Here is a 112,891-nt window from a genome sequence, read left to right as displayed (position 1 = left end):
GACCGCGCCGGCCGCATCTTCCAAGAGATTCACAGGATTTCCCATGTCTGCTACCCGCCGATCCTTCCATACGCTGCTCGTTGCCAATCGCGGCGAGATCGCGGTGCGCATCATGCGCACCGCCCGCCGCCTCGGGCTGGCTACCGTGGCCGTCTATTCCGAAGCGGACCGCCACAGCCCGCACCTTGCCTGCGCCGACCGTGCCGTGTGCATCGGCGCCGCCGCGCCGCGCGAGTCGTACCTGAACATTGCCGCCATCGTCGAAGCGGCCCGCGCCAGCGGTGCCGATGCGGTGCACCCCGGCTATGGCTTCCTGGCCGAGAACGCCGCCTTTGCCGAGGCGGTCACCGCCGCCGGCCTGGTCTTCGTTGGCCCGCCCGCCGCGGCGATTCGCGCCATGGGCAACAAGGCCGAAGCCAAGCGGCTGATGCTGGCTGCCGACATGCCCTGCGTGCCCGGCTATCAGGGGGCCGCGCAGGATGACGCCACGCTGCTGGCCGAGGCCGGGTCCATCGGCTTCCCCCTGATGGTCAAGGCCGCGGCGGGCGGCGGCGGGCGCGGCATGCGGCTGGTGCGCGACGCGGCGGCGCTGCCCGCGGCGCTGTCGAGCGCACGCTCCGAGGCGGCGGCGGCCTTCGGCTCCGACGAGCTGATCCTCGAGCGCGCCGTGATCGCGCCGCGCCACGTGGAGATCCAGGTCTTTGCCGATACCCACGGCAATGTCATCCATCTCGGCGAGCGCGACTGCTCCGTGCAGCGCCGCCACCAGAAGGTCATCGAGGAAGCGCCGTCGCCCGCGGTCGGCCCGGTGCTGCGCGCGCGCATGGGCGAGGCCGCCGTGCGCGCGGCAAAGGCCATCGGCTACGTCGGCGCCGGCACCATGGAGTTCCTGCTCGATGCCGAGGGCAGCTTCTACTTCATGGAGATGAACACGCGGCTGCAGGTCGAACACGCCGTGACCGAGGCCATCACCGGCTTCGACCTGGTCGAATGGCAATTGCGCGTGGCGGCGGGCGAGCCGCTGCCGGTCACGCAGGACCAGGTCCGGCTCAACGGCCATGCCATCGAAGTGCGACTCACCGCCGAGGACGTGCCGGCCGGCTTCCTGCCGCAGGGCGGGCCGCTGCTGCGCTGGCGCCCGCCCGCCGCTGGTCTCGATGTACGTGTGGACCATGCGCTGGAAGAGGGCGGTGCTATCCCCACCCACTATGACTCGATGGTCGCCAAGCTGGTCGCGCATGGCGCCGACCGCGAAGAGGCGCGCCGCAAGCTGCTGCGCGCGGTGCAGGACTGCGCGCTGCTGGGCGTGCCCACCAACCAGGGGTTCCTGGCCGCGTGCCTGGCGCACCCGGCATTCGCCGGCAATGACGTGCATACGGGCTTTGTCGACATCCACATGCAGGCGGCGCTGCAGGCCCCGGTGGCTCCGGTGCATGTGACGGCAAGCGCCGCGCTGGCCGCGTCGGGGCTGCTGGGCGGCAACGGCAAGCCGGCCACGCTTGCGCGTGCGGCTTCCAGCGTGGTGCTGAATGCGGCCGGCAAGGCCTGGGAAGCGTTCCTGCGCGTGTCCGCCGACGGCTGGCGCGTCAGCCTGCGCCAGCGCGGTGAAGACCACGCGCCGGTGGAATGCAGGCTGCGCGTGCTGCGCGCCGATGCCGCCAACGGCACGGCCCTGGTCGAATGCGACGGCGTGGCCTATCCGCTGGTGTTCGCCGCCGAAAAGCACGCGCTGCACCTGTTCCAGTCCGGCCGCGCCTGGCACTTCCCGCTGCACGATCCGCGCCGCCGCCGCGATGCGGGCGACGCCGACGGCGCGTTGCAGGCGCCGCTGACGGCCCGCATCGTCGCGGTCAATGTGGCCGAGGGCGACCACGTGGAAGCGGGCCAGGCGCTGGTGGTGCTGGAGGCCATGAAGATGGAGCACACCATTTTGGCGCCGTTTGCCGGCGTGGTGGCGGAGGTGCCCGCGCGCGCCGGTGGGCAGGCCAGCGCCGGTTCGTTGCTGGCGCGGGTGGAGGCCGATGTGGCCGCAAAGGAAGAAGCATGAGCGAATCCATGCAAGGCGAAGTGCGCGCCGGCAAGACTGTGCGCATCGGTGGCGCTTCCGGCTTCTGGGGCGATTCCGCCACCGCCACGCCGCAACTGCTGGCGGTGCCCGGCCTGCAATACCTGGTCTATGACTACCTGGCCGAGACCACCATGTCGATCCTGGCACGCGCCCGCGCCAAGGATCCGGCGCAGGGCTACGCCACCGACTTCGTGCACGCGGCGATGGGACCGAACCTCGGTGAAATCCTGCGGCGGGGGATCCGTGTCGTTGCCAATGCCGGCGGCCTCAATCCGCACGGCTGCCGCGACGCACTGCTCAAGGTGGCGGCGCAGCAGGGGCTGTCGCCGCGCATCGCGGTGGTCAGCGGCGACGACGTGCAGCCGCGCTTCGCGCAGTGGTGCGCCGAGGGGCTGGCTGACCTTGCCGGCAATCCGGTGCCAACCACCGAGCCCTGGTCGGCCAACGCCTACACCGGCGCGCAAGGCATTGCCCGCGCGCTGGCGCTGGGCGCGGATATCGTCATTGCCGGGCGCTGCGTCGACAGCGCCGTCGTGGTGGGCGCGCTGGCCCACGAGTTCGGCTGGAGCTGGGCCGATTGGGACCGCCTGGCGGCCGGCACGCTGGCAGGCCACGTGATCGAGTGCGGTGCCCAGGCCACGGGCGGGCTGTTTACCGACTGGCAGCGTGTGCCGGGCTGGGAGCGCATGGGCTATCCGGTGATCGACTGCGCGCACGACGGCAGCTTCGTGCTGAGCAAGCCAGAGGGAACTGGGGGACTGATCGACCCGGCCGCGGTCGCGGAGCAGGTGCTGTATGAGGTCGGTGATCCCGCCAACTACCTGATGCCGGACGTGACCTGCGACTTCCGCATGGTGCGCACGGAACTGGTCGAGCCCGGGCGCGTACGCGTGCATGGCGCGCGTGGCCGGGCACCCGGCACGCACTACAAGGGCAATGCCACCTGGCAGGATGGGTACCAGATCAGCCTGATGATGGCGATCCGCGGCATCGATGCCCCCGCCAAGGCGCGCCGCACCGCCGAGGCGCTGCTGGCGCGCACCCGCGCCATGCTGGCCGAACGCCAGATGCCGGACTACACCGAGACCGTGGTCGAACTGCTCGGCTGCGAATCGCAGTATGGCCCGCATGCGCGCGCGTTGCCGACGCGGGAAGTGGTGCTGCGCATCGGCGCGCGCCATCCGCTCGCCAGGGGGCTGAGCTTCCTGCAGCGCGAATGCTCTTCCGCGGGGACGTCCATGGCGGCCGGTACGCGCTCTTCCTTTGCGGGTCGGGTCGACATCCAGCCCGTGGTGAAGGTGTTTTCCTTCCTGGTGCCCAAGTCGGAGGTGCCGATGCGCGTGGAGTTCGAGGCTGGCGAGATCCTGCTGCCCAACGCCGCAGCGAGCGCGGCGCAGGAGCCGCCGGTCGCGCTCGACGCGCCGGCATCGCCTGCGCTCCTCCATGAGCCGCGCGTCGAGCGGCCACTGGTCACGCTTGCCTATGCGCGCAGCGGCGACAAGGGCGATGACGAGAACATCGGCGTGATCGCCCGCAAGCCAGAGTACCTGGCACTGCTGCGCGAGCAACTCACCCCGCAAGCCGTGCGCGCGTACTTTGCCCACCTGGTGCAGGGCGAGGTCGAGCGCTTTGACGTGCCTGGCCTGCACGCGCTGAACTTCCTGATGCACGGCGCGTTGGGCGGTGGCGGCGTGGCCAGCCTGCGTTCGGACCCGCTGGGCAAGAGCTACGCGCAGTTGCTGCTGGACTTTCCGCTTTCCGTACCCCGCAGCTGGGCATAGACCCGGCCAGAGACCTTGCGTGCCGGCACTGGCGCGCGCAACCAGGAGGAGACATGACCCGACCCAAGCCCGAAGCGCGCATCCGGCGCCAGCTATGCCTGGGCCTGTTCGCAGGACTGGCCGCAGGCAGCCTCGCCGGCCCCTTGCCCGCCATGGCGCAGGGCGACGCCTATCCCAACCGCCCGATCCGCGTGGTCGTGCCGTACACGCCCGGTGGTGTGTCAGACGCGGTGACGCGGCTGGTGATGCAGAAGCTGGCGCAACGCATCGGCCAGCCGGTGGTGGTGGAGAACCGCCCCGGCGCCAACGGCATGATCGGCTCGGAGAACGTCGCCAGGTCCGCGCCAGACGGTTATTCGCTGCTGGTGGTGGTGGCCGGGCACGCCATCAATCACAGCCTGTATCCGAAGATGGGCTATGACCCGCTCAAGGACCTCACTGGCGTCAGCATGATCGGGCGGATTCCGCTGCTGCTGGTCTCCAGCGCGCAGCTGCCGCCGACCACGGTGAAAGAGCTGGTGGGCTGGGGCAAGGCCAATCCCGCGAAGATGACCTTTGCCTCCAGCGGCAATGGCTCCGGCGCGCACCTGGCGGGCGAGCTGTTCGCGCAGTCGGTCGGCATGCAGATGACGCACGTGCCTTACAAGGGCATTTCGCCGGCGCTGCCTGATTTGTTCTCGGGGCAGGTTGCCATCATCTTCGATTCGGTGCAGACCATGATGCCGCAGGTGAAGGCGGGCAAGGTGCGCGCGCTGGCGATCTCCAGCCCGACGCGCTGGCCGGCCGCGCCGGAGGTGCCGACCATGGCCGAAGCCGGTTATCCGGGCGTCACGGCAGGCAGCTGGATCGGCCTGATCGCGCCGGCGATGACGCCGCCGGCGGTGCAGGCAAAGCTGGCCCGGGAAATGGAAGCGGTCCTGCAGCAGCCTGACGTACGGGCAAGGCTGATCGACTATGGGATTGATCCGGTCGGCGGCAAGCCGGAGCAGTTCCAGGCGTTCATCAAGGCCGAAGCGGTGCGATGGGGTGAAGTGGTGAAGAAGGGCGGGCTGCGCCTGGAGTAAGAGGAAGGCGGCTGCGGACGGCACCTGCCGGCACCGTCCGCGGCTTGCTACAGGCTCAGTTGCTTCGCCGCCAGGTCCTTCATGATTTCCTCGGCGCCGCCGCCGATCATCATCACCTTGACCTCGCGATACAGGCGCTCCACCCGGCTGCCGCGCATATAGCCCATCCCGCCCAGCAACTGCACCGCGCGGTCCGCGCAGAACTGGAAGGTGCGCGTGGCCATGTTCTTGGCCATTGCGATCTGCGCCACCGGCGCGGCGCCGTCATCCAGGCGCGCGGCCAGGTCGTCCAGCAGGGCGCGCGTGGATTCGATGCGCGTGGCCATGTCCACCAATTGGTGGCGTACCACCTGGTGGTCGGCCAGCCGCTTGCCGAAGGTGCGCCGTTCGCGCGCCCACGCCAGCGCGTCATGGAAGCAGACCTGCGCATAGCCGCAGGCGGCCGCGGCCAGCGCCAGCCGCTCGTGGTTGAAATTCTTCGTGATGGCGGCAAAGCCCTTGCCCTCCTCGCCGATCAGGTTTTCCACCGGCACGCGGCACCCGTCGAAGAACAGCTGCGCGGTGTCGGACGCCCACCAGCCCATCTTCTTCAGCGGCGTGCGCGTCAGGCCCGGCGTATCGCCCTCGATCAGCAGCAGCGACACGCCGCCGGAACCCGGGCCGCCGGTGCGCACGGCCACCGTGAAGTAGTCCGCGCGCATGCCGGAGGTGATGTAGAGCTTGGTGCCGTTGACCACGTAGTGGCCGCACTCGCGCCGCGCGCTGGTGGACAGCTGCGCCACGTCGGAACCGGCGTCGGGCTCGGTGATGGCGAGCGCGGAGATCTTCTCGCCGGCAAGGATCTGCGGTAGCACGCGCGCCTTCAGCGCCTCGCTGCCCACCGCGGCGATCGGTGGCGCGCCGATGGTGTGCGAGAACAGCCCCGAGGCGATGCCGCCCGAGCCGCCCCAGGCGCGCTCTTCGAACAGGATCATGCGATAGAAGGCATCGCATGGGGCGCCACCGTATGCTTCCGGAAAGCCCGGCTGCAGCAGGCCGGCTGCGGCGGCCTTCCGGTACAGCTCGCGCGGGAAGCTGCCGGCTTCGTCCCAGGCCTCGGCGTTGGGTGCCACCTCTTTCTCGAAGAAGCGCCGCACGCTGGCGCGGAAGGCTTCGTGGTCGGCGCTGTAGTAGCGTGGATTTGGCGGTTGCAGGGTCATGGTGTCTCTGATTTGGTGGCTGGCGTCAGGCACTGCGGCAGCGTGTAGAGCGGGAAGCCGTTGAAAGGCTCCGAGCGCTGGTGCTCGGGCTGCGGCCAGGTGTGCTTGGCGTTGGGCACGCCGCCGTCGACACGGATGGTCGAGCCGGTGATGAAGGCCGCCGCCGGCGAGAGCAGGAACACCACCGCCGCTGAGACTTCGGCTTCGGTGCCCAGGCGCTGCAGCGGCACCTTGCGCGCCAGCTGGCGGATCTTGGCCTGGAATTCCGGCGGGTAGGTGTCAAAGCCGCTGGAAGCGATCCAGCCTGGCGCCACCGCGTTCACGCGCACGCCTGCAGCGGCCCATTCGCAGGCGGCGGTCTCGGTGAAAGACAGCATGCCGGCGCGCGCGGCACCCGAATGGCCCATGCCCGGCATGCCATTCCACATATCGGCAATGATGTTGACGATGGCGCCGCCGTTGGCTTCCATCCATTGCGTGAAGCACTCACGTGCCACCAGGAAGCCGCCAGTAAGGTTGTTGCGCACCACGGCTTCCCAGCCCTTCAGGCTGATATCGCGCAGCGGCGACGGAAACTGCCCGCCGGCGTTGTTGAAGAGGCCGTTGATGGCGCCGTGCGCGGCCAGCACGGCGGCTACGGTCTCGCGCACCTGGGCCTCGTCGCGGATGTCGCAGCTGTGCAGCGTGATGCGGCTGGCGGCTTCGGGCTCGACGGCGATGATCTCGGCCTGCACCTGCTCAAGCTTCTCGAGCTTGCGGCCGGCCAGCGCAAGGCGTGCGCCAAGACTGGCCAGTTCGTGTGCCGTGCAACGGCCGATGCCGCTGCCGGCGCCGGTTACCAGCACCGTGCGGCCGACGAACAGGCCGCGATGGAATACGGAACGATAGGACATGGTGGTCTCCGCGGTCATGGATTGGCCGTCAGGCCGAGGCGCTTCACCAGCTTGCCCTGGCTCTCGTAGCGCTGGCGCGCGAAGGCGGTGTAGTCGGCGCTGTTCAGGTAGGCGCTCTCCTGGTCGAACCGCTCCAGCACCTTCTGCATGGCGGGGTCGTTCAAGGCCTTGCGAAACGCATCGTGCAGCACCTGCACGGACTGCGGGTCCATGTTGCGGGGCCCGGCGATGCCGAACGGCGAGGTCGACACCATGTCGATGCCGACATCGCGCAGCGTTGGCACGCGGGTCCAGCGCCGCGAGTGCTCGGCGGTCCACAGCACCAGCCAGCGCGCCTTGCCGCTGTCGACATAGGGACCGATGCCGCCGGCCGTGACCGCCAGGTCGATATGGCCGCCGAGCATTGCGGTGATGATCTCGGACTCGCCCTTGTAGGGCACATGGTTGAGTTCGATGCCGAGCTTTCCGCTGATCTCTTCCATCGTCACATGCATGGTGCCGTTGGTGCCGGTGCTGCCATAGCTGATCTTGCCGGGACGGCGCCGGGCATCCTCGACCATGTCCTGCCAGGATTTCCATGGCGCGTCGGCGCGCGCCGCCACCCCCAGCGTGTAGCCGGTCAGGTGGATCACATAGGTGAAGTCCCGCAGCGGGTCGAACTGCGTCTTCTGCAGGTGAGGCAGCCGGAACACCGGTTCCGGGATCACGGTCAGGGTGTAGCCATCCGGCCTGGCCCGCGCCACGACATTGGCGCCCAGTACGCCCGCCGCGCCCGGGCGGTTTTCCACGACGACAGGCTGGCCCAGCGTCCTGGCCGCGCCATCGGCCAGCGTGCGCACCAGCGTATCGGTGGCGCCGCCCGCCGCGAAGGGGACGATCAGCGTGACCGGCTGGGTGGGAAAACTGTGCGCCAGTGCCTTGCGCGATGCCAGGGCGCCGAGCGGGGCCAGGGCGCCCATTGCCAGCAGCGTGAGCGTGTCGCGGCGGCGGCCGTCCACGATCCCGGGTCTGGTGATATCCCGCGTCATTGCGCACCTCCCTCGGGGTTCTGAGGCTGCATCAGGACCAGCGCGTCGAGGGCGACGGCACCGCGCCCGGCAGCGCGCACCAGCATGGGATTCACTTCCATTTCGGCGAGGCTGTCGCCCAGCGACATGGCGGCGTCGGAGAGCGAGGCAATCGCGTCGGCCGCCGCGTCGATGTCGGCCGCGGGCTTGCCGCGGAAGCCTGTCATCAGCCGGTAGCCGCGCAGGCTCGCCAGCATGTCGCGCGCCATGGCGCGGTCCACCGGCAGCAGGCGGTGCGCGACGTCGTGGAAGATCTCGGTGAAGATCCCGCCCATGCCTACCGTCATGGCCAGGCCGAAGACCGGGTCGCGCGTCACGCCGACGATCAGTTCGCACACGCCGCTCGCCATTTGCTGCACCAGCACGCCGCGCTGTCGTGCCTGCGGCAGCGCCTGCGCGGCGGCGGCAGCCACCTCGGCCGCCGCCTCGCGCACCTGCTGGGCGTTGGCCAGTCCCAGCCGGACGCCGCCGACCTCGGTCTTGTGCACGATGTCCGGGCTCAGCACTTTCACCGCGACCGGGAAGCCGATGGCTTCGGCGGCGCGCGCGGCGTCCTCGGGCGTGGCCGCGGCCGCCTCCGCGCCGACCGGCACGCCGAAGCCCGCCAGCCACTGCTTGGCCTGGTGCTCGTCCATGGCGCCGGAAGGCGCGCGGGCGGCCGCGTCGCCGCCGGCCTGCGCGCGCAGCGCCATCCAGTGCGAGGTCGGCGCCGCCGTGCCGAGCCAGCCCACGTACGTGCCCAGGGCCCGGGCCGCGCGTGCGCAATCCGGGAACAGCGCCACACCGGCACCAGCCAGCCGTGCGCGGCTGGCCGGCTCGCCCGTGGTGGCGACGACGATCAGGCGATCGGTCTTGCCCACCACCTCGATCAGCTCGTCGGCCACGCGATCCAGCAGGTAGGCGGTGGCGTAGAGGAAGATGACGTCGATGCCGTCAGTGGCGGCAAGGTTGTCGAGCACGGCGTAGGCCAGGCCGCTGCGGTTGAACAGCTGGCCGGTCAGGTCGACGGGATTCGCCACCGCGCCGAGCTCCGGCACGCCCGCCAGCAGGCGCTGCTGTACCGCCTCGGGCAGGCGCGGCACGTCGAGTCCGGCAGCGCTGAGCAGGTCAGCCGACAGGGCACCCATCGCGCCCGACACGGAAGCCACCACCACCCGGCGCCCCGCGCTGCGATGGCGGAAGCCGGCCAGGTAGGCCAGGTCGGTCAGGTGGGTCGGATCACCCGCCTGCATCGCGCCGATCTGGGCGAAGGCGGCGCGGTAGATGGCCTGGTTGCCGGCCAGCACGGCGGTATGGGATTGAGTGGCCGCCGAACCGGCCTCGCTTTCGCCGGCCTTCAGCAGGATCAGTGGCTTGTTTGCCGCGCGCAGGCGCGCCGCGGCTTCGATGAAGCCACTGCCGTTGCGCAGGCCCTCCACGTAACCGACCACGGCCGCGGTTTGCGGATCGTCTGCGAGGTAGTCGAGGTAATCCGAATAGTCCAGGCAGGCTTCGTTGCCGGTATTGATGAACTGGTGGAAGCCCACGTCCATCTGCCTGCCTGTGGCGTAGACGATGGCGCAGACGTTGCCGCTCTGGGTCAGCAGGCTCACGGCACCCGGGCCGTCCTGCGGCGGGAACGCGCGGAACGTGGTGGCAAATGCGGTGATGGCGCGCGTGGTCAGGTTGGCCAGCCCCATGCAGTTGGGTCCGGCGATCGCCATGCCTCTCTCGCGGGCGAAGGCCGCAAGTGCGGCCTGGCGCCCGGCACCAGCTTCACCGGCCTCGGCAAAGCCCGAGGCGTAGACGATGGCGGCACGGACGCCGCGGGCATAGCAGCGCTGCAACTGCGGCAGCACCTCGTCCGCGCCGAGCGCCAGCACCGCCACGTCAGGCACCTGCGGCACGGATTCGATATCGGGATAGCACGCCAGGCCGGCGATCTCCGCATAGCGCGGATTGATCGGATACACCTGGCCCTGGTATCCAAGGCGCTGCAAGTGGTCCAACGCCACGCCGCCAATGCGGCTGGTATCGCGCGAGGCGCCGATCACGGCTATCGAGGCAGGATCAAGCAGCTGCGGCAGGGCGGCGCGGCCCGGTGCGCGCGCCGAAGTGGAAAGGGGCATCGTCGTCTCCATCCTTCCTCGGTCGGAAGGTGCCCCGATTCAAGCCGATCACGTGGTTGGCGACAAGCGCATGGTCTCCGGCTGTGCACATTGTGCACAAGTCTTCAGGCATTGGCGGCCCTTGCCTGCGGGAGCGGCCTATCGGTCACCGTGCGCCGGCCGTCAGTCATTCACCGCGCCAGCCTCGCAATGATCGCCTCGGCCAGCCGCACGCAACTCAGCGGCGCGCAGCCCTCGGCGTTGTTGCTGACAATGACGATGGCAGGCTGCCCCGCGCGCAGCGTGCGCGCCACCACATCGGCGATGGCATGGCGGGTGTCGGGGTCGTCGTCGACGATGCGGTCGAAGGGTGCGTACAGCTTTTCCGCGTAGGCGTAGGGCCGGCCCCCATGCAGCATCCAGCGCAGCACCAGCGGACCCGGCGCTTCCTCGTCCAGCAGCGCCTGCGCCGCGGCCTGGCGCGGCACCGGCGGCAGGCGGTCGCGTGCCGACAGGCAGAAGCGCACGCCGTGGCGGCGCAGCAGCCGGATGTAGCGCGGCGTCAGCAGTGCCGGGTCGCGCAGCTCAACCGTGTAGCACGCATGCGGGGTGATCGACGGGTCGAGCGCCGGCAGCGCGCCCAGGAAGGCGTCGAGCCGTTCCAGGAACACGGCGCTGTCGGCCAGCGGACCCATCGGCGACAGCTGGAACAGCAGCGGCCCGCATTTGCTGCCCAGCCCGCTGGTGGCAGGCACGATGAAGTCGCGCACCGCGATCTCCGCATCCAGGAAGGCGGCGTTGGCCAGCCGGCCGGCGCCGTCGGAGCCGCGCAGCCAGGCATCGCAGACACTCGCGGGCGCCTTGACCAGGAAGCGGAAGCCATCGGGGACCTGCGCGGCGTAGGACAGGTAGTCCGCCAGCGGGATCGGCCCGTAGAAGCCGCGGTCGATGCCGGCGGCGCGCAGCAGCGGATGGCGCGAATACGCGGCCAGGCCCTTGCGCGACAGCAGGCTGTCGCCGTACTCGCCGTCATAGACCAGCCCGTTCCAGCCGGGGTAGGCCCAGGAGGACGTGCCGAAGTACAGGTTCGATGGCAGCTGCACAGCGAGCGCGCGCAAGGCTTCATTCGCCTGTGCGGGTTGCACGCTCTTGCCGCGCGCGGGTTTGCCGGAGGGGGCGGGCGGGACGGCCGCGCCCGGGTGGGAGGCGGGCCGTTCCGGAAGGGCGGGTGGGGTGGGCAGGGGCAGCCCGCCAAAGAGGTCTTCAGTCAATCGCCAGCGTTGCCTTCAGTCGTTGCGGCCAATGGGTTGGTCGTAGATATAGCGGCGCGACCACGGCAGCGTATCGGCTGGCAGCCCGGCCTTGTGGCAGAGCACCTGGTAGATCGACATCTTCTCGGTGTCGAAGGCATGCGCGCAGCCGGCCAGGTAGACCCGCCAGATGCGGTACTTCTTCTCGCCGACCAGGCCGCGGATGGTGTCGCCGCGGGCCTCGAAGTTGTCGGCCCAGTGGTGCAGCGTCTGCGCGTAGTGGCGGCGCAGCAGTTCGACGTCGAAGGCTTCCAGGCCGCCTTGCTGCAGCGTGCGCAGCACCAGCCCGATATGCGGCAGCTCGCCCTGCGGGAACACATAGCGGTCCATGAACTCGGCGCCGTCCATCGGCGTCGCGCCGTTGTCCGGGTCGGGCGAGGTGATGCCGTGGTTCATTGCATAGCCGTCGTCGGCCAGCAGTTCGCGGATGCGGCTGAAGTAGCCGGGCAGGTTGTCCTTGCCCACATGCTCGAACATGCCGACGCTGGTGATGCGGTCGAAGGTGCCGGCGGTGTCGCGGTAGTCCTGCAGCCGGATCTCGATGCGGTCGGACAGGCCCGCGGCCCTGACGCGCTCGGTGGCCAGGTCGAACTGGTTCTGCGACAGCGTGATGCCCACGCAGCGCGCCCCGAACTTCTGCGCGGCGCGCAGCACCAGCGCGCCCCAGCCGCAGCCGATGTCCAGCAGCGTCTGGTCCGGCTGCAGCCGGATCTTGGTCAGGATGTGGTCGATCTTCTTGAGTTGCGCCGTGGCGAGGTCTTCGTCGCCGTGCTCGAAGTAGGCGCAGGAGTAGACCATGTTGGGATCGAGCCAGAGCTTGTAGAAGTCGTTGGAGACGTCGTAGTGGTACTGGATCGAGTTCTTGTCTTCCTGCTTGGTATGCGTGAAGTGCTGCGCCACCTTGAACAGCGCACCGCCGGCGCGGTGGGTGGCCGCGGCCGAGAAGCCGTAGGCGACCTTGATGATGTCCGTCAGCCTGCCCTCGAAGTCGATTTTCTCCTGCACATACGCTTCGCCCAGGTTGTCCAGGCTCGGCGTCAGCAGCAGCGGCAGGGCCGCGGCCTCGCGTACGGTCAGCGTGACAGCCGGCTTGTCGAAGTGCCCGAGCGGGTATTCGGTGCCATTCCACAGCCGCAAGCTGACCGGCAGATTGGCATTCTCTCGCAGGTCGGCGATCCAGTTGTCGAGTTGCTTTTCCAGGGCTTGCTTGAAAAACATGCGCTTTACCTCCTGATGGTTGCGGCACACGCTTCGGCCGAGGCATCAGGCAAGGTTGGTACTGAGCTGGAACCTTGCCCAATCCATCGCGAACGCTGCAAGAAAAGAGTAGCCAAGCGACGCCTGTCTCACTTTAGTCCAATTCCGCAGCTTGTGCAGCGCACCGTCCAGAAGACTCCACTACCGACCCGTTCGGCGCTGTTGGCGCATGTTCAGGTGCGCGCCAACCGCTTCAGGGCGACAGCCGCACGATCTGCCAGTCGCCGCCGGGTTGCAGGCGGAAGGCGATGCGGTCATGCAGCCGCGACGGGCGGCCCTGCCAGAACTCCAGCGCGGTCGGCACCAGGCGGTAGCCGCCCCAGTGCGGCGGGCGCGGCGGGTTTTCGCCGAACTTGCTGCGGTATTCCTGCTCGCGCTGCTCCAGCACGTCGCGGCCGGGCACCTCGCGGCTTTGCTCAGAGGCCCAGGCGCCCACGCGAGAGCCCAGCGGGCGCGTGGCGAAATAGGCGTCGCTCTCGTCGTCCGAGACTTTCTCGACGTGGCCTTCGACGCGTACCTGGCGCTCCAGTTGCACCCAGTGGAACAGCAGCGCCGCGCGCGGGTTTGCCGCCAGGTCCAGGCCCTTGCGGCTTTCGTAGTTGGTGAAGAAGGTGAAGCCGCGGTCGTCGATGCCCTTGAGCAGCACGATGCGCGCGGAGGGCTGGCCGTCGGCGTCGACCGTGGCCAGGGTCATGGCATTGGGTTCGGGCAGCTTGGCCATGACCGCCTCGTCGAACCAGCGTTTGAACTGGCTCATCGGGTCGGGCGCTACGTCGGTTTCGGACAGAGAGCCCAGCACATAGGTACGGCGAAGGTCGGCAAGTTGAGTCATGTCGCAATCATCAGGATATCGGTCGGGATGCGCGGTGCGCCCGGGGGCGGGGGCCGCAGGTCCGGCTGATTCGAGTATAGCGAATGCATCGGGGATCGCATTTGCGTGGCGACAAGCGTATCGGCAGCGCCACCTGCCGCGGGGGCTAAACCGGCGGCGGCAGCACCTTGCGCCCCTGGCGCCGCGAGTAGTAACCGACCGCGCCCATCGCGCCCGCCATCGACAGGAAGATCGGCAGCATGCCCAGTGCCGTGCCGACCACGCCAAACGTGAGCGGCCACACCACCTGGCTGGTATTGAGCACCGCTGAGCGCAGGCCCAGTGCCTCGCCGGCGCGGCCGTGCGGCGAAGCCGTGTGCAGGATGTTCATGACATTGGGCTGGGCGCTGCCCAGCGCCAGGCCCAGCACGAAGGCCAGCCCGCACATCAGCCAGAAGTGCGTGACGAAGGGGTAGGCCAGGTAGGCCAGCGCGCCCACCAGCAGCGCGCTGCGGATGATCTTCCACTCCGAGAGCCGGCGTGACACCGCCGGCATTGCCACGCGGATGGCAAAGGTGGCCATGGCGAAAGCGCCCAGCACCCAGCCGATCGATGACGGCGACAGGCCGATGCGCGAGCCCTGGATCGGGATCAGGAAGGCGTGCAGGTCCCATGCGGCGGACAGCACCGCGCTGGCGATGAAGACTGCGCGCAGCTCGGGTTGCTGCAGCAGGTCCAGCGTGGAACGGCGGCTGCCGTTCTCGATGGCGATGCGCCCGGCATTGCCGCCTTGCGCCGGCAGGCGCGGACGCAGCCATTGCAGGCCGGCCTGGCCGACCAGCGCCACCGCCACCAGCACCATGAAGGCGGGCCGGAAGCCCGCATGCTCGATCACATAGCCCATCGTCACCGGCCCGAGCGTGCCGGACACCGACAGCCCCAGCGCATGCCAGGTGTAGTTGCGCAGCCGGGTCTCATTGGTGGAGACCTGGCCGATCAGCAGCTGCATCGCCACCTGCACCAGCATGAAGCCCACGCCGATCAGCGCGCATGACAGGTACAGCGCGCCGAGGTCGTGCCAGAGCGCCGGCAGCAGCGTGCCCGCCACCACCATCAGCGAGCCCGCGGTCATCGGCTTGCGCGGCCCGATCTCGTCGATGCGCTTGCCGGCGCGGATTGCCAGCAGCATCGGCAGCAGCGCATACAGCGACATCAGCACGCCGAGCGTGACGGTGGAGGCTTTGAGGGAAATCGCGAACAGCGACACCACCACGCGGCTGGCATTGAAGGCCACGTGGTTGCACACCGTCAGCGCGATCAGCCAGGTGATCGGCGGGACGGCGGCGTGCGGCAGCGACATGGGAACGGGGGCTCGCGGTGACCGCGCTCATGGCGGCCGGCGGCCGTGCCGAGGCGGAAAACAAAGAGGAAACAAAGGGCGGCCGCAGCCGCGCCTTCAGAAGGATGCAGACGGGCGAACCCGCACCGCATCCGATGCTTGCCATGCTTAAACTTCTTGTAAATGGCCGTTTAATTATGCGCCCGACGTGGGCGCGGCACAACGGCTGTGTGCGGCAGGATGTCGCAGCGGGGCAAAGTGTTGCGATTTTGCTTCAGACAAGGGCGGACATGTGGCCGCCAGGCGACGCGCCATGGTTTGCACGCGCCTCAACCGCCCTTGTACAGGGGATCGTTGTCCGGGCGCGCCGGTGCCGGCGCCGGCTTGCGCTCCTCGCGCTCGCTGGCGCGTGCCGGCTGGCGGGTCTGGGCGTCAGCCTGCGCGGCGGTCCCCGGCGTTTCCTTCGGGATCGGCTTGCCGGCGGTCATGCCGGCGGTCTTGCCGGTCCTGGGATCCTTGTAGGTCTTGCCCGGCGGCGGCGCGACCGGGCGTTTGCGCAGGTCGGCCAGCAGCGTTGCGCACAGGTTGTCTTCGCCGCCCGGGGACAGGTCCACCAGCGGCAGCACCGCCGTCGCCACCGGTGCCAGCAGCGCCAGCGACAGCGCGCCGCCGGCGCGCAGCGCCAGCACCCCGATATCGGGGCTGACGGACGGCTTCTTCATGGTGCCGCCCACGTACAGCGGTGAGCGCAGCGAGAACACGCGCAGGCCCTTGGAGTCCGGGTGGATGGTCAGCGCCAGCTTTTCATTGCGCAGGTCGATGCCGCCGGTAGTCTCGATCACAGCATCGTCCGTATCCAGCACGAAGGTGCGTGCGCGCGCGATGCCGTCGGTGAAGGCAAAGTCGCTGACGCCGCAGTTGATCCGTACCGGCCTGTCGCCGAACAGCTTGCGGATCACCACGCTGCCCACGTTCAGCCCCATCGCTTCAAGCAAGAACTTGCTGACCGTGCCGTTCTCGACCAGCAGCTTGGCTTCGCCGTTGGAAGAGGCCATCAGCGCCGCCACTGAATTGCCGGTGGCCGAGAGCTTGGCGCTGCCGTTGAGTTCGCCGATGCTGGCGCGCATCAGGTCAAAGGTGGGGAACAGCTGCTTGAGTTTCATGTGGCGCGCGGTCATGTCGACCGTGGCCCCCATCGGCTCGCGCTTGCCGTCCAGGCGCATGGTCGACACCAGGTTGCCGCCGGCGACGCCGAAGTTGAGCGGGTCCAGCAGCAGCACGCCGTCCTGCAACTTCAGGTGGGTGACCAGGTCGCTGATCGGCAGTTCGGCATCGCGGATGATGCGCTTACCGGTGAAGTGCACGTCGGCATCGATCTCGTCCCAGCGCTCAGTGCGGAACGGGGCCACCGGCAGGGCCTTGTCGGCGGGCTGGGCTACCGGGCTGTCCTTGGCGGGGCGGCCGGGTTTGGCATCGGCGCCGATCAACGGGGCCAGGTCGACAAAGCGCAGCTGGTTCGACACCAGGTTGCCCGCCAGCAGCGGACGCGGGTCACGCTTGGTGAAGGTCAGCGTGCCGGACAGGTCGCTGCCGCCGACGCGGCCGGTGAACTTCTGGTATTCGTAGATCGAGCCTTCCTTGCGCAGCGTTGCCATCAGCCGGCCGCGGGTCTGGTACGGGGGCGTGGACGGCAGCACCACGCCGGTCAGCGCATAGAGCTTGGCCATGCTGTCGCCGGCCAGCGTCAGATGCACGTCCAGCGCGGCCAGATGGGCGGGGTTGGTCACGGTACCTTCGATCACGGCGCGGGTGGTGCCAACCCGCACATCGGCCAGGATCGGGAAGGGCACGTCGGTGTTGCGCAGGCTCAGCACCGTGCCGGCCTTGCCGCTGGCGTTGATGGTGGCCTCGTTGTAGCGGCCGGTGGCTTTCCAGCGCACGCCGTAGCGGCCGTTGGCGGCGGTGGCCGAGGCCGGCGGGCCCGATGCGCCGGGTGCGCTGGCCGCGCCGGATGCCGAAGCCGCCGGCGCGGAGGCTGCCGCGGCCGCACTGGCGGGCGGCCCGGGCGGCACCTGGGACGCCTCGGGTGCTACCAGTGCGCCGTCGCGGGCCTTGTCATAGAGCGGGTTCTCGCCGATGGTGTCGAGTTCCGCCTGCAGCTCGATCTTCTTGAACTGGTCAGCCAGCGCCAGGTTGCCGCGCGCCAGCACCACCTCGCCGATATCCAGCTCCCATTCGGACGGGCCTTTCTTGGGGCCGAACTCAAGGGTCCAGTTGTTGCGGGCGTCCGGCAGGCGCTCCAGCCACACCGCCGGGGTGTCGACGACAATGGTCGGCACCGCGATCTGGTGCGCCAGCAGCGGTATCGGACGCAGCACGAAGATCAGTTCGCGCACGGTCGCCAGATTGGGCTGCTTGGCCCAGTCGGTATTGCCGATGGTGATGTCGCGCGCCGACAGCCGTGGCCACGGCACCAGCGTATGCCAGCCTTTCTCGCCCTCACCGTGGCGCCAGGTCACGGTCAGGTCGCCGTTGATGGCAAAGGGGCGGCCGATGGCCTCCGAGACGCGGTCGTTGAGCCAGGGCTTGAGGCGGTTCCAGTCGAAGGTCAGGATCAAGACCACCAGCAGCGCGATCAGCGCAACCGGTGTCAGCACACTCCACAGAACAACCTTGCGGCGCACGGGCATGAGGCGGGCTCTCCTGTCTGGCGGGGGGCAGGGCCGGGGCCGCCCACGCCAGCGCGGGGCGGCGAACGGACCACTGCACGTCTATTGTATAGTTGCGCGCTTCCCGCTTTTGTCGGGGATTGGCTGACATCGCCGCCGGAAAATGCCGGATTCTTGCCCCGCTGCAGCCGGGCGCCGACCTGCCGATCTCCATCGACCCGATTCCTCCAGCATGAACGATGCCGCACACGAGCTGGCCGGCCTGCCCGAGCCGCTGACCCACGAAAGCCCGGCCGAAGATGACTACCACCGCCGCTTCGGCGGCGTGGCACGGCTCTATGGCGCCGCCGGCCTGGCCCGCCTGGAGGCGGCCAGCGTGTGCGTGGTCGGCATTGGCGGCGTCGGCAGCTGGGCGGCCGAGGCGCTGGCGCGCAATGCGGTCGGGCGCATCACGCTGATCGACCTGGACCATATCGCGCTGTCCAACACCAACCGCCAGATCCATGCGCTGGGCGATGCCTACGGGCGCGCCAAGGTCGAGGCGATGGCCGAGCGCATCGTGGCCATCAACCCGCGCTGCCAGGTGACCCAGGTCGATGATTTCGTCACGCCGGACAACGTGCCCGAGCTGCTCGGCGCCGGCTATGACTATGTGATCGACGCCATCGACGCGGTGCGCGTCAAGACCGGGATGCTGGGCTGGGCCCGGCGCCAGGGCGTGCCGGTGATCACCTGCGGCGGCGCGGGCGGCCAGCTCGACCCCACGCGCGTGCGCATCGACGACCTGGCGCGCACGATCCAGGACCCGCTGCTGTCCAAGGTGCGCGCCGGCCTGCGCAAGCAATGGGGCTTTACGCGCGACCCGAAGAAGAAGTTCGGCATCGCCGCGGTCTATTCGGACGAGCCGCTGCAATACCCCGAACCCGAGCAGCAGGCCTGCGAGATCGACGAGGCGCCGCCGCTGGACGGGCAGCCGGGCCAGCCAGCCATGCGCGGCCCGCAGGGGCTGGCGTGCGCGGGCTTTGGCTCGTCGGTGGCGGTGACGGCGGTGTTCGGCTTTGTCGCGGCGTCGGCGGTGATCGGCGAGATCGCGCGCGGCTGAAGCCGCCCGGGCCGTTTAGGCGCTCAGCGCGCGCAGCAGCCCGTCGATCTCGGCGTCGCCGGGTGCCTGGTTGTCGAAGAAGATCAGTTCCGGATAGTCCTCGGGTGCCGGCATGAAGCGCCGCGTGCGGTAGGCCTCCCAGTGGTGCAGCTTGTAGGCATCGTTGGGGTTGCCGCGTTTGATGATGCGCGCATGCGCCTCGTCTTCCGGCAGGTGGACCCACACGATGCGCACCGTGGTGCCGTCTGGCACGTGCAGCCAAGCCGGATCGTTCAGCAGGTGGGCGCGGATCTCGCGCGACAGCGGGCCGATCACGATCACGCTGATGCCCAGCGCCAGGTTCTCGCGCGCGGTGTCGAGCAGGCCCTGGTATTCCGGGTCGCGCAGGTTGTCCAGGTAGGCCGGGCTGTCGCGGTCATTGGGGTCGCCGGTGATCGCGGCCATGGCCGCGGCGCTGTAGCGGCCGTACAGGGTATCCTTGTCGAGCAGGCAGAAAGGTTCGCCGGTGGCCTGCATCAGCGGGCCGATCAGGCGGTGGGCGAGGGTGGTCTTGCCGGTGCCGGCATGGCCGCAGAAGAAGATCAGTCGTGGCATGAGGGATAGGTGTAGCGGACAGGGCGCATCGCCCACAGCATACCCCTGGCTTGCGCCAGATCAGCCCCGGGCCGCGCCGATTCGGTATCCTTGCCGTTTTCTCCCACGATTGCCGTCAATCCCATGGACGCCAAAGACCAGCTCTCCTCCGCCGGCCTGCCGGACCACCTCCATCTGGGTGAACCGGTCACCGACGCCACCCATGCCGAGTTCGTGCAGCTGCTGGCCGCGGTGGCCGGCGCCGACGACGCCGGCTTCCTGGCGGCGATGGACGCATGGATCGACCATACCCGCCATCATTTCGCCCAGGAAGAGCAGTGGATGGAGGCGATGGGCTTCGGCCCGCGCCATTGCCATGCGGGCGAGCACCAGCAGGTACTGGCCGTGGCCGTCGCGGTGCGCGACAAGGTGCACACCGATGCCGAGTTCCAGCTTGGCCGCCGGTTGGTGGCCGAGCTCTCGGGCTGGTTCGACCATCATGTCAAGTCGATGGACGCGATGATGGTGGAGCATATGCGCGAGCACGGCTTCACGCTGGTCGAAGGGCCCGTCACCGCGGCCTGAGCACCGTCAGGCCGGGTGCGCGGCGTCGCGGTCGATCACCACGAAATACTTGCGCACCGGCGCCAGCACCTCGAACAGCCCGGTAAAGCCGGCCGGGATCACGCAGGCGTCGCCGGGGCCGAAGTCGCTGGCCTGGCCGGCATCGTCGCTGATGCGGATCCGGCCGCTGATGACATGGAAGAACTCTTCCTTGCCGGCCGGGAAGGCGATGCGCCACGCCCCCGGCTCGCACGCCCAGATGCCGCAGTCGAAATCGCCGTGCTGCGCGCTGTAGTGCGTCCAGGTGGTGCGGTCGGGGTTGCCTGACACCAGCCGGTCCGGGCGCGGGCGGTCGTGGCTGGGGGCGGGCTCGGTCTTGAAGTCGATCAGGCGGGGCGCTGGCATGGCGGATGGCAGGAAAAATGGCGGAACTGAGTCCGCCAGTTTACCTCGCCGGGGCCGCGGCCCGGCCGCTCAGTTCAGCGCCGTGCTCAGCTGGCGGCGCCAGCGCGACACCACGTCGGGCCGGTCGGCCAGCATCTCGAACACCGACAGCATGGTCTTGCGGCCGATATCGTCCTCGAAGGTGCGGTCGGTGCGCACGATTTCCAGCAACTGCTCCAGCGCCGGCTCGTACTGCTGGCGCGCGATCAGCAGCCTGGACAGGTCCAGGCGCGCGGCCAGGTCGCGCGGGTCGGCGGCGATGCGCGCGCTCAGGGTGGACTCGTCCGGCAGGCCGGACAGGCCCTCCATCGCGTCCATGCGCATGCGCAGCGCAGCATGGGCGTCCTGCTGCTCGGCCTGCGGCGACAGGGCTTCGAACTGCGACCTGGCCTCGGCGATCGCATTGCCGTCCAGCAGGAAGCCGATATAGGCCAGCCGGGCGGCGTCGGTCTCGGGGTCGAGTGCAATGGCTTCGTCAAACTTCGCCTCGGCGCCGGCCCGGTCGCCCTCGGCGGCCAGTTGCAGCGCGTCATGCAGGGCTACCTGCGCGGGCTTGGGCATCAGCCGCCCCAGGAATTCACGCAGGCCAGACTCAGGCAGCACGCCGATGAACTGGTCCACCGCTTCGCCGTCGGCAATTGCCACCACGTGCGGGATGCTGCGCACACCGAAGTGCGCGGCCAGGTCCTGGTTCTCGTCGACATTGACCTTGACCAGCTTCCACTGACCACTGGCCTCGGTCTCCAGCCGTTCCAGCATCGGGCCCAGCGTGCGGCAGGGGCCGCACCACGGCGCCCAGAAGTCGACCAGCACGGGTGCCTGGCGCGAGGCCTCGATCACTTCGGTTTCGAAATTCTGCAGGGTGACGTCGCTCATGGGGAATCCTGGATCGGGGAGAGGCGGGAGCGGCCAGCTTGGGCGGGCCGCAAGTCAGGGCAATCTATACCCCTATTGTGAGGGCGAAGGCGCCGAATGCAACGCCCGGTGCCGATACCGCGCCCGCGGGGTTCGGGAAAGTCTGTGGTTGAAAATAGAACGATCGTTCGGTTATAGTCCTTGACCATACCGAAAGACCCGGTCCGCGAGACCGCACAGGAGACGTTGCATGCAGACCCCAGCTCGCCCGCATTTCCAGTTCTGGCCGAAGCGCCTGCCGACCGCCATCGTGCTGCCGGAGACCTCGCTCTGGGCCAACCTGGAAGTCTCGGCGCTCCGCTATGCCGACAAGGCCGCGATCCGCTACTTCGGCAATGCCATCACCTTCCGTGAACTGGAGGCGCAGGCCACCGCGCTGGCCGGCTGGCTGCAGCAGAAGGCGGGCGTGAAGAAGGGTGACCGGGTGCTGCTGTATATGCAGAACTGCCCGCAGTTCATCGTCAGCTACTACGCTATCCTGCGCGCCGACGCGGTGGTGGTGCCGGTCAACCCGATGAACCGCGCCGAGGAGTTCAAACACTACGTCACTGACGCGCAGGCGCGCGTGGCGATCTTCACCGCCGACCTGGCCGCCGGGGTCGAGCAGGCGCAGGCGGAGCTGGCGCCGGCCGAGCGCCTGCAGCATTTGCTGGTGACCCAGTATGCCGATGCGCTGCCGCCCACGCACGAACACCCGGAAGACGCGGCGCCGGCCTGGTTGACCACGCCGCATCCGCTGCCCGCGGGCGCCACCGCGTGGCCCGAGGCGCTGGGCGCCGGCCTGCAGCCCGGCCCGCACACCGCCGGCCCGGACGACATGGCGGTGATGCCCTACACCTCGGGCACCACCGGCTTCCCCAAGGGCTGTATCCACACGCACCGCTCGGTGATGCACAACATCGTTGGCGGCGCGACCTGGTCGGGCTCGGGCGCCGAATCGGTAATCCTGTCGGTGCTGCCGCTGTTCCACGTCACCGGCATGCAGTACGGCATGAACGGCCCGATCTACAGCGGCGCCACCGTGGTGATGCTGCCGCGCTGGGACCGCGAGGTGGCCGGCCGCCTGATCTCGCGCTACCAGGTCACGCACTGGACCAATATCCCGACCATGGTGATCGACTTCCTGGCCAGCCCCAACCTGGACCAGTTCGACTTGTCCAGCCTGCGCTACATCGGCGGCGGCGGCGCGGCCATGCCGCAGGCCGTGGCCGAGCGCCTGCGCGAGCAGTTCGGGCTGAACTACCTGGAAGGCTACGGCCTGTCCGAGACCATGGCGCCGACGCACAGCAACCCGTCGGACCGGCCCAAGCTGCAGTGCCTGGGCGTGCCGACCTTCAACACCGACGCGCGCGTGGTCGACCCGGTCACGCTCAAGGAACTGCCGCCCAACGAGATCGGCGAGATCATCGTCAGCGGCCCGCAGGTGTTCAAGGGCTACTGGGGCAAGCAAGAAGCCACCCGCGACGCCTTCATCGAGTTCCAGGGCAAGACCTTCTTCCGCACCGGCGACCTGGGCCGCATGGACGAAGAGGGCTACTACTTCATCACCGATCGCCTCAAGCGCATGATCAATGCGTCTGGCTTCAAGGTGTGGCCGGCCGAGGTGGAGAACCTGCTGTACAAGCATCCGGATGTGCAGGAGGCCTGCATCATCGGCACGCGCGACCCGTACCGCGGCGAGACCGTCAAGGCGGTGGTGGTGCTGCGCGCCCATGCCAGGGGCAAGACCACGCCGGAGCAGATCATCGAATGGGCCAAGGAGAACATGGCCGCCTACAAGTACCCGCGCGTGGTGGAGTTGGTTGAGGCGCTGCCGAAGTCGGGCACCGGCAAGGTGATGTGGCGCCATCTGCAGGAAAGCGAGAATGCGCGCAATGCCGGCGCAGAGGAGAAGCCCGCGGCCTGAGGCAGCCGGGTAGCCAATGAAAAAGGCTGGTCGACCGACCAGCCTTTTTCATTTACGCGGTGCCGGCCCTCAATGCCCCCGCACCCGCATCAGCATCTTCACCATCGTCTTGTAGCCCCGCTCGCGCGCATGGCGCGTGGGGGTCACGCCTTCGCGGTCGGCGAGATTGGCGTCAGCGCCGGCATCCAGCAGCAGCTGCACCGTTTCCTCGTAGCGGGTGCTGCCATCGCCCAGGATCACCGCTTCCAGCAGCGCGGTCCAGCCCAGGTCGTTGACATGGTCCACGGCAACGCCGGCCTTCAGCAGCAGCTTCACCACCTCGACATGGCCGTGCTGGCTGGCGACGATCAGCGCGGTGCCGTCATAGCGGTCGGTGCTGGCCAGGTCGGCGCCGTTGGCCAGGGCCAGGCGCACCACATCGGCCTGGCCGGTGGCGGCGGCCAGCAGGAAGGGGCTGTTGGATTCGGCGTCCTTCAGGTTCACGTCGGCACCGGCCAGCAGCAGTGTGCGCGCGACCTCGGCGCGCCGGTTCTGCACGGCCGCCAGCAGCGCGCTGCGCCCGCGTTCATCTGCGGCGCGCGCCGAGGCGCCGGCGGCCAGCAGGCGCGCCACCAGTTCCTGGTCGCCAGCGCTGGCTGCGGTGATCAGGTTGCGGTCAAGCGTGCCGATAGCGTCGCGGTGAAGAGGCGGCTGCATGGCCGCGCTGCGCGGCGGGCGGGCGGCGGGCTGGCTGGCCGCGCCGCCGGTGGGCCGTGCCGCCAGGGTCTGCCCGCCCTGGACCGCCAGCAGGCCGCCGCCCATCAGCAATCCCATCAGGCCCAGCAGCTCGTTGAGTGCCTGTCTGCGGGTGCGGGCGGCGGGGCGCGTCATGGCGGCAGCTCCTGGGCTCAGACGGTTTCGTGGGGGCTGGCCGGCAGGGGCGCTGCGTGGTCGAGGGCAGCGTGCGCAGCGCGCTCGGCATCGGCGGCATCGTCGGCCTGCAACTGGCGCCAGAGCCGGCCCAGGTAGGGATCGTCGACGCCGTTGGTGGCCAGGCCCAGCAGGGTCTGCTGCAGGTATTCGCGCGCGGGGCCGTACAGTCCGGCAGCGTGGCGCAGGCGCTCGACCACGCGGATATCCGGCAGCCGGCCAGCGTAGGCCTCATGCGAGCGGTTCATGACGAAGGCGAGGGCGCGCTGCTCAGGCGCGCGGGCATCGCCGGTGCGGATGCGCAGCCAGCGCGGATGGTAGGCCCCGGTCAGCATCTCGCGGCGCCACAGCACGCGGAATTCCTGCTCGACCACATGGCTGGGGATGCGGAACACCATGCCGTGGCAGCAGCCGCCACGGTCCAGGCCCAGCACCAGGCCCGGGTTGTCCCAGGTGCCCCGGTTGATGCGGGAATAGAGGTAGAAGCCGCGGTGGTAGCCATGCACCGTGGCGCGCTGGCGCTCGGTGTGCACCACCATCGGGTTCCAGATCAGCGAGCCATAGCCGAACAGCCAGACATCGCCGCCAAGCGCGGGATCTTCCGGGCGGCGCGCCAGCGCATCGGACAGGGACTGCTCCAGCACGGCTTCCGGCAGCAGCGAAGACGCGACCGGAGTACTGCACAGCGAGGTGCGCAGACGGTCGGATTCGAGGTCCTGTCGCGTGATGGCCATGGTGCAAGCATAAATCAAAGCTGCGCCACGGGAAGGTGGGGGAAATGACATAAGTGCCAGTTTTCCTCGGAATTGTCTGAGCGAGCGGGGCGGGTGTGGGCGGTTCGCAACGGTTGCGGCGGCGTGCCGCCTCTGTCACTCGCCGCGGACGAGTGCTGCCGCACCTTTGTCCGCGATCAGGCGGCCGTGAATTGCTGGCCCGCGCGGCTGCCATGTCCTTACAATGGTGGCCTCAATCTGACCAGGGGGAACCCGCGATGGCACGTACGCTTACGGTGGTGTTCGGCAGTGGCAAGGAATATGACTTCACGATCGGCACGGACGAGCTGGCCGCGGTCACCGAGGACGCCGCGTGGCGCTGGTTCGACCGGGAATACACCGAGCTGGACTGCCAGGCGTCGAGCCCGGTCGGTAAGGTGCTGGTGATCGACAAGATCCTCAATGTCGCCAAGTTTTCCGGAGAAGCGCGCTTCTCCGGCGATCCTGCCTGGGCGCAGGACTATGCCCGCCATGCGGCGCGGCTGCTGGACCGGGACAAGGTCCGCGTCGATGTCGGCAACGCCGCCATCGGGTTCTGAGGCGCGGGCGCGCCAGCAAAACGGGTAGTTTGTCGCCCCTGCCTGTGCAGGAGCGACAATCTTCCTGCCGGCTTAGACTGCCAGCAGTTCCACTTCAAACAGCAGGGTAGCGTTCGGCGGGATCACGCCGCCGGCGCCACGGGCACCGTAGCCGAGGTCGGCCGGGATCACCAGGCGGCGCACGCCGCCCACCTTCATGCCCTGCACGCCTTCGTCCCAGCCGCGGATCACATGGCCGGCACCCAGCGGGAACACGAACGGGTCGTTGCGGTCCTTGCTCGAATCAAACTTGCGGCCAGCCTGGCCGTTCTCGTACAGCCAGCCGGTGTAGTGCACGGTGACGTGCTTGCCGGCGGTGGCTTCGGCGCCGGCGCCGACGGTGGTGTCTTCGTATTGCAGGCCAGAGGGCGTGGTTTGCATGGCGTATTTCCTTCCGATGGGAACAGACGTAGTGAGAGGAGAACGCAGCGCGGCTGCGTTCAGGCTTGGGCGCGCTGGAGCACATCCAGCGTCAGTTGCACATTGCGGTCGTCGTCGGCCACCCAGATGTCGCCATCCTGGATCGTCACCGACAGGCGCATGGCGCGCTGCGCCAGCGCGGCCAGGGCTTCGACCGCTTCCGCCGGGACATTGTAGACGGTGACGTTGCGCAGCTTGCCGGCCTTGCCCGCGATGCCCTTCCACCATTCGCGCGCACTGGCGGCGTTGTAGGTGTAGACGGTCACGCGCTCGGCCCGGGCGGCGGCGCGCTTCAGGCGCGCTTCGTCGGGCTGGCCCAGTTCGACCCAGTGGGCGATGTCGCCGGTCAGGCGCTTGTCCCACAGGTCGGGTTCGTCGGGTTCGTCCAGGCCGCGCGTGAAGGCCAGCGTTTCGGTGGCTTCGCAGGCAAAGGCCAGCAGGCGCACCATCATGCGCGCGTCATTCTCGGACGGGTGCTTGGCGATGGTCAGGCTGTGGCTGCCGTAGTAGGGCCGGTCCATGTCGGAGACCGACAGGTCAGCTTTGAAGATGGTGGATTTGAGCGCCATGAGGTGAAGTGTGCGGCAGGCGCCCCGGCTGGGGTGCGGGAGACGCAAAAGGCCGCATCATACGCCATTTGCCGGACACGGCTTACCAGCCCGGCATACTCGCGCAGCGGCTCAGCGCTTGCGGTATTCCTTGAGGTAGAAGCGCAGCAGCGCCGACAGCAGCAGCGTGCTCAGGAAGCCGGCGGCAACGATCAGGGCCTGCCCGGCGGTGGTGTTGATCTGGCCGGCCACCCCGAGGCGGAACAGCCAGGTGCCGACCATCATCGCCAGGAATGGCATCAGCAGCGCGCCGCGGCCGTAGGTCTGCACTGCCCACAGCGGGAAGCGGCGCAGGAAGTCGCCCGGAATGCTGCAGGCCAGGCAGGCACCGGCAGCTGCCAGTGCGGCGGCCACGATGTCGCCAGAATGGATGTCGAACATGGTCTCGGTCTCGCGCGCCCCCCATCAGGCACACGCAGGCGAGCGTGGCAGGAATTGGGCAAAACGCTGATTCTACAAGAGAAATTTGCGCCGGAGGTGACGAATAGGGTTACTGTGGGGTGCTGCCCGCGGGCGATGCCTCGACCGCCACTTGCAGCGTCACGGTGTCGCCTACCTCGGGCAGGAAGCGGGTCATGCCAAAGGCACTGCGCGGCACCTCGGCGCGGAAGTCGCCGCCGCAGACCTGCCGGCTCACGCCGAAGAAGGTCACCTCGCCGCAGCGGAAACGCTCGGCCTGCAGGCGCAGTGGCTGCGTGACGCCGTGCAGCGTCAGCTCACCTTCCACGGCGGCCAGCCGGCCGCCTTCCATCAGGAAGCGGTTCGCGCGCAGCCGCGCCACCGGGTGCTGGGCAGTATCGAAGAATTGTGCCGAGCGCAGCACGCCATCCAGGGTGCGGTTGCCGGTATCGACCGAAGCAAGGTCCACGGTCACATCGAGTGCGCCGGCGCCGCTGTCCGCGTCATAGACGAGGCGCCCGTCGATCTTGCCGAAGCGCCCGCGCACCGAGCTGCGCTCGAAATGGCTGGCGGAAAAATAGACGGTGGTGTGCGCCGGATCGATGGTGTATTCAAGCGGCGCCGCCTGCGCAGCGGTGATTCCCAGGGCGGCAGCAAGTGCCAGCGCGCGTGCGGCCATGGCTCAGTCGGTGTTCAGTGGACAAACACGGGCAGCAGGAACATTCCCACCACCGACAGGTAGCCGATGGTCCAGCACAGCGTGCGCAGCGTGGCGCGGTCGGTCACGTAGCACACGGTGTAGAGCAGGCGGGCCACGATGAAGACCACGGCCAGCTCGTCGATGCGGGCCTGCGGCGCCTGCAGGTGGCTGGCGGCCAGCACGGCGGCGGCAAAGAAGGGGAAGGCCTCGAAGTGGTTGCGGTGCGCCATGTCGGCGCGGCGCGCGCGGCCGGACTGCTGCTCCAGCCAGCCGCGCGGGTCATGGTTGTCATAGCCAGGCCCGCTGGCCTTGGCGATGGCCACCGTCGCCAGCGGCAGGATGCCGGCCAGCAGCACGCACCAGAAAGCGATCGGCATAGTCCAGTCCTTTCGGTTGCAATGCCGGCGGCGCCATCACTGGCGCCACCGGCCCGGCCCGCGCGGTCAGGCGGCGACCACGCGGATCTCGATGCCCGCCAGGCCCACCACCTGCCCGGCGCGGATCTTGGCAGTCTTGCGCGATTCGGGCGCGCCGTCCACCGAGACTTCGCCGGCAGCGACCAGCGCCTTGCCGGCGCCGCCGCTGTCGCACACGCCCGCCAGCTTGAGCAGGTCATTGAGCGCGATGAACTCGCCCTCGAGCGGGAAGGTGATGGTTTGAACGGCTGCCTTGCCAGGTTTGGCCATCACTTGCCCCAGCTGTCTTTCAGACCGACGATGCGGTTGAAGACCGGCTTGCCCGGCTGCGAATCGGTGCGGTCGGCGACGAAGTAGCCATGGCGCTCGAACTGGAAGCGGTCTTCGGGCTGCGCTTCGCGCAGGCCCGGCTCCAGGTAGGCGGTGATCACCTGCTTGGAATCTGGGTTGAGCGCATCCAGGAAGTTCTTGCCGCCGGCATCCGGGTTGGGGTCGTTGAACAGGCGGTCGTACAGGCGCACTTCGGCCTCGTACGCGTGCGCAGCGCTGACCCAGTGGATCACGCCCTTCACCTTGACGCTGTCGGCGCCCGGCGTGCCGCTCTTGGTTTCGGGCAGGTAGTTGGCGTGCACGGCGATCACGTTGCCGTCGGCATCCTTGTCCACGCCGGTGCACTCGATCACGTAGCCGTACTTCAGCCGCACCTTGTTGCCCGGGAACAGGCGGAAGTAGCCCTTGGGCGGGGTCTCGTTGAAGTCCTCGCGTTCGATCCACAGCTCGCGCGACAGCGGGAACACGCGGCGGCCCAGTTCGGGCTTCTTCGGGTGCACCGGCGCCGAGCATTCTTCGCTCTGGCCTTCGGGGTAGTTGTCGATCACCAGGCGCAGCGGGTCCAGCACGGCCACGCCGCGCGCGGCACGGCCGTCCAGGTCGTCGCGCACCGCGCCTTCGAGGGTGCTCATGTCGATCCAGCTGTCGGCCTTGGCCACGCCCACGCGGTCGCAGAACAGCTGGATCGATTCCGGGGTGTAGCCGCGGCGGCGCAAGCCCACCAGCGTGGGCATGCGCGGATCGTCCCAGCCGTCCACGCGCTGTTCATCGACCAGCTGCTTGAGCCTGCGCTTGCTGGTGATGGCGTAGGTCAGGTTCAGGCGTGCGAACTCATACTGGTGCGGCAGCGGGTCGCGGAATACGCCGCTGTCGCGCAGGTGCTCCAGCACCCAGTCGTACAGCGGGCGGTTGTTCTCGAACTCCAGCGTGCACAGCGAATGCGTGATGTTCTCCAGCGCGTCCGAGATGCAGTGGGTGAAGTCGTACATCGGGTAGATGCACCACTTGTCGCCCGTGCGGTGGTGATGGGCATGGCGGATGCGGTAGAGCACCGGGTCGCGCATCACGATATTGGGCGCGGTCATGTCGATCTTCGCGCGCAGCACGTGCTCGCCGTCGGCGTACTTGCCGGCGCGCATGTCGCGGAACAGCTGCAGGTTCTCTTCGACGCTGCGCTCGCGGTAGGGCGAGGGCTTGCCCGGCTCGGAGAAATTGCCGCGGTTGGCGGCGATCTGTTCGGCGGTCTGGCTGTCGATATAGGCGGCGCCGCGCTCGATCAGGGTCTCGGCAAAGGCGTAGAGCTGGTCGAAGTAGTCGCTGGCGTAGTACAGGTGCGGCTGTTTGGCGCCGTCCTTGCCCTCGCTGTCCCAGGAAAAGCCCAGCCAGTGCACCGCGTCGATAATCGAATCGACGTATTCGGTGTCTTCCTTGACCGGGTTGGTGTCGTCAAAGCGCAGGTGGCAGCGGCCGCCGTAGTCGCGCGCCAGCCCGAAGTTCAGGCAGATGCTCTTGGCGTGGCCGATATGCAGGTAGCCGTTGGGCTCCGGTGGGAAGCGTGTGATCACGGTCGGCAGCGGTTCGCCGGCCTTGTCCTGGCGGCCGGCATAGGTGCTGGCGGCGAGGTCCTGGTCGATGATGCTGCGCAGGAAGTTGGAGGCGGCGGGGGTGCTGTCGGTAGGCTTGTTGTCGTGGCTCATGATGGCGCCGGTTGGCCGGCCTGATGCGTCTGGGTGCTTGGGCCGGGTCGTCAGATTGCGTGGCGGAATGCCAATAACGGGATTTTACCGTGCCGGAGCCGGCGCACGCCGCGAGCCGCCGCGGATTTCCGCCCATCTCCCTGATTTGCGCCCGCGCGGACGCGCCTGGCTGCGACGAAAGTGATGTGTCGGAGTAGCATGGAAGCGTGCCGGCCCGCGGTGGCCGGCTTTGGTCCATCGCTGCAGGAATGCCCATGAACGCCCAACCCGATGCGGCGCCAGTGCCGCTTGAGCCCTCTGAAGTCGTTGCCGCGCTGTGGCGCGATGCCGGCCTGCCCACCGAGGCGCTGGCGCACCTGAAGCTGGACGGCGCCGAGCCGGTGCTGCCGTCGAGCTTTGCCGTGGGCACCGCCGCCCAGGCCAGCCTTGGCGCCGCGGCGCTGGCCGCCGCCGCGCTGTGGCACAGCCGTACCGGCCGCTGGCAGGACGTCAGCGTCGACATGCGCCACGCCATTACCGAATTCCGCAGCGAACGCTACCTGCGTGTCGACGGCGGCCCCGCGCCAGAACTGTGGGACAAGCTGGCCGGCATCTACCGCTGCGGCGACGGCCGCTGGGTGCGCCTGCATACCAATTTCCCGCACCACCGCGACGGCGTGGTGCGCTTGCTGGGCTGCGCCAATGACAAGGCAGCCGTGCAGGCCGCGCTGGACAAGCGGGACGCCGAAGCCTTCGAGACCGCGGCGTCCGACGCGGGCCTGGTCGTTGCGGCATTGCGCAGCTTTGAGGAATGGGACCGCCATCCGCAGGCGGCCGCCTTGCGCGGCCTGCCGCCGGTGACGCTGGAGCGCATCGGCGACGCCCCGCCGCAACCGCTGCCGCCGCCCGCATCCCCGGACGCGCAGCCGCTGTCGGGCGTGCACGTGCTCGATTTCACCCGCATCATCGCCGGCCCGGTGGCGGGCCGCACGCTGGCCGCGCATGGCGCCGACGTGCTGCTGGTCACCGCCTCGCACCTGCCGTCGATCCCGCCGCTGGTGATCGACACCGGCCGCGGCAAGCGCAGCTGCCAGCTGGACCTGCGCGATCCGGACGACAAGCGCACGCTGCACAAGCTGCTGCACGGTGCCGACGTGATGGTGCAGGGCTATCGCCCCGGCGGCCTGGCCGAGCTGGGCGTGGGGCCGGAGGCCGCGGCGCGCGCGCGTCCGGGCATCATCTATGTGTCGCTGAGCGCCTATGGCCACGTCGGGCCGTGGTCGCACAAGCGCGGTTTCGATTCGCTGGTGCAGACCGCCACCGGCTTCAATGATGCCGAAGCGCAGGCGGCCGGCAGCGACACACCGCGTCCGTTGCCGGCGCAGGTGCTGGACCACGCCGCGGGCTACCTGCTGGCCTTCGGCGCGATGGCCGCGCTGCACCGGCGCGCGGTGGAAGGCGGCAGCTGGCATGTGCGGGTGTCGCTGGCGCAGGTGGGGCAGTGGCTGCGCGGCCTGGGGCGCGTGCCGGACGGGCTCAAGGCGCCCGAGCAGAAGATCGACGACGTTTCCGATTTGCTCGAGGCGGTGCCGTCGGGCTTCGGCATGCTGACGGTGGTGCGCCATGCGGCGCATCTGTCGGAAACGCCGGCGCGCTGGACCTTGCCGTCCGAGCCGCTCGGCACGCACGCGCCGGAGTGGCTGCCGCGCGGTTAGGTTTAGGTTAGTAGAGCGTGGTGCGCTGCCGCTCGGGCAGGTCGCGGTCGTAGGCGGCGCCGTCGATGGCGTTGTCGGTCAGCGTGGACAGGATCTCGCCGTTGCTGGGCAGCGACTGGCGTGCCACCTGCGCATCCGCTGCCCACAGGCGCGAGCGGATCAGCGCGCGGGCGCACTGGAAGAACACTGACTGCACCGTGACCACCAGCACCGTGGTCGGGGCCTTGCCGTCGACCACGCAACGCGCGACCAGCGCCGGGTCGACGCTGATCTGCGCGGTGCCGTTGACGCGGATGGTCTCGTTGATGCCGGGGATCACGAACAGCAGCCCCACGCGCGGATCGGCAACGATATTGCGCAGGCTGTCGATGCGGTTGTTGCCGCGCCGGTCGGGCAGCAGCAGCGTGCGTTCGTCCAGCACCTGCACAAAGCCCGGCGCATCGCCGCGCGGCGAGCATTCGGCCCAGTCCTCGCCCACCGTCGACAGCAGGCAGAAGGGCGCCGCTTCGATAAAGGCGCGGTAGTGCGGGTGCAGGTAGTCGACTTCCTTGGACAGCGACGGAGCCGCCGGTTGCGCGTAGAGCGCTTCCAGTTCGGCCAGCGTGGTGATGGCGTGCGAGGTCATGGCAGGCGGGGCGTGGGTCGGCGGGGGGCGAAACCGTCAATGTAGCGCAGATGCGGTTACACGGTCACGGTACCCCGGCCGATCTCCAGCACGCGGCCGCCCACGTGGATCGCACCGTCGGCGCTGACGGCCAGGTGCAGCCGGCAGGGGCGACCAACGGCCTCGCCCTGATCGATCGCGTATTCGGCCGGCAGCGCTCGGCCGGTGGCCAGCAGCCAGCCGCCCAGGTTGGCGCAGGCCGAGCCCGTGCCCGGATCCTCAGCCACGCCGCCGCCCTGCTTGGTGAAGAAGTAGCGAGACAGCACGCGGCCGGGCCGTTCCGGGTCGAAGGCAAAGACGTAGGCGGTCTTGCGGCCCAGGCTGCTTTGCGGCCAGATCTGCAGGCGCGCGCTGTCGGGGTTGGCGCGGCGCACGGCATCGGTGCTGCGCACTGCCACCAGCAACTGGTCGGCGCCGGTGTCGACCCACATCGGCGACACCAGCAGGTCGCGTTCCTGCAGGCCGAGCAGGCTGGCCATGTCGGCATCGGGCAGGCCGGCCGGCGCGGTCTTCGGCTTGCCGTTGTGAGGGGCGGTGAAGGTCCAAACATCGCCCTGCGCCGTCACCGGCACCACGCCCGCCGGGAACTCCATCGTCAGCGCGTCGCCGGTGCCGGCCAGTTCGCGCACCACGTGCGCGGTGCCCAGCGCCGGATGGCCGGCGAAGCGCATCTCATAGCCCGGCGTGAAGATGCGCACCCTCGCGCTGGCACGTTCCGACGGCAGGATAAAGGTGGTTTCCGACAGGTTGAACTGCAGCGCCAGCGCCTGCATGGTGGCATCGTCCATGCCGCGCGCATCCTCGAACACGCACAGCGGATTGCCACCGAAGGTGGATTCGGCAAAGACGTTGAGCAGGCGGAAAGCGTAGGTGGTCATGGCGCGGGGGGCTCCGAAGGCTGGTGGTTCACCAGTGTACGGAGCGGGCGCGGACACACCATGCACAGTTGGGCCGATCGCGGGCGGGCCAGTTGCGGACAGTTCTGCCGCGCCATGAAAAACGCCCGGGCGGACCCGGGCGTTTTTCATGGCGCAGGCAACTGAGTCAGCAGGCTCAGAACCCCACCGCCTGGCCATCGCGCCGGCTGTCGCTGGCCGCGACATAGCCGTGCTCGGCGTCGTCCGACAGGCGCCAGATGAACTGGCCCGAGCCGAAGTCCATGTACGGATCGTCCACCGACTTGAGCTGGTGGCCGCGCGCCTTCAGGCCCTCGACCGTGGCCGGGTCCATGGTGCTTTCCACATCCAGCGTGAAGTCGCGGTTGACCTTCCAGCGCGGCGCGCAGCACGCGGCCTGCGGCTGCTGGTTGTAATCCAGCATGCGCACCACGGTCTGCAGGTGGCCCTGCGGCTGCATGTCGCCGCCCATCACGCCGAAGCTCATCACCGGCTGGCCGTCCTTGGTCAGGAAGGCCGGGATGATGGTGTGGAACGGACGCTTGCCGCCCGCGACCACGTTGGCCGACTTCGGATCCATCGAGAAGCCCACGCCACGATTCTGCAGGCTGATGCCGGTGCCCGGCACCACCACGCCCGAGCCGAAGCCCATGTAGTTCGACTGGATGAACGAGATCATCATGCCGTTCTCGTCGGCGGCGGTCAGGTAGATGGTGCCGCCCACCTTGGGCATGCCGAAGTTGAAATGCGTGGCGCGCTGCATGTCGATCAGCTTCGCGCGCGACTTCAGGTACGCGACATCGAGCATTTCCTCCGGCGTGACTTCCATGCTGCGCGGGTCGGCCACGTAGCGGTAGAGGTCGGCAAAGGCCAGCTTCATTGCCTCGATCTGCAGGTGCTGCGAGTCGACCGAGTCCACCGGGATCGACGACATGTCGAACTGGTCCAGGATGCCCAGCGCGATCAGCGCGGCGATGCCCTGGCCGTTGGGCGGGATCTCGTGCAGCTCGTAGCCGCGGTAGGACTTGCTGATCGGCTTGACCCAGTCGGGGCGGTAGTTGCGCAGGTCATCGAGCGTCATGGCGCCGCCGCACTGCTGGCTGAAGGCGGCAATCTGCTCGGCAATCTCGCCTTCGTAGTAGGCGCGGCCACGGGTCGCGCCGATCTTGCGCAGGGTTTCGGCGGCAGCCTTCATGGTGAACTTCTCGCCCACGGCGGGGGCGCGGCCATTGGGCATGAAGGTCTCGGCATAGCCGGGCTGGTCCTTCAGCTCAGGCACCGCGGCGGCCCACTTGTGCGCCACCACCGGCGGCACCGCATAGCCGCGCTCGGCGATCTCGATCGCCGGCTCCATCAGGTCGGCGAACGGCAGCTTGCCGAAGCGCTCATGCAGCGCGGCCCAACCGGCGACCACGCCGGGCACGGTGACCGAGTCCCAGCCGCGGATCGGGCGGTTGGCCAGGCCGTTGGCATCGGTGCCGTATTTGTTCTTGAAGTATTCCGGGCTCCAGGCCGCCGGGGCCACGCCCGACGAGTTCAGGCCGTGCAGTTCCTTGCCGTCCCACAGGATGGCAAAGGCATCGCTGCCCAGGCCGCACGACACCGGCTCGACGATGGTGATCGCGGCGGCCGCGGCGATGGCCGCATCGACCGCATTGCCGCCCTTGAGCAGCATGCGCAGGCCGGCCTGCGCAGCCAGCGGGTGCGAGGTGGAGACCACGTTGCGCGCAAACAGCGGGATGCGCACGGAGGGGTAGGGGTTGGTCCAGTTGAAGTTCTGCATGCTTGTCTGTGTCCTTGTGCTTGGGCGCTCAGCGGCCCTTATTCTGCCGTGATCTTGCGATCCTTGATCAGCTTGCCCCAGCGCGCGCTGTCCTTCTTCACCATCGCGGCGAACTGCGCCGGCGTGCCGCCGACCGGCTCGGCGCCCAGCTTGCCCAGGCGTTCCTTGACCTCGGGCGACTGGATGGCCTTGTTGAATTCGGCATTCAGGCGGTTGACGATATCCGCCGGCAGGCCCTTGGGGCCATAGATGCCGAACCAGGTATCGGACTCGAAGCCGGGCAGGCCCGACTCACTCGCGGTAGGGATTTCCGGCGCCAGCGGCGAGCGCTTGGCGCTGGTCACCGCCAGTGCCTTGAGCTTGCCGTCCTTCACATGCGGCAGGCCCGACACGATGCTGTCGAACAGCACCTGCACCTTGCCCGAGATCAGGTCCGGCACGGCCAGCGCGGTGCCGCGGTAGGGGATGTGGGTGATGAACACGCCCGCCTGCGCCTTGAAGGCCTCGGCGGTCAGGTGCACCACGGTGCCGTTGCCGCTGGAAGCGTAGTTCAGTTCGCCGGGATGCTTCTTGGCGTAGTCGATCAGCTCGCGCACGTTCTTCGCCGGCAGGCTGTTCGGCACCACCAGCAGGTTGGTGGCGATCGCCACCTGGCTGACCGGGGTGAAGTCGGTCTCGGTGTTGTACGGCAGGCGGGTGTTGATATACGGCCCGATCGAATGCGTGCTGGTGGTGGCGATCAGCAGCGTATAGCCATCGGGCGCAGCCTTGGCGGCCATGTCCGAGCCGATCGCGCCGCCGGCGCCGGGGCGGTTGTCGACCACGATCTGCTGGCCCATGCTGGTGCCCACTTTCTGCGCGATGGCGCGTGCCAGCAGGTCAGTCGCGCCGCTGGCCGGGAAGGGCACGATCAGGCGGATCGGCTTGCTGGGGTAGGTGTCGGCCAGTGCGGGCGTGGCGGCCAGGCAAAGCCCGCAGCCAAGGCCGATGCCGAAGCGGCGCAGCCAGGATTTCATACTTGTCTCCGGTGTCAGGCGATTGGCCCCGATTCATGAGCCGGCCTTCATTATTCCGTGCTGCCGGTCACAAAGAAAGCTAATATTTCTTTCCAATGTCACAAGGAAATCTTAATGATTGCGCCTTGCCGGCATATGCCTGACTCTTCCCTTGTGTGCACCGATGAGCACTGTCCGCTTCCTCCGTACCTTCGTTGCCGTGGCCGAGCACGGCTCCTTTGCCGCCGCCGCCGGCCAGGTGGCACTGACCCAGGCCGCCGTCAGCCTGCAGATGCGCGCACTGGAGACCGAGCTGCGCCGCGAGCTGTTCGACCGCAACGGCCGCGTGGCCGTGCTCAATGCCGACGGCCGCGCGCTGCTGCCGCAGGCGCGGCGCATGCTGGCGCTGTATGACGAGATGCGCCTGCCGCTGGCCTCGGACCAAACCATGGCGGGCGCGGTGGCGGTGGGTGCGGTGGTGTCGGTGATGGGCGGGCTGTCACATGCGGTGGCGCATATGAAGCGCACTTATCCTGCGCTCGACGTGCGCCTGGTCGGCGCCAAGTCGATCGAGCTGGCGGCGCAGGTCGAGGCCGGCGAGCTGGATGCCGCCATCCTGGTCGAGGGCGCCGCGCGCGTGCCCGGCACGCTGCGCTGGACGCCGCTGTACCAGGAGCCGCTGGTGGCGATCGCGGCACGCGGCAGCCCGGGCCGCGATGCGCGCGAGGCGCTTGCCACCAATCCCTACCTGCGCTTCGACCGCAGCCAGCGCACCGGCGTGCTGGTCGAGCGCGCGCTGCGCCGCGCGCACCTGAAGGTCAACGAGTTCCTGGAACTGAACGCGATCGAGGCGCTGGTGGAGCTGGTGCGGCAGGAGGTCGGCGTGACCGTGGTGCCGCTGCTGCGCCGCGCGCGCTGGCGTGACGACGAGGCGCTGCGCATCCTGCCGCTGCTGGTCAACGGCGAGCCGGTGATGCGTCACATCGGCATGCTGGAACGGCGCGACCACGGGCGCGGACAGGTGACCGCGGCGGTACGGGCGGCCTGCAGCGAGCTGTTCGGCGCCTAGCTGCCGCCATGCCATAACCAAGCCCTATCGGGCGGATAGTCAGAAACGCATTCTCCTGAAGATCCCTATTGCATATATTTCGGTTGCGGACGGCCGCTGACGCGGCCCGACTCGCCATGGGCGCCACGACATCCTGCGTTGGCGCACGCCCTCGCGCGTCCGCTGATTGCCCGACCTTTGACGCCATCGCTGCAGGCGTGTTCAGTACGTCCCTACATGGAGAAACGTATGTCTAACGAAGCAAAGTGTCCCTTCAGCCATGCCGCCGGCGGCGGCACGACGAATCGTGACTGGTGGCCGAATCAACTGCGCCTGGACCTGCTGAGCCAGCATTCCGGCAAGTCCAACCCGTTGGGCGGCGACTTCAACTATGCCAAGGCCTTCAAGAGTCTCGACTTCGCGGCACTGAAGAAGGACCTGGCCGCGCTGATGACTGACTCGCAGGACTGGTGGCCGGCGGACTTCGGCCACTACGGCCCGCTGTTTATCCGCATGGCCTGGCACAGCGCGGGCACGTACCGCATTGGCGATGGCCGCGGTGGTGCAGGGCGCGGCCAGCAGCGTTTCGCACCGCTCAACAGCTGGCCGGACAACGCCAGCCTGGACAAGGCGCGCCGCCTGCTATGGCCGATCAAGCAGAAGTACGGCCAGAAGATCTCCTGGGCCGACCTGATGATCCTGGCCGGCAACGTCGCGCTCGAGACCATGGGCTTCAAGACGTTCGGCTTCGGCGGTGGCCGGGAAGACACCTGGGAACCGGATGCCGATGTCTCCTGGGGCAAGGAAAAGACCTGGCTGGGCGGTGACCTGCGCTACGGCAAGGGTGCTGCCGGCAAGGATGAAGGCGTGATCGTGGCCGACGAGGCATTGCATGGCGCCGAGACCAGCCGCACCGACCCCGGACGCAACCTGCAGAACCCGCTGGCCGCCGTGCAGATGGGCCTGATCTACGTGAACCCGGAAGGCCCCGACGGCAATCCGGACCCGCTCGCCGCGGCGCATGACATCCGCGAATCGTTCGGGCGCATGGCCATGGACGACGAGGAGACCGTCGCGCTGATCGCCGGCGGGCATGCCTTCGGCAAGACCCACGGTGCCGGTTCCGCGGACAACATCGGGCCCGAACCCGAGGGCGCCGATCTCGAACGCCAGGGCCTGGGATGGGCGAGCACCTTTGGCACCGGCAAGGGCGCCGACACCATCACCAGCGGCCTGGAGGTAACCTGGAGCAGTACGCCGACGAAGTGGGGCAATAGCTATCTGGAGAGCCTGTTTGGCCACGAATGGGAGCTGACCAAGAGCCCCGCCGGTGCCAACCAGTGGGTTGCCAAGGATGCCGCGGAAACCATCCCGCACGCTTACGATCCTGCGAAGAAGCTGCGGCCGACGATGCTGACCACGGATCTGTCGCTGCGTTTCGACCCGGCCTACGAGAAGATCTCGCGGCGCTTCCTGGAGCATCCTGACCAGCTCGCCGATGCCTTTGCCCGCGCCTGGTTCAAGCTGATCCACCGCGACATGGGGCCGCGCGCCCGCTACCTTGGACCGGAAGTGCCGGCCGAAGAGCTGCTCTGGCAGGATCCGATCCCGGCGGTCGATCATCCGCTGGTCAACGAGCAGGACGTCGCCGCGCTCAAGCAGAAGATCCTGGCGTCAGGGCTGCCGGTCTCGCAACTGGTGCAGACCGCGTGGGCCTCGGCATCCACCTTCCGCGGGTCGGACAAGCGCGGCGGCGCCAATGGTGCGCGTATCCGCCTGGCGCCGCAGAAGGACTGGGCAGCCAACCAGCCAGAGCAACTGGCGAAGGTGCTGAAGGTCCTCGAAGGGATCCAGGCCGAGTTCAACGGCGCACAGTCCGGCGGCAAGAAGATCTCGCTTGCCGACCTGATCGTGCTGGCCGGTGGCGCGGGGATCGAGCAGGCGGCGCAGAAGGCCGGCCATCGGGTGACCGTGCCGTTCACGCCGGGCCGCATGGACGCCTCGCAGGAACAGACCGACGTGCAATCCGTCGGGGCGCTCGAGCCGATTGCAGATGGCTTCCGCAACTTCCTGAAGGGGAAATACAGCATCCCGGCGGAGGACCTGCTGATCGACAAGGCGCAATTGCTGACCCTGACGGCTCCCGAGATGACGGTGCTCATTGGCGGACTGCGCGTCCTGAACGTGCATACCGGGCCGGATGCGCACGGCGTCTTCACCGACCGCCCGGAAACGCTGAGCAACGACTTCTTCCGCAACCTGCTCGACATGCGTACGGAATGGAAGCCGCTGTCGGAGGCCCGGGACGTGTTCGAGGGTCGTGACGCCAAGACCGGAGCGAAGAAGTGGACTGGCACCCGCGTCGACCTGGTGTTCGGCTCGAATTCCCAGCTTCGGGCCCTTTGCGAGGTCTATGCAAGCGAGGACGGGCAGGAGAAGTTTGTCCGTGACTTCGTCGCCGCCTGGGCCAAGGTGATGAACCTCGACCGGTTCGACGTCGCCTGAGCGCTCGCGTGGCCCCGTCAGGGCCGTCATCCCTGACGGGGCTGTCTCAAGCCGGGTGTGAGCGGCGCAATAGACGCGTCGCCGATGCAATGACAAGCGGCCGGCAAGCGCCGGCCGCGTGGCCTGCCAGGGCATGCCCGGTCTACATCATCCTGTGCGCAAAATGCCCGCGCCGCGCGTCGGCCATCAGGTCGAGGAACTGCCCGGTGCTCATGTGCACCAGTTCCTGGTGGTCGCCCGCCTCGAAGTAGACGTCGGGGTGCGTCAGCAGGCTGTCGTCGAGCCAGGTCTGCGTGCCGTACGCCATGCCAACCGGCGGGATCGCGCCGTGGTCGCAGTCGCGGAACACTTCGCGCACGCCATCCTCATGCGCCAGCGACAGCTTGCGGCCGGTCTGCTCGCAGATCTCCGACAGTTTCAGGTGGTGAGTCGAAGGAATCACGACGGCGACGTAGCCGCTGGCGTCTTCCAGCAGGACGGTCTTGGCCAATCGGTCTCCGGGAATGTGTGCGGCCTGCGCAGTGGCCATGCTGCTGAGGCTGTAGGGGTGCCGAACGGTATCGAACTGGCTCTGCTTCTTGCTCAGGCATCTCGCCAGCGTGGTAGACATGGTCATGATTTCAACCTCCGAAGCGCGCAGCGCGACCGTTGTCCGAATGCTACCAATATAGGTTGTCGGGGGGCGGGTGGCAGTGGGGCGGAGCCAGCCATAACGTTGTCGGCAAGCACAAAAAAAGGGCACCTTGCGGTGCCCTTAGTGTGTTGTGCCGCCAGCCCTGGGGCCGGCGATATTCCCTGCTTATTCTTCCTGGAACGCTTCCTCGCGCTTGGACTTGATCGACGGCATTGCCACGACCAGCACCAGCACGGCAGCCGCGATCAGCAGACCCAGCGACAGCGGACGGGTCACGAACACGCTGAAGTCACCACGCGACAGCAGCAGCGAGCGGCGGAAGTTCTCTTCCATCATCGGCCCCAGCACGAAGCCGAGCAGCAGCGGCGCGGGTTCGCACTTGAGCTTGATGAACAGGTAGCCGATCACGCCGAAGGCAGCGGTCTGGAACACGTCGAAGGTGGTGTTCTGGACCGAGTACACGCCGATGCAGCAGAACGTCAGGATGGCCGGGTACAGGTAGCGGTAAGGCACCTTCAGCAGCTTCACCCAGATGCCGATCAGCGGCAGGTTCAGCACGATCAGCATGAAGTTGCCGATCCACATCGAAGCTATCAGGCCCCAGAACAGCGCCGGATTGCTGGTCATCACCTGCGGACCGGGCTGGATGTTGTGGATGGTCATGGCACCGACCATCAGCGCCATCACGGCGTTGGGCGGAATGCCCAGCGTGAGCAGCGGGATGAACGAAGTCTGTGCCGCGGCGTTGTTGGCCGATTCCGGACCCGCCACGCCTTCGATCGCACCCTTGCCGAATTCATGCGAGTACTTCGAGGTCTTCTTTTCCAGCGAGTAGGCTGCAAACGAAGCCAGCGCCGCACCGCCGCCGGGCAGGATACCCAGTGCCGAACCCAGTACCGTGCCGCGCAGCACGGCCGGGATCATGCGCTTGAAGTCTTCCTTGGTCGGGAACAGGTTGGTGATGTGGTCGGTGAAGGTTTCGCGGTGTTCCTTCTGCTCCAGGTTGGCGATGATTTCCGCGAAGCCGAACACACCCATTGCCACCGAGACGAAGTTCAGGCCATCGGTCAGTTCCGGCACGTCGAACGAGAAGCGCGCGGCGCCCGAGTTCACGTCGGTACCCACCAGGCCCAGCAGCAGGCCCAGCACGATCATGGCGATGGCCTTGACCAGCGAACCCGAAGCCAGCACCACGGCGCCGATCAGGCCCAGCACCATCAGCGAGAAGTATTCGGCGGGGCCGAACTTGAACGCCAGTTCCGACAGCGGCGCGGCAAAGGCGGCGAGGATCAGGGTGGCCACGCAGCCGGCGAAGAACGAGCCCAGGCCCGCTGTCGCCAGCGCCACCCCCGCTCGCCCTCGTCTTGCCATCTGGTAACCATCGATGGTTGTCACCACCGAGGACGATTCACCAGGCAGGTTCACCAGGATGGCGGTGGTCGAGCCGCCGTACTGGGCGCCGTAGTAGATACCGGCCAGCATGATCAGCGCGGCCACCGGCGGCAGCGTGTAGGTCACCGGCAGCAGCATGGCGATGGTGGCCAGCGGCCCCAGGCCCGGCAGCACGCCGATCAGGGTACCCAGCACGCAGCCCAGGAAGGCGTACGCGAGGTTCTGGAAGGTCAGGGCGGTGGAAAAGCCCAGACCCAGGTTGGCGAGTAGTTCCATGTTGGCGGCCTCCTTAGCTTGCCAGGAAAGCCGGCCACACCGGCATCTGCAGGTTGATGCCGTACACGAACGCGCCCAGGCTGATCAGCACCAGGATGATCGAGTTGAGGATGGCGCCCTTCCAGCTGAACTCGTGGCTGGCCATCGACGACACCAGCACCAGCACCAGCACCGACAGCACCATGCCCAGCGGCTTGAGCAGCAGGCCGAACAGCACCACCGAACCGAGGATCCACAGCAGCGTCTTGATGTCCCAGCGGGCGAGGTTGTCTTCTTCCATCTTGGAAGACAGCGAACCCCACAGCACCAGCGCGCCCAGCAGGGCGAGCACAATGCCAAGCCAGAACGGGAAGTATCCCGGTCCCATTTTTGCGGCGGTTCCCATGGAATAGCCGCGTGCGACCCAGGAAAAGCCGAATCCGACCAGGATAAACAGCAGGCCGGAGGCGAAGTCCTTTTGGCTACGTATGCGCAAAGTGAATCTCCTCGATAAGACACATGAAATCTGTGGCGGGTCCCTTGCTGCACTGCATGAATGCAGGCCGCGGGCGGGGCCCTCCCGCGGGCAGGGTGGAAGTTAAGGGGGCGACCTTTCAGCTACCTTTCAGATGTCTGCAAACAGGGTCATGCTGAGGGTATCCCCTAGTGAATTAGCGCTTAAAAGCACTGCCGAGCCAGGCTGGAGGCGGCCTGGCGGGCAACGCGCCCGGCTGTGGCGGGGCCGCTGCGCTATCATCCGGGGCGTTCTTCCGCCGCACGGCCGAAGACTGGCTGAAAGGTCTGAAAGGTTCCGCAACGGGACCACAATGCAACGCAAGGAGCGGTTTGGAGAGCATCGACCACGTCATCCTGATCGGCGCCGTCGTGATGTCGCTGGGCATCGTGCTGGGCGCCTTTTCGGCACGCCTGGGCGTGCCGTTCCTGCTGGTCTTCCTGGCCGTGGGCATGCTGGCCGGCGTGGACGGCCCGGGCGGCATCCGCTTCTCCGACACCTGGCTCAGCTTCCTGGTCGGCAACCTGGCGCTGGCGGTGATCCTGCTCGATGGCGGGCTGCGCACGCGCTTTGCCACCTTCAGGGTGGCGCTGAAGCCTTCGCTGTCGCTGGCGACCGTGGGGGTGCTGGTGACGGCAGCACTGGTCGGCGTGTTCGCCGCGTGGCTGCTGGGCATCGACTGGCGGCTCGGGCTGCTGCTTGGCGCCATCGTCGGCTCGACCGACGCGGCCGCGGTGTTCTCGATGCTCAATAGCAGCGGCATCCGGCTGAAGGATCGGGTGGCGAGCGTGCTCGAGATCGAGTCGGGCATCAACGACCCGATGGCGATCTTCCTGACCCTGACGCTGATCGAATGGCTGACCGCGCCTGACGGCCTGACGCCGCTGGGCCTGGTCACGCGGCTGCTGGTGCAGTTCGGCGTGGGCGGCCTGCTGGGCCTGGCGCTCGGCTATTGCCTGGCCCGCGTGCTGGAGCGCATCCGCGTGGCCGAAGGGCTGCAGGCGATCCTGCTGTGCTCGGGCGGCGCGATGGTGTTCGCGCTCGTGCAGAGCGCCGGCGGCAGCGGCTTTCTGGCGGTGTACCTGACCGGCATGCTGATCGGCAACCGCGAGCGCGCAGTGACCTCAGACACCATGCGCGCCATGGACGGCATGGCCTGGCTGGCGCAGTCGGCCATGTTCCTGCTGCTGGGCCTGCTGGTGGCGCCGCACCGGATCTGGGAGGTGGCCGGCCCGGCGGTGGCCGTGGCGGCCTTCCTGATGCTGGTGGCGCGGCCGGTGGCGGTGTGGCTGGCGCTGCTGCCGTTCCGCTTCAATGCGCGCGAGACCGGCTTTATCGCCTGGATGGGCCTGCGCGGCGCGGTGCCGATCGTACTGGCGCTGTTTCCGCTGCTGCGCGAGGTGCCGCAAGCGGGGCTGCTGTTCCGCATCGCCTTTGCCGTGGTGCTGGCCAGCCTGCTGTTCCAGGGCACCACGGTGTCGGTGGCCGCGCGCCTGGCGCGGGTGCGGCGCCCCGGCTACCCCGAGCCGCTGGCGCGTTCGCGCCTGCGCGGCACGCGCGCGCCGATCCTGGAGGTGATGCAGTTCGAGGTGGGGCCCAATGCGCCGGTGGAGAACGTGCGCGCCGACCAGCTGGAGCTGCCGCCGCGCTGCCGGCTGCTGACGGTGGCGCGCGACGATGCGCTGGCGGCGCTGGACCAGACCGTGCTGCGCGCCGGCGACAGCGTCTCGGTGCTGGCGCCGGTGACGACCCTGCCGATGCTGTCGGCGCTGTTCCAGGCGCTGGGCCGCGCGCCCACCTGGGAGCAGGCCTCGCATGATTTCCTGCTGTCGGGCGATGCGCTGCTGCGCGATGTGGCGGCGCTGTACGGCACGCGCGCGCTGACGTCGCAAGAAGCGCCGCTGACGCTGGAGGCTGCCATGCTACGGGCGTTCACCTCGCCGCCGGTGGAGGGCGACAGCGTCGAGATCGCCGGCCTGCCGCTGACGGTGACGCGCATGGAGGGCGCGCAAATCCTGCAGGTGGGGCTGTTGCTGCCGCGGCTGGAGGGGGATTCGGGCGGGCGGCTATGGCCGCGGCGGAAAAAGGATGGCGGCGCGCGCAGTGGCGAGGGTGCCGAAGCGGAGTAGGAACAAGAAAGGCGGCCATGGCCGCCTTTTTCTTTAGTCCACCTTCGCCCCGGACACCTTCACGATCTGCGCGTATTTCTTCAGTTCGCGCTGGATCAGCGCCGCGAACTGCTCGGGCGTGGTCGGTGCCGGCTGTGCGCCGATGCGGGCCAGGCGTGCCTTCATATCGTCGGTCTTCAGGATTGCCACGATCTCATGGTTAAGCCGCTCGACGATCTCGCGCGGGGTGTTGGCCGGCGCGAACACGCCGAACCACGTCGAGATGTCGAAGCCTTCCAGGCCCAGCCCCTTGCCGGCTTCCGCAATGGTCGGCAGTTCCGGGAAGGCCGCGGCGCGGCTGGCAGTGGTGACCGCAAAGGCCTTCAGCTTGCCCGCCTTGATATTGGCCGAGGCCGAAGCCAGGTTGTCGAAGATCAGGTCGGTCTGGCCCGACAGCACCGACAGCTGTGCCGGCGACGCGCCGTTGTACGGGATATGGACCATGCTGATCTTCGCCATGCTCTTGAACAGCTCGCCCGACAGGTGGCCGGCGCTGCCGTTGCCGCCCGAGGCGTAGTCCAGCTTGCCCGGGTTCTTGCGCGCGTACGCGACCAGGTCGCGCAGGTTGTTGATGTGCAGCTCGGCGGCCTTGCCCGGGTGCATCACCAGCACGTTGGGCACGTCGGCCACCAGCGTGATCGGCGCGAAGTCCTTGACCGGGTCGTACGGCATCTTGCTGAACAGCGTCGGGTTGATGGCGTGCGTGGCCACCGCGCCCATGACGATGGTGTAGCCGTCGGCCGGCTGCTTGGCCACGTAGTCCGCGCCCAGGTTGCCGCCCGCGCCGGGCTTGTTCTCGACCACCACCGGCTGGCCCAGGCTGTCGCGCAGCTTCTCGCCGATGGCGCGCGCGACGGTGTCGAGCGGGCCGCCGGCGGGGTAGGGCACCACGAAGCGGACCGGCTTGGTCGGGTAGGCATTGGTGGCCGCCACGGCGGCGGCGGGCAGCAGGGCCGCGGTCAGCGCGGCGGCAAGCAGTTTCTTCAGCATGTCTCGGACTTCAGGGGGATTGGAATATTTATCTGGCGCCGATGCCCCGCGCCATCATGACCGCGCACAGCGGCAGCAGGATCAGCAGGTGGGCTTCGATCATCACCCAGCGGCGGGCGGCCTTCAGCTCGGACGGCGGCGGCACGTAATCCGGCAGCCGGCGCGCCTGCTTGCGCCAGCGCGCGATGGCAAAGGTCGGCGGCAGCGAGCACAGCGCGATCAGCACGAACACACCCACCTTGGCGTGGAACCACGGGTTGTGCAGGTAGAAGTCGACGCCCTTGGCGCCGTAGAACAGGCGCAGCAGGCCGGTGCCCAGCACCACCATCGCCGACAGGAAATAGAACAGGTCGTACAGCGACAGGCGCCGCACCGCGGCCGGCGTGATTTCCGGGCGCAGCACCACCGCCTCGGCAGCCATCAGGGTGATCAGGACGAAGATTGCAAGGAAATGCAGGAAGGCCAGTATGGCGTCGGTCAGCATGGGTTCTCCTTTGCCTTTGCTTCAGTGGGGACTGAACTGCTTCGGGAAGGCACCGGCGGCAGGCCAGGACACCAGGGCCGGCCGCCGGCAGGAGGAGAATCTTACAGCACACCCTTTGCACGCAGTGCTTCGATCTGCTCAGGGCTGTAGCCCAGCGTGTCGGCCAGCACCGTGTCGGTGTGCTCGCCCAGCAGCGGCGGGTGGCGCAGCGCCTGCGGCGGCGTGGCGCTCATCTTGATCGGGCTGCCCACCAGCTTGACCTCGCCGGCGCTGGGGTGGGGCAGGTCCACGCGCAGGCCGCGCGCCTTGACCTGGTCGTCCTCGAACACGTCGTCGAGGGTGTTGATCGGGCCGCACGGCACGCCGGCGGCCTCCAGGTCGCGGATCCACTGGGCGCGGGTGCGCGGGCGCACCATCTCGGCCAGGATCGGCACCAGCACGTCGCGGTTGGCCACGCGCTGCGGGTTGGTGGCAAAGCGCGGGTCGTCGGCCAGCTCGGGCTTGCCGCCGTCGGCGACGAACTTGCGGAACTGCCCGTCGTTGCCCACCGCCACGATGATCCAGCCATCGGCGGCCTGGAAGGTCTGGTAGGGGACGATATTGGGGTGCGCATTGCCCCAGCGGCGCGGCGCCTCGCCGCTGGCCAAGTAGTTGGTGTTCATGTTGGCCAGCATCGCCACCTGCACGTCCAGTAGCGCCATGTCGATGTACTGGCCCTCGCCGGTGCGGTCGCGGTGCGCCAGCGCCGCCAGCACGGCGATGGTGGCGTACTGGCCGGTCATCAGGTCGGAAATGGCCACGCCGGCCTTCTGCGGGCCGCCGCCGGGCAGGTCGTCGCGCTCGCCGGTCAGGCTCATGAAGCCGCCCATGCCCTGGATGATGAAGTCATAGCCCGGGCGTGCGGCGTACGGGCCGGTCTGGCCGAAGCCGGTGACCGAGCAGTAGATCAGGTCGGGTTTGACCAGCCTGAGCGACTCGTAGTCCAGGCCGTACTTCCTGAGCTGGCCGACCTTGTAGTTCTCCAGCACCACGTCGCTCTGCGCGGCCAGCTCGCGCACGATCCGCTGGCCTTCCGGCGTGCTGATGTCACAGGTCACCGAGCGCTTGTTGCGGTTGGCGGCCAGGTAGTAGGCGGCTTCGGCGGTGTCGCGGCCGTTCTCGTCCTTGAGCCAGGGCGGGCCCCAGGTGCGGGTGTCGTCGCCGGCGCCGGGGCGCTCGATCTTGATCACGTCGGCGCCGAAATCGGCAAGGTTCTGGGCGCACCACGGCCCGGCAAGGACGCGGGTCAGGTCGAGGACGCGGAGATGGCTTAAAGCTCCCATGGCGGTAGTCAGTGCAGTGGGTAAGGCAGGGGATCGGTCGGAACAGCGCGAGGTCGGCGCGCCCCTGGAAACAGAGGCCGGCGCGGGTTGGCTGCACTGTACCACCGGCAAATCGCCGGTGCGGCTTTTGGTGATTTATGAGGCACTTATGTCAATGGGATTTGGGCGATAGCCGGCCGGCTCCCCGGCGCCATGCCTGGCGTGCCCGGCAGGCTGCCTTGCCCGTATAATCAACGGTTTGCAAATCCCATACTGATTCGTCGCGCCCGGCCACACCAGGGCAAGCGTCCGCCATCCCATGAAAGTCTCAGACATTCGCAGCAAGTTCCTGCAGTTCTTCGAATCGAAGGGCCATACCGTGGTCCGCTCGTCCAGCCTGGTGCCGGCGAACGACCCGACGCTGCTGTTCACCAACTCCGGCATGGTGCAGTTCAAGGACGTGTTCCTGGGCACCGACAAGCGCCCGTACACCCGCGCCACCTCGGCGCAGCGCTCGGTGCGCGCCGGCGGCAAGCACAATGACCTCGAGAACGTGGGCTACACCGCGCGCCACCATACGTTCTTCGAGATGCTGGGGAACTTCTCGTTTGGCGACTACTTCAAGCGCGACGCGATCCACTACGCGTGGGAACTGCTGACCAAGACCTACCAGCTGCCGGCTGAAAAGCTGTGGGTGACGGTCTACGCGGAAGACGACGAGGCCTACGACATCTGGGCCAAGGAAGTGGGCGTGCCGGCCGAGCGCATCGTGCGCATCGGCGACAACAAGGGCGCGCGCTACGCGTCGGACAACTTCTGGCAGATGGCCGACACCGGCCCGTGCGGCCCGTGCTCGGAGATCTTCTACGACCACGGCCCGGACGTGTGGGGCGGCCCCCCGGGATCGCCCGAGGAAGACGGCGACCGCTACATCGAGGTCTGGAACCTGGTGTTCATGCAGTTCAACCGCGACGAGCAGGGCAACATGACGCCGCTGCCCAAGCCGTGCGTGGACACCGGCATGGGCCTGGAGCGCATTGCCGCGGTGCTGCAGCACGTGCACAGCAACTATGAAATCGACCTGTTCCAGGCACTGATCAAGGCCGCCGCGCGTGAAACGCATATCGACAACCTGAACCAGAACTCGCTCAAGGTCATTGCCGACCATATCCGCGCGTGCTCGTTCCTGATCGTCGATGGCGTGATCCCCGGCAACGAAGGCCGCGGCTACGTGCTGCGCCGGATCATCCGCCGCGCCATCCGCCACGGCTACAAGCTGGGCCAGAAGACCCCGTTCTTCCACAAGATGGTGGCCGATCTGGTCGAGCAGATGGGCCAGGCCTATCCCGAACTGGCCGAGGCGCAGTCGCGCGTGACCGAAGTGCTGAAGGCCGAGGAAGAGCGCTTCTTCGAGACCATCGAGAACGGCATGGCTATCCTGGACGCCGCGCTGGCCGAGCTGAAGCTCAAGGGCGGCAAGACGCTGGACGGCGAACTCGCATTCAAGCTGCACGACACCTTCGGCTTCCCGCTGGACCTGACGCAGGACGTGTGCCGCGAGCAGGAAATCGGCGTGGATGAAGCCGCGTTTGATGCCGCGATGAACCGCCAGCGCGAGCAGGCGCGCGCGGCCGGCAAGTTCAAGATGGCTGCAGGGCTGGAGTACACCGGCGACAAGACCGTGTTCCATGGCTACGAGAAGCTGGAACTGCCGCAGGCCAAGGTCACCGCGTTGTATGTGGACGGCGCCGCCGTGAACGCCATGCAGCCGGGTCAGACTGGCGTGGTAGTGCTCGACAACACCCCGTTCTACGCCGAATCCGGCGGCCAGGCCGGTGACCAGGGCGTGCTGAAGGCAGGCAATGCTGTCTTCACCGTGGCTGACACCACCAAGATCCAGGCCGACGTGTTCGGCCACCAGGGCACGCTGGAAGGCGGCGCGCTGAAGGTGGGCGACGCCGTGTCGGCCCAGGTCGACGCGCAGCGCCGTGCGCGCACCGTGCGCAACCACTCGGCCACCCACCTGATGCACAAGGCCCTGCGTGAAGTGCTGGGCAGCCACGTGCAGCAGAAGGGCTCGCTGGTGGATGCGGACAAGACCCGCTTCGACTTCTCGCACAACGCGGCGCTGACCGACGAACAGATCCGCCGCGTGGAAGAGATTGTCAACGCCGAGATCCTGCGCAACGACGACACGCATGCCGAGATCATGCCGTTCGACGATGCGGTCAAGAGCGGCGCGATGGCACTGTTCGGCGAGAAGTACGCTGACGACGTGCGCGTGCTGTCGATCGGCACCTCGAAGGAACTGTGCGGCGGCACCCACGTGCACCGCACCGGCGATATCGGCCTGTTCAAGATCGTGGTGGAAGGCGGCGTTGCCGCCGGCATCCGCCGCGTCGAAGCCATTACCGGCGACAACGCGCTGCACTACCTGCAGGGCCTGGACGCCAGGCTGAACGAAGCCGCCGCCGTGCTGAAGGCCCAGCCGTCCGAGCTGGTGCCGCGCATCGGTCAGGTGCAGGACCAGGTGCGCGCGCTGGAGAAGGAGCTGGAACGCCTGAAGAGCAAGCTGGCCGCCTCGCAGGGCGACGAGCTGGCCGCGCAGGCGGTCGACATCAAGGGCCTGAAGGTGCTGGCCGCGCAACTGGACGGCGCCGACGTCAAGACCCTGCGCGAGACCATGGACAAGCTCAAGGACAAGCTGAAGAGCGCGGCCATCGTGCTGGGTGCGGTGTCCGACGGCAAGGTCAGCCTGATCGCTGGTGTCACGGCCGATGCCACGGGCAAGGTCAAGGCCGGCGAGCTGGTCAACTTTGTTGCCCAGCAGGTGGGCGGCAAGGGTGGTGGCCGTCCCGACATGGCGCAGGCTGGCGGCACCGAGCCGGCCAAGCTGCCGCAGGCGCTGGCTGGTGTCAGCGAGTGGGTGGCGGGCAAGATCTGATTGGCTGAGGGGGGGCGACCCCCTCAGGCCCGGCAACTGCTAATGGCGCTTCGGCGCCATTTTCTATGGGCGCTCGTCGCCGGGCGGCTTGCCGGCGAGCCGGTTGAGAATGTCGATCGGCAGCGGGAAGACGATGGTAGAGCTCTTGTCCCCGGCAATCTGTGTCAGCGTCTGCAGGTAGCGCAGTTGCATGGCCTGCGGCTCGCGCGCCAGCATCTGGGCCGCTTCAAGCAGCTTCACCGAAGCCTGCAGTTCGCCCTCGGCATGGATCACCTTGGCGCGCCGCTCGCGTTCGGCCTCAGCCTGCCGCGCAATCGCGCGGATCATGGTTTCGTTCAGGTCGACATGCTTGATCTCGACGTTCGAGACCTTGATGCCCCAGCCGTCGGTCTGGGCGTCCAGCGCCTGCTGGATGTCCAGATTCAGCTTCTCGCGCTCGGCCAGCATCTCGTCCAGTTCGTGCTTGCCCAGCACCGAGCGCAGCGTGGTCTGCGCCAGCTGGCTGGTGGCTTCCAGGAAGTTCGCCACCTGGATGATGGCGCGCTCCGGATCGACCACGCGGAAGTACACCACCGCATTGACCTTCACCGAGACGTTGTCGCGCGAAATCACGTCCTGCGGCGGCACGTCCATCACCACCGTGCGCAGGTCCACCCTGACCATCTGCTGCACGGCCGGGATCAGCAGCACCAGGCCCGGGCCCTTGACCCGCCAGAAGCGTCCGAGCATGAACACCACGCCGCGTTCGTATTCGCGCAGCACGCGGAACGAGGTGATCACCAGCAGTGCCAGCAGGAAGATCACACCGCCGAAGCTGAATCCGTAGGCCATGATCAGGCTCCCTTGTCTGGCGTCGGTTGGGATGGAGGGGGCGGAGCAAGGGGGGCGTTGCCGGCCGCGATGACCTCAAGCACCAGGCCGTTGCGCGCGGTGACAACTACCGGCGTGCCGCGCGGCAAAGGGCTGGCGCTGCGCACGCGCCAGGTCTCGCCGCGCACCGAGGCCCAGCCTTCTTCGCGCAGGTCGTCCAGCACTTCGCCACGCATGCCGACCAGCGCCTCGGCGCCGCTGACCACCGGGCGCTTGCGCGCGCGCACCAGCATCGCCGACATGCCAAACACAAAGATCGCGGACAGTGCCGACATGGCCGCCACCATCGGCAGCGGCACGCCGAAGCCCGGCACGTCGGTTTCGATCAGCATCACCGCGCCAAAGGCGAAGGCGATGATGCCGCCCACGCCCAATGCGCCGAAAGTCGGCAGGAACAGCTCCGCCACCATGCAGCCGATGCCCAGCGCCACCAGCGCCAGCCCGGCATAGTTCACGGGCAGCATATGCAGCGCGAACAGCGCCACCAGCAGGCAGATCGCACCGGCCACGCCGGGCACCACCATGCCCGGCGTGGAGAACTCGAAGATCAGGCCGTAGATGCCGATCATCATCAGCAGCAGCGCCACGCTGGGCTCGGTGATCACGGCCAGGAAGCGGTTGCGCCAGTCGGGTTCCAGCGTCACCACCGGCGCATTGGCGGTGCGCAGCACGCTGGCCCTGCCGCCGGCGGCGGTGATCGTGCGGCCTTCAACCTGGCGCAACAGCGCGGGCAGGTCGGGGGCCACCAGGTCGACCACGCGCTGGGCCAGGGCCTCGTCGGCGGACAGGCTGACCGACTCGCGCACGGCGCGCTCAGCCCATTCAGCGTTGCGTCCGCGCAGCTGCGCCAGGCCGCGGATATAGGCCGAGGCGTCATGCATCTGCTTGCGCGCCATGGTGTCGCCCCCCGCGGGCTCGCTGGCGGGGGCCGAGGCGGGCTTGGCGCCGGGCAGGGCCTCGGGCTTCTGCGGCCCGCCAATGCCGACCTGCACCGGGGTGGCCGCGCCCAGGTTGGTGCCCGGCGCCATCGCCGCGATATGGCTGGCGTAGAGGATGTAGGTGCCGGCACTGGCCGCGCGCGCGCCGCCGGGATAGACATAGCTGGCCACCGGCACCGGCGAGGCCAGGATGGCCTGGATGATCTCGCGCATCGACGCGTCCAGCCCGCCCGGGGTGTCCATTTCCAGCACCACCAGCTGGGCGCCGCCCGCGCGCGCGCGTTCCATGCTGCGCAGGATAAAGCTGGCGCTGGCGGGGCTGACCGCACCCTTGAGCGGAATCACGTAGACCGGCGCGGTTGCCGTGGTCGTGACCGTGGCGGCGGGCGCCGAGGCGCCGGAGGGCGGTCCCGCACGGGCGCCTGGACCGGGGAAGGCGACGAGAGCGGCGCACGCCATGGCCAGGCCGGCAAGCAGCCGGCCGGACATCGGCCGAAGGACCCGCAGCAGCGCGGTAGCAGGTTTCATGAGGGGGGCGGGGCACGCGAGGTGCCGTGATGGCGCCACTTCAAGTGTAGGCCACCGGGCACATCTTGCACGCGGGCTGCCTCGGGTCCCCGCGCCAGACGCTCAGGCCGCCGCCAGGTCGGGCCTGGCCGAGGGGCCGGGTGATTGGGTGGTGAGCGTGTCGATCAGCGCATGCAGGGCCGCGCTGGCCATGGACGGATGCCAGGCCAGCAGCGTGCGCACGCGGCCGGCCTCGCCCAGGCTGTGCTGGCGGATGGCGGGCAGGTCGCGGTACAGCCCCAGCACCGAGCGCGGTACGATCGCCGCGCCGATGCCGGCCGCCACGCAGGCGACGATGGCATGGTACGAGCTCAGTTGCAGCACGCGCGGCGTCGGCGCATCGCCGATCACATACCAGTTCTCCAGCCGGGCGCGGTAGTTGCACCCGGGCTCGAACGCCAGCAGCGTCGGCACCTCCAGGTCGGCCGCGGTGCGCACCGGGCGATGGCGATCGCGCGTGATCACCACCAGCTCTTCCTCGAACACCGGGACCGCGCTCAGTCCCGGGTCGGTCAGCGGCTCGGCGACAAACGCGCATTCCACCTCGAAGCGTGCCAGCGCATCCAGGGCCTGGCGTGTGGCCAGCGTGACCAGTTCCAGCTGCACGTCGGGCCAGGCCTGGTGGTACGCGGCCAGCACATTGGGCAGGCGGCTGGCGGCGGTGCTCTCCATCGAGGCAATGCGCAGCCGGCCGTGCGGGCGCGCCGGCAGCACCGCCTGGCGTGCCTCTTCGGTCATGCTGAGGATGCGGCAGGCATAGTCGAATAGGGTCTGTCCGGAGGGCGTCAGCACCATGCGCCGGCCGTCGCGCACGAACAGGTCGACCCCGAGCGACTGCTCCAGCTGGCGGATGCGCGTGGTGACATTGGACTGCACCCGGTGCAGCCGCTCGGCCGCACGGGTGATGCCGCCGGCTTCGACGACGGCGCGGAAGATTTCGAGGGCGGCAAGGTCCATGCGGGACTCCTGAGGCTATCCATCTCTTATCAAGATGCATGGCATCTTGATAATTCATTTTTGGGGATGATAAAGCCAGCGTAGCATACAGGCATCGCAATGCAACCGCTGCCCCCGCCAGCCCCCGCCATGCCGAACCCCCACAGCCTCGACCCCGAACACCCCGCCGCTGCGCGCCTGGCCACCCGGGCGCCGGCACGGCGCGAAGCTGGCGCGGTGGCGGTAGCCATGGCCGGCCTGGTGTCGCTGGCGGTGGTGATGGGTATCGGCCGCTTTGCCTTCACGCCGCTGCTGCCGATGATGCTGCATGACGGCACCGTCACGCTGCATCAGGGCGGCTGGCTGGCCACGGTCAACTACATTGGCTACTTCGCCGGCGCCGCCGTGTGCATGTTCATCCGGCCCGACGCGGTGCGCATGGTGCGCTGGGGCCTGGTCGCAACGGTGCTGCTGACGCTGGGCATGGCCCTGCCGGGCGGCATGCCGGCCTGGTCGCTGTGGCGCGCCGCCGCAGGCGTGGCCAGCGCAGTGGTGCTGGTTTACACCTCGGGCTGGTGCCTGCAGCGGCTGGCCGAACTGGGCAAGCCGGAACTCGCCGGGCTGATTTTCTGCGGGCCGGGGCTGGGCATTGTCGTCACCGGGCTCGGTGCATCCGGCATGGTGGGCGCGGGCTGGAACGCGGACTACGGCTGGGTCGCCTTCACGGCGCTGGCGGTGGTGCTGGTGGCGGCGGTCTGGCGGATCTTCGTCGCGGAGCCTGCGGTGGCGGCAGCGGCTGCACCGTCCCAGGCGGCAGCCGATACCGCCGCCGCGCGGCTCGATGCCCAGACCTGGGCGCTGACCTTTGCCTACGGCCTGGCCGGCTTCGGCTACATCATCACCGCGACTTTCCTGCCGGTGATTGCGCGCGAGGCGCTGCCCGGCACGGTCTGGGCCGACCTGTTCTGGCCAATCTTCGGCGCGGGCGTGGCGGTGGGCGCGTTCCTGGCCACGCGGGTCGGCATGGCGCACGACAACCGCAAGCTGCTGACGCTGCTGTACGGCATGCAGGCGCTGGGCGTGGCGATCGCGGTGGTGTTCCCGACCGTGGCCGGCTTTGCCCTCAGCAGCCTGCTGGCCGGGCTGCCGTTCACCGCGCTGGTGGCCTTTGCGATGCGCGAGGCGCGGCGCCTTTGGGGGCCGCACGCGGCTCGGCTGATGGGCCTGATGACGGCATCCTACGGCCTGGGCCAGATCGCCGGGCCGCCGCTGGCGACCGCGCTGGTGGCACGCACCGGGGGCTTCGCCAGTTCGCTGGCGTGCGCGGCGGCGGCGCTGCTGCTCGGCGCGCTGGTGTTCGCCCGGATGCGCCGCGCCTGGCCGGCGGGGACCGCCCGGAGCTGATCGGCAAGGTGCGCTAAAGTATTGCCTTTGCCGCCAGGCGCGCCACGCGAGCGGCTGCCGCGCCCAGCGCGCAGCCCGTGGCGCGGCACAGAAGGCCGGGGCCGTACCCGGCACGCGAGACCGGGCGGCGCAGGAGCGACCCCATGTCCTTTGCCTTGCAGCCCGCGCGTGCCGCGGGTGCCCCCATCCAGCCCGTTTCCGCCGAAGAACAGCGCGTGCGCGTCGACCTTGCCGCCGCCTACCGCCTGGCCGCGCGCGAGGGCTGGGATGACCTGATCTACACCCATATCTCCGCCACGGTGCCGGGCGAGCCCGACCACTTCCTGATCAATCCCTTCGGCTTTGCCTTCGACGAGATCCGCGCCAGCGACCTGGTCAAGATCAACGGCCGCGGCGAGGTCGTCGGCGAAACCGTGCATCCGGTCAATGTGACCGGCTTTGCGCTGCACGCCGCGGTGCATGCGGCGCGCGCCGACGCGATGTGCGTGATGCACCTGCATAACACCGCCGGCATTGCCGTATCGGCGCAGGCCGCCGGGCTGTTGCCGCTGTCGCAGCATGCGATGCGCTTCCACGGCCGCATGGCCTATCACGACTACGAGGGCCTGGCCTTCACCCCGGCCGAGGGCGCGCGGCTGACCGCATCGCTGGGTGCGCATCCGGCCATGCTGTTGCGCAACCACGGCACGCTAACGGTGGGCCGCACCGTGGCCGAGGCCTATGTGCTGATGGCGACGCTGATCAAGGCCTGCGAGGTCCAGATTGCCGCGCAGGCGGGCGGGGCGCTGGTGCAGCCCGGCGCGGCCGTGGCGGACAAGACCTCTGAGCAGCTCTACGACAACGGCGCGGTCGAAGGCGTGATGGAGTGGCCCGCGCTGCTGCGCAAACTGGATAGAATCGATCCTTCATACCGGGACTGAGCGGGACTGGTTTTCCGCCGCGACTCAACCACATTCATCAAAGGAGCATTGCATGCCGACTTTCCACGTCGAAATGTTTGAAGGCCGTACCATCGAGCAGAAGCGCAAGTTTGTCGAGGAAGTGACCCGCGTCAGCTGCGAAACCCTGGGCTGCTCGGCCTCGGCCGTCGACATCATCATCACCGACATCAAGCGCGAGAACTGGGCTACCGGCGGCGAGCTTTGGGCCGACAAGAAGTAAGGTTCCACGCAGCCCCACACTGAACACCATGCAGCACTTCGCCTCTGACAACTACGCCGGCTTCTGCCCGGAATCGCTCAAGTATTTCCTGGAAGCCAACGCCAGCGGCCACGAACAGGCCTACGGCGACGATACCTGGACGCAGAAGGTGTGCGACCGTATCCGCGAGCTGTTCCAGACCGACTGCGAAGTGTTCTTCGTGTTCAACGGCACGGCGGCCAACTCGCTGGCGCTGTCGGCGCTGTGCCAGTCGTACCACTCGGTGATCTGCCACGAGCTGGCGCATATCGAGACCGACGAATGCGGCGGCCCGGAGTTCTTCTCCAACGGCTCCAAGCTGCTGACCGCGCCCGGCGCCGACGGCAAGCTGACGCCGGACGCGGTCGAGGCGCTGGTCACGCGCCGCTCCGATATCCATTACCCCAAGCCCAAGGTGGTGTCGCTGACGCAGTCGACCGAAGTCGGCACCGTCTACAGCGTGGAAGAGGTGCGCGCGATCGCAGCCATCGCCAAGCGCCGCCAACTGCGCGTGCATATGGATGGCGCGCGCTTTGCCAATGCGGTGGCGTCGCTGGGCGTGCATCCGTCCGAGATCACCTGGCGCGCCGGCGTCGACGTGCTGTGTTTCGGCGGCACCAAGAACGGCCTGCCGGTGGGCGAGGCGGTGGTGTTCTTCGACCGCCGCCTGGCCGAGGACTTTGCCTACCGCGTCAAGCAGGCCGGGCAGCTGGCGTCGAAGATGCGCTTTATCTCCGCGCCGTGGCTGGGTTTGCTCGAGAACGACGTTTGGCTCGCCAACGCGCGCCATGCCAATGCGATGGCGCAGTTGCTGCAGCGGCGCATTAGCGATATTCCGGGCGTCCGCATCATGTTCCCGACGCAGTCCAACGCCGTGTTCGCCGAGCTGCCGCTGCCCGCGATCGAGGCGCTGCGCGCCAGGGGCTGGCGCTTCTATACGTTTATCGGCGCCGGCGGCTGCCGTTTCATGTGTTCATGGGACCTGCAGCCGCAGACGGTCGAGGCGCTGGCCACCGACATGCGCACGGCGTGCGGCGCCTGACCGGCATCCCATACCTATAACGACGAGACCCCTTCAGGAGCCCCCAAATGCAATACCGATTCTGCCCGCAGTGCGGCGCGCCGCTTGAGGTGCTGCCGCTGTCCGGGCGCGAACGCCACGCCTGCGTGCAGCAGGACTGTGGCTTCGTGCACTGGAACAACCCGCTGCCGGTGCTGGCGGCGGTGGTGGAGTACCAGGACAAGCTGCTGCTGGCGCGCAATGCCGCCTGGCCGGAGACCATGTTCGCGCTGGTGACGGGCTTCCTGGAGCGCGACGAGCCGCCCGAACTGGGCGTGGCGCGCGAACTGAAGGAAGAGACCAACCTCGATACCGAGTCGGTGTCGCTGATCGGCGTCTACGAGTTCATGCGCAAGAACGAGCTGATCATTGCCTACCACGTCAAGGCGACCGGCACCGTGGCGCTGTCCGAGGAGCTGGCCGACTACAAGCTGGTGGCGCCGGAGGATGTGCGCGTCTGGTCGGCCGGCACCGGCTTCGCGGTGGCCGACTGGCTGGCCGCGCGCGGCTATCCGGTGCGCTTCTTCGACCGCCAGACCGGCGCCGACATTCCCGACCCGCGCCGCCCGCACGACTTCAGCCTGGTCGGGGGTTCGCTACAATACCGGTGGTGAGGCTGGCCTCCGGCCAGCCTCCCAGCCCCCAGAATCGAAGGAAGAGACGAATGGAGTTCCAGAAAGAAGTGGATGCGCGCGGCCTGAACTGCCCGCTGCCGATCCTGCGCACCAAGAAGGCCCTGGCCGACATGGCCAGCGGCGATGTGCTCAAGGTGCTGGCCACCGATCCCGGCGCCACGCGCGATTTCCAGGCCTTTGCCAAGCAGACCGGCAATGAGCTGCTGTCGCACTCGGAAGTGGACAAGGTGTTTGTGTTCTACATGCGCCGCCGCTGACCGGCATACGGCTCCCGCACCTGACGGGACTGCACAAGGAAAAAGCCGCTCGAAAGCGGCTTTTTCCTTGTTTGCAGGCCAGCGCGATCAGCTGCCGATGCCGGTCAGGTGCTCGCGCGATTCCAGGTAGGCGCTGAAGTCAGCCCCGACTTCCGGGTGCTTCAAGGCAAATTCAACGGTTGCCTTCAGGTAGCCCAGCTTGCTGCCGCAGTCATAGCGGCGGCCCTGGTAGCGGTAGGCCAGCACCTGCTCCTGGCCCAGCAGCGACTGGATCGCGTCGGTCAGCTGCAACTCGCCGCCGGCGCCCGGCTTCAGGTCGCGCAGGTGGTCGAAGATGCGCGGGGTCAGGATGTAGCGGCCGACGACGCCCAGGTTGGACGGCGCGTCTTCCGGCGCCGGCTTCTCGATGATGCCCGAGACCTTGATCACGTCCGCATCCCATTCGCGGCCGTCGATCACGCCGTAGGAGCGGCTTTGCTCCGGCGTGATCTCCTCGACGCCCAGCACCGAGCAGTTGTAGTGGTTGAAGGTATCCACCATCTGCTTCATCACCGGCGGGTTGCCGTCGATCAGGTCATCGGCCAGCATCACCGCGAACGGGGTGTCGCCGACCAGCTTGGCCGCGCACAGCACCGCATGGCCCAGGCCCAGCGCTTCGGGCTGGCGCACGTAGAAGCACTCCACGTTGGCGGGCTTGATCGAGCGCACCACGTCCAGCAGCGCCTGCTTGTTCTTGGCCTCAAGCTCCACTTCCAGCTCGTAGGCCTTGTCGAAATGGTCCTCGATGGCGCGCTTGGAGCGGCCGGTGACAAAGATCATCTCGGTAATGCCGGCGGCCATGGCTTCTTCCACGGCGTACTGGATCAGCGGCTTGTCCACCACCGGAAGCATTTCCTTGGGGCTGGCCTTGGTGGCCGGCAGGAAGCGAGTGCCCAGGCCCGCAACCGGGAACACAGCCTTGGTGACGCGATTTTCCATATCAGGTGTACCTCTCAGATTCCAGTCCATAACCCTGCCAGCCATTGCGGGCGCCGTCTGTCCGGTTCTGTCCGACGAAGCCGGACAGAACCCCCGGCAGGCAGGGGCGTGAATGCGGCCGCCGAGCCGTCAGGCCGGCAGCCGCTGCAGCTGGCCTTGCAGCTTGGCCAGCGTCTGCTCGAAATCGGCCAGGCGCTGCGTCTCTTGCGCCACCACGGCCGGCGGTGCCTTGGCGACAAAGCTCTCGTTGGACAGCTTGGCGCGGCACTTGCCGATTTCGCCACCGATGCGCTCGACTTCCTTCGACAGGCGCGCGCGCTCGGCGGCGGCATCGATCTCGATCTTCAGCAGCAGGTGGTTGCCCCCGGCAATGGCGACCGGCGCGCCGGCGCCTTCAGCCTGCAGGGCAGCTTCATCTTCGAAGACGCGCACCTCGGAAAGTTTCGCGAGTGCCTGGATATGTGCGCTAGCCGCCTTCAGGAAGCTGCTGTCACCCTCGGCATAGAGCGGGATGCGCTGGGCCGGCGAGATGTTCATCTCGCCGCGCAGGTTGCGGCAGGCATCGATCACTTCCTTCAGGCGCGCAACCCATTGCTCGGCTTGCTCGTCGATCTTGGCGACCGCCGGCAGCGGGTAGGGCTGCAGTGCGATGGTTTCGGAGCCATCACCCTTGGCGCGGCCGGCCAGCGGGGCCACCTTCTGCCACAGCTCTTCGGTGATGAACGGGATGATGGGATGCGCCAGGCGCAGCACGGTCTCGAGCACGCGCAGCAGCGTGCGCCGCGTGGCGCGCTGCTGGGCCTCGGTGCCGTTCTGGATCTGCACCTTGGCCAGTTCCAGGTACCAGTCGCAGTATTCGTCCCAGACGAACTTGTAGATGGCGTTGGCGATATTGTCGAAGCGGTATTCGGCAAAGCCCTTCTCGACCTCGGCTTCCACGCGCTGCAGCAGCGACACGATCCAGCGGTCGGCCTGCGAGAAATCCAGGTAGCCGTCCGGGCCGCAGTCGTTGTTGCACGGGCCCATGCCGCAGTCATGGCCTTCGGTGTTCATCAGCACGAAGCGGGTCGCGTTCCACAGCTTGTTGCAGAAGTTGCGGTAGCCCTCGCAGCGGCCGGTATCGAAGTTGACGTTGCGGCCCAGCGTGGCCAGCGACGCGAAGGTGAAGCGCAGCGCGTCGGCGCCGAAGGCGGGAATGCCCTCGGGGAATTCCTTTTTCGTCTTCTTCTCGATCTTGGGCGCGTCCTTGGGGCGGCGCAGGCCGGTGGTGCGCTTCTGCAGCAGCGTGTCGAGGTCGATGCCGTCGATCAGGTCCACCGGGTCCAGCGTGTTGCCCTCGGACTTGCTCATCTTCTTGCCTTCCGAATCGCGCACCAGGCCGTGCACGTAGACGGTATGGAAGGGCACCTTGCCGATGAAGTGCTTGGTCATCATGACCATGCGCGCCACCCAGAAGAAGATGATGTCGTAGCCGGTCACCAGCACCGACGACGGCAGGAAGTGATGCATCTCGGGCGTTTCTCCCGGCCAGCCCAGCGAGGAGAAGGGCACCAGCGCCGACGAAAACCAGGTGTCGAGCACGTCTTCCTCGCGGCGCAGGCTGCCGGTGCTGCCGGCGGCCTTTGCCTTGGCCAGCGCTTCGTCTTCGGTGCGGCCGACAAAGCAGTTGCCGGCATCGTCGTACCACGCCGGGATCTGGTGGCCCCACCACAGCTGGCGCGAGATGCACCAGTCCTGGATATTGCCCAGCCACTGGTTGTAGGTGCTGATCCAGTTTTCCGGCACCAGCTTGATCTCGCCGCTCTGCACGGCTTCCAGCGCCACCTCGGCGATCGAGCGGCCCGGGTAGAAGGTGCCTTCCGGCGCCGGCTTGCTCATCGCGACGAACCACTGGTCGGTCAGCATCGGCTCGATCGCGCTGCCGGTGCGCTCGCTGCGCGGGGTCATCAGCTTGTGCTTCTTGACCTCGGCCAGCAGGCCGCGCTTGTCCAGGTCCTCGACGATGGCGCGGCGCCCGTCGAAGCGGTCCAGGCCGGCGTAGGCGGCGGGGGCGTCGGCGACGATCTTCGCGTCCAGCGTCAGGATCGACAGCTGCGGCAGGTTGTGGCGCTGGCCCACCGCATAGTCGTTGAAGTCATGGCCCGGGGTCACCTTGACCACGCCGGTGCCGAACTCGCGGTCGACGTATTCGTCGGCAATCACCGGGATCTGGCGCTCGGTCAGCGGCAGATGCACGAACTTGCCGATCAGGTGCGCATAGCGCTCGTCTTCCGGGTGGACCATCACGGCCACGTCGCCCAGCATGGTTTCGGGGCGGGTGGTGGCCACGGTCAGGTGGGTCAGGCCGCCCTTGGTGTCAGCCTCGACCAGCGGATAGTGGATATGCCACAGCGAGCCTTCTTCCTCGACGCTGTCGACTTCCAGGTCCGACACCGCGGTGCCCAGCACCGGGTCCCAGTTGACCAGGCGCTTGCCGCGGTAGATCAGGCCCTGTTCGTGCAGGCGCACGAAGGCTTCGGTGACCGCCTTCGACATCTCGGGCGACATCGTGAAGTACTCGCGGCTCCAGTCGATCGAAGCGCCCATGCGCCGCACCTGGCGGGTGATGGTCGAGCCCGACTCTTCCTTCCAGGCCCAGACCTTCTCGGTGAATTTCTCGCGGCCCAGCTCATGGCGCGACACGCCCTGCGACTCGAGCTGGCGCTCCACCACGATCTGGGTGGCGATGCCGGCGTGGTCGGTGCCCGGCACCCACAGCGTATTGGCGCCGCTCATGCGCGCATGGCGCGCCAGGCCATCCATGATGGTCTGGTTGAAAGCGTGGCCCATATGCAGCGTGCCGGTCACATTGGGCGGCGGCAACTGGATCGCAAAGTCCGGGCGGGCGGGGTCGAAGGTCGGCTGGGCGATGCCGCGCTTCTCCCACTCGGGGCCCCATTTCGCCTCGATGGCGGCGGGTTCGAAGCTTTTGGCGAGGGACTGGTCTTGGGCGGTCATGCTGGGATGTGGATATTGGCGTCGGGGGTCGTCGCAGGGTGCTTCGGCCTGCGCCTGGCGCGGCGGCGGCCGTCGGCGGCCGGCATTGCGCCAGTAAAACGTTAAATTATACGGGGGGTGGCAGGCTGGTGCCTATTTCCTGGCCATCCGGCCCCGCCGGATGTGACTTGCGCGACAGGGCCCGCCGGTATAATTGCCGTCAATCCACAAGGCTCATCCGATGTCCGACCTGCTTGCCAACCTGAACGCCGAACAACTAGCCGCCGTCACCCTGCCTGACGAACCGGCGCTGATCCTGGCGGGCGCGGGCAGCGGCAAGACCCGCGTGCTGACCACGCGCATCGCCTGGCTGATCCAGAACGGCCGGGTCTCGCCGGCGGGCATCCTGGCGGTGACCTTTACCAACAAGGCCGCCAAGGAAATGCAGACGCGGCTGTCGTCGATGCTGCCGATCAACACCCGCGGCATGTGGATCGGCACCTTCCACGGCCTGTGCAACCGCATGCTGCGCGCGCATTTCCGCGACGCGGGCCTGCCCCAGACCTTTGCCATCCTGGACAGCCAGGACCAGCTCTCGGCGCTCAAGCGGCTGCTCAAGTCGCTCAATGTCGATGATGAGAAGTACCCGGCCAAGAACCTGCAGTACTTCATCAACAACGCCAAGGAGCAGGGCCTGCGCCCGGCCGGCGTCGAGGCCAACGACGACTTCAACAAGCGCTTTGTCGACCTCTACGCCGCCTACGACCTGCAGTGCCAGCGCGAAGGCGTGGTCGACTTCGCCGAGCTGCTGCTGCGCTGCTACGAACTGCTGCGCTACAACGACGCCATCCGCCAGCATTACCAGCACCGCTTCCGCCACGTGCTGGTCGACGAGTTCCAGGACACCAACGTGCTGCAGTACCAGTGGCTCAAGCTGCTGGCCGGCTACGGCACGCAGAATCCGGCCGCGGTCTTTGCCGTCGGCGACGACGACCAGAGCATCTATGCGTTCCGTGGCGCCAACGTCGGCAATATGCGCGACTTCGAGCACGAGTTCCGCGTGCGCCGGCTGATCAAGCTGGAGCAGAACTACCGCTCGCACGGGCATATCCTGGATTCGGCCAACCACCTGATCTCGCACAACGCGCGCCGCCTGGGCAAGAACCTGCGCACCGACGCCGGCCATGGCGAGCCGGTGCGGGTGTTCCAGGGCGGCTCTGACGGCCAGGAAGCCGCCTGGATCATCGAGGAGATCCGCGACCAGATCGCGCAGGGCGCCAGCCGCGCCGAGATCGCCATCCTGTACCGTAGCAACGCGCAGTCGCGCGTGATCGAGCATGCGCTGTTCTCGGCCGGTATCGCGTACCGCGTCTATGGCGGCCTGCGCTTCTTTGAGCGCGCCGAAATCAAGCACGCGCTGGCCTACATGCAGCTGCTGGAGAATCCGCGCAACGATGCCGCCTTTGGCCGCGTGGTCAACTTCCCGGCGCGCGGCATCGGCGCGCGCTCGCTGGAAGTGCTGCAGGACATGGCGCGCCAGTACGACTGCGCGCTGGCCGAGGCGGTGGCCTACGTGCCAGGCGCGGCCGGCAGCAAGCTGGCGGCGTTTACGCGCCTGGTCGAGAAGATGCGCGAGGACACGCGCCGCATGACGCTGGCCGAGACCGTCGAGTACGTGATCAACCACAGCGGCCTGATCACCCACTACCAGGGCGAGAAGGAAGGCCAGGATCGCATCGAGAACTTGCAGGAACTGGTGACCGCCGCGCAGGCCTTCGTGGTCGAGGAAGGCTACGGCCTGGAAGCGCTGGCCGCGGTGATCCCGGTTGACCGCAGCCCCGCCGCCCCGGCACTGGCCGACGGCGACCAGGCCCAGCAGGTGCTGGATCCGGAAGCGCTGCCGGTGGTGATGACGCCGCTGGTCGCGTTCCTGACCCATGCCTCGCTGGAAGCCGGCGACAACCAGGCCCAGGCCGGCCAGGACGCGGTGCAGATGATGACCGTGCACGCGGCCAAGGGGCTGGAGTTCGACGTGGTCTTCATCACCGGGATGGAAGAGGGCCTGTTCCCGCACGAGAACAGCATGATGGACCCGGACGGCGTGGAAGAAGAGCGCCGCCTGATGTACGTGGCGATCACGCGTGCGCGCAAGCGGCTCTACATGTCGTTCGCGCAAAGCCGCATGCTGCACGGCCAGACCCGCTACCACGTGCGCTCGCGCTTCTTCGAGGAACTGCCCGAGGCCTCGCTCAAGTGGCTGACGCCGCCGGCGCAGGGCTACGGCGGCGTGCGCCGCCAGGAGCGCGACAGCGCCTGGGGCCGCGACTGGTTCCGCAAGCCCGAGGACGTGCCCTATACCGGCACGCGCCCCACCGGCGGCATGGACAACGGCAACGGCTATGCCGATGCCAAGCGCGAGGCCGGCACCGGCTTCCGGGTGGGGCAGTCGGTGTTCCACAACAAGTTTGGCGAAGGCGTGATCACCGCGCTGGAAGGCGAGGGCACGGACGCACGCGCCAATATCAACTTCAAGCGCAACGGCGCCAAGTGGCTGGCGCTGTCGGTGGCGAAGCTGGACGCGATCGACTGAGCGGGTCCGGCTTCGCTGCGCGCCATGCCGCGCCCCGGGCGGCTCAGGGCAGGGCGTGGCGGACCTCGCCAGCCTTTTCGTCGGGGCTGTCCACCGTCAGCAGCGGATTGATGAACAGCGAGGCCAGCGCGCCGACCCCGAGCAGCGCCCCCGAGATCATGAACGGCAGGTCATAGCTGCCGGTCCGCTCGATCAGGTAGCCGAACACCACCGGCGACACCATGCCGGCCACGCCGAAGCCGGTGTTCATCATGCCGCCCGCGGTGCCGGCGTACTTGCCGGCGATGTCCAGCGGCAGGCTCCACAGCACCGCGTTGGTCAGCTCCAGGAAGAAGAACGACAGCGACAGCAGGATCACCGCGTTGACGGCATCGGCCGTGAAGGTCATCGGCGCGATGAACATCAGCGAGCCGGCCAGCCCCACGAACAGGACCGCGCCGCGCGCCAGGCGCAGGTTGCCGGTGCGCTTGTAGATGCGGTCCGACAGCACGCCGCCGAGCGTATCGCCGACCACGCCGGCCATCAGCGGCAGCGCGGTGAACAGCGCCAGCTGCTTCAGGTCGAAGCCGCGTGCCTCCTTCAGGTATGAAGGCAGCCACGTCAGGTAGACCCACAGCGACCAGCCGTAGCAGAAGTCGACGAAGGTCACCAGCCACATGCGCCGGAACAGGCGCCGCCACGGCGTGGCCGCCTTGGCGGCCTGCCGGCTATCGCCACGTCGGTAGCCGATCTCCTGCAGCTCCTGCGCCGTGACGCGGCGGTGCTTGTCGGGCGAGTCCTTGAAAAAGAAGGCGTACAGCAAGGTCCAGCCGAGGCTGACCGCGCCCAGCACGATGAAGGCTTCGCGCCAGCCGGCGGCGGCCACGATGATCAGCACGATCGGCGGCGTGATCGCACCGCCCAGCCGCGCGAAGCTGTGGGTGATGCCCTGCGCGAACCCGCGCTCCGCCACCGGCATCCAGTAGGTGAAGGCGCGCGTTGCGGTCGGGAATGCACCGCCTTCGCCGATGCCCAGCACGAAGCGCAGCACCACCAGCATCAGCACGCTGCCCGCGAAGCCGGTCAGCACGGTGGCCACGCCCCAGATCAGCGACAGCACGATCAGCACCTTCTTGGGCCCGAACTTGTCGGCCATCCAGCCGCCGAGGATCTGCATGGCGGCATAGGGGTAGGCAAAGGCCGAGAACACCAGCCCCAGCTGCGATGTGGTCAGCCCCATTTCCTCGCGGATCAGGGGGGCGGCGACCGAGATGTTGACGCGGTCGATATAGGCGATGAAGTACATCAGGCACATGACGCCCAGGATCATGTGCCGGGTCTTGATACGTTGCTTCATAACCACCTCCTATGCGCGGCGCGCGCGTGGTGTTGACGGGGCGGCGGCCGGCGCACGGTCCGTAGCCATGCGCTTGCGGCGCGCCAGGGGCGCGGCGCCGGCCGCGCTGCCCCGTCCTTGAGCAATCTGTCTGCAGTCTTGAGTCGTGTCTCCTGGTCTGGTGGATTCCGGTCGGGGCAGGCTCCTTGGCGAGGGTTGTGGAAAGGGGGGGAAGGTTCAGGCGTGGTCGAGCAGCTTCAGCCGCTGCACCTTGCCGGACGGGCCGCGCGGCAGCTCGGCGATAAAGCGGAACTCCTTCGGCGTCTTGTAGCGGCCCAGCTCGCGCAGGCAATGCGCGCGCAGCGCCGCGTCGTCGCAGCGCGCGGCCTCGCGCATGACCACGTAGGCGACGATCTCCTGCCCGTAGGCCGGGTCCGGCACGCCGACCGCCGCGGCTTCGAGCACGGCCGGATGGCGCAGCAGCGCCTCGTCGATCTCGCGCGGGGCGATGTTCTCGCCGCCCTTGATGATCAGTTCCTTGGCGCGCCCGGTGATGTAGAAATAGCCATCGGCGTCGCGGTAGCCGAGGTCGCCCGTGCGCAGCCAGCCGTCGTGCGTAAAGGCCTCCCGCGTGATGTCCGGCGCCTTGTAGTAGCCCGCCATCACACTCTCGCCCTGCAGCACGATCTCGCCGACCTGTCCGTCAGGCACCGGCTTGCCGTCGCGACCGAGCACGCGTGCGCGCGTGCCGGATGGCCGGCCGATGCTGCCGATGCGCCGCCGGCCCGGGTCGAGCGGATTGCTGAACGCCGGTGCGGCAGTCTCGGTCATGCCCATGGTCTCTATCACGCCGATGCCGAAGCGCGCCTCGAAGGCGCGGTGATGCTCGGGCGGCAGCGCGGCCGAGGCCGAGCGGCAGAAGCGCACGCCGGCGGGGGCCTGGCCGTGCGGATCGTTCAGCAGGTAGGCGATGATGGTCGGCACCACGTTCAGCCAGGTGCAGCCGTGGCGCGCGCTGTCCTGCCAGAACGCGCTGGCGGAGAAGCGCATCGGCATCACCACCGAGCCGCCGTGCACCAGCGGCGCGATCGCGGTCACGACCAGGCCATTGATGTGGTACAGCGGCAGCGTCGCCAGCACCCGGTCGGCCGGCCCGAGGCAGTGCTCGCGGCTGACGTTGGCGCCATTGGCCATCAGGTTGCGCTGCGTCAGCAGCACGCCTTTGGGCGTGCCGGTGGTGCCGGACGTGTACATGAGCAGCGCGGGCGCGTCCGGCTGCGGTGGGGGCAGTGGCGACGCAGCGTCATGCGTGGCCGGCAGTGCCGGCAGGCTGTTGGCGTCGGGCGCGGTGACGATCACCGGCACGTCCAGCCCGGCCTCGCGCAACCCCTCGCGGATGGCGGCTTCTCCGTCGGGCCAGGTGAAGACCAGCCGGGTATCCGAATGCGCAAGGATGTAGCGCAGCTGGGCTGGCTGGCACAGCAGGTTGATCGGGTTGACGACCAGCCCGCTAGCCATGGTGCCGAGCAAGAGCCGCGCGGTCTGCTCGCCGTTGGGCAGGTACACCGACACCGTCTGCCCGCTGCCGAGGCCTGCTGCCGCATAGCTGCGGCCGAGCGTGCCGGCGTCGGCCGCCAGCGCGCCGAACGTGAGCACATGGCCGCTGTCCGGGGACAACAGGTAGGGCTTGTCGGGCCACTGCGCGGCACGCACGGCCACCAGCGCGGCAAGCGTGTCAAACACTTCGGGTTCCGTGCGCGCGTTCATTTGCCGACCCTCGCGAAGTAATCGCCCAGCAGGTCCGCTTCATCGGGCACGTGCTCGGCGATGGGCACGGCGATGCGGGTGATGTTCAGGTATTGGCGCCAGCCGAGGTTGTCCGAGAAGTTGTTGCCGCCCCAGGTGCCGCAGCCCATGGACAGCGAGAACGGCAGGCCGTTGTCAAAATTCCCGCCGGTGGCGAAGCAATGCGCCTGGTTCACGATCACGCGCGCCACCGGCAGTTCCTGTCCAAGCTGCAGTGCATGACGCGGGTTGGACGAATGCAGGCTGACCGAATGCCCTGCGCCCATATAGGCGTACAGGCTCGCCACGCGCTCGACCGCGGCCGCGAAGTCGGCGGCGCGGTACAGCGTCAGCACGGGCGAGAGCTTTTCGCCGGAGAAGGGGTAGTCGCTGCCGACGCTGGCTTCTTCCACCAGCAGCATCGCGGGCTGCAGCGCGCGCACGCGTTCCAGCCCGGCGAGTTCGGCAATGCGGGCCGCGCTCTGTCCCGTGAAGGTGCCGGCGAGCTTGCCGTCGCGCCACATCAGCGCCTGCAGCCGCGCTTTCTCCGAAGCCGTGAGCAGCACGCCGCCGACCGCCGCCAGGGCGTCGAGCATGGGTGTGTAGACGGCGTCGAGCACGACCAGGCTGTTCTCTGAAGAGCAACTGGTGGCGTTGTCGAAGGTCTTGGAACGCACCACCTTGGCGGCCGCGTCATCCAGCGCGGCGCTGGCGTCGATGATCGATGCCACATTGCCGGCGCCCACGCCGAAGGCCGGCGTGCCGCAGGTGTAGGCCATGCGCACGTTGGCCTGCGAGCCGGTCGCGACCACCAGGTCAGCCTGCCGCATAAGCTCTGCCGTCGCGGCCTTCGAGACCGGCGCGGGCAGCATCTGGACCAGGTCGGGGGGCAGGCCGGCGCGGGCAAACTCGGCGTGGATGAACGATAGCAGCAGCGCGCAGGTGTCCTGCCCCTTCGGCGACGGCGCCACGATCACGCTGTTGCCGCACTTGAGCGCGTTGATGATCTTGTTGGCCGGCGTGGCCGCGGGATTGGTCGATGGGGTGATGGCCGCCACCACGCCCACGGGCCGCGCGATCTCGGTGATGCCGGCTGCCGCATCCTGTGCGATCACGCCCACCGTCTTGCGGCCATGCAGGTCGCGCAGCAGGCCCAGCGTCTTGCGGTGGTTCTTGCGGATCTTGTCGTCGACATTGCCCAGGCCGGTGTCGGCGACGGCACGCTCGGCCAGCTGGCGGTTGCGCGCGGGCTCCATGATGGCCCACGCCGTAGCGGCGACTGCCGTGTCGACGGTGGCCTGGCCGGCACGCGCGAACTCGCGCTGCGCCTGCCTGGCCCGGGCCACGACCGCAGCGACGGCTTCGGCCGCGGCTTGCGCTGGCTGCGCGGGCAGGGATGCCGTCGGTAGGGGCAAATCGGAATTGTTGGACTGCCGGCGATGCAGTATTTGCACACTCATGGATTCGACTCCGCGGTTTGGACGGGTAGGGCCGCCGCGCTTTGTCGTGCACTTCGCGGCACCGTCGGCGGCCCTGGATCGAATCTAGTGAAGCGGGGCAGACAGTCCGTCCCAATTTGTGCGCTTTCGCGAGCGCGCAGCCGGGGTGCGATCCAGAATTCAGTTTTCGGGACGGCCATGCGTCCCGGAATCCTTTAAATTTGATCCATGAGCAATCACTCGAATGCCGCCGCGGTGCGCGCCTTCCGCATTCTCGAGATCCTGTCCGCGGCCGACGGGCCCCTGTCGCTGGCGGCCATCGTGCAGGCGATCGAGTTGCCGAAGCAGACCGTCCACCGCATCCTCAAGCAGCTGGAAAGCACGTGGCTGGTGTCGCGCACGGCTGGCAACCGCCACTACGAGTGCTCATCGCGCGTGCGGCAGCTGGCTGTCAATGTGCTGATGCAGGCAGGTCCGGCGGCGGCGCGCCATGCGATCCTGCAGCAACTGGTCGACAAGATCGGGGAGACCTGCAACCTGACCATGCTGTCCGGCGACGACGTGGTCTACCTGGACCGCGTGGAAACGCAATGGCCGCTGCGCATGCACCTGCAGCCGGGCTCGCGGGTGCCGCTGCACTGCACCGCCAGCGGCAAGCTGCTGCTGGCGTTCCTGCCGAGCGCGCAGCGCCAGCGCCTGGTTGCCAGCCTGCCGCTGCGCGCACACTCGGCGCACACCATCACCAATGCCGAGGCCTTGCACGCGGAACTGGCCGAGACGCGGCAGCGGCGCCTGGGGGTCAACAATCAGGAAAACCTGGAAGGCATGATCGCGGTCGCGGTGCCGGTGATGCGCAACCGGACCCGCGCCTGCGCGGCGATTGCCGTGCAGGTGCCAATGGCGCGCATGACGATGGACCAGCTGATGGGATTCGTGCCGGACCTGCGCCTGGCAGCGGACGAGATGGTGAAGACGTTCTGCGAATAGCCCGTGACGCGAGAGGCAAGCGCGGGCCTTGATCGATTGAGGCAAAAAAACCGGCACGCTGCCGGTTTTTTTGCCTGTTCAGGCGCCCGGCACTGCCGGCGCGGCCGGATCCACCCCCGGCGGCGTCACGTTGAAGCAGCCCCGGTACGTCGCATAGAACGAGCAGTACAGGATCGCCAGCATCAGCAGCGAATACGGCGTGACCAGGAACGACAGCACCGTCTCCGCGCCGAAGGCGCTGAACACCGCCTCCAGGAAGAACGGGATCGCCACCAGCAGCATCGCGAACAGCACCGCGTAGGTGAAGAACGCGCCGCGGTTGCGCCAGCACGCGGTCCAGCTGAAGAACAGCGCCTTGACCGGCGACACGCCGTGCCAGGCCGCCAGCAGCGGCGCGAACCAGAACATCATCGCGATCGGCGTGTACAGCAGTGCGCCGATCAGCATGGCGTAGTACAGCTGGCGCACCGCTTCGGCGGTCGGCGCTTCTTCCTTCAGCACGATCGGCACCAGCGCGCTCATGTCGACCACCGAGCCGGCGATCAGCCCCAGCACGAACACCAGCCCGGCGTAGATGCCGCCCAGTACCAGCAGGTTGCGCGTTGCTTCCTTGCCGTTGGCGCGGAAGCCCGCCAGCAGCACGGTGGGCATCACCCGCTTGTTCTGGATCACGTCGCGGCATGCGGTCATCACGCCGACCGACAGGCCGGGGGTGACCACCAGCAGCGCGATGATGCCGATCAGCGGCACCACGATGGCCAGCTGCGCGGCGATCAGGTAGACGAACAGCAGCATCAGGAAGGTCAGCGGGTTCTTGCGGAACAGCCAGATGCCCTGGCGGAACCACGTGTAGCCTTCCTTGGCAGGGACTTCCAGTAGTTGCATACGGATCAGATCCAGGGGAGCGGGGCGCTTGCAGGGTCCGCGCCGATGCGACGGCGCAGGATGCGTTCGAAATGGGTCGGGTCGTGCGGTTGCAGCATGTCGGCCTCGCGCGGCAGGTAGAAGTCCCACAGTCGCGACACCCAGAAGCGCAGCGCACCCGCGCGCAGCATGTCCTGCCAGTGCGCGGCCTCGGTGGCGGTCAGCGGCCTCACGGCATGATAAGCCCGCAGCAGGGCCTGCGTGCGAGCGGGGTCGAGTTCGCCGCTGGCCAGGTCGATGCACCAGTCGTTGACGGTGACCGCCACATCGAACAGCCACTTGTCGTTGCCGGCGAAGTAGAAGTCGAAAAATCCGCCCAGGCGGTGGCGTCCGCTGCCGTCTTCCTCGAACAGCGCGTTGTCGCGGAACAGGTCGCAGTGGCACGGGCCTGCGCCCAGGCCGGCGTAGTCCGCGCTGGCGAAGAAGGCGGCCTGGTGGGCGATCTCCTGCTGCAGCAGCGCGCGCTGGCCGGCATCCAGGAAGGGCAGGATCTCGGGCTCGGTCTGCTGCCACCAGGGCAGGCTGCGCAGGTTGGGCTGCTGGCGCGCATAGTCCTGGCCGGCCAGGTGCATGCGTGCCAGCATGTCGCCCACTTCAGCGCAGTGCTGCGCGTCGGGCGCCAGCTGCGACGCCCCGGGCAGGCGCGTGACGATGGTGGCGGGCTTGCCCTTGAGCGGGCGCAGGATCTCGCCGTCGCGCGCCGGGATCGGCGCGGGCACGCGGATGCCGCGCTCGGCCAGGTGCGCCATCAGGTGCAGGTAGTAGGGCAGCTGCGCGAACGTGAGCCGCTCGAAAATGGTCAGCACGTACTGGCGCGTCTGGCCATCGTGCTCCATGGTGAGGAAGAAATTGCTGTTCTCGATGCCCGAGGCGATGCCGCGCAGCTCGCGCACTTCGCCAAGGTTGAAATCCAGCAGCCAGTGGGCGATCTCGTCCTGCGAGACCGTGGTGAATACGGCCATACTCGTTGTGTGAAGCGAATCGGAAAGCGGCGGGCACCAGTTTCGGACAAAGTCCGGGCCGCCGCCGCGGCATGACACTGCCGGAGGGCCGGCGCGGCCTGGGGCTTACGCCAGGCCGTGGGCAAGCGAGCTCAGAACTTCAGGTTGACCGAAGGCACGCGGTTGACATCGTGCTCGCGGATCTTGGGCGAGCTGTCTTCCGGCTTGCTCATCTCGTACTTGGTGCCGAAACCCGATTTGACCTGGATATCGGTGGCCCGTCCCTTGTCGCGGTACTCGCGCACCTGGGTGCCATCGCGTTCATTGAGCTGGAAGCTCGGCTGGCGCGGCTGGTTCAGTTGCGACTTGGCCGCCGGGGCGATCGGCTGGTTGTTGATCTGGTTCAGCTCCTGCTGCGTCAGCGCATTGCTTTCCTGCGCGACGGCCCAGCCGGAAGCCAGCGCCAGCGCGGCGGCCGCCACGGCGGCGAGGCTGGACACGGACCGCCTGGCAGGCGATTCAGGCTCGCCGGCCACGGCGGAAGACCGCGTGGGCCGGACCGAGCGGGCGGTGGAGGGGGAGGTCATCAGGTGCTCCTGTGCGGGGCTGCGGCGCAGCTTGCGCGCAACCTCGCGGCATGCGGCGGTTGGACTGCAACCCGGCGGCGCCGGGCTTGGCAGACGGACAGGTTCCATTCTAGCAATTCCTGCCGTGCGCAGGCCGCCGCCGTGCCCCGGGGGGCACCTGCGCAACGGGCGCCGGGTGCCGGGTACGTGGCTTGGCGCGGCGCGCCTGGCGTCCCATGCCTTACAGGTAGAACATCTCTTCCTTGGGCGGGATCGGCTTGTCGCCGCCGCGCTGCTCGTAGTAGTCGTAGACCGCTTCCAGCACTTCGTGCGGCTCGTCGACGATCTTCATCAGGTCCAGGTCGTGCTCGGCGATCAGGCCCATCGGCAGCAGCGTGAAGCGGAACCAGTCCAGCAGGCCCTTCCAGAAGCGGCTGCCGAACATGATCACCGGCACCGAGCGCGACTTGCCGGTCTGCACCAGCGTCAGCACCTCGGCCAGTTCGTCGAGCGTGCCGAAGCCGCCCGGCATCACGATGAAGGCGTCCGAATTCTTGACGAAGGTGACCTTGCGCGTGAAGAAGTGGCGAAAGCGCATGGCAATGTCCTGGTACGGATTGCCCTGCTGCTCGTGCGGCAGTTCGATGTTCAGGCCGACGCTGGCGGACTTGCCGGCGTGCGCGCCCTTGTTGGCCGCTTCCATGATGCCCGGACCGCCGCCCGAGATCACGGCAAAGCCGGCGTCCGAAAACAGCCGGGCGATCTCGATGGTGCGCTGGTAGTACGGCGAATCCTCGCGCAGGCGCGCGCTGCCGTAGATCGACACGGCCGGGCGGATCTCGGAGAGGTACTCGGTGGCCTCGATGAACTCTGCCATAATCGTGAACATTTGCCACGAGGCGCGCGCCTTCTTTGCGGTAGCGCGGTCTTCGTCGGCCAGCGCACGCAGGCTGGGGATCATCTTGCGCGGATTGGCGCGCGCGGCCGCAGCAGCGGCCTTTTCAGCAGTAACTTCGGGCGGATGGCCCGCGGCAGCAGCATCGGCCGCCGCGGCGATGGCCGCGGCGTGCTCGGAAGCAGCCTCCGGCGGGGGTTGCACGGTATCGCCGGAAATGTCGGAAACATCCGGGTCAGCAAGGGGGGCGGTCGAGGCACCGCCTGCAGCGGCACCAGTCAATTTTGAGTCCATGGGAATGTCGGATAGTCCAAAAACACTCTTGCTCGTCGACGGATCGAGCTATCTGTATCGCGCTTATCACGCTCTGCCGGACCTGAGGAATGGGGAGGGTCTGCCCACAGGGGCAATCTACGGCATGATCAACATGCTGCGCAAGTTGCGCAACGACTACCCGGCAGAGTATAGCGCCTGCGTGTTCGACGCAAAGGGCAAGACCTTCCGCGACGACATGTATCCGGCCTACAAGGAACATCGCCCGTCGATGCCGGAAGACCTGGCGCGCCAGATCGAGCCGATCCATGAGGCCGTGCGCGCCATGGGCTGGCCGATCGTGGTGGTGGACGGCGTGGAGGCCGACGACGTGATCGGCACGCTGTCGCGCCAGGCCACGGAGCAGGGCGTGCGCACGGTGGTGTCCACCGGCGACAAGGACCTGGCGCAACTGGTCAACGACCAGGTCACGCTGGTCAACACCATGAGCGGCGAGGTGCTCGATCCCCCTGGCGTGGTGGCCAAGTTCGGCGTGCCGCCCGAGCGCATCATCGACTACCTGTCGCTGATCGGTGATGCGGTCGACAACGTGCCGGGCGTGCCCAAGGTCGGCCCCAAGACCGCGGTCAAATGGCTGGCCGAGCATGGCTCGCTCGACGGCGTGATGGCCGCCGCCCCCGGCATCAAGGGCGTGGTGGGCGAGAACCTGCGCAATACGCTGGACTGGCTGCCGATGGCGCGCCAGCTGGTCACGGTCAAGACCGACTGCGACCTCTCCGCCGCGGTGGCGGACTTCCACGCGCTGCGCGAAATCGGCGAGGACAAGGACAAGCTGGTGGCGTTTTTCTCGCGCTACGGCTTCAAGACCTGGCTGCGCGAGGCGACCGGTGAAAGCCTGCCCGATGCCCGAGCCCAGGCCCGCGCCCGCGCGGCCGCCGCCCCCGCGCAAGGCGGCCTGTTCGATGCGCCGGCCACGGCCGGCGCAGCCGAGGCACCGGCAGCAGACGAGGCCGCGCCGACCGAGATCCGCTACCAGACGGTCAGCACCGAAGCCCAGCTGGAAGACTGGATGCGGCGCATCGAGGCCGCGCCGCTGGTGGCGATCGACACCGAGACCACCTCGCTGGACCCGATGCAGGCGCAGCTGGTCGGCATCTCGCTGTCGGTGGTGGCGGGCGAGGCCTGCTATATCCCGGTGGCGCACCGTGGACCGGACGTGGCCGGGCTGCCCGACCACGGCCAGCTGTCGCGCGAGTTCGTGCTGGAGCGCATGCGCGCATGGCTGGAAGATGCCAGCCGCCCGAAGCTGGGCCAGAACCTCAAGTACGACGTCCATGTCTTTGCCAACCATGGCGTGAAGCTGCGCGGCGTGGCGCACGACACCATGCTGCAGAGCTACGTGCTGGCCTCGCACCGCAACCATGGCATGGACAGCCTGGCCGAGCGCCTGCTGAGCCTGAAGACCATCACCTATGAAGAGGTGTGCGGCAAGGGCGCCAGCCAGATCGGCTTCGACCAGATCGACCTGGCGCGCGCCACCGAATACGCCGCCGAAGACGCTGACGTGACGCTGCGCCTGCACCGCAAGATGTTCCCGCAGGTGGAAGCCGCGGCGGGCCTGCGCCGCGTGTATGAAGAGATCGAGATGCCGGTTTCGGTGGTGCTGCAAAAGGTCGAGCGCAACGGCGTGCTGATCGATGCCGAACGCCTGGCCGCGCAGAGCGCCGAGCTGGGCCAGCGCATGCTGGCGCTGGAGCAGGCCGCCTACGAAGCCGCGGGCCAGCCGTTCAACCTGGGCTCGCCCAAGCAGATCGGCGAGATCCTGTTCAGCCAGATGAAGCTGCCGGTGGTGAAGAAGACCGCCAGCGGCGCGCCCTCGACCGACGAAGAGGTGCTGCAGAAGCTGGCCGAGGACTACCCGCTGCCCAAGCTGCTGCTGGACTACCGCGGCCTGGCCAAGCTCAAGTCCACCTATACCGACAAGCTGCCGAAGATGGTCAACCCGCAGACCGGCCGTGTGCACACCAGCTACGGCCAGGCCACCGCGGTGACCGGCCGGCTGGCGTCGACCGAGCCCAACCTGCAGAACATCCCGGTGCGCACCGAGGAAGGCCGCCGCATCCGCGAAGCCTTTATCGCCGAGCCGGGCAGCGTGATCGTGTCGGCCGACTATTCCCAGATCGAGCTGCGCATCATGGCCCATATCTCGGGCGACGAGAACCTGCTGCGCGCCTTTGCCAACGGCGAGGACATCCACCGCGCCACCGCCGGCGAGATCTTCGGCGTCGAGCGCGAGGCCGTCAGCAGCGAGCAGCGCCGCTACGCCAAGGTGATCAACTTCGGCCTGATCTACGGCATGAGCGCGTTCGGCCTGGCCGGCAACCTGGGCATCGAGCGCGAGGCCGCCAAGCACTATATCGACCGCTATTTCATGCGCTATCCCGGCGTGGCCCACTACATGGAAGAGACCCGGCAGACCGCGCGCGAGCAGGGCTATGTCGAGACCGTGTTCGGGCGCCGGCTGTGGTTGCCCGACATCAACGGCGGCAGCGGCCCGCGCCGCCAGGCCGCCGAGCGTGCCGCCATCAACGCGCCGATGCAGGGCACCGCTGCCGACCTGATCAAGCTGTCGATGATCGCGGTGCAGGACTGGCTGGAGCGCGACGGGCTGCAGACGCGCCAGATCATGCAGGTGCACGATGAACTGGTGCTGGAAGTGCCGGAGCACGAACTGGAGCTGGTCAAGGTGCGGCTGCCGGAGCTGATGTGCTCGGTGGCGCAGCTGCGCGTGCCGCTGGTGGCCGAAGTGGGCAGCGGCGCCAACTGGGAAGAAGCGCACTGATGAGGCGGCCTGTCAGCCAGCCTGCGCCGCCCGTGCGTTGTGGTATCGAATGAAGCGACTGCTGAGTCTGGCTTACCGGCTTGCCAGGTATGCTGCAATGCAGCAGACTGTGGAAAATGCCTCAGGCAAGAATTCACAAAAACGCATCAGGTAGACCATGACAGAAACAAAGACGCCCCGCATTGTTGTCGTCGGTGGGGGAGCAGGGGGGCTGGAACTGGTAACGAAGCTGGGCGACAAGCTCGGCCGCAAGGGGCAGGCGCAGGTGGTGCTGGTGGACCGCCTGCCTACCCACATCTGGAAGCCGCTGCTGCATGAAGTGGCAGCCGGCAGCATGGACCCCAACACGCACCAGCTGGAATACGCGGCGCAGGCGCGCTGGCATCACTTCGAGTTCCAGCTGGGCGAGCTGACCGGCATCGACCGCACCCGCAAGACCATCTCGGTGTCGGCCAGCTTCGACGAGGACGGCGCCGAACTGCTGCCGGCGCGCGAGCTGCCCTATGACACGCTGGTGCTGGCGATCGGCTGTGTCACGCATTTCTTCGGCGTGCCCGGCGCTGCCGAGAATGCCATCGCACTGGACGTCGTGGCGCAGGCCGAGCGCTTCCGCAAGCGGCTGATCGCGGCCTGCGTGCGGGCCCAGAACGGGCGCGGGCACGTGGGCGAGGACGGCCGGCCGCGCGTGGACGTGGCCATCATCGGCGCGGGTGCCACCGGCGTGGAGCTGTCGGCCGAGCTGCGCAACACCGCGCACGTGCTCAGCGCCTACGGCCTGCACCAGCTTGACCCGCGCCGCGATGTGCATATCCACGTGATCGAGGCCGGCCCGCGCATCCTGCCGGCGCTGTCCGAGCGGGTCTCGGTCGAGACCGCCAAGCTGCTGAAGAAGCTCGACGTCGATGTCCTGACCAGCGAGCGCGTGACCGAGGTCACGCCGCAGGCGGTGCTGACCGCCAGCGGTAAGCATATCGATGCCGACCTGACGGTGTGGGCGGCGGGCATCACCGCGCCGCCGGTGCTGGCCACGCTGGGGCTGCCGGTCAGCCGCCAGGGCCAGATCGTGGTCGGCCCGACGCTGCAGAGCGAGGGCGACCCGGACATCTTCGCCTTCGGCGACTGCGCCAGCTGCCCGTGGCCCGAGAAGCAGACCGCGGTGCCGCCCCGCGCACAGGCCGCGCACCAGCAGGCCACCTTCCTCTACAACGCGCTGTGTGCCCGGCTGGACGGGCGCCCGCTGCCATCGTTCGCCTTCAAGGACCTCGGCTCGCTGGTGTCGCTGGGGCATTTCAGCGCGGTGGGCAGCCTGATGGGCGGGCTGATCGGCGGCTCGATGTTCATCGAAGGGCTGATGGCGCGCGTCATGTACACGTCGCTCTACCGGATGCATGTGATGGCGCTGCACGGCGCCGTGGGCATGGCACTGGATACCATTTCGCACTGGCTGCGCCGCAAGACCAGCCCGCGCGTCAAGCTGCACTGACCACGCGCCGGGCCGGGGCTTCCCGCGCTGCACCATGCCGCGCGGGCGGGGGTGGCTGCAAAGCCGCCCCATGTTTTCTCCATGTCTGCTTAAAATCTGCCGCTGGCGCCGCATGTCGGCCCAGCCACCAACGATCCTGGAGACACGCATGCTCAAACCGGAAGTGGATAGCCTCGTCCCCGGCCAGACGTTCGACCGCCGCGGGTTTGTCAAGACGGCGCTGGGTTCCGCCTTTGCGGCGGCCGCGCTGCCGGTGATGGCCCAGCAGGCCATCAAGACCGACTTTGCCGGCCTGAGCGCCGGCGAGGTCACCATCCCCTCGGGCGGCTTCAGCATGCCGGCCTACCGCGCCCAGCCCGAAGGCAAGAAGAACCTGCCGGTGGTGCTGGTGGTCAGCGAGATCTTCGGCGTGCACGAGCATATCGCCGACGTCTGCCGGCGCTTTGCCAAGCTCGGCTACCTGGCGATCGGGCCGGAACTGTTCGCGCGCCAGGGCGATCCGCAGAGCTTCGGCACCATCCAGGAGCTGCAGCGCGAGGTGATCGCCAAGGTACCTGACGCGCAGGTGATGGGCGACCTGGACGCCGCGGTGGCCTGGGCCGGTGCCAACGGCGGCGATGTGTCGCGCCTCGCCATCACCGGCTTCTGCTGGGGCGGGCGCATGACCTGGCTCTATGCCGCGCACAGCAAGCGCCTGAAGGCCGGCGTGGCCTGGTATGGCCAGCTGGCGCCCGAGCCGACCCCGCTCAAGCCGAAGAATCCCATTGACCTGGTCGGCCAGCTCCATGCCCCGGTACTCGGCCTGTATGGCGGCAAGGACACCGGCATCCCGCTGGAGCAAGTGGAGAGGATGAAGTCCGCGCTGGCGGCGTCGTCCGACCCGGACGCCAAGGCCTCGCGCTTTGTCGTCTATCCCGAGTCCGGCCATGCCTTCCATGCCGACTACCGGCCCAGCTACCGTGAAGCCGACGCCAGGGATGGCTGGCAGAAGTGCCTGGACTGGTTCAGGCAGCACGGCGTGGCCTGATCCGGCCGTCCGGGCGCCGCGAGGCGCCTCTCGCCCGACAGCAGGATTGCAAAGTCCCGGCGGATACGTACAATGCGGCCTTTGAGTAATTGCAACATTGTTGCGTTAGCCGCCCGGCGCGATGCGGGCGGAACGGCGGGGCCGCCCGGTACCGCCACCCCGGGAGCCCATCATCCATTCGACGCTTTTGTATATCCTGCTCGCCGCCACGATCTCGGGGGTGGGCAGCATCTTCGGGGCGGCGCTGCTGTCGCTGACGGTGGCGTCCCGCGTGGTCGAGCGCATGGTGAGCTTTTCGGTGGGCGTGCTGCTGGCCACCGCGCTGCTGCATTCGCTGCCCGAGGCGTTCGAGTCCGGCGCCGACCCGCGTGCGCTGTTCGGCACGCTGCTGGCTGGGCTGCTGGGTTTCTTCCTGCTGGAAAAGATCTCGCTGCTGCGCCACTCGCACCACCACGAGGGCGACGGGCACCACCACCATCACGGCCATGACCGCGAGGAAGCGGGCCGCAGCGGCCTGACCATCCTGGTCGGCGACACCTTCCACAATTTTGCCGACGGCATCGTGATCGCGGCGGCCTTCCTGGCCGATCCGCATATCGGCGTGGTCACCGCGCTGGCGATCGCGGCGCACGAGATCCCGCAGGAAGTGGGCGACTTCATCGTGCTGCTCAACGCCGGTTTCTCCAAGGCGCGTGCCTTCGCCTTCAACCTGCTGTCGAGCCTGGCGGCCATCGCCGGCGGTGTGGTCGGGTATTTCCTGCTCGACCAGCTGAGCGGCTGGATCCCGTACGTGCTGGTGATTGCCGCCAGCAGCTTCCTCTATATCGCGGTCAGCGACCTGATGCCCCAGATGCAGCGCAAGCCGCGCTGGCGCGAGTCGGCGATCCAGGTGGTGCTGGTGGCCGCGGGCATCTCGGCGATCGTCTTCATCACCAACGGCGTGCACGAGAGTCACAGCCACGGCGGGCATGGCCATATCGCGCCCGCCGCGCCCATTGCCTCGTCACGCTGACCTCAGGCGGCCCCGGTAGCGACCGGGCGCGCCGGGTCGGCGCACCATTCGCTCCATGATCCCGGGTACAGCGCCGCGCCGCCCAGGCCGGCCGCTTCCAGCGCCAGCAGGTTGTGGCAGGCCGTGACGCCCGAGCCGCACTGCATCACTGCCTGCGCCGGGGCGCGTGCGCCCAGCACTGCGCCGAATTCCGCGCGCAGGGTCTCGGCCGGCTTGAAGCGGCCGTCCGTTCCCAGGTTGTCCTTGAAGAAGCGGTTGACCGCGCCGGGAATATGGCCGCCAACCGGGTCCAGCGTCTCGTTCTCGCCGCGGAAGCGGTCGGGGGCGCGCGCATCCACCACCAGCAGCGAGGCGCGCTCGAGGTTGTCCACCAGCGCGGCGGCGTCGACGGTCGGCACCAGCGACTTGCGGCGTTGGAACTTGCCGGGGAACTCCGGCTCTTGCGCGGCATCGTGTTCCAGCGGCAGGCCGGCCTTGACCCAGGCGTCCTTGCCGCCGTCGAGCACGGCCACGGCATCGTGGCCGAGCCAGCGCAGCAGCCACCACAGCCGCGCGGCGAACATGCCGCCCTGCGCATCGTAGGCCACTACCGGGGTGTCGTTGTCCACGCCCAGCGCCTGCAGGCGCGCCGCCAGGTCGTCGGCGTCGGGCAGGGGGTGGCGGCCGTTGCTGCCGGTCTTGGGGCCGGACAGCTCGTTGTCCAGGTGCAGGTAGAAGGCGCCGGGCAGGTGGCCGGTACGATAGGCCTCGCGGCCGGCGGCCGGGTCGGCCAGGTCGAAGCTGCAGTCGATCACGACGCAGCCGCCGGGGGTGGCCAGCAGCGATTGCAGCGCGGTGACGGAAATCAGCGGTTTCTGCATGGGAATCCTGTTGCGATCGATGGAAATGGGCTTAGGAGATGCTACACCTCGGGATGGACTTCCGCCTCCGGCGACTTGACCGGCGTGGCCGGCGTGGGCTTGGCATCGGTGCCCTGGCGCGCGCGCATCAGCGTGGTGGCGATGCCGCTGGCGATGATCAGCCCCATGCCCAGCCACGACAGCCAGTTCAGCCGGTCGGACCAGATCAGCATGCCCCACACGCTGGAGAAGACGATGCCGGCGTATTGCAGGTTGGCGGTCAGCAGCGTGTTGCCGCGCTTGTAGGCGCGCGTCATCGCGGTCTGGCCCAGCGTGGCCAGGATGCCGATGGCCAGCAGCAGGCCGGCGCCGTACCAGGTGTGCGGGCTGGTGCCGCCCAGCAGCATCCACGCGAGCCCGGCGATCATCCCAACCAGCGAGAAATAGAACACGATGCGGCCCCCGGGCTCGCCCAGCTGGCCTAGCTGGCGCACCTCGACATAGGCCAGCGCCGTGAACATGCCCGAGATCAGCCCGACCAGGCCGCCGGTCAGCTGGTCCTTGCCGACTGAAGGCTGCAACAGGCAGATCACGCCGGCAAAGGACAGCAGGATCGCCAGCACCAGGCGCCGGTCGGCATTGCCGCCGGTGCCGGCCAGCGCCGCGCCGGCGCCCAGGATCAGCGCGATCCACACCGGCGACATGTAGTTCAGCGTCATCGCGGTGGCCAGCGGCAGCAGCGAGATCGAGGTGAACCATAGCATCAGCGCAGTCACGCCGAACACGCTGCGCTTGATGTGCGACAGCATGTAGGGCGTGCGCACCGGGATCCCGCGCGAGGACAGCAGCACCCACATGATGACCACGCTGATCAGGCCGCGGTAGAAGACGATCTCGCCGGTGGTGTAGAGATCGGATGCCAGCTTGACGCCAACCCCCATCAACGAGAAGGCGAAGGCGGCGAACAGCATCCAGAGCGATTGCATGGCGAGGGCGTGGTGAAGCGAAGCGGGAAGGAGAGACATCCGGCGCGCGCGGGGCTTCGTGGCTGGCCTCGCGTCGCGAAAGCGGTCTGGCGCGGCAGCATGCGCTGCCGGCACCGGACAATGATTCTAGCAGCGCACTTCGCGTCCCAAAGGAAAACGGACCGCCAGGGCGGTCCGTTCTTGCGTGCGTTGTGCGGTTATCGCACTAGCCGGCGTAAGCCATGGCGCGGCGATACCACTCATGGAAATGCTGCATGCCGTCTTCCATCGGCGACTGGTACGGGCCGACCTCGCTGGTGCCGCGCTTGAGCAGCGCCAGCCGGCCGGCGTCCATGCGCTCGGCGATCTCGTCGTCCTCGATGCAGGTTTCCATGTAGGCGGCGCGCTCGGCCTCGACGAACTCGCGCTCGAACAGCGCGATTTCCTCGGGGTAGTAGAACTCCACCACATTGCGCGTCTTGCGCGGGCCGACCGGGTGCAGCGTCGAGATCACCAGCACGTTCGGGTACCACTCCACCATGATGTTGGGGTAGTAGGTCAGCCAGATCGCGCCGTGCTTGGGCAGCACGCCGTCGTTGAAGCGCAGCACCGCGTCGTGCCACTTCTGGTACGTCGGGCTGCCGGGGCGCTTCAGGCCGGCATGCAGGCCCACGGTCTGCACGCTGTGCCACTCGCCGAACTCCCATTTGAGGTCGTCGCACGAGACGAAGCTGCCCAGCCCCGGGTGGAACGGCACGACGTGGTAGTCCTCCAGATAGACCTCGATAAAGGTCTTCCAGTTGTAGTCGCACTCGTGCACCTCGACGTGGTCCAGCATGTAGCCGTCGAAGTTCAGGTCCTGCGCCACGCCCAGCCTGGCCAGGTCGGCGCGCACGTCGCGCTTGCCGTCGAACAGCAGGCCGTTCCAGTTCTGCAGCGGCGAGCGCTTCAGGTGCAGGCAGGGTTGCTTGTCGAAATGCGGCGCGCCGAGCAGCTCGCCCTTCAGGTCGTAGGTCCAGCGGTGCAGGGGGCAGACGATGTTCTGCGCATTGCCGCGGCCGTTGAGCATGATGGCCTGGCGGTGGCGGCAGACATTGGACATCAGTTCGATGCCGGCGGCGTTGCGTACCAGCATGCGGCCTTCGTCCTCGGCCCTGAGCGTGTGGTAGTCGCCGACTTCCGGAACCATCAGCTCGTGGCCGATATAGCCCGGGCCATTCCTGAACAGCAGTTCGAGTTCTTGTTGATGCAGTGCTTCGTCGAAATAGACGCCGACGGGCAGTTGCGTATCAGCCGGCGCCAGCTTGAGCGCGGTGCTGAGATTGGACATTATCCCCACTCCCAGATGAACAGGTGAAAGCAGTGAACAACCCAACCATCGAAAATTGAATCGATTTGGGAAAGACAGTCGCCAGGTCGGGAGAGACTCCCATGCACCCCTGGCGGCGAACGGGGGATTGTACCCGAGCCAAAAAGTTAAGGGCCTGATTTTTTTGCCTTTTTAGCGAAAAAGTCGACCCGGGTCGTCATCTGGGTGCCGTACCGGGCGCATTCGGAAAGACGACCCGAGCGCACAAGTCACATATGCCCCAAAGGCACTCATCGGAGGTTGCCCCGCGGATCCGCAAGGATGGGGCAAGGGCCGGCTTTGGCGTAAAATCCGGGCTTCCCCATCCGGGTTTCCTTATGATTCGACCGGATTCCATATTTCCAGGGCCAGACATGCCAAAAACGATGACCGCTCCGGTCCAGACCGACGACACCACCGCGGCCTCGGCGCCGCCCGCTTCTTATGAAGCGGCAATGGCCGAGCTCGAGACCCTGGTGGCCAGCATGGAGAGCGGCGAACTGCCGCTCGAGGCATCGCTGGCGGCCTACCGCCGGGGCGCCGAGCTGGTGCGCTACTGCCAGCAAAAGCTGGAGCGCGTGGAGCAGCAGGTCAAGGTGCTGGAGGGCGACGTGCTCAAGCCGCTGGCCGGCGAAGGCAGTGGTGCAAACGGTGGCAATGGCGGCGCGTCGGGGGCGGATGACGAATGACCGACTTCGCCCAATGGATGCAGGCGCAAGGCGCCCGGACCGAAGCCGCGCTGCAGGCAGCGTTGCCAGATGCCAACACCGTGCCGCATACGCTGCACGAGGCCATGCGATATGCTGCACTGAGCGGCGGCAAGCGCGTGCGGCCGCTGCTGGTGCATGCCGCCGGCGAGGTCAGCGGGGCGGCCCCGGCCGCCTGCGACGCGGCGGCCTGCGCGGTGGAGATGATCCACGCCTATTCACTGGTGCACGACGACATGCCCTGCATGGATGACGACGACCTGCGCCGTGGCCGGCCCACCGTGCACAAGGCCTATGACGAGGCCACCGCCTTGCTGGTTGGCGACGCGCTGCAGACCCAGGCCTTTATCGTGCTGGCCGGTGCCGGGGCGGTCGCGCCCGCGGCGCGGCTGCAGCTGGTGGCCGAGCTGGCGCTGGCGTCGGGCTCGACCGGCATGGCCGGCGGCCAGGCGATCGACCTGCAGAACGTGGGCCGGGCCATGACGCGCGAGGCGCTCGAGGCCATGCACCGCATGAAGACCGGCGCGCTGCTGCGCGCCAGTGTGCGCATGGGCGCACTATGTGGTGAAATCGATGCCCAGGGCCTGGCTGCGCTGGACCGCTATGCGGCGGCAGTGGGATTGGCGTTCCAGGTGGTTGACGATATTCTGGACGTCACTGCCGATACCGCCACGCTGGGCAAGACCGCCGGCAAGGACGCCGCCCATGACAAGCCGACCTATGTATCACTGATGGGACTTGACCCGGCACGCGCACTGGCCGGGACGCTGCGCGCAGAGGCACACGAGGCGCTGGCCGGCTTTGGCGAGCGCGCGGACCGCCTGCGGGACCTGGCGGACCTGATCGTGCTGCGCACACATTAAACAGAGAGCCGGCCGAACGGACATCATGACCTACGCACTTCTCAACAAGATTGACGCCCCCGCAGACCTGCGCAAGCTCGACCGGCGCGAGCTCCAGACCCTGGCGGACGAACTGCGCGCCTATGTGCTGGAGTCGGTCTCGCAGACCGGCGGCCACCTGTCGTCCAACCTGGGCACGGTCGAGCTGACCATCGCGCTGCATTACGTCTTCAACACCCCGGACGACCGGCTGGTGTGGGACGTGGGCCACCAGAGCTATCCGCACAAGATCCTGACCGGGCGCCGCGAGCGCATGGGCACGCTGCGCCAGTGGGGCGGCATCTCGGGCTTCCCGCGCCGCAGCGAGAGCGAATACGACACCTTCGGCACGGCGCATTCGTCGACCTCGATCTCGGCCGCGCTGGGCATGGCGCTGGGCGCGCGCACGCTGGGCGAGAAGCGCGTCTCGGTGGCGGTGATCGGCGACGGCGCCATGACCGCGGGCATGGCCTTCGAGGCCCTGAACAACGCAGGCGTCTACAAGGACCTGCCGCTGGTGGTGGTGCTCAACGACAACGACATGTCGATCTCGCCGCCGGTGGGCGCGCTCAACCGCCACCTGGCGCGGCTCTTGAGCGGCCAGTTCTACGCGGCCACCAAGAAGGGCATCGAGAAAGTCCTGTCGGTGGCGCCGCCGGTGCTGGAGTTCGCCAAGCGCTTCGAGGAACATGCCAAGGGCATGATGGTGCCGGCCACGCTGTTCGAGGAATTCGGCTTCAACTACATCGGCCCGATCGACGGCCATGACCTGAACTCGCTGGTGCCGACGCTGCTGAATATCCGCCAGCGCGCGCTCGAGGGTGCCGGCCCGCAGTTCCTGCACGTGGTGACCAAGAAGGGCCAGGGCTACAAGCTGGCCGAGGCCGACCCGATCCTGTACCACGGCCCGGGCAAGTTCAATCCGGCCGAGGGCATCCGCCCCGCGGCCAAGCCGGCGCGCAAGACCTACACGCAGGTGTTCGGCGACTGGCTGTGCGACATGGCCGCGGCCGACAAGCGCCTGGTCGGCATTACCCCGGCGATGCGCGAGGGCTCGGGCATGGTCGAGTTCGAGAAGCGCTTCCCGGACCGCTACTACGACGTGGGCATCGCCGAGCAGCATGCCGTGACCTTTGCCGGCGGCATGGCCTGCGAAGGCCTGAAGCCGGTGGTGGCGATCTACTCGACCTTCCTGCAGCGCGGCTATGACCAGCTGATCCACGACGTGGCGCTGCAGAACCTGCCGGTGGTGTTCGCGCTGGACCGCGCCGGCCTGGTCGGTGCAGACGGCGCCACGCACGCGGGCGCCTACGATATCGCCTACCTGCGCTGTATCCCCAACATGATGGTGATGACGCCGTCCGACGAGAACGAGTGCCGTCAGCTGCTGACCACGGCGTTCCACCAGACCTGCCCGAGCGCCGTGCGCTATCCGCGCGGCTCCGGCCCGGGCGCCGCCATTGCCGCCGAGCTCACCACCGTGCCGGTCGGCAAGGGCGTGATGCGCCGCGAGGGCGGTGCGCGCGCGGGGCATCGCGTGGGCTTCCTGGCGTTCGGTTCGATGGTGCACCCGGCCTTGGGTGCCGCCGAGGCGCTGGACGCCGCGGTCGCCGACATGCGCTTCGTCAAGCCGCTCGACGTGGAACTGGTCAAGCGCCTGGCCGCGGAGAACGACTACCTGGTGACGGTGGAAGAGGGCAGCGTGATGGGCGGCGCCGGCAGCGCCGTGCTGGAGGCACTGGCCGAGGCCGGCATCGACAAGCCGGTGCTGACGCTGGGCCTGCCCGACCGCTTCGTCGACCACGGCGACCCGGCCTATCTGCTGCAGCAATGCGGCCTGGATGCGGCCGGCATCGAGCGCTCGGTGCGCGAGCGCTTCGGGCTGGACCAGCCCAAGGTCACGGTCGCTTCGCGCGTGGCCTGATCACCTGCTGTCCCGAAGGGGATTCGGCCCTCGCACCACGAGTGCGTCCGAATTCCCTTAAACTCCCCTTTTTTGTGTTCGCAGCTGCGGGCCGGCGTGCCATTTGCCGGATCCCGTGGTTTCACACTCGTTGCGCGGCATGGATGGACTGCGAAAATGCCGCGACCGTAAGGGCTCGTGCCGCCCCTAGGCGCGACCCTGGAGGAAACCGTAGATGAATGACATCAACCCCGCCTTCATCATGCCCGACGTCCAGTCGAGCCCCGACACCCGCCAGATCCCCATCCAGCGTGTCGGTGTCAAAGGCGTGCGTTACCCCGTGACCCTGAAGACCCCGACCGGCATCGTGCCGACTGTGGGCACCTTCAATCTCGACGTGCACCTGCCGGCGGACCAGAAGGGCACGCATATGTCGCGCTTCGTCGCGCTGCTGGAAGAAGAGCGCGCGCCGCTGGAGCTGGCCAGCTTCCGGCTGATGCTGGACAAGATGCTGGAAAAGCTGGAGGCCGAGGCTGGCCGCATCGAGGTCACCTTCCCGTACTTCATCAGCAAGACCGCGCCGGTGTCGGGTGTGGAGTCGCTGCTGGACTACGAGGTCACGCTGACCGGCGAAGTGCGCAACGGCGCCACGCGCGTGTTCCTGAAGGCGCTGGTGCCGGTGACGAGCCTGTGCCCGTGCTCGAAGAAGATTTCGCAGTACGGCGCGCACAACCAGCGTTCGCATATCACCATGGACGTGGAGCTGGCCGGCGAGCTGCCGGTGGAAGCGCTGGTGCGCATGGCCGAGGAAGAGGCCTCGTGCGAGTTGTGGGGCCTGCTCAAGCGCCCCGACGAGAAGTTCGTCACCGAGCGCGCCTATGAGAACCCCAAGTTCGTCGAGGACCTGGTGCGCGATATCGCCATGCGGCTGAATGCGGATGACCGCATCGTGGCGTATGTGCTGGAGGCGGAGAACTTTGAGTCGATCCACAACCACAGCGCGTATGCCGTGATCGAGCGGGACAAGCGCGTCGACTGACCGCGTTGTCGCTGCAATGGAAATAGCCACCGCATGCGGTGGCTATTTTTTTGGCCCGGCTCAGGCCGCCGAAGGCAGGCGGATATCCGCCAGGTCCCAGCGCGGCGTCACGCCGTAGCCATACTCGTGCCGCGCCAGTTCGGGCGCGGCCTGCAGCCGCATCGCGCCGGCAAACGCGATCATCGCGCCGTTATCGGTGCAGAACGCCAGGTCCGGGTAATACACGTCGATCTTGCGCTGCTTGCCCATCTGGTCCAGCCGCTCGCGCAACTGCCGGTTGGCACCCACGCCTCCCGCCACCACCAGCCGCTTGTGCCCGGTCTGCTTGAGCGCCGCCATCGACTTGGCGGCCAGCACGTCGACAATGGCATCGACAAAGGCACGCGCCAGGTTGGCGCGGTCCTGCTCGCAGGTGTTGGCGAGCTTGCGGGTTTGCGTCAGCACCGCGGTCTTCAGCCCGGCGAAGGAGAAATCCAGGTTGCCCGAATGCAGCATCGGCCGCGGCAGCGCAAAGGCGCCGGGGATGCCGAATTCGGCCAGCCGCGACACTTCCGGGCCGCCCGGATAGCCCAGGCCTAGCAGCTTGGCGGTCTTGTCGAAGGCTTCGCCGGCGGCGTCGTCCAGGGTTTCGCCCAGCAGCGTGTAGTCGCCGATGCCGCGCACTTCCATCAGTTGCGTATGCCCGCCCGACACCAGCAGCGCCACGAACGGGAAGGGCGGCGGCTCGCGCGTCAGCAGCGGCGACAGCAGGTGGCCTTCCAGGTGATGCACGCCCAGCATCGGCACGTTCAGCGCAAAGCCCAGTGCGTTGGCCACCGAGGCGCCCACCAGCAGTGCGCCGGCCAGGCCGGGGCCCTGGGTGAAGGCGATGGCGTCGATGTCCTGGCGGGTGCGGCCGGCATCGGCCAGCACCTGCTCCAGCAGCGGCAGCACGCGGCGGATATGGTCGCGCGACGCCAGTTCCGGCACCACGCCGCCGTAGTCGCGGTGCATGGCGATCTGCGAGTGCAGCGCATGCGCGAGCAGGCCGGCCCCGGTGTCATAGAGGGCGAGGCCGGTTTCGTCGCAGGAGGATTCGATGCCGAGGACAAGCATGGGAAGCGCATAGGGCCGTCTCCGGTCAGGGAAACGGCTGTCGAAACAACAGGTTGCAGGAAGCGCGCAGGGTAGCACAGCGGCGCGCGGCGTGCTTTTCGCTACAATCTGCCCTTTCTCTGGCGGTGGCAATACACATGGATGCGCGAGGCGTGCGATGAGCGGGGCAACATCGGCCCGGACGGGCCGGTATGACGTGGCCGTGCTGGGTGCGGGCGCGGCCGGCATGATGTGTGCCGCCGTGGCCGGCCAGAACGGCGCGCGCGTGGTGCTGATCGACCATGCCACCAAGCTGGCCGAGAAGATCCGCATTTCGGGCGGCGGGCGCTGCAATTTCACCAACCTGCAGGCCGGGCCCGCCAACTACCTGTCGTCCAATCCGCACTTCTGCCGCTCTGCGCTGGCGCGCTACACACCGCAGGATTTCCTTGGCCTGATGCGCCGCTACGGCATCGACTGGCACGAGAAGCATCGCGGCCAGCTGTTCTGCAACGACAGCGCCGAAGACGTGATCGCCATGCTGCGCGCCGAATGCGACACCGGCCATGTGCGCTGGCAGACCGGCTGCACCGTGGCCGAGATCCGGCGCGAGGGCGATGACTTCCTGCTGCTCACCGCCACCGGCACGGTGCGGGCCGGGGCGCTGGTGGTGGCCACCGGCGGGCTGTCGATCCCCAAGATCGGCGCCACCGACTTTGGCTACCGCATCGCCCGGCAGTTCGGGCTGGGCATCGTCGAAACCCGGCCGGCGCTGGTGCCGCTGACCTTCGATGGCAAGGACTGGGCGCCGTTCGCGCCGCTGGCCGGCGTGTCGCTGGAAGTGGATGTCGCCACCGGCAACGGCAAGGCGGCCGGGGCCTTCCGCGAAGACCTGCTGTGGACGCACCGCGGCCTGTCCGGCCCCGCCGTGCTGCAGATCTCCAGCTACTGGCGCCCCGGCACGCCGATCGCCATCGACCTGTTTGATGGCGAGGATGCCGCCGCCTGGCTGCTGGAGCAGAAGGCTGGCAGCCGCAAGCACCTGGGCAACCTGCTGGCGCAACGGCTGCCGGCGCGGCTGGCCGATGCCTGGTGCGCGGCCTCGGGCGTGGATGCAACCATGCCGCTGCACGATGTGACCGACAAGGCCCTGCGCAAGCTGGGCGCCACGCTCAACGGCTGGCGCATCGTGCCGTCCGGCACCGAGGGCTACCGCAAGGCCGAGGTCACGCTGGGCGGCGTCGACACCCGGGCGCTGTCGTCAACCACCATGATGGCCCGCGAGGTGCCGGGCCTGTATTTCATCGGCGAGGTGGTGGACGTGACCGGCTGGCTGGGCGGTTACAACTTCCAGTGGGCCTGGGCCTCCGCGGTGGCGGCGGGGCAGGCCGCGGCAGAGGCATCGCGCACCGCTTCGGCAGGGCAATCAGTAGCCCAAGGATAGCCTGGCGATGGCTGGAAGGGCACTCGCTAAGTGTCCGCTGCACGCCACTTCCCCGTTGGATTGTTGATGCTACAATCCAGCTCTTCGTAGAGCCGCTTATCCCGAAAATTCTTTATTTTCTGGCCAAATGACCACGATCCATCTCAAGGAAAACGAGCCTTTTGAAGTTGCCATGCGCCGTTTCAAGCGCACCATAGAGAAGAACGGACTGCTCCCCGAGCTGCGGGCGCGCGAGTTTTACGAAAAGCCCACCGCCGCGCGCAAGCGCAAGAAGGCAGCCGCGGAAAAGCGCCATTACAAGCGCATCCGCAGCCAGATGCTGCCGAAGAAGCTGTACTGACCCGGCGCTCCCGCTTGCATCCGACCCGCTGTGGCATACGCTTCGGCGGGTTTTTGCGTTCTGGGCCTTGCAGCGGGCGGTCGCCGCCGCCATCTGTGAGTGTCCACCCACTTTCTGGAAGATCACGATGTCCCTCAAAGCCCGTATCAGCGAAGACATGAAGGCCGCCATGCGCGCCCGCGAAACGGAGCGCCTCGGCACCATCCGCCTGCTGCTGGCCGCCATCAAGCAGCGCGAAGTCGATGAGCGCGTGGAACTGGACGATACCGCCGTGCTGGCCGTGGTCGAAAAGCTGATCAAGCAGCGCAAGGATTCGATCTCGCAGTTCCAGCAAGCGGGCCGCAATGACCTGGCAGACAAGGAGTCGGCGGAAGTCGAGGTGCTGAAGGCCTACATGCCCGCCGCGCTGTCGGACGAGGAGGTCGCCGCCGAAGTCCAGCAGGCCGTTGCCGCCACTGGCGCCGCCGGTCCGCAGGACATGGGCAAGGTCATGGGCGTGCTCAAGGGTAAGCTGGCCGGCCGTGCCGACATGACCGCCGTATCGGCCCTGGTCAAGGCCGCACTCGCAGCAAAGTAAATACTGATTTAATCGGTTGCGAGCAGGATAGGCACCGGATCCGCGTGGTTCGGTGCAGTTGCACGGAGATGTCACGCAGTCCGGGCGGCCTTATCACGCTGCACTACAATATTCCGATAGCAGCCGGGCGCCGCACCGGTCACGCATTCCTAAAAGAAGCCGCCCGCCGCGGGACGGCCATGCCTCAGGACGGTCAGTCGGGTGATTCCGCAATCCTTTATTCAGGACCTGCTCAACCGTGTCGACATTGTCGATGTGGTGGGCAAGTATGTGCAGCTGAAGAAGGGCGGCGCCAACTTCATGGGGCTGTGCCCCTTCCATAACGAGAAGTCACCGTCATTCACGGTGTCGCCGACCAAGCAGTTCTACCACTGCTTCGGATGTGGCGCCCACGGCTCGGCCATCGGCTTCCTGATGGAATTTTCCGGCCAGTCCTACCCGGAAGCGGTGCGCGAACTGGCCCAGTCGGTCGGCATGAGCGTGCCGGAAGAGCGCGACCGGCTGCCGCCCGGGCAGCGCGCGGAGCAGCAGGCCCGTTCGGTGGCGCTGTCCGACGCCATGACCCGCGCCACCGATTTCTACCGCCGCCAGCTGCGCGGCGCGCCGCAGGCGATCCAGTACCTGAAGGGCCGCGGCCTGACCGGCGAGATCGCCGCGAACTTCGGCCTGGGCTATGCGCCGGATGACTGGCAGGGCCTTGAGGCCGTGTTTGGCAGCTATCGTGATGACAACGTGTCGGCGCCGCTGGTCGAGTGCGGCCTGCTGATCGAAAGCGAGAAGCGTGATGCGGACGGCAAGCCGCGCCGCTACGACCGCTTCCGCGACCGCATCATGTTTCCTATCCGCAACACCAAGGGGGCCGTGATCGGCTTCGGCGGCCGCGTGATGGGGCAGGGCGAGCCCAAGTACCTGAACTCGCCCGAGACCCCGCTGTTCAGCAAGGGCACGGAGCTGTACGGGCTGTTCGAGGCCCGTCACGCGATCCGGGAAACCGGCTACGTGCTGGTGGTCGAAGGTTATATGGACGTCGTGGCGCTGGCCCAGCTCGGTTTTGCCAATGCCGTTGCCACCCTGGGCACGGCGTGCACCCCTGTGCACGTGCAGAAGCTGCTGCGCCAGACCGACGCCGTGGTGTTTTCGTTCGATGGCGACTCTGCCGGGCGCCGCGCGGCCCGGCGCGCGCTGGAAGCCTGCCTGCCGCACGTGGCGGACAACAAGACCATCCGCTTCCTGTTCCTGCCGTCCGAGCACGATCCGGACAGCTATGTGCGCGAAGAGGGCACCGAGGCCTTTGCCAACCAGGTGCGCAATGCCATGCCGCTGTCGCGCTTCCTGCTGCAGTCGGTCACCGAGGAGCTGGACCTGCGGCAGCCCGAGGGCCGCGCCCGGGCCCAGTACGAAGCCAAGCCGCTGCTGCAGGCCATGCCCGCCGGCGGCCTGAGGCTACAGATTGTGCGCGAACTTGCCGATGCCACGGGGACGACACCCGCGGAGATCGAAGCCATCTGCGGCCTGCGCAGCGACCCGGCCCGCGTTGGCCGCTTCGCCCAGCCGCGCCCGCGCACCCGCCGCCAGGCCCCGACCGGGCTGGAACAGCGGGTGATCCAGCTGCTGATGTGCTATCCGGCGCTGTCGGCAAGGCTTGACGAAGATGCGCGCGCGCTGCTGCTGGGCGGCGAGAGCGGCGACAGTGAAGTGCTGGCGCACCTGGTGGAGGCGTGCGACAGCGTGCAGGGCGAGGTCAATTTTGCGGCCTTCAGCGAACACCTGGCCCAGTCGCCCTATGCCGAGGTGTACGCCGTGGCGCGTACCGCGGTGCTGCGAGAAGAGATCGAAGAAGCACCCGCAATACAGGATTTCGATGCGGCCATTACCAAGCTGCTGGCCGAGCCGCTGCGGCGCGAACTCGACGGCCTGCAGGCGGAGGTGGTGGCGGGCACGGCCGATGAAGCGGCCAAGCAGCGCATGCGCTGGCTGGTGGGAGAAATCCACCGGCGGCGCCAACTTGGCTGAGGCGCCTGCGGGTGCCCTGGTCATCAACCAGGAGACAGCAGTAAGCGTTGGATAAGGGACTGGGCCCGGCCCCGCCGAGCTTAAGCCTTGATTTTTCAGGTGAAAACCTCACCTGACAGGGAGCCGGCTATGCGTGGCGTGCTACAATAGCCGGTTTGGATTGCGAAATCTTTCTCTCCAGTTCTGGTGAAAGTGAGCGTGCCAATGGCAAAGGCCAAAGCAACCGAAAGGGTTACCTCTAAAGCTCCCCAATCAGGGAGCGGCAAGGCGTCTGTGAAAACAACCGCGGCGAAGACATCGACCGCGTCAGTCAAGACACCAGCCCGGTCTGCGCCATCAAAGTCCGTGCGTAGCGCGCAAGCGCCCGCCGTGACGACTCCCACCAGGACTCGCACATCCGAAAAGACAAAGGCCTCGACTTCGGCACGCGAGAGCGGCAAGAGCGCCAGTACGAGCGGCAAGGTCGCCGCATCTGCACCAGTGAAAGGTAAGAGTATCACCGTGGCGAAACAGCAGAATACCGAAGTCGAGAGCAAGCGAGCGGCAGCCGCCGGCGCCAAGAGTGGGGAAGCCAAGGCCGGCACCACCACTACGGCAACCAAGGCGCGTGCCGCGACACCTGCATCCGTTGCATCCGAGCGTCCCGCTGCGCCGGCAATCAAGCCGGAGCCGAAAAAGCGTGGCCGCAAGCCCAAGGCCGAGATGCAGCACGACGACAGCACAACAGACGACGTGACTGAAGAGTTTTACGAGAACGATGCGCGCCCGGCGGCAACCCCGGCCGCGGCGCCGAAGACCGAAAAGCAGAAAGCCAAGGACCGCAAGGCCAAGGAAAAGGCCCTGCTCAAGGAGTTCGCCTCGACGCAGCAGGGCACCGAGGAAGAGCTTGAGCTGCGTCGCCAGAAGCTCAAGGCGCTGATCAAGCTGGGCAAGTCGCGCGGCTACCTGACCTACGCGGAAATCAACGATCACCTGCCGGACGACATGGTCGATTCGGAAACGATCGACACGCTGGTCGCCACGCTGAACGACATCGGCATCGCTGTCTACGAACAGGCGCCGGATGCCGAGACGCTGCTGCTCAACGACAACGCGCCGTCCGCCACCAGCGAGGAAGAAGCCGAGGAAGAGGCCGAAGCGGCCCTGTCCACGGTGGACTCCGAGTTCGGCCGCACCACCGACCCGGTGCGCATGTACATGCGCGAAATGGGCACGGTCGAGCTGCTCACGCGCGAAGGCGAAATCGAGATCGCCAAGCGCATCGAGGCCGGCCTGAAGGACATGGTGATGGCGATTTCGGCTTGCCCGGTCACCATCTCCGAGATCCTGGCCCATGCCGAGCGCGTGGCCAACGACGAGATCAAGATCGACGAATTCGTCGACGGCCTGATCGACCCGAACGCCGACGAAGCCCCGGAAGCGCCCGCAGCGCCGGCCGCTGCGTCTGACGACGAGGATATCGAGTCCGACGACGAAGAGGAAGGCGACGAGGATGAGGACGACGAAGGCGGCGCCGGTGCCGGTGCCTCCGCGCGCCAGCTGGAAGAACTGAAGCAGAACGCGCTGGAGAAATTCCGCGTGATCGCCGAGCAGTTCGACAAGATGCGCCGCGCGTTCGAGAAGGAAGGCTACAACTCCAAGCCTTACGTCAAGGCGCAGGAAGCCATCCAGGCCGAACTGATGGGGATCCGCTTCACCGCCCGCAATGTCGAGCGCCTGTGCGACACGCTGCGCGGCCAGGTGGACGAAGTGCGCAAGCTCGAGCGTGCCATCCTGAACACCATCGTGGACAAGTGCGGCATGCCGCGCGCGGAGTTCGTCGCCCGCTTCCCGGGCAACGAGACCAACCTCGAGTGGGTCCACACCATCGTCGCCGACGGCAAGCCCTACAGCACCATCGTCGAGCGCAATGTGCCGGCCGTGCATGAGCTGCAGCAGAAGCTGATCGACCTGCAGTCGCGCGTGGTGCTGCCGCTGAAGGAACTGAAGGGCGTCAACCGCAAGATGGCCGAGGGCGAGCGTCGTGCCCGCGAAGCCAAGCGCGAGATGACCGAGGCCAACCTGCGCCTGGTGATCTCGATCGCCAAGAAGTACACCAACCGCGGCCTGCAGTTCCTCGACCTGATCCAGGAAGGCAACATCGGCCTGATGAAGGCGGTAGACAAGTTCGAATACCGCCGCGGCTACAAGTTCTCGACGTATGCAACGTGGTGGATCCGCCAGGCCATCACGCGCTCGATCGCCGACCAGGCACGCACCATCCGCATCCCGGTGCACATGATCGAGACGATCAACAAGATGAACCGCATCTCGCGCCAGATCCTGCAGGAAACCGGCAATGAGCCGGATCCGGCAACGCTGGCCGAGAAGATGGAGATGCCGGAAGACAAGATCCGCAAGATCATGAAGATCGCCAAAGAGCCGATCTCCATGGAAACGCCGATCGGTGACGACGACGACTCCCATCTGGGCGACTTCATCGAGGACACCAACACGCTGGCCCCGGCCGAAGCGGCGCTGCACGGCTCCATGCGCGACGTCGTCAAGGACGTGCTGGACTCGCTCACGCCGCGCGAAGCCAAGGTGCTGCGCATGCGCTTCGGCATCGAAATGAGCACCGACCACACGCTGGAAGAGGTCGGCAAGCAGTTCGACGTCACGCGTGAACGGATCCGCCAGATCGAGGCCAAGGCACTGCGCAAGCTGCGCCACCCGAGCCGCTCGGACAAGCTGAAGAGCTTCCTGGAAGGCAACTAAACGCTTCCAAGGGCCTCTAGCTCATGCCTGGTTAGAGCAGCGGACTCATAATCCGTTGGTGCCGTGTTCGACTCACGGGAGGCCCACCAATGTGAAAAGGGACTGCAGGTGATACCTGCAGTCCCTTTTTTCTTGCCTTGAACTACCGCTCAATCCTGCGCCGTCACCAACCCCATCGCCGGATCGCTCACCGTATGCCTGCCGGTCTCCACCCGTCCCGCAAAGCGTCGATAGAAGGCCGGGTCGCTGTCGCACGTCACCGCAAAGTCATACCACTGCCCGCTTTCCTCCAGTGACCAATGCACGGATTTGTCGCCGTTGGCGCCGACGGTGACCGGCCACGGGCCATCGGTTCGGTACGCGAGCGCCTGGATGTTTAAGTGGCAGGCCCTGCGGCCGGCGTTGATCAGGTCGATGTAAACATCGCCGTTGGCAATGTCGTAGCAGACGCGGATCTCCGGTGCGATACCGGTATCGCCGATGCGGTTGGTATCGCCGCGGAAATGGCGGTGAAAGCAGTTGGGGCCCAGCACCCACAGGTCGTATTGCCCGGCGTTGTCCTGGAACACGTTCCAGGTATCGGTCAGGGACTTGCCGGCTTCCACGACATAACGGCGCGGAATGCGTCCCAGCTGGTAGCGGTCGTAGACGTGGAACACCGCGGCTTGCGTGCCGGTGTTGGCGAACACCAGTTCGACCTGCCCCACGGCGCTGCAGCGCGCGCTGGTGTGCAGCTCATACGGCAGCGCGCGTGACGGGCGGGTGCCGGTCGCCTGCAGCGGCAATTGCATGTCGACCGGCAGCGGTACCGCGGGCAAGGCCTGCTGGGCCTTGCGCAGCTGGTCGGCGTCGTTGCGGGTGGTGCGGCCGCCCAGCGTGGGCAGGGCTTCCGAGTTGGGCGTCTTGAAGTTGAACGCGCTGGTCAGGTCGCCACAGACGGCGCGGCGGAACGGGCTGATGTTGGGTTCGGCCACGCCGAACCGCGCTTCCAGGAAGCGCAGCACGGAGGTGTGGTCGAACACCTGGGAATTGACCCAGCCGCCGCGGCTCCACGGCGAGATCGCGTAAAGCGGCACGCGCGGCCCTGGCCCGTACACGCGGCCGTCGGCAGCGGGCTGGGACCTGCTGCCCGGTGGCGCCGGATGGTAGAAGTATTCGGCCTGCATCTCGGCATCGCTCAGTGTCGCCTTGCCGGCCAGCGTCTTGTCGGGGTTCACCGAAGGCGCGGAGGGGGAGGGGACGTGGTCGAAGTAGCCGTCGTTCTCGTCGAAGTTGACCAGCAGCACGGTCTTGCTCCAGACCTCGGGCACGGCGGTCAGCGCGTCCAGCACTTCCTGCAGGAACCACGCGCCCTGGACCGGGCTGGACGGGCCGGGATGCTCGCAGTAGATCGACGGCGCGTTGATCCAGGAAACCTGCGGCAGCCTGCCTTCCTTGATGTCGCGGCGGAAGGCGTCGAGGTATTCCTCGGGTTTGGTGCCGGGCAGGGTGTTGGCCACGCCTTTGTACAGTGGGTTGGCGGCGTTGTCGGTGGCCGCATCGTAGGCGTGGTACGGCAGCGGCTGGCCGGTGTTGGCATAGGGCGCGCCCGGAGCTCCGCCGCTGGATACCGGGAAGCCCGACGCCAGGTTGGCCTTGCGGAACTGCTGGAACGCGCCCAGCATGTTGTCGCCCCATTCGTCCGGCATGTTCTGGTAGCAGATCCAGCTGATGCCGGCCGCTTCCAGTCGCTCGGCGTAGGTCGTCCAGGTGTAGCCGGTGTTGGCCGAGGCGGGCAGGCCGTCGATCGCGTCCCACTCATTGTTGACGAAGGCGACGTTGGCGGCGGTGGGGCCGTTGGTGCCGGTCAGGTGGAACGAACGGTTCGCGTCCGTGCCCGTATGCATCGAGCTGTGGTACGCGTCGCACAACGTAAAGGCATTGGCCAGCGCGAACTGGAACGGGACCTCCTTCTCCTTGAAGTAGCCCATCGACGTATTGGTCTTGTACGTCGGCCAGTTGGCCATGCGGCCGTGGTCCCAGGCCTGTTGACTGTCCACCCAGGCATGCGGCGTGCCGGCCGCGCGCTGCGCGTTGTTGTTGGTGCCATCCAGGTGATACGGGGTCAGCACGGCGCCGTTGGCGCGCTGTTGCTGCCATACCTTGCGCGCATTGGGCAGCGGGATGGTGAAGCGGTCGCCGAACCCGCGCACGCCCTTGAGCGTGCCGAAGTAGTGGTCGAAGGAACGGTTCTCCTGCATCAGGATCACCACATGCTCGACATCCTTGATGGTGCCGGTGGCATTGTTGGCCGGGATGGCCAGGGCCTTGCGGATGCTGGGCGGGAACGCGGCCAGCGCGGCGGCGGCGAAGCCGGTGCCAGCTGCGGCTTGCAGGAAGTTGCGGCGAGAGACCATGGTCTTGTCGGATTGCGTCGGGACTTGCGTTGTCAGGGGGCGCAGCGGATCACCGGGTCGGGCCGCTTGTCTGGCTTCTTGCCGGGCTGTTCTGGTTGTGCGTTCGGCGTGGCCGTCGCGGTCGGCGACAGGTTGCCGCCGCCGTCATCGCCGCCGCATGCGGTGAGCAATGCCGCCGCGATCAGGGTCGCGGCCAGGGTTCTTGGGAGCTTGCAGGGGAGCATCGGGTTCGCCTGGCTGGGTTGGTGTGGCGGCTGCTGGGAGCCGGAGCCAGGCGAGTGTAGGAAGGCGGGGTGACGTGTCGATGACAGAATGTCCAACGCCGGTCCGTGCCGTCCGCCGGGCTGGCGGACGGCAGGCAGGATGGCTACTTCCAGAAGCCTTCGTGCGGTGCTGCGGCTTCGTCCTCCAGCACCGACCCCACCACTTCTATCTGGCGCTGCCCGCGCCGGGCCGAGCAGTGGCTGCGGGAGCGCTTCCGGGAAAACATGGTGTTCGAGGTCGACCGGCGTGGGCAGCGGACCACGCGCTGAGGGCGTGGCGATGGACTATGGTAGTCAGACGCAATCGCGCGTTTGATCCGATTCGCCCGATTCAATCTGACCAGGAGTGAAGCCCATGTCCTATATCGACGGATTCGTACTGGCCGTTCCCCAGGCCACTCGCGAGACCTATCGCCAGGTGGCGCAGAAGGCAGCCGCGGTGTTCAAGGAGCACGGCGCGCTGAAGGTGGTGGAATGCTGGGGTGATGATGTGCCGGAAGGCAAGGTCACGTCCTTTACGATGGCGGTGCAGCGCAAGGAGGATGAAGCGGTGGTGTTCGCGTGGATCCTGTGGCCGTCACGCGAGAAGCGCGACGCCGGCATGAAGGCGGCGATGGCAGACCCGCGCCTGAAGGAAGGTATGGATCCGATGCCGTTCGACGGCCAGCGGATGATCTTTGGCGGCTTCGAGGTGATTGTCGACGAGTGAGCGGGCCGGGCGCCGGCGTGGCAGCGCCGGCGCGCAGGCAAGCCAGATCAGATCAGGTGGAAGACCATGCCCAGGGCAATTGCGCCGCCCAGGGTTTCCACTGCTGCGAGGGCGAGAAGGTTCTTCAGTACGAAAGCGTCTTCTTTCTTCGTCACCATGGTCTGTCTCCCGGTCATTGGACTTGTTCTGAGGCACCATCGGCTGCGGCGATCCGGCGTTTGCGGTGCCAGGCCGTCGATGTGAGTCCAGTAGACCGCATTCGCCCGCTGGCCGGAAGCTGGCGAAAACCCGCTCGGCGAAAACCCGGATTCCTTCAGGAATGTGACAGGGCCATGATTGACAGGCTTTGCAGGGCGCGTTTGCGGCCTGCCGGCAACGCGGCATGGCAATGGCCCACATTTGGGGGATGCCCGCAGTAGCGCGATGCGCCAAGATCAAGGCGTGGGTGGTCGAGCAGATTGCCCCGCTACCATTTGAGCCCCGCTGCCTCCCCGGCACGCGGGGCTTTTCTACATGGGGCCGACGGCGGCTTCGCAAAAACGAAATGCACGGAAAAACGTCTCGCCACCGATGCGGGACGGCATAACGAAACCGGAGACAGCGATGAAGGTGATCACCGCACGCGAAGCGGCGGCACTCGTGCAGGACGGCTGGACCGTGGCCAGCGCGGGCTTTGTCGGCGCCGGCCATGCCGAGGCCGTGACCGAGGCGCTGGAGCAGCGCTTCCTGCAGAGCGGGCTGCCGCGCGACCTGACGCTGGTGTACTCGGCCGGGCAGGGCGACCGCGGCGCGCGCGGCGTGAACCACTTCGGCAATGCCGGCATGACCGCCAGCATCGTCGGTGGCCACTGGCGCTCGGCCACGCGGCTGGCCACCCTGGCCATGGCCGAGCAGTGCGAGGGCTACAACCTGCCGCAGGGCGTGCTGACGCACCTGTACCGCGCCATCGCCGGCGGCAAGCCCGGCGTGATGACCAAGATCGGCCTGCACACCTTCGTCGACCCGCGCACCGCGCAGGATGCGCGCTACCACGGCGGCGCCGTCAACCAGCGCGCGCGCCAGGCCATTGCCGAGGGCAAGGCATGCTGGGTCGATGCGGTCGACTTCCGCGGCGAAGAATATCTGTTCTACCCGAGCTTCCCGATCCACTGCGCGCTGATCCGCTGCACCGCTGCCGACACCCGCGGCAACCTCAGCACGCATCGCGAAGCCTTCCACCATGAGCTGCTGGCGATGGCGCAGGCGGCCCACAACTCGGGCGGCATCGTGATCGCGCAGGTGGAAAGCCTGGTCGATCACCACGAGATCCTTCAGGCCATCCACGTGCCCGGCATCCTGGTCGATTACGTGGTGGTCTGCGACAACCCCGCCAACCACCAGATGACGTTTGCCGAGTCCTATAACCCGGCCTACGTGACGCCGTGGCAGGGCGAGGCAGCGGTGGCTGAAGCGGAAGCAGCGCCGGTGGCTGCCGGCCCGCTCGACGCGCGCACCATCGTGCAGCGCCGTGCGGTGATGGAGCTGGCGCGCCGCGCGCCGCGCGTGGTCAACCTGGGCGTGGGCATGCCGGCAGCGGTCGGCATGCTGGCGCACCAGGCCGGGCTGGACGGCTTCACGCTGACCGTCGAGGCCGGCCCTATCGGCGGCACGCCCGCGGATGGCCTCAGCTTCGGTGCCTCGGCCTACCCGGAGGCGGTGGTGGACCAGCCCGCGCAGTTCGATTTCTACGAGGGCGGCGGCATCGACCTGGCCATCCTTGGCCTGGCCGAGCTGGATGGCCACGGCAACGTCAACGTCAGCAAGTTCGGCGAAGGCGAGGGCGCATCGATTGCCGGCGTCGGCGGCTTTATCAACATCACGCAGAGCGCGGGCGCGGTGGTGTTCATGGGCACGCTGACGGCGGGCGGGCTGGAAGTCCGCGCCGGCGACGGCCGTCTGCAGATCGTGCGTGAAGGCCGCGTGAAGAAGATCGTGCCAGAGGTGTCGCACCTGAGCTTCAACGGGCCCTATGTGGCATCGCTCGGCATCCCGGTGCTGTACATCACCGAGCGCGCGGTGTTCGAGATGCAAGCCGGCGCAGACGGCGAAGCCCGCCTCACGCTGGTCGAGATCGCCCCAGGCGTGGACCTGCAGCGCGATGTGCTGGACCAGTGCGCAACGCCCGTGGCCGTGGCGCCGGACCTGCGCGAAATGGATGCGCGGCTGTTCCAGGCCGGGCCCCTGGACTACAGCAAGTGGGGCAAGGTGATCCAGGACAACGGCATCCGCGGCGACTGAGTGATTCGGATGCCGCTTCGGTGGCCCGGCTGAAGCTCAGGCGGGCTGCTGCCCTTGCGGCTGGCTGGCCGGCAGGGCCGGCAATGGCAGTGCCGGCTGGCAGGCGGCCGCGGCCAGGCCAAGGAACTGGCTGGAGGTGCGCAGGAACTGCTGGCAGGTCTGGCGGAAAAGCTCGAAGTCCATGTAGGTCTCGGTGAGATGGGGTTGCGCGGTCCGGCCGTGGCCACCGCGCCGCCGGCATCTTGCGTGGCGGATATGACAGTTTCTTGAAATCCCGCCAGCCTGTGCCGCCTACTGTCGCGCCAGGCGCAAGGCGTTGCCAGAATGCCCACTGTGCTGGCAGAGGTGCTAAAATGTAAGTCTTTGATTCTCTTGGCCAAATGCTGCAGCCAGCATGGCCGTGCCGGAACCCTCCCGGCGCCAGGCGAGAGTCAGGGCGAGATGAGTTCCAGACGCGTATCCGTTTGTGCCGGGTTCGCCTCCCGCCAGACACCGATACCCATGACCACTACGAACGCACCAGAACCCACTACCGCGGGGCAGACCGCCGTGCAGACATTCGACAGCTTCGGCCTGGACGCGCGCATCCTGCGCGCCTTGTCCGAGCAGGGCTACACCACGCCCACCCCGATCCAGGCACAGGCCATCCCGGTCGTGCTGATAGGCAAGGACATGATGGGCGCCGCGCAGACCGGCACCGGCAAGACCGCGGGCTTCGCGTTGCCGATCATCCAGCGCCTGCTGCCGCTGGCCAATGCCAGCGCCTCGCCGGCACGCCACCCGGTGCGCGCGCTGATGCTGACCCCCACGCGCGAGCTGGCCGACCAGGTCTACGACAACGTCGCGCGCTACGCCAAGCACACCGACCTGCGCAGCACCGTGGTGTTCGGCGGCGTGGACATGAACCCGCAGACCGATGCGCTGCGCCGCGGCGTGGAAATCCTGGTGGCCACGCCGGGCCGCCTGCTGGACCACGTGCAGCAGAAGTCGGTCAACCTGTCGCAGGTGCAGATGCTGGTGCTGGATGAAGCCGACCGCATGCTCGACATGGGCTTCCTGCCGGACCTGCAGCGCATCATCAACCTGCTGCCGGCGCATCGCCAGACGCTGCTGTTCTCGGCCACGTTCTCGCCGGAAATCAAGCGGCTGGCCTCCAGCTACCTGAAGCACCCGGTCACCATTGAAGTGGCGCGCAGCAACTCGACCAACGAGAACGTGCGCCAGATGGTGTACCTGGTCGAAGACGGCCACAAGCAGGCGGCGGTCGTGCACCTGCTCAAGCAGCGCGCCGAGCAGGGGCTGTCGCGCCAGTGCATCGTCTTCGTCAACAGCAAGATCGGCTGCTCGCGCCTGGCGCGCCACCTGGAGCGCGAGGGCATCAACGCCGCCGCCATCCACGGCGACAAGACCCAGACCGAGCGCATGCAGACGCTGGAAGGCTTCAAGAGCGGCACCATCGACGCACTGGTCGCCACCGACGTGGCCGCGCGCGGACTCGATATCCCCGACATGCCGTGCGTGGTCAATTTCGACGTGCCATACAGCGCCGAAGACTACGTGCACCGCATCGGCCGTACCGGCCGTGCCGGCGCCAGCGGCGATGCGTTGTCGATCTACGTGCCGGGCAATGACGAGCGCCTGCTGTCCGATATCGAGAAGCTGATCAAGCGCAACATCCCGCGCGGCAAGCTGGAAGGCTTCGACCCGACCGGCGAGCGCGCCCGCCAGGGCGACACCGAGCGCCGCCGCGAGCGTAGTGACGTGCGCCGCGCGCGCGGCAACGGCGAGGGCGAAGAGCGTCCGCGCCGCCACGAGCACAGCGCCAACCGCCAGGTGTTCCGTGCCTCGGATGATCCGTTCTTCTCGCGCCCGTACGAGCCCAGCGCCGCCAGCGTCGCCCAGGCCAAGGCGGCCGATGAGGTGGCCGCTGCGCTGAGCCGCGGCCGCCAGGCGCCCAAGCGGCCGGTGGCTGCCCTGCTGGGTGGCGTGCCGCGCAAGTCCTGATCTGATCCTGCCGTAGCTGAAAATGGCCCGCTTGCGCGGGCCATTTGCTTTTGGGGGGGGCGCTAGCCGCGCAGGGGCTGCCGCAGCCTGGCCAGCAGTTGGCGCCATCCGTCGGTGGCACGCGCAAGCCAGTCGTTCACACTCTCCGCGTGGTTCGACAACCCCAGGTGGGTGCCGGCTTCGCGCAGCGCGTCCAGCGGTGCGGTGGTGTCGATTGCCTGCGCACCGCTTTGCTTGCTCAGCTTCTCGCCGGTCTGGTTGACCACCACCGGCACGTGCAGGTAGGCCGGCGTGGGCAGGCCCAGCAGGTGCTGCAGGTGGATCTGGCGCGGGGTGGAGTCGAGCAGGTCGGCGCCGCGCACGATATGCGTGATGCCCTGCAGGCCGTCATCCACCACTACCGCCAGTTGATACGCCCACAGCCCGTCCGCGCGGCGCAGCACGAAGTCGCCCAGTTCGGTTTCCAGGTCCTGGCACTGGCGGCCCTGCCAGCGGTCGTCGAAGCACAGGGTGGCGGCCGGGCCGTCCGGCACGCGCACGCGCCAGGCGCGCGGCAGCTTGCCGTTCAGGCCGTGGCGGCAGGTGCCGGGATAGCCCAGGGTCTGGTGCCGCTCGCGCACGTGCACCAGCGAATCGGCGATCTCCTTGCGCGAACAGCCGCAGGGGTAGAGCTGCCCGGCGGCGTCGAGGCGGCGCAGCGCATCGGCATAGAACGGTTCACGCCGGCTCTGCCATACCGGCGGCTCGTCCGGCGTCATGCCCAGGCGTTCCAGTGTGAGCAGGATGTCGTCGTCCGCGCCGCGCACGCAGCGCGGCATGTCGATGTCCTCGACGCGCACCAGCCACTGGCCGCCGTGCGCGCGCGCATCCAGCCAGCTGGCCAGCGCGGTGACCAGCGAGCCCATATGCAGCGGCCCGGTGGGCGAGGGGGCGAAGCGGCCGCGATAGCCGGCTGCGCCGGCAACCGTCGGTACTGCCGTCACTACCATGAGGCCTGCCCTCAGCCGGCGAAGTCGGGTTGCTGCAGCAGCGCCTGCGCCAGGCGCGGGTCTTCCAGCTTGCTGGCCCACCACTGCAGCGCCTTGCCGCGGTTGCTGGTGCGCCAGGCTACCTTGAAGTTGCCGGGCGCGCGCACCTCGACGGTCTCGCGCGCCTGCAGCACGCCGCTTTCGATATGGGGTTGCGCCATCGGCGCCGGCAGCCAGCCGCAGCCCAGCCCGCGGATCTGCGCTTCCAGCTTGTCGCGCATGGTTGGCACCACCAGTACGTCTTGCCCGGCCAGCACGCCATGGGTGCGCGCCGGCAGGTTGCGCGAGGTGTCGCCCACCGCGACGATGCGGTGCCTGGCGATCTGGATGGTGGTGAGCGGGCCTTCCTCGGTGGCCAGCGGATGGTGCGCGGCCACCGCGAACACGAACGGCATCGAGCCCAGCGGCCGGATCTGGAAGCCCTGCGTGCTGGGCGCATCGTAGGCCCCGCCGATCACCAGGTCGGCGCGGTTGCTGACCAGCGCATCCCAGGCGCCGCCCAGCACTTCCTTGGAAAAGCGCAGCCGGGTGGCGGTGTTCTCGGCATAGAAGTCGTGGATCACCGGCAGCAGCGCGCGGAAGTTGATCAGGTCGTCGACCACGATGGTGAGGGTGGCCTCCCAGCCGGTGGCCAGGCGCTTGACGCGCCGTGCCAGGTCATCGGCGGCATGGAGCAGGTGGCGGCCCTCATCGAGCAGGGCGCGGCCGGCCGGCGTCAGCTCGGCACGGTGGCGGCGCCGGTCAAACAGCAGCACGTCCAGGTCTTCTTCCAGCTTGCGCACCACGTAGGTCAGCGCGGAAGGGACCTTGCCCATCTCGTGGGCGGCGGCTGCAAAGCTGCCCTTGCGTTCGATGGCGTCCAGGACTTCGAGGGATTCTAGTGAGAGGGCCATGTTCAGAAATTCTGAATGACTGCTTCTAAGACGATCCCCGTAAATATACGCCTCAAGCCCTAAACTTCCTAGCATCAAAAGCGAAAACGTATGCCGCGACACGGTTATCAAGCCAGTGCTCGTGGGCAAACAGGCTCAAGGAGGGCCATCAAAATGATTGAAATCAGAAAGTCTGCAGAGCGTGGTTACGCCGATCATGGCTGGCTGAAGTCCTTTCATTCGTTCTCGTTCGCCGACTACTATGACCCGCAGTATGTGCAGTTCGGGCCACTGCGCGTGATCAACGAGGACCGCGTCGCGCCGGGTATGGGCTTTGGCACCCACGCCCACCGCGACATGGAAATCATCAGCTACGTGCTCGAGGGCGAACTGGCCCACAAGGACAGCATGGGCAACGGCAGCGTGATCCGCCCGGGCGATGTGCAGCGCATGAGCGCCGGCACCGGCGTGCGTCATTCGGAGTACAACCACGCCGCGCACGACACCACCCACTTCCTGCAGATCTGGATCATGCCGGCCGAGAACGGTATCGACCCCGGCTACGAGGAAAAGCATTTCGACGCAGCCGACAAGCGCGGCAGGCTGCGCCTGGTGGCCAGCGCCGACGGCGCCGAGGGCTCGGTGGTGGTGCACCAGGACGTGCGCCTGTACGCCGGCCTGTTCGATGGCGACGAGGCGGCCACGCTGGCGCTGGCGCCGGGCCGCCGCGCCTATGTCCACGTGGCGCGCGGCCGGGTGACGGTCAACGGCAAGGCGCTTGAAGCCGGCGACGCAGCGAAGCTGGAAGCCGTGGGCGAGCTCGCGCTGTCCGGCGGCGATGGCGCCGAAGTACTGGTGTTCGACCTGCCCTGAGCATCGCTCATTGCCGCATGCAAAAGCCCGCCTTCCGGCGGGCTTTTGCTTTTTGCATTGCGCGCCGGACCCCGGCAGGTAGCGCTGTGCTATCTTCTCGCTATGCATTGCGCCTGTGCCGGCACATCGCCGGCAAGCCCGGAAGGGCCAGGCGTGCCCTTGGAACACCCCGTACCAAGATGACCTTTGTTTCCATTCTCCTGGCGCTGATCGCTGAACAATTCCGCGCCCTGGGCCGCAACAACCCGATCCACGAGATCGTGCGGGCACTCGGCGACCGCGCGGAACACGCCTTCGACACCGGCCGGCCGCGCGATGCCGCGCTGGCCTGGCTGACCGTGGTCGTGCCGCTGACCCTGGCGGTGATCGTGGTGCACTACCTGCTGGCCTCGATCAGCGTGGCGCTGACGCTCGCCTGGAATGTGCTGGTGCTGTACATGACGCTGGGCTTTCGCCAGTTCAGCCACTTCTTCACCGACATCCACGAGGCCCTGAACCGCGACGACGTCCATACCGCGCGCACGCTGCTGCACGAGTGGACCGGCCTGGACACCGTCGAGATGCCGGTTTCCGAGATCGTGCGGCACACGCTGGAAGCGGCAATCGTCGCCGTGCACCGGCATGTGTTCGGCGTGTTCTTCTGGTTCCTGGTGCCGGTCGGCCCCGGCGGGGTGGTGCTGTACCGCACCGCCGAATACCTGAGCCGCCACTGGAACCAGCCCTCGGCCGAGCGCAGCCCCGCGCTGGGCCGCTTTGCGGCGCGCGCCTTCTATTTGCTGGACTGGGTGCCGTCGCGGCTGACGGCGATCGGCTTTGCCATCGTCGGCAACTTCGAGGATGCGGTCTACGCCTGGCGCAACCATGCGCGCAAGTGGAACGATGCCGTCAACGGCATCCTGCTTGCCAGCGGGGGCGGGGCGCTGGGCGTGCGCCTGGGCACGCCGCTGGCCGAGGACGATTCCACCGTGGTGCTGCGCACCAGCGTGGCCGGCCCGGCCGTGGACTACGCGCCCGGCATGGAAGAGGACAACGGCGGCCCGGAACCGGTGCCGCCCGAATTCGGCACCGAGCCCGGCGTGCGCACGCTGCAGTCGGCCGTGGGCCTGGTATGGCGCGCGGTGGTGCTGTGGATGCTGCTGCTCGCGATGCTGTCGCTGGCGCTCTGGGTCGGCTGAGGGGCGTTTAAGAAAGGGTGGGTCGGCGCGCTAGTCGCGGGCCGCGCCGCAGCGCCAGCAGGCGCCGAACTGGGCCTCGTGCCATTCCAGGCAGTGGCGGCATTGCCAGCTGGGCCCCGGCGCCGGGTTGGCGGCCGCATTGAGCACGGCCCACGCCTGCGCTTCCATCTCGTCATCGACCAGCCACACCTGTGGCGCACTCTCCCGGAACGGGATCTCGCCGGTGGCGCCGGCCAGCCAGGTATTGCGCAATTCCGCCCGGATGCCGGCCGCCCACAGGACGTTCCGGCAATGGGCCGCATGGACGAGGGAAGTGGCGGACAGCAGCAGTTTCATGGCAGCGCACCGGGTAACCCAGGTGCGCTTACCTTACCACGGCTTCTGCTGGTTGGATTCGTGCAGCAACTGCATGTAGAGCTGGTGGCGGCGCTCGGAGATCGCTCCCGATGCGACCGCGGCCAGCACGCCGCAGCCGGGCTCGTTGACATGGTGGCAGTTGTAGAAGCGGCACTCGGTCAGCAGCGGCCGGAACTCCGGGAAGGCGCGCTCCAGCATGCCCTCGCTCAGATGGTACAGGCCGAATTCCTGGAAGCCCGGCGAATCGATCAGCGCACCTTGACGGCCGTCCACGGTGCCCCATTCGGCCGGCAGGTGATAGAGCCGCGTGAAGGTGGTGGTGTGCTTGCCGGAGTCAAGCTTGGCCGAGATCTCGCGGGTCTGCGCATCCACGCCCGGGATCAGCAGGTTCAGCAGCGACGACTTGCCCATGCCCGATTGCCCGATCAGGATGCTGGCCAGCCCCGCCAGGCGCGGCTTGAGCGCGGCCAGCGCCTGCGCCGGGTCGGCGCGCACCGACAGCTCCAGCGTGTCGTAGCCCAGCCCGCGGTACAGCGCCAGGCGCCCTCGCGCTTCTTCCAGCCGGTCGGGCAGGTCGGTCTTGTTGAGCACGATCAGCGGCCGGATCTCCATGGCCTCGGCCGACACCAGCGCGCGGCCGAGCAGGTCTTCGGAGAAGCCTGGCTCGGTTGCCAGCACGATCACGACCTGGTCGATATTGGCGGCCAGCAGCTTGGACTTGAACTGGTCGGAGCGGTGCAGCAGATTCTTGCGCGGCGAGGCCGCGGTGATCACGCACTGGTCGGCGGCGGCGCGTTCCACGCTGACATGGTCGCCCACCGCGCAGTCGCTCTTCTTGCCGCGCGGGAAGGCATGCATGCGCGTGCCGTCGCCCAGCTCGACCACGTAGTGGCGGCCATGGGCGGCGATGATCAGCGCGGATTCGGTGGTCTTGCCGGCGTGGCTGCCGCCGCCGGCGTTGCGGTGACGCGTGGCGCGGCTCATGCGTGCGCCAGCAGGCGGTCGATCCGCTGCGCGGCGGGCGGATGCGAGTAGTAGAAGGCGCTGTAGAGCGGATCGGGCGTCAGCGTCGAGGCGTTGTCCTTGTACAGCTTCACCAGCGCCGACACCAGGTTGCCGGCATCGGTCTGGTCGGCGGCAAAGGCGTCGGCCTCGAACTCATGGCGGCGCGACGACAGGCTCGACAGCGGCCCCAGCAGGAAGGTGAACACCGGCAGCGCCAGGAAGAACAGCACCAGCGCCAGCGCGTTGTTGGACACGCCCAGGTTGGGCACCACGCCCAGCCCGGTGTAGAACCAGCTGCGCGTGGCCAGCCAGCCCAGCAGCGCCAGGAACACCAGGCTCAGCGCAAAGGTGACGACGATGCGCTTGGCCACGTGGCGGCGCTTGAAGTGGCCCAGTTCATGTGCGAGCACCGCCTCGATCTCGTCGCCCGACAGGCGCTCCAGCAGCGTATCGAAGAAGACAATGCGCTTGGCCGCGCCGAAGCCGGTGAAATACGCATTGCCGTGGGCGCTGCGCTTGCTGCCGTCCATCACGAACAGGCCCTTGCTGGCAAAGCCGCAGCGTTTCATCAGGGCCTCGATGCGCTGGCGCAGCGATTCATCGGTCAGCGGCTCGAACTTGTTGAACAGCGGCGCGATAAAGGTCGGGAACACCACCAGCAGGAACAGGTTGAAGGCCATCCACACCAGCCAGGTCCAGACCCACCACAGCGAGCCGGCGCGCTCCATCAGCCACAGCACCGCCAGCAGCAGCGGCAGGCCCAGCGCGCAGGCCACCACCAGCATCTTGGCCACGTCGGCCAGCCACAGGCCGAACGTCATCTTGTTGAAGCCGAAGCGCTCCTCGATGCCGAACTGGCCGTAGAGCGAGAACGGCAGGTCGACCAGCCCGCCGATCAGCGCCACGCTGGCCACCAGCGCCACGCCGTAGGCATAGCCCGGGCCGAAAGTGTCCAGCCAGGACTGATTGAGCCACTGCAGCCCGCCCAGCATGGTGAAGCCGATCAGCACCGCGGCCCCGGCCAGCACCTCGAGCATCGACAGCCGGGTGCGGGCGATGGTGTAGTCCGCGGCCTTCTGGTGCGAGGCCAGGGTGATGGTGTCGGCAAAGCGCGGCGGCACCGCATTGCGGTGCTGCGCCACATGTCGGACCTGGCGGGCGGCCAGCCAGAGCCTGGTAAGCACCATCAGCACCAGGGCGGCGAGAAAGACAATCGTGAACATCGGCAAGAGCCTTGTTGTGGGTGCGGGCGCCCGGCATTGTGTGCGGCGGGCGTCCGTTGGACCGCCGGGCCCGGGGTGGGGCAGGCGGCAGTCCGGGATATCCGGAAAACGCCCCGGCGCTGGTGCGCAAACGGCCATTCCGGACGGATATGCGAGAATTATAAATTGTTCGCGCCCGGCCCCGCCGCGGCCGCTTCCCTGAAATCCCTATCTTCCGCAGTCCCGATGACAAGCCAAGCCACCGCCAAATCCGTCAAAAGTGAAAACAACCTGATCTGGCTGGACATGGAAATGACCGGCCTGCAGCCGGATACCGATCGCATCATCGAAATAGCGATCGTCGTTACCGACTCCGAACTCAATATCCTGGCCGAAGGCCCGGTGCTGGTGATCCACCAGAGCGACGCCGTGCTCGACGGCATGGACAACTGGAACAAGGGCACCCACGGCCGCTCGGGCCTGATCGACAAGGTCAAGGCATCGACCCTGACCGAAGAGCAGGCCGAGGCCGAGCTGCTGGCCTTCCTCAAGCGCTGGGTGCCGGCCAACAAGTCGCCGATGTGCGGCAACTCGATCTGCCAGGACCGCCGCTTCATGGCGCGCTACATGCCCAAGCTGGAGGCGTTTTTCCACTACCGCAACCTGGACGTGTCCACGCTAAAGGAACTGTGCAAGCGCTGGGAGCCGGCCATCCACAAGGGCTTTATCAAGCGCCAGCTGCATACGGCGCTGGCCGACATCCTGGAATCGGTCGAAGAACTGCGCTACTACCGCACGCACTTTATCCGTCACACCGCGCCGGGCGCTGCACCGGCAGCCGACGCGCCGGCCGCCGACGCCCCAGCCGCCGATACGCCCGCGCAATAACCGGGGCCAGCGGCTCCCAGAACAACAACCCACCACCAGCGACGGGCCGCCCGCACAAGGCAGCCGCGTTGCCGCCGCCGGGCGCCGTGCGCGGTCGGGGGCGCGTCCCGCCTGCCTGCCCATGCTTGAGCGCATCGTCACCATCATCACGCCGGTCATCCTGATCATCCTGGTCGGGTGGCTGTACGGGCGCAAGGCCCATCCGGACATGGCCGGCATCAACCGCGCCACGCTGGATGTGATCGCGCCGCTGCTGGTGGTGTCGGCCTTCGTCAGCAAGGATTTCGTGCTGGCCGACCAGCTGGTGCTGCTGGGCTGCGCGGTGGCCGTGGTGCTGGGTTCGGGCGTGCTGGCGTGGGCGCTGGCGCGGCTGCTGAAGGCCGATCCGCGCACCTTCGTGCCGCCGATGATGTTCAACAACTGCGGCAACATGGGCCTGCCGCTGTCGGTATTTGCCTTCGGCCCGGCGGGGCTGGCGCCGGCGGTGGCGCTGTTCGCGGCATCGAACCTGATGCACTTCACCATCGGCATGAAGATCGTCAACCGCCATGCGTCGATGGCGCAGATCGCGCGCAATCCCATGGTGCTGGCCACCGTGGCGGGCGTGGCGCTGGCGCTGGCGCGGCCATGGTTCACGCTGCCGGATCCGGTCTACCAGTCGGTCAAGCTGCTGGGCGACGCCACCGTGCCGCTGATGCTGTTTGCGCTGGGCGTGCGCATGAAGGACGTGAGCCTGCGCAACTGGGGCATGGGCCTGGTCGGCGCCGCGGCGTGCCCGCTGACGGGCATCGCGGTGGCGCTGCTGCTGGCGCAGTGGGTGCCGCTGACCGAATTGCAGCGTGGCCTGCTCTTTGTGTTTGCCGCGCTGCCGCCGGCGGTGCTGAACTTCCTGGTGGCGGACCATTTCCGGCAGGAGCCGGACCAGGTGGCGTCGATCGTGCTGCTGGGCAATATCGCCGCGGTGGTGTTCGTGCCGGTGGGGTTGTACCTGGGCTTGCGCTGAGGCGCGGGGAGCGGGCAGCCCGCAGGCGGGCGCCTGCGGGCGATTGGTGCGATTGGTGAGATTACGCCGCGGGCTTGGCCCGTACGGCGTTCTTGGGGCGCCAGGCCTTGACCACGGCTTCGTCGGTTTCCATGTAGGGGCCGCCGATCAGGTCGATGCAATACGGCACCGCAGCAAAGATCCCTTGCACCACGGCCTTGCCATCGGCATCGCGCAGGCCCTCCAGGGTTTCGCGGATGGCGCGCGGCTGGCCGGGCAGGTTGACGATCAGCGCGGCGCGGCTGGCGGTCTCGCGGATCACCGCCACCTGGCGCGACAGGATCGCGGTCGGCACGAAATGCAGGCTGACCTGGCGCATCTGCTCGCCAAAGCCGGGCATTTCCTTGGTGCCCACGGCCAGCGTGGCCTCGGGCGTCACGTCGCGGCGCGCCGGGCCGGTGCCGCCGGTGGTCAGCACCAGGTCGCAGCCGGCCACGTCGACCAGGTCGATCAGGGTGCGCGAGATCTGCGCCTGCTCGTCCGGGATCAGCCGCTCCACCGCCTGCCAGGGCGTGGTCAGCGTGCGCCCGAACCACTCGCGCAGCGCCGGGATGCCTTCGTCCTGGTAGGTGCCGGCCGAGGCGCGGTCCGAGATCGAAACGAAGCCGACAACGAGTTCGTCGGGATGGTTGCGCACTACCGGCTGCGTGGTCTGGGTCATGCCTCGGGCTCCGGGGTAGGGGGTTGGTCCTCGGCGGCGCCGGCCTTGCCGTCCTTCACGTCCAGCGCCGTCTTGATCGCCTGGAACAGCTCGCGGAAATAGCGCGGCGGCTTGCCTTGCTCCTTTTCCTTGCGCGCGTTGCGGATGGTGTTGCGCAGCGCCTGCACGTCGATGCCGGGATGCTCGGCGAGAAAGCGCGTCAGCGCCGCGTCGTCGGCCAGCAGCAG

General features: G+C 67.8%; 99 protein-coding genes and 1 tRNA gene (2 of these 100 only partly in view). 42 read left to right on the top strand and 58 right to left on the bottom strand.

Translation table 11 applies throughout. The annotated features are described in order from the left end of the window. The 4 genes in view from AC07UK_RS06475 to AC07UK_RS06460 are tightly spaced (at most 53 nt apart) and all read left to right on the top strand, a layout consistent with a single transcriptional unit that may run on beyond the window. On the top strand, positions 1-2 hold a 2-nt sliver of the coding sequence (locus AC07UK_RS06475) for an enoyl-CoA hydratase/isomerase family protein (RefSeq protein ID WP_494685982.1). 844 nt of this gene lie to the left of the window's left edge; only 2 of the gene's 846 nt are visible here; its start codon lies off the left edge, out of view; only part of the stop codon is in view: it crosses the left edge, with 2 bases visible at positions 1-2. Between the two features lie 41 nt (positions 3-43). Continuing rightward, on the top strand, positions 44-2,047 hold the full coding sequence (locus AC07UK_RS06470; RefSeq protein ID WP_436222350.1) for an acetyl/propionyl/methylcrotonyl-CoA carboxylase subunit alpha: 2,004 nt from the start codon (positions 44-46) through the stop codon (positions 2,045-2,047). Then, positions 2,044-3,849 (top strand): acyclic terpene utilization AtuA family protein, encoded by a 1,806-nt coding sequence (locus AC07UK_RS06465; protein ID WP_436222349.1) that lies wholly within the window; start codon positions 2,044-2,046, stop codon positions 3,847-3,849. The genes AC07UK_RS06470 and AC07UK_RS06465 overlap by 4 nt, the downstream gene beginning before the upstream one ends. Before the next feature lie 53 nt (positions 3,850-3,902). Then, the gene (locus tag AC07UK_RS06460) at positions 3,903-4,913 is read left to right on the top strand and encodes a tripartite tricarboxylate transporter substrate binding protein (RefSeq protein ID WP_494685981.1); all 1,011 of its coding nucleotides are present in this window, start codon (positions 3,903-3,905) and stop codon (positions 4,911-4,913) included. Between the two features lie 47 nt (positions 4,914-4,960). Here the strand turns inward: AC07UK_RS06460 and AC07UK_RS06455 are convergent, their stop codons facing one another. The 9 genes from AC07UK_RS06455 to AC07UK_RS06415 all read right to left on the bottom strand — a co-directional run bounded on the left by AC07UK_RS06455 (position 4,961) and on the right by AC07UK_RS06415 (position 17,566). After that, positions 4,961-6,112, bottom strand: coding sequence for an acyl-CoA dehydrogenase family protein (locus tag AC07UK_RS06455; RefSeq protein WP_494685980.1), 1,152 nt, complete (start codon positions 6,110-6,112; stop codon positions 4,961-4,963). Beyond that, entirely contained in the window at positions 6,109-7,005 is an 897-nt protein-coding gene (locus AC07UK_RS06450; RefSeq protein WP_436222346.1) for an SDR family oxidoreductase, read from the bottom strand. The genes AC07UK_RS06455 and AC07UK_RS06450 overlap by 4 nt, the downstream gene beginning before the upstream one ends. 14 nt (positions 7,006-7,019) lie before the next feature. Further along, positions 7,020-8,033: a tripartite tricarboxylate transporter substrate binding protein gene (locus tag AC07UK_RS06445; RefSeq protein ID WP_494685979.1), complete on the bottom strand. Its 1,014-nt coding sequence runs from the start codon at positions 8,031-8,033 to the stop codon at positions 7,020-7,022. Beyond that, positions 8,030-10,180 (bottom strand): acetate--CoA ligase family protein, encoded by a 2,151-nt coding sequence (locus AC07UK_RS06440; RefSeq protein WP_494685978.1) that lies wholly within the window; start codon positions 10,178-10,180, stop codon positions 8,030-8,032. The genes AC07UK_RS06445 and AC07UK_RS06440 overlap by 4 nt, the downstream gene beginning before the upstream one ends. A gap of 170 nt (positions 10,181-10,350) precedes the next feature. Next, entirely contained in the window at positions 10,351-11,430 is a 1,080-nt protein-coding gene (locus AC07UK_RS06435) for a DUF72 domain-containing protein (RefSeq protein WP_494685977.1), read from the bottom strand. A 15-nt stretch (positions 11,431-11,445) separates the two neighbouring features. Continuing rightward, on the bottom strand, positions 11,446-12,687 hold the full coding sequence (locus AC07UK_RS06430; RefSeq protein WP_436222342.1) for a class I SAM-dependent methyltransferase: 1,242 nt from the start codon (positions 12,685-12,687) through the stop codon (positions 11,446-11,448). Positions 12,688-12,919: 232 nt separating this feature from the next. Beyond that, positions 12,920-13,558: a pyridoxamine 5'-phosphate oxidase gene (gene pdxH, locus AC07UK_RS06425; RefSeq protein WP_494685976.1), complete on the bottom strand. Its 639-nt coding sequence runs from the start codon at positions 13,556-13,558 to the stop codon at positions 12,920-12,922. Positions 13,559-13,703: 145 nt separating this feature from the next. Then, positions 13,704-14,897, bottom strand: a complete 1,194-nt coding sequence (locus AC07UK_RS06420; RefSeq protein ID WP_436222341.1) for an MFS transporter — start codon at positions 14,895-14,897, stop codon at positions 13,704-13,706. Positions 14,898-15,205: 308 nt separating this feature from the next. Continuing rightward, complete coding sequence (locus AC07UK_RS06415) at positions 15,206-17,566, bottom strand: AsmA family protein (protein WP_436222340.1); 2,361 nt, start codon at positions 17,564-17,566, stop codon at positions 15,206-15,208. Positions 17,567-17,777: 211 nt separating this feature from the next. Between AC07UK_RS06415 and tcdA the strand changes: the two genes are divergently transcribed. Then, positions 17,778-18,647, top strand: coding sequence for a tRNA cyclic N6-threonylcarbamoyladenosine(37) synthase TcdA (gene tcdA / locus AC07UK_RS06410; protein WP_211980047.1), 870 nt, complete (start codon positions 17,778-17,780; stop codon positions 18,645-18,647). Positions 18,648-18,662: 15 nt separating this feature from the next. On the opposite strand, the gene AC07UK_RS06405 is transcribed toward tcdA, so the two are convergent. After that, entirely contained in the window at positions 18,663-19,241 is a 579-nt protein-coding gene (locus tag AC07UK_RS06405; protein ID WP_494685975.1) for a P-loop nucleotide/nucleoside kinase family protein, read from the bottom strand. 123 nt (positions 19,242-19,364) lie between these two features. Here AC07UK_RS06405 and AC07UK_RS06400 point away from each other — a divergent pair, with 123 nt between their 5' ends. After that, positions 19,365-19,805 (top strand): bacteriohemerythrin, encoded by a 441-nt coding sequence (locus AC07UK_RS06400; protein WP_114131860.1) that lies wholly within the window; start codon positions 19,365-19,367, stop codon positions 19,803-19,805. A 6-nt stretch (positions 19,806-19,811) separates the two neighbouring features. Here the strand turns inward: AC07UK_RS06400 and AC07UK_RS06395 are convergent, their stop codons facing one another. Continuing rightward, positions 19,812-20,189 (bottom strand): cupin domain-containing protein, encoded by a 378-nt coding sequence (locus AC07UK_RS06395; RefSeq protein ID WP_013957582.1) that lies wholly within the window; start codon positions 20,187-20,189, stop codon positions 19,812-19,814. A 69-nt stretch (positions 20,190-20,258) separates the two neighbouring features. Further along, a complete protein-coding gene (gene trxA, locus AC07UK_RS06390) occupies positions 20,259-21,104 on the bottom strand; it encodes a thioredoxin (protein WP_436222338.1) in 846 nt (281 codons plus the stop codon). 229 nt (positions 21,105-21,333) lie between these two features. Between trxA and AC07UK_RS06385 the strand changes: the two genes are divergently transcribed. Further along, the gene (locus tag AC07UK_RS06385) at positions 21,334-23,049 is read left to right on the top strand and encodes a long-chain fatty acid--CoA ligase (protein ID WP_494685974.1); all 1,716 of its coding nucleotides are present in this window, start codon (positions 21,334-21,336) and stop codon (positions 23,047-23,049) included. Between the two features lie 69 nt (positions 23,050-23,118). Here AC07UK_RS06385 and AC07UK_RS06380 read toward each other — a convergent pair whose 3' ends face one another. Together AC07UK_RS06380 and AC07UK_RS06375 are read right to left on the bottom strand one after the other, a co-directional pair. Then, entirely contained in the window at positions 23,119-23,919 is an 801-nt protein-coding gene (locus tag AC07UK_RS06380; RefSeq protein WP_436222336.1) for an ankyrin repeat domain-containing protein, read from the bottom strand. A 17-nt stretch (positions 23,920-23,936) separates the two neighbouring features. Beyond that, positions 23,937-24,692, bottom strand: coding sequence for a gamma-glutamylcyclotransferase (locus AC07UK_RS06375; protein ID WP_436222335.1), 756 nt, complete (start codon positions 24,690-24,692; stop codon positions 23,937-23,939). A gap of 257 nt (positions 24,693-24,949) precedes the next feature. Between AC07UK_RS06375 and AC07UK_RS06370 the strand changes: the two genes are divergently transcribed. After that, complete coding sequence (locus tag AC07UK_RS06370; protein ID WP_013957577.1) at positions 24,950-25,270, top strand: hypothetical protein; 321 nt, start codon at positions 24,950-24,952, stop codon at positions 25,268-25,270. A gap of 72 nt (positions 25,271-25,342) precedes the next feature. Here the strand turns inward: AC07UK_RS06370 and AC07UK_RS06365 are convergent, their stop codons facing one another. The 7 genes from AC07UK_RS06365 to AC07UK_RS06335 all read right to left on the bottom strand — a co-directional run bounded on the left by AC07UK_RS06365 (position 25,343) and on the right by AC07UK_RS06335 (position 29,879). Further along, positions 25,343-25,690 carry an FKBP-type peptidyl-prolyl cis-trans isomerase gene (locus AC07UK_RS06365; protein WP_010813699.1) on the bottom strand — a complete coding sequence of 116 codons (348 nt, stop codon included), beginning with the start codon at positions 25,688-25,690 and terminating at the stop codon, positions 25,343-25,345. Positions 25,691-25,749: 59 nt separating this feature from the next. After that, positions 25,750-26,298 carry a YaeQ family protein gene (locus AC07UK_RS06360; protein ID WP_114131855.1) on the bottom strand — a complete coding sequence of 183 codons (549 nt, stop codon included), beginning with the start codon at positions 26,296-26,298 and terminating at the stop codon, positions 25,750-25,752. A gap of 111 nt (positions 26,299-26,409) precedes the next feature. Then, positions 26,410-26,718, bottom strand: coding sequence for a hypothetical protein (locus AC07UK_RS06355; RefSeq protein WP_494685973.1), 309 nt, complete (start codon positions 26,716-26,718; stop codon positions 26,410-26,412). A 109-nt stretch (positions 26,719-26,827) separates the two neighbouring features. Beyond that, positions 26,828-27,415, bottom strand: coding sequence for a YceI family protein (locus tag AC07UK_RS06350; protein WP_494685972.1), 588 nt, complete (start codon positions 27,413-27,415; stop codon positions 26,828-26,830). A 14-nt stretch (positions 27,416-27,429) separates the two neighbouring features. Further along, positions 27,430-27,813, bottom strand: coding sequence for an MAPEG family protein (locus AC07UK_RS06345; RefSeq protein WP_010813695.1), 384 nt, complete (start codon positions 27,811-27,813; stop codon positions 27,430-27,432). A 66-nt stretch (positions 27,814-27,879) separates the two neighbouring features. After that, a complete protein-coding gene (locus AC07UK_RS06340) occupies positions 27,880-28,122 on the bottom strand; it encodes an RNA-binding S4 domain-containing protein (RefSeq protein WP_010813694.1) in 243 nt (80 codons plus the stop codon). Next, a complete protein-coding gene (locus tag AC07UK_RS06335) occupies positions 28,122-29,879 on the bottom strand; it encodes a glutamine--tRNA ligase/YqeY domain fusion protein (RefSeq protein ID WP_494685971.1) in 1,758 nt (585 codons plus the stop codon). Before AC07UK_RS06335 ends, AC07UK_RS06340 begins: the two co-directional genes overlap by 1 nt. Positions 29,880-30,133: 254 nt before the next feature. Between AC07UK_RS06335 and AC07UK_RS06330 the strand changes: the two genes are divergently transcribed. After that, entirely contained in the window at positions 30,134-31,573 is a 1,440-nt protein-coding gene (locus AC07UK_RS06330) for a CoA transferase (RefSeq protein ID WP_494685970.1), read from the top strand. A 7-nt stretch (positions 31,574-31,580) separates the two neighbouring features. On the opposite strand, the gene AC07UK_RS06325 is transcribed toward AC07UK_RS06330, so the two are convergent. From AC07UK_RS06325 to AC07UK_RS06310, 4 genes are all read right to left on the bottom strand, one after another. Next, a complete protein-coding gene (locus tag AC07UK_RS06325; protein ID WP_035826794.1) occupies positions 31,581-32,198 on the bottom strand; it encodes a pyridoxamine 5'-phosphate oxidase family protein in 618 nt (205 codons plus the stop codon). A 56-nt stretch (positions 32,199-32,254) separates the two neighbouring features. Beyond that, a complete protein-coding gene (locus tag AC07UK_RS06320) occupies positions 32,255-33,115 on the bottom strand; it encodes a PhzF family phenazine biosynthesis protein (protein ID WP_494685969.1) in 861 nt (286 codons plus the stop codon). A gap of 175 nt (positions 33,116-33,290) precedes the next feature. Continuing rightward, positions 33,291-34,916, bottom strand: coding sequence for a gamma-glutamyltransferase (ggt, locus tag AC07UK_RS06315; protein ID WP_436222329.1), 1,626 nt, complete (start codon positions 34,914-34,916; stop codon positions 33,291-33,293). A 38-nt stretch (positions 34,917-34,954) separates the two neighbouring features. After that, the gene (locus AC07UK_RS06310; protein ID WP_013957568.1) at positions 34,955-35,932 is read right to left on the bottom strand and encodes a Bug family tripartite tricarboxylate transporter substrate binding protein; all 978 of its coding nucleotides are present in this window, start codon (positions 35,930-35,932) and stop codon (positions 34,955-34,957) included. A 163-nt stretch (positions 35,933-36,095) separates the two neighbouring features. On the opposite strand from AC07UK_RS06310, the gene AC07UK_RS06305 reads away from it, so the two are divergent. Next, positions 36,096-36,980 carry a LysR substrate-binding domain-containing protein gene (locus AC07UK_RS06305; RefSeq protein ID WP_436222328.1) on the top strand — a complete coding sequence of 295 codons (885 nt, stop codon included), beginning with the start codon at positions 36,096-36,098 and terminating at the stop codon, positions 36,978-36,980. A 228-nt stretch (positions 36,981-37,208) separates the two neighbouring features. After that, complete coding sequence (katG, locus tag AC07UK_RS06300; RefSeq protein ID WP_436222327.1) at positions 37,209-39,464, top strand: catalase/peroxidase HPI; 2,256 nt, start codon at positions 37,209-37,211, stop codon at positions 39,462-39,464. A 142-nt stretch (positions 39,465-39,606) separates the two neighbouring features. Here katG and AC07UK_RS06295 read toward each other — a convergent pair whose 3' ends face one another. The 3 genes from AC07UK_RS06295 to AC07UK_RS06285 form a co-directional block, all read right to left on the bottom strand. Next, positions 39,607-40,080: an aminoacyl-tRNA deacylase gene (locus AC07UK_RS06295; RefSeq protein WP_436222326.1), complete on the bottom strand. Its 474-nt coding sequence runs from the start codon at positions 40,078-40,080 to the stop codon at positions 39,607-39,609. Positions 40,081-40,263: 183 nt separating this feature from the next. Beyond that, positions 40,264-41,766 carry a tripartite tricarboxylate transporter permease gene (locus AC07UK_RS06290; RefSeq protein WP_115012686.1) on the bottom strand — a complete coding sequence of 501 codons (1,503 nt, stop codon included), beginning with the start codon at positions 41,764-41,766 and terminating at the stop codon, positions 40,264-40,266. Between the two features lie 13 nt (positions 41,767-41,779). Next, a complete protein-coding gene (locus tag AC07UK_RS06285; protein ID WP_013957563.1) occupies positions 41,780-42,241 on the bottom strand; it encodes a tripartite tricarboxylate transporter TctB family protein in 462 nt (153 codons plus the stop codon). Between the two features lie 350 nt (positions 42,242-42,591). Between AC07UK_RS06285 and AC07UK_RS06280 the strand changes: the two genes are divergently transcribed. Continuing rightward, positions 42,592-44,388, top strand: a complete 1,797-nt coding sequence (locus AC07UK_RS06280; RefSeq protein WP_436222325.1) for a potassium/proton antiporter — start codon at positions 42,592-42,594, stop codon at positions 44,386-44,388. A gap of 33 nt (positions 44,389-44,421) precedes the next feature. Here the strand turns inward: AC07UK_RS06280 and AC07UK_RS06275 are convergent, their stop codons facing one another. The 3 genes from AC07UK_RS06275 to AC07UK_RS06265 all read right to left on the bottom strand — a co-directional run bounded on the left by AC07UK_RS06275 (position 44,422) and on the right by AC07UK_RS06265 (position 47,223). Beyond that, positions 44,422-45,417: a tripartite tricarboxylate transporter substrate binding protein gene (locus AC07UK_RS06275; RefSeq protein ID WP_114131841.1), complete on the bottom strand. Its 996-nt coding sequence runs from the start codon at positions 45,415-45,417 to the stop codon at positions 44,422-44,424. A 28-nt stretch (positions 45,418-45,445) separates the two neighbouring features. Continuing rightward, positions 45,446-45,901 carry a DUF2214 family protein gene (locus AC07UK_RS06270; RefSeq protein WP_013957560.1) on the bottom strand — a complete coding sequence of 152 codons (456 nt, stop codon included), beginning with the start codon at positions 45,899-45,901 and terminating at the stop codon, positions 45,446-45,448. Between the two features lie 101 nt (positions 45,902-46,002). Then, a complete protein-coding gene (locus AC07UK_RS06265; protein WP_436222324.1) occupies positions 46,003-47,223 on the bottom strand; it encodes a CaiB/BaiF CoA transferase family protein in 1,221 nt (406 codons plus the stop codon). A 298-nt stretch (positions 47,224-47,521) separates the two neighbouring features. Here AC07UK_RS06265 and alaS point away from each other — a divergent pair, with 298 nt between their 5' ends. Then, on the top strand, positions 47,522-50,146 hold the full coding sequence (gene alaS / locus AC07UK_RS06260) for an alanine--tRNA ligase (protein ID WP_494685968.1): 2,625 nt from the start codon (positions 47,522-47,524) through the stop codon (positions 50,144-50,146). Positions 50,147-50,209: 63 nt separating this feature from the next. Here the strand turns inward: alaS and AC07UK_RS06255 are convergent, their stop codons facing one another. From AC07UK_RS06255 to AC07UK_RS06245, 3 genes are all read right to left on the bottom strand, one after another. Further along, positions 50,210-50,977: a slipin family protein gene (locus tag AC07UK_RS06255; RefSeq protein WP_013957557.1), complete on the bottom strand. Its 768-nt coding sequence runs from the start codon at positions 50,975-50,977 to the stop codon at positions 50,210-50,212. Positions 50,978-50,979: 2 nt separating this feature from the next. Further along, complete coding sequence (locus AC07UK_RS06250) at positions 50,980-52,482, bottom strand: NfeD family protein (protein ID WP_494685967.1); 1,503 nt, start codon at positions 52,480-52,482, stop codon at positions 50,980-50,982. 102 nt (positions 52,483-52,584) lie between these two features. Next, a complete protein-coding gene (locus AC07UK_RS06245; RefSeq protein WP_494685966.1) occupies positions 52,585-53,478 on the bottom strand; it encodes a LysR family transcriptional regulator in 894 nt (297 codons plus the stop codon). A gap of 129 nt (positions 53,479-53,607) precedes the next feature. Between AC07UK_RS06245 and AC07UK_RS06240 the strand changes: the two genes are divergently transcribed. The 6 genes from AC07UK_RS06240 (at position 53,608) to AC07UK_RS06215 (ending at position 57,992) form a co-directional block, all read left to right on the top strand. Next, positions 53,608-54,861: a YbfB/YjiJ family MFS transporter gene (locus AC07UK_RS06240; protein ID WP_494686008.1), complete on the top strand. Its 1,254-nt coding sequence runs from the start codon at positions 53,608-53,610 to the stop codon at positions 54,859-54,861. Positions 54,862-55,004: 143 nt separating this feature from the next. Then, complete coding sequence (locus AC07UK_RS06235) at positions 55,005-55,781, top strand: class II aldolase/adducin family protein (RefSeq protein WP_316150938.1); 777 nt, start codon at positions 55,005-55,007, stop codon at positions 55,779-55,781. Positions 55,782-55,833: 52 nt separating this feature from the next. Continuing rightward, the gene (locus AC07UK_RS06230) at positions 55,834-56,022 is read left to right on the top strand and encodes a 4-oxalocrotonate tautomerase (RefSeq protein WP_010813672.1); all 189 of its coding nucleotides are present in this window, start codon (positions 55,834-55,836) and stop codon (positions 56,020-56,022) included. A gap of 28 nt (positions 56,023-56,050) precedes the next feature. Next, positions 56,051-57,082, top strand: coding sequence for a threonine aldolase family protein (locus AC07UK_RS06225; protein ID WP_494685965.1), 1,032 nt, complete (start codon positions 56,051-56,053; stop codon positions 57,080-57,082). A 47-nt stretch (positions 57,083-57,129) separates the two neighbouring features. After that, on the top strand, positions 57,130-57,714 hold the full coding sequence (locus AC07UK_RS06220) for an NUDIX domain-containing protein (protein ID WP_013957551.1): 585 nt from the start codon (positions 57,130-57,132) through the stop codon (positions 57,712-57,714). Between the two features lie 50 nt (positions 57,715-57,764). Further along, a complete protein-coding gene (locus AC07UK_RS06215) occupies positions 57,765-57,992 on the top strand; it encodes a sulfurtransferase TusA family protein (RefSeq protein ID WP_010813669.1) in 228 nt (75 codons plus the stop codon). An 87-nt stretch (positions 57,993-58,079) separates the two neighbouring features. Here AC07UK_RS06215 and galU read toward each other — a convergent pair whose 3' ends face one another. Together galU and AC07UK_RS06205 are read right to left on the bottom strand one after the other, a co-directional pair. After that, positions 58,080-58,970: a UTP--glucose-1-phosphate uridylyltransferase GalU gene (gene galU / locus AC07UK_RS06210; protein WP_436222320.1), complete on the bottom strand. Its 891-nt coding sequence runs from the start codon at positions 58,968-58,970 to the stop codon at positions 58,080-58,082. Positions 58,971-59,099: 129 nt separating this feature from the next. Beyond that, entirely contained in the window at positions 59,100-61,967 is a 2,868-nt protein-coding gene (locus tag AC07UK_RS06205; RefSeq protein WP_494685964.1) for a valine--tRNA ligase, read from the bottom strand. A gap of 220 nt (positions 61,968-62,187) precedes the next feature. On the opposite strand from AC07UK_RS06205, the gene AC07UK_RS06200 reads away from it, so the two are divergent. After that, positions 62,188-64,536: a UvrD-helicase domain-containing protein gene (locus AC07UK_RS06200; RefSeq protein WP_436222318.1), complete on the top strand. Its 2,349-nt coding sequence runs from the start codon at positions 62,188-62,190 to the stop codon at positions 64,534-64,536. A gap of 43 nt (positions 64,537-64,579) precedes the next feature. Here AC07UK_RS06200 and AC07UK_RS06195 read toward each other — a convergent pair whose 3' ends face one another. From AC07UK_RS06195 to sauS, 3 genes are all read right to left on the bottom strand, one after another. Continuing rightward, entirely contained in the window at positions 64,580-65,872 is a 1,293-nt protein-coding gene (locus AC07UK_RS06195; protein ID WP_436222317.1) for an MFS transporter, read from the bottom strand. Positions 65,873-66,088: 216 nt separating this feature from the next. Beyond that, on the bottom strand, positions 66,089-67,618 hold the full coding sequence (locus AC07UK_RS06190; protein ID WP_436222316.1) for an acyl--CoA ligase: 1,530 nt from the start codon (positions 67,616-67,618) through the stop codon (positions 66,089-66,091). Then, positions 67,615-69,096, bottom strand: coding sequence for an acylating sulfoacetaldehyde dehydrogenase (gene sauS / locus AC07UK_RS06185; RefSeq protein ID WP_436222315.1), 1,482 nt, complete (start codon positions 69,094-69,096; stop codon positions 67,615-67,617). Before sauS ends, AC07UK_RS06190 begins: the two co-directional genes overlap by 4 nt. Before the next feature lie 207 nt (positions 69,097-69,303). Here sauS and AC07UK_RS06180 point away from each other — a divergent pair, with 207 nt between their 5' ends. Beyond that, positions 69,304-70,062, top strand: a complete 759-nt coding sequence (locus AC07UK_RS06180) for an IclR family transcriptional regulator (protein ID WP_013957544.1) — start codon at positions 69,304-69,306, stop codon at positions 70,060-70,062. Positions 70,063-70,140: 78 nt separating this feature from the next. Here AC07UK_RS06180 and AC07UK_RS06175 read toward each other — a convergent pair whose 3' ends face one another. The 4 genes from AC07UK_RS06175 to AC07UK_RS06160 form a co-directional block, all read right to left on the bottom strand. After that, positions 70,141-70,947 carry a BPSS1780 family membrane protein gene (locus tag AC07UK_RS06175; protein ID WP_436222313.1) on the bottom strand — a complete coding sequence of 269 codons (807 nt, stop codon included), beginning with the start codon at positions 70,945-70,947 and terminating at the stop codon, positions 70,141-70,143. A gap of 5 nt (positions 70,948-70,952) precedes the next feature. Beyond that, positions 70,953-71,948 carry a homoserine kinase gene (locus AC07UK_RS06170; RefSeq protein ID WP_436222312.1) on the bottom strand — a complete coding sequence of 332 codons (996 nt, stop codon included), beginning with the start codon at positions 71,946-71,948 and terminating at the stop codon, positions 70,953-70,955. 131 nt (positions 71,949-72,079) lie between these two features. Then, on the bottom strand, positions 72,080-72,514 hold the full coding sequence (locus tag AC07UK_RS06165; protein WP_013957541.1) for a membrane protein: 435 nt from the start codon (positions 72,512-72,514) through the stop codon (positions 72,080-72,082). A gap of 220 nt (positions 72,515-72,734) precedes the next feature. Further along, positions 72,735-73,682 (bottom strand): LOG family protein, encoded by a 948-nt coding sequence (locus AC07UK_RS06160; RefSeq protein WP_494685963.1) that lies wholly within the window; start codon positions 73,680-73,682, stop codon positions 72,735-72,737. Positions 73,683-73,686: 4 nt separating this feature from the next. Between AC07UK_RS06160 and polA the strand changes: the two genes are divergently transcribed. The 4 genes from polA (at position 73,687) to AC07UK_RS06140 (ending at position 80,025) form a co-directional block, all read left to right on the top strand. Beyond that, positions 73,687-76,503 carry a DNA polymerase I gene (polA, locus tag AC07UK_RS06155; protein WP_494685962.1) on the top strand — a complete coding sequence of 939 codons (2,817 nt, stop codon included), beginning with the start codon at positions 73,687-73,689 and terminating at the stop codon, positions 76,501-76,503. A 157-nt stretch (positions 76,504-76,660) separates the two neighbouring features. Then, positions 76,661-77,986, top strand: coding sequence for an NAD(P)/FAD-dependent oxidoreductase (locus AC07UK_RS06150; RefSeq protein ID WP_494685961.1), 1,326 nt, complete (start codon positions 76,661-76,663; stop codon positions 77,984-77,986). 148 nt (positions 77,987-78,134) lie between these two features. Further along, the gene (locus tag AC07UK_RS06145) at positions 78,135-79,013 is read left to right on the top strand and encodes a dienelactone hydrolase family protein (RefSeq protein ID WP_494685960.1); all 879 of its coding nucleotides are present in this window, start codon (positions 78,135-78,137) and stop codon (positions 79,011-79,013) included. A gap of 121 nt (positions 79,014-79,134) precedes the next feature. Beyond that, positions 79,135-80,025: a ZIP family metal transporter gene (locus AC07UK_RS06140; RefSeq protein ID WP_011615804.1), complete on the top strand. Its 891-nt coding sequence runs from the start codon at positions 79,135-79,137 to the stop codon at positions 80,023-80,025. Positions 80,026-80,027: 2 nt separating this feature from the next. Here the strand turns inward: AC07UK_RS06140 and AC07UK_RS06135 are convergent, their stop codons facing one another. The 3 genes from AC07UK_RS06135 to AC07UK_RS06125 all read right to left on the bottom strand — a co-directional run bounded on the left by AC07UK_RS06135 (position 80,028) and on the right by AC07UK_RS06125 (position 83,159). Further along, a complete protein-coding gene (locus AC07UK_RS06135) occupies positions 80,028-80,885 on the bottom strand; it encodes a sulfurtransferase (RefSeq protein ID WP_494685959.1) in 858 nt (285 codons plus the stop codon). 41 nt (positions 80,886-80,926) lie between these two features. After that, positions 80,927-81,850, bottom strand: a complete 924-nt coding sequence (locus AC07UK_RS06130) for a DMT family transporter (RefSeq protein WP_494685958.1) — start codon at positions 81,848-81,850, stop codon at positions 80,927-80,929. Positions 81,851-82,055: 205 nt separating this feature from the next. Then, the gene (locus tag AC07UK_RS06125; protein ID WP_013957534.1) at positions 82,056-83,159 is read right to left on the bottom strand and encodes an aromatic ring-hydroxylating oxygenase subunit alpha; all 1,104 of its coding nucleotides are present in this window, start codon (positions 83,157-83,159) and stop codon (positions 82,056-82,058) included. 392 nt (positions 83,160-83,551) lie between these two features. On the opposite strand from AC07UK_RS06125, the gene AC07UK_RS06120 reads away from it, so the two are divergent. The 4 genes from AC07UK_RS06120 to folE2 all read left to right on the top strand — a co-directional run bounded on the left by AC07UK_RS06120 (position 83,552) and on the right by folE2 (position 87,707). Further along, complete coding sequence (locus AC07UK_RS06120; protein ID WP_013957533.1) at positions 83,552-83,866, top strand: exodeoxyribonuclease VII small subunit; 315 nt, start codon at positions 83,552-83,554, stop codon at positions 83,864-83,866. Next, the gene (locus AC07UK_RS06115) at positions 83,863-84,747 is read left to right on the top strand and encodes a polyprenyl synthetase family protein (RefSeq protein WP_436222307.1); all 885 of its coding nucleotides are present in this window, start codon (positions 83,863-83,865) and stop codon (positions 84,745-84,747) included. Before AC07UK_RS06120 ends, AC07UK_RS06115 begins: the two co-directional genes overlap by 4 nt. A gap of 25 nt (positions 84,748-84,772) precedes the next feature. Next, the gene (gene dxs, locus AC07UK_RS06110; RefSeq protein WP_436222306.1) at positions 84,773-86,689 is read left to right on the top strand and encodes a 1-deoxy-D-xylulose-5-phosphate synthase; all 1,917 of its coding nucleotides are present in this window, start codon (positions 84,773-84,775) and stop codon (positions 86,687-86,689) included. A 214-nt stretch (positions 86,690-86,903) separates the two neighbouring features. After that, positions 86,904-87,707, top strand: a complete 804-nt coding sequence (folE2, locus tag AC07UK_RS06105; RefSeq protein WP_479940950.1) for a GTP cyclohydrolase FolE2 — start codon at positions 86,904-86,906, stop codon at positions 87,705-87,707. A gap of 60 nt (positions 87,708-87,767) precedes the next feature. Here folE2 and tsaD read toward each other — a convergent pair whose 3' ends face one another. Continuing rightward, a complete protein-coding gene (gene tsaD, locus AC07UK_RS06100; RefSeq protein WP_436222304.1) occupies positions 87,768-88,802 on the bottom strand; it encodes a tRNA (adenosine(37)-N6)-threonylcarbamoyltransferase complex transferase subunit TsaD in 1,035 nt (344 codons plus the stop codon). A 157-nt stretch (positions 88,803-88,959) separates the two neighbouring features. On the opposite strand from tsaD, the gene AC07UK_RS06095 reads away from it, so the two are divergent. The 4 genes from AC07UK_RS06095 to dnaG all read left to right on the top strand — a co-directional run bounded on the left by AC07UK_RS06095 (position 88,960) and on the right by dnaG (position 93,155). Then, positions 88,960-90,225 (top strand): BaiN/RdsA family NAD(P)/FAD-dependent oxidoreductase, encoded by a 1,266-nt coding sequence (locus tag AC07UK_RS06095; RefSeq protein ID WP_494685957.1) that lies wholly within the window; start codon positions 88,960-88,962, stop codon positions 90,223-90,225. Positions 90,226-90,352: 127 nt separating this feature from the next. Then, a complete protein-coding gene (gene rpsU / locus AC07UK_RS06090; RefSeq protein WP_013957527.1) occupies positions 90,353-90,565 on the top strand; it encodes a 30S ribosomal protein S21 in 213 nt (70 codons plus the stop codon). 127 nt (positions 90,566-90,692) lie between these two features. Beyond that, positions 90,693-91,142, top strand: a complete 450-nt coding sequence (locus AC07UK_RS06085) for a GatB/YqeY domain-containing protein (RefSeq protein ID WP_013957526.1) — start codon at positions 90,693-90,695, stop codon at positions 91,140-91,142. Positions 91,143-91,343: 201 nt separating this feature from the next. Next, positions 91,344-93,155 (top strand): DNA primase, encoded by a 1,812-nt coding sequence (dnaG, locus tag AC07UK_RS06080; protein WP_013957525.1) that lies wholly within the window; start codon positions 91,344-91,346, stop codon positions 93,153-93,155. A 95-nt stretch (positions 93,156-93,250) separates the two neighbouring features. Here the strand turns inward: dnaG and AC07UK_RS06075 are convergent, their stop codons facing one another. After that, on the bottom strand, positions 93,251-93,616 hold the full coding sequence (locus tag AC07UK_RS06075; protein ID WP_035815784.1) for a hypothetical protein: 366 nt from the start codon (positions 93,614-93,616) through the stop codon (positions 93,251-93,253). 19 nt (positions 93,617-93,635) lie between these two features. Between AC07UK_RS06075 and rpoD the strand changes: the two genes are divergently transcribed. Together rpoD and AC07UK_RS06065 are read left to right on the top strand one after the other, a co-directional pair. Further along, entirely contained in the window at positions 93,636-95,912 is a 2,277-nt protein-coding gene (gene rpoD, locus AC07UK_RS06070) for an RNA polymerase sigma factor RpoD (RefSeq protein ID WP_436222302.1), read from the top strand. A 10-nt stretch (positions 95,913-95,922) separates the two neighbouring features. Continuing rightward, a tRNA-Ile gene (locus AC07UK_RS06065) sits at positions 95,923-96,001 on the top strand. A 60-nt stretch (positions 96,002-96,061) separates the two neighbouring features. Here the strand turns inward: AC07UK_RS06065 and AC07UK_RS06060 are convergent. Together AC07UK_RS06060 and AC07UK_RS06055 are read right to left on the bottom strand one after the other, a co-directional pair. Next, positions 96,062-98,308: a phosphocholine-specific phospholipase C gene (locus AC07UK_RS06060; protein ID WP_494685956.1), complete on the bottom strand. Its 2,247-nt coding sequence runs from the start codon at positions 98,306-98,308 to the stop codon at positions 96,062-96,064. 32 nt (positions 98,309-98,340) lie between these two features. Further along, positions 98,341-98,532: a hypothetical protein gene (locus AC07UK_RS06055; RefSeq protein WP_153953661.1), complete on the bottom strand. Its 192-nt coding sequence runs from the start codon at positions 98,530-98,532 to the stop codon at positions 98,341-98,343. A 394-nt stretch (positions 98,533-98,926) separates the two neighbouring features. Between AC07UK_RS06055 and AC07UK_RS06050 the strand changes: the two genes are divergently transcribed. Together AC07UK_RS06050 and AC07UK_RS06045 are read left to right on the top strand one after the other, a co-directional pair. Further along, positions 98,927-99,280, top strand: a complete 354-nt coding sequence (locus tag AC07UK_RS06050; RefSeq protein ID WP_316150888.1) for a DUF1428 domain-containing protein — start codon at positions 98,927-98,929, stop codon at positions 99,278-99,280. A gap of 603 nt (positions 99,281-99,883) precedes the next feature. Continuing rightward, positions 99,884-101,557, top strand: coding sequence for an acyl CoA:acetate/3-ketoacid CoA transferase (locus AC07UK_RS06045; protein ID WP_436222301.1), 1,674 nt, complete (start codon positions 99,884-99,886; stop codon positions 101,555-101,557). Between the two features lie 36 nt (positions 101,558-101,593). On the opposite strand, the gene AC07UK_RS06040 is transcribed toward AC07UK_RS06045, so the two are convergent. Beyond that, positions 101,594-101,740: a hypothetical protein gene (locus AC07UK_RS06040; protein ID WP_189374251.1), complete on the bottom strand. Its 147-nt coding sequence runs from the start codon at positions 101,738-101,740 to the stop codon at positions 101,594-101,596. A gap of 318 nt (positions 101,741-102,058) precedes the next feature. Here AC07UK_RS06040 and AC07UK_RS06035 point away from each other — a divergent pair, with 318 nt between their 5' ends. Continuing rightward, the gene (locus tag AC07UK_RS06035; protein ID WP_436222299.1) at positions 102,059-103,561 is read left to right on the top strand and encodes a DEAD/DEAH box helicase; all 1,503 of its coding nucleotides are present in this window, start codon (positions 102,059-102,061) and stop codon (positions 103,559-103,561) included. 62 nt (positions 103,562-103,623) lie between these two features. On the opposite strand, the gene gluQRS is transcribed toward AC07UK_RS06035, so the two are convergent. Beyond that, complete coding sequence (gene gluQRS / locus AC07UK_RS06030; protein WP_436222298.1) at positions 103,624-104,550, bottom strand: tRNA glutamyl-Q(34) synthetase GluQRS; 927 nt, start codon at positions 104,548-104,550, stop codon at positions 103,624-103,626. 11 nt (positions 104,551-104,561) lie between these two features. Continuing rightward, the gene (locus tag AC07UK_RS06025; RefSeq protein WP_018311622.1) at positions 104,562-105,482 is read right to left on the bottom strand and encodes a LysR family transcriptional regulator; all 921 of its coding nucleotides are present in this window, start codon (positions 105,480-105,482) and stop codon (positions 104,562-104,564) included. A gap of 153 nt (positions 105,483-105,635) precedes the next feature. Between AC07UK_RS06025 and AC07UK_RS06020 the strand changes: the two genes are divergently transcribed. Together AC07UK_RS06020 and AC07UK_RS06015 are read left to right on the top strand one after the other, a co-directional pair. Then, entirely contained in the window at positions 105,636-106,334 is a 699-nt protein-coding gene (locus AC07UK_RS06020; RefSeq protein ID WP_494685955.1) for a pirin family protein, read from the top strand. Positions 106,335-106,513: 179 nt separating this feature from the next. Then, positions 106,514-107,509 (top strand): CobD/CbiB family protein, encoded by a 996-nt coding sequence (locus AC07UK_RS06015; protein ID WP_013957514.1) that lies wholly within the window; start codon positions 106,514-106,516, stop codon positions 107,507-107,509. A 30-nt stretch (positions 107,510-107,539) separates the two neighbouring features. Here the strand turns inward: AC07UK_RS06015 and AC07UK_RS06010 are convergent, their stop codons facing one another. The 3 genes from AC07UK_RS06010 to AC07UK_RS06000 are packed head-to-tail and all read right to left on the bottom strand — an operon-like array spanning position 107,540 to position 110,094. After that, positions 107,540-107,845 (bottom strand): putative signal transducing protein, encoded by a 306-nt coding sequence (locus tag AC07UK_RS06010; protein ID WP_436222296.1) that lies wholly within the window; start codon positions 107,843-107,845, stop codon positions 107,540-107,542. 33 nt (positions 107,846-107,878) lie between these two features. Beyond that, the gene (gene rsgA / locus AC07UK_RS06005) at positions 107,879-108,850 is read right to left on the bottom strand and encodes a ribosome small subunit-dependent GTPase A (RefSeq protein WP_013957513.1); all 972 of its coding nucleotides are present in this window, start codon (positions 108,848-108,850) and stop codon (positions 107,879-107,881) included. After that, positions 108,847-110,094, bottom strand: coding sequence for a M48 family metallopeptidase (locus tag AC07UK_RS06000; RefSeq protein WP_316150877.1), 1,248 nt, complete (start codon positions 110,092-110,094; stop codon positions 108,847-108,849). Before AC07UK_RS06000 ends, rsgA begins: the two co-directional genes overlap by 4 nt. A 225-nt stretch (positions 110,095-110,319) precedes the next feature. On the opposite strand from AC07UK_RS06000, the gene orn reads away from it, so the two are divergent. After that, a complete protein-coding gene (orn, locus tag AC07UK_RS05995; RefSeq protein WP_494685954.1) occupies positions 110,320-110,961 on the top strand; it encodes an oligoribonuclease in 642 nt (213 codons plus the stop codon). Positions 110,962-111,082: 121 nt separating this feature from the next. Beyond that, the gene (locus tag AC07UK_RS05990) at positions 111,083-111,964 is read left to right on the top strand and encodes an AEC family transporter (protein WP_494685953.1); all 882 of its coding nucleotides are present in this window, start codon (positions 111,083-111,085) and stop codon (positions 111,962-111,964) included. A 61-nt stretch (positions 111,965-112,025) separates the two neighbouring features. Here the strand turns inward: AC07UK_RS05990 and mog are convergent, their stop codons facing one another. Continuing rightward, positions 112,026-112,664, bottom strand: a complete 639-nt coding sequence (gene mog / locus AC07UK_RS05985) for a molybdopterin adenylyltransferase (RefSeq protein ID WP_211980014.1) — start codon at positions 112,662-112,664, stop codon at positions 112,026-112,028. Beyond that, positions 112,661-112,891, bottom strand: the final stretch of a protein-coding gene (gene yjgA, locus AC07UK_RS05980; RefSeq protein ID WP_316150873.1) for a ribosome biogenesis factor YjgA. Its footprint extends 381 nt past the window's final position; only the last 231 of its 612 coding nucleotides appear in the window; its start codon lies off the right edge, out of view; its stop codon occupies positions 112,661-112,663. The genes mog and yjgA overlap by 4 nt, the downstream gene beginning before the upstream one ends.

This window comes from Cupriavidus sp. GW821-FHT07C08 (genome assembly GCF_059419025.1).
This window is presented reverse-complemented; position numbering and strand designations above follow the sequence as displayed.

Bases quoted from the DNA above. Each gene is read 5' to 3' on its own strand.
- AC07UK_RS06470 (WP_436222350.1), top strand. From the start codon at position 44: ATGTCTGCTACCCGCCGATCCTTCCATACGCTGCTCGTTGCCAATCGC.
- AC07UK_RS06465 (WP_436222349.1), top strand. From the start codon at position 2,044: ATGAGCGAATCCATGCAAGGCGAAGTGCGCGCCGGCAAGACTGTGCGC.
- AC07UK_RS06460 (WP_494685981.1), top strand. From the start codon at position 3,903: ATGACCCGACCCAAGCCCGAAGCGCGCATCCGGCGCCAGCTATGCCTG.
- AC07UK_RS06455 (WP_494685980.1), bottom strand. From the start codon at position 6,112: ATGACCCTGCAACCGCCAAATCCACGCTACTACAGCGCCGACCACGAA.
- AC07UK_RS06450 (WP_436222346.1), bottom strand. From the start codon at position 7,005: ATGTCCTATCGTTCCGTATTCCATCGCGGCCTGTTCGTCGGCCGCACG.
- AC07UK_RS06445 (WP_494685979.1), bottom strand. From the start codon at position 8,033: ATGACGCGGGATATCACCAGACCCGGGATCGTGGACGGCCGCCGCCGC.
- AC07UK_RS06440 (WP_494685978.1), bottom strand. From the start codon at position 10,180: ATGCCCCTTTCCACTTCGGCGCGCGCACCGGGCCGCGCCGCCCTGCCG.
- AC07UK_RS06430 (WP_436222342.1), bottom strand. From the start codon at position 12,687: ATGTTTTTCAAGCAAGCCCTGGAAAAGCAACTCGACAACTGGATCGCC.
- pdxH (WP_494685976.1), bottom strand. From the start codon at position 13,558: ATGACTCAACTTGCCGACCTTCGCCGTACCTATGTGCTGGGCTCTCTG.
- AC07UK_RS06420 (WP_436222341.1), bottom strand. From the start codon at position 14,897: ATGTCGCTGCCGCACGCCGCCGTCCCGCCGATCACCTGGCTGATCGCG.
- AC07UK_RS06415 (WP_436222340.1), bottom strand. From the start codon at position 17,566: ATGCCCGTGCGCCGCAAGGTTGTTCTGTGGAGTGTGCTGACACCGGTT.
- tcdA (WP_211980047.1), top strand. From the start codon at position 17,778: ATGAACGATGCCGCACACGAGCTGGCCGGCCTGCCCGAGCCGCTGACC.
- AC07UK_RS06405 (WP_494685975.1), bottom strand. From the start codon at position 19,241: ATGCCACGACTGATCTTCTTCTGCGGCCATGCCGGCACCGGCAAGACC.
- AC07UK_RS06400 (WP_114131860.1), top strand. From the start codon at position 19,365: ATGGACGCCAAAGACCAGCTCTCCTCCGCCGGCCTGCCGGACCACCTC.
- AC07UK_RS06395 (WP_013957582.1), bottom strand. From the start codon at position 20,189: ATGCCAGCGCCCCGCCTGATCGACTTCAAGACCGAGCCCGCCCCCAGC.
- trxA (WP_436222338.1), bottom strand. From the start codon at position 21,104: ATGAGCGACGTCACCCTGCAGAATTTCGAAACCGAAGTGATCGAGGCC.
- AC07UK_RS06385 (WP_494685974.1), top strand. From the start codon at position 21,334: ATGCAGACCCCAGCTCGCCCGCATTTCCAGTTCTGGCCGAAGCGCCTG.
- AC07UK_RS06380 (WP_436222336.1), bottom strand. From the start codon at position 23,919: ATGACGCGCCCCGCCGCCCGCACCCGCAGACAGGCACTCAACGAGCTG.
- AC07UK_RS06375 (WP_436222335.1), bottom strand. From the start codon at position 24,692: ATGGCCATCACGCGACAGGACCTCGAATCCGACCGTCTGCGCACCTCG.
- AC07UK_RS06370 (WP_013957577.1), top strand. From the start codon at position 24,950: ATGGCACGTACGCTTACGGTGGTGTTCGGCAGTGGCAAGGAATATGAC.
- AC07UK_RS06365 (WP_010813699.1), bottom strand. From the start codon at position 25,690: ATGCAAACCACGCCCTCTGGCCTGCAATACGAAGACACCACCGTCGGC.
- AC07UK_RS06360 (WP_114131855.1), bottom strand. From the start codon at position 26,298: ATGGCGCTCAAATCCACCATCTTCAAAGCTGACCTGTCGGTCTCCGAC.
- AC07UK_RS06355 (WP_494685973.1), bottom strand. From the start codon at position 26,718: ATGTTCGACATCCATTCTGGCGACATCGTGGCCGCCGCACTGGCAGCT.
- AC07UK_RS06350 (WP_494685972.1), bottom strand. From the start codon at position 27,415: ATGGCCGCACGCGCGCTGGCACTTGCTGCCGCCCTGGGAATCACCGCT.
- AC07UK_RS06345 (WP_010813695.1), bottom strand. From the start codon at position 27,813: ATGCCGATCGCTTTCTGGTGCGTGCTGCTGGCCGGCATCCTGCCGCTG.
- AC07UK_RS06340 (WP_010813694.1), bottom strand. From the start codon at position 28,122: ATGGCCAAACCTGGCAAGGCAGCCGTTCAAACCATCACCTTCCCGCTC.
- AC07UK_RS06335 (WP_494685971.1), bottom strand. From the start codon at position 29,879: ATGAGCCACGACAACAAGCCTACCGACAGCACCCCCGCCGCCTCCAAC.
- AC07UK_RS06330 (WP_494685970.1), top strand. From the start codon at position 30,134: ATGAACGCCCAACCCGATGCGGCGCCAGTGCCGCTTGAGCCCTCTGAA.
- AC07UK_RS06325 (WP_035826794.1), bottom strand. From the start codon at position 32,198: ATGACCTCGCACGCCATCACCACGCTGGCCGAACTGGAAGCGCTCTAC.
- AC07UK_RS06320 (WP_494685969.1), bottom strand. From the start codon at position 33,115: ATGACCACCTACGCTTTCCGCCTGCTCAACGTCTTTGCCGAATCCACC.
- ggt (WP_436222329.1), bottom strand. From the start codon at position 34,916: ATGCAGAACTTCAACTGGACCAACCCCTACCCCTCCGTGCGCATCCCG.
- AC07UK_RS06310 (WP_013957568.1), bottom strand. From the start codon at position 35,932: ATGAAATCCTGGCTGCGCCGCTTCGGCATCGGCCTTGGCTGCGGGCTT.
- AC07UK_RS06305 (WP_436222328.1), top strand. From the start codon at position 36,096: ATGAGCACTGTCCGCTTCCTCCGTACCTTCGTTGCCGTGGCCGAGCAC.
- katG (WP_436222327.1), top strand. From the start codon at position 37,209: ATGTCTAACGAAGCAAAGTGTCCCTTCAGCCATGCCGCCGGCGGCGGC.
- AC07UK_RS06295 (WP_436222326.1), bottom strand. From the start codon at position 40,080: ATGACCATGTCTACCACGCTGGCGAGATGCCTGAGCAAGAAGCAGAGC.
- AC07UK_RS06290 (WP_115012686.1), bottom strand. From the start codon at position 41,766: ATGGAACTACTCGCCAACCTGGGTCTGGGCTTTTCCACCGCCCTGACC.
- AC07UK_RS06275 (WP_114131841.1), bottom strand. From the start codon at position 45,417: ATGCTGAAGAAACTGCTTGCCGCCGCGCTGACCGCGGCCCTGCTGCCC.
- AC07UK_RS06270 (WP_013957560.1), bottom strand. From the start codon at position 45,901: ATGCTGACCGACGCCATACTGGCCTTCCTGCATTTCCTTGCAATCTTC.
- AC07UK_RS06265 (WP_436222324.1), bottom strand. From the start codon at position 47,223: ATGGGAGCTTTAAGCCATCTCCGCGTCCTCGACCTGACCCGCGTCCTT.
- alaS (WP_494685968.1), top strand. From the start codon at position 47,522: ATGAAAGTCTCAGACATTCGCAGCAAGTTCCTGCAGTTCTTCGAATCG.
- AC07UK_RS06255 (WP_013957557.1), bottom strand. From the start codon at position 50,977: ATGGCCTACGGATTCAGCTTCGGCGGTGTGATCTTCCTGCTGGCACTG.
- AC07UK_RS06250 (WP_494685967.1), bottom strand. From the start codon at position 52,482: ATGAAACCTGCTACCGCGCTGCTGCGGGTCCTTCGGCCGATGTCCGGC.
- AC07UK_RS06245 (WP_494685966.1), bottom strand. From the start codon at position 53,478: ATGGACCTTGCCGCCCTCGAAATCTTCCGCGCCGTCGTCGAAGCCGGC.
- AC07UK_RS06240 (WP_494686008.1), top strand. From the start codon at position 53,608: ATGCCGAACCCCCACAGCCTCGACCCCGAACACCCCGCCGCTGCGCGC.
- AC07UK_RS06235 (WP_316150938.1), top strand. From the start codon at position 55,005: ATGTCCTTTGCCTTGCAGCCCGCGCGTGCCGCGGGTGCCCCCATCCAG.
- AC07UK_RS06230 (WP_010813672.1), top strand. From the start codon at position 55,834: ATGCCGACTTTCCACGTCGAAATGTTTGAAGGCCGTACCATCGAGCAG.
- AC07UK_RS06225 (WP_494685965.1), top strand. From the start codon at position 56,051: ATGCAGCACTTCGCCTCTGACAACTACGCCGGCTTCTGCCCGGAATCG.
- AC07UK_RS06220 (WP_013957551.1), top strand. From the start codon at position 57,130: ATGCAATACCGATTCTGCCCGCAGTGCGGCGCGCCGCTTGAGGTGCTG.
- AC07UK_RS06215 (WP_010813669.1), top strand. From the start codon at position 57,765: ATGGAGTTCCAGAAAGAAGTGGATGCGCGCGGCCTGAACTGCCCGCTG.
- galU (WP_436222320.1), bottom strand. From the start codon at position 58,970: ATGGAAAATCGCGTCACCAAGGCTGTGTTCCCGGTTGCGGGCCTGGGC.
- AC07UK_RS06205 (WP_494685964.1), bottom strand. From the start codon at position 61,967: ATGACCGCCCAAGACCAGTCCCTCGCCAAAAGCTTCGAACCCGCCGCC.
- AC07UK_RS06200 (WP_436222318.1), top strand. From the start codon at position 62,188: ATGTCCGACCTGCTTGCCAACCTGAACGCCGAACAACTAGCCGCCGTC.
- AC07UK_RS06195 (WP_436222317.1), bottom strand. From the start codon at position 65,872: ATGAAGCAACGTATCAAGACCCGGCACATGATCCTGGGCGTCATGTGC.
- AC07UK_RS06190 (WP_436222316.1), bottom strand. From the start codon at position 67,618: ATGAACGCGCGCACGGAACCCGAAGTGTTTGACACGCTTGCCGCGCTG.
- sauS (WP_436222315.1), bottom strand. From the start codon at position 69,096: ATGAGTGTGCAAATACTGCATCGCCGGCAGTCCAACAATTCCGATTTG.
- AC07UK_RS06180 (WP_013957544.1), top strand. From the start codon at position 69,304: ATGAGCAATCACTCGAATGCCGCCGCGGTGCGCGCCTTCCGCATTCTC.
- AC07UK_RS06175 (WP_436222313.1), bottom strand. From the start codon at position 70,947: ATGCAACTACTGGAAGTCCCTGCCAAGGAAGGCTACACGTGGTTCCGC.
- AC07UK_RS06170 (WP_436222312.1), bottom strand. From the start codon at position 71,948: ATGGCCGTATTCACCACGGTCTCGCAGGACGAGATCGCCCACTGGCTG.
- AC07UK_RS06165 (WP_013957541.1), bottom strand. From the start codon at position 72,514: ATGACCTCCCCCTCCACCGCCCGCTCGGTCCGGCCCACGCGGTCTTCC.
- AC07UK_RS06160 (WP_494685963.1), bottom strand. From the start codon at position 73,682: ATGGACTCAAAATTGACTGGTGCCGCTGCAGGCGGTGCCTCGACCGCC.
- polA (WP_494685962.1), top strand. From the start codon at position 73,687: ATGTCGGATAGTCCAAAAACACTCTTGCTCGTCGACGGATCGAGCTAT.
- AC07UK_RS06150 (WP_494685961.1), top strand. From the start codon at position 76,661: ATGACAGAAACAAAGACGCCCCGCATTGTTGTCGTCGGTGGGGGAGCA.
- AC07UK_RS06145 (WP_494685960.1), top strand. From the start codon at position 78,135: ATGCTCAAACCGGAAGTGGATAGCCTCGTCCCCGGCCAGACGTTCGAC.
- AC07UK_RS06140 (WP_011615804.1), top strand. From the start codon at position 79,135: ATGCGGGCGGAACGGCGGGGCCGCCCGGTACCGCCACCCCGGGAGCCC.
- AC07UK_RS06135 (WP_494685959.1), bottom strand. From the start codon at position 80,885: ATGCAGAAACCGCTGATTTCCGTCACCGCGCTGCAATCGCTGCTGGCC.
- AC07UK_RS06130 (WP_494685958.1), bottom strand. From the start codon at position 81,850: ATGCAATCGCTCTGGATGCTGTTCGCCGCCTTCGCCTTCTCGTTGATG.
- AC07UK_RS06125 (WP_013957534.1), bottom strand. From the start codon at position 83,159: ATGTCCAATCTCAGCACCGCGCTCAAGCTGGCGCCGGCTGATACGCAA.
- AC07UK_RS06120 (WP_013957533.1), top strand. From the start codon at position 83,552: ATGCCAAAAACGATGACCGCTCCGGTCCAGACCGACGACACCACCGCG.
- AC07UK_RS06115 (WP_436222307.1), top strand. From the start codon at position 83,863: ATGACCGACTTCGCCCAATGGATGCAGGCGCAAGGCGCCCGGACCGAA.
- dxs (WP_436222306.1), top strand. From the start codon at position 84,773: ATGACCTACGCACTTCTCAACAAGATTGACGCCCCCGCAGACCTGCGC.
- folE2 (WP_479940950.1), top strand. From the start codon at position 86,904: ATGAATGACATCAACCCCGCCTTCATCATGCCCGACGTCCAGTCGAGC.
- tsaD (WP_436222304.1), bottom strand. From the start codon at position 88,802: ATGCTTGTCCTCGGCATCGAATCCTCCTGCGACGAAACCGGCCTCGCC.
- AC07UK_RS06095 (WP_494685957.1), top strand. From the start codon at position 88,960: ATGAGCGGGGCAACATCGGCCCGGACGGGCCGGTATGACGTGGCCGTG.
- rpsU (WP_013957527.1), top strand. From the start codon at position 90,353: ATGACCACGATCCATCTCAAGGAAAACGAGCCTTTTGAAGTTGCCATG.
- AC07UK_RS06085 (WP_013957526.1), top strand. From the start codon at position 90,693: ATGTCCCTCAAAGCCCGTATCAGCGAAGACATGAAGGCCGCCATGCGC.
- AC07UK_RS06060 (WP_494685956.1), bottom strand. From the start codon at position 98,308: ATGGTCTCTCGCCGCAACTTCCTGCAAGCCGCAGCTGGCACCGGCTTC.
- AC07UK_RS06055 (WP_153953661.1), bottom strand. From the start codon at position 98,532: ATGCTCCCCTGCAAGCTCCCAAGAACCCTGGCCGCGACCCTGATCGCG.
- AC07UK_RS06050 (WP_316150888.1), top strand. From the start codon at position 98,927: ATGTCCTATATCGACGGATTCGTACTGGCCGTTCCCCAGGCCACTCGC.
- AC07UK_RS06045 (WP_436222301.1), top strand. From the start codon at position 99,884: ATGAAGGTGATCACCGCACGCGAAGCGGCGGCACTCGTGCAGGACGGC.
- AC07UK_RS06040 (WP_189374251.1), bottom strand. From the start codon at position 101,740: ATGGACTTCGAGCTTTTCCGCCAGACCTGCCAGCAGTTCCTGCGCACC.
- AC07UK_RS06035 (WP_436222299.1), top strand. From the start codon at position 102,059: ATGACCACTACGAACGCACCAGAACCCACTACCGCGGGGCAGACCGCC.
- gluQRS (WP_436222298.1), bottom strand. From the start codon at position 104,550: ATGGTAGTGACGGCAGTACCGACGGTTGCCGGCGCAGCCGGCTATCGC.
- AC07UK_RS06025 (WP_018311622.1), bottom strand. From the start codon at position 105,482: ATGGCCCTCTCACTAGAATCCCTCGAAGTCCTGGACGCCATCGAACGC.
- AC07UK_RS06020 (WP_494685955.1), top strand. From the start codon at position 105,636: ATGATTGAAATCAGAAAGTCTGCAGAGCGTGGTTACGCCGATCATGGC.
- AC07UK_RS06015 (WP_013957514.1), top strand. From the start codon at position 106,514: ATGACCTTTGTTTCCATTCTCCTGGCGCTGATCGCTGAACAATTCCGC.
- AC07UK_RS06010 (WP_436222296.1), bottom strand. From the start codon at position 107,845: ATGAAACTGCTGCTGTCCGCCACTTCCCTCGTCCATGCGGCCCATTGC.
- rsgA (WP_013957513.1), bottom strand. From the start codon at position 108,850: ATGAGCCGCGCCACGCGTCACCGCAACGCCGGCGGCGGCAGCCACGCC.
- AC07UK_RS06000 (WP_316150877.1), bottom strand. From the start codon at position 110,094: ATGTTCACGATTGTCTTTCTCGCCGCCCTGGTGCTGATGGTGCTTACC.
- orn (WP_494685954.1), top strand. From the start codon at position 110,320: ATGACAAGCCAAGCCACCGCCAAATCCGTCAAAAGTGAAAACAACCTG.
- AC07UK_RS05990 (WP_494685953.1), top strand. From the start codon at position 111,083: ATGCTTGAGCGCATCGTCACCATCATCACGCCGGTCATCCTGATCATC.
- mog (WP_211980014.1), bottom strand. From the start codon at position 112,664: ATGACCCAGACCACGCAGCCGGTAGTGCGCAACCATCCCGACGAACTC.